The organism is Halorubellus litoreus, from assembly GCF_055378595.1.
The window spans coordinates 1,007,176-1,120,225 of sequence record NZ_AP043836.1 but is presented as its reverse complement, the minus strand read 5'-3'; the positions used below and the strand labels follow the sequence as shown (position 1 = coordinate 1,120,225).

The window sequence follows — 113,050 nt, the reverse complement described above, 5'->3', positions numbered from 1 at the left end:
TGTCGCCGCGAGTGGCGTTGGGGTGAGATTCAAGACCCGGCGCGCCGAAAACTGGCGTAACCGATGACGCGTTCGGCTCGCCATCGTCGCGAGGACGTGACGCTCGCTCGACTGCCGTCGGGCGTTCGAGTGTCGACGACGGTGCACGTGTACGAGGGGCCGGAAGCGGGGCCGACGGTGTACGTGCAGGCCGCCCAGCACGGCCGCGAGGTGAACGGTACGGAGGTCCTCAGACGGGTGCACGAGAAGCTCCCGCTCTCGGAGCTATCGGGGCGCGTGGTCGCGGTGCCGGTCGCGAACCCGGTGACGTTCGACCGCGTCGGGTACACCGCTCCGGCGTCCCTTGATTCCGTGAACGGGAACATGAATCGCGTGTGGCCGGGCGACGACGAGGGGTCGCTCCACGAGCGGATGGCGGCGGCGCTCTGGGCGTACGTCGCGGACGCGGACGCGGTCGTCGACCTCCACACGGGGAGTCCGGACCTCCTCACGCACGTCGTGTACCCGCACGGCGACGGCGAGGCGCGAGCGCTCGCCGAGGCGTTCGGCACGGACCTCCTGCTCGGTGAGCGCCGCGGCGAGGACGCCCCCGACGAGTGGCATCGCCGCGACTTCGACGGGAAGCTCCGCGTCGCCGCGGCGCGCGAGGGCATCCCCGCCATCACGCCCGAGCTCGCGCACTGCCGCGAGCTCGTCGAGCCCGCGGTCGAGGCCGGCGTTCGCGGCGTCATGAACGTCCTGCGGCACGTCGGCGTGCTCGACGGGCAGCCCATCACGACCGACCCCGTCGTCGCCCGGAACCACCTCGGGCGCGTCGACGCCGACGACTCCGGGCTGTTCCGCCCGAACCCCGCGCTCGAACTCGGCGAGCGCGTCGGCGCGGGCGACGACGTCGGCACCGTCTACGACCCGTCGACGTACGAGGTCCTGCACCGCGCGACGTTCGACCGCGACGGCCTCCTCTACGCCATCTCCCGCGAAGCCACCGTCAAGGCCGGCGATAGGCTCGCGAGCGTCGCCATCCACGACTGAATGGCATACGGCGGCCGCCAGACCGCCTTTTCTGCGCCCGACTGAATGGCATACGGCGGCCGCCAGGCCGCCGTTTCTCTCGGGGTGGACGGACCGAGCGCGACGGCCCTGCGGACCACAACGCACTTGCCAGTCCTCCGACTCGTCACGCGTCCATGACGGAGAACTCCAGCGACGACGACGGCGACGATGGCGGCGACGGCGGTGGCTGGGAGGGCGCGTACGCGAGCACCGACGCGGTCGGGTGGGATACCGGCGACCCACAGCCAGCGGTGAAAGACCTCGTCGACGCGGGGGCGTTCACCGACCCGGTGCTCGACGTCGGCTGCGGGCTCGGCACCGAATCCTGCTATCTCGCGAACGCGGGCTACGACGTCCTCGGCGTCGACGTCGCACCGACCGCCATCGAGCGCGCCCGCGAGACGGCCGCCGACCGCGACCTCGACGTCCGGTTCGAAGCCGGGGACGCGTTCGCGCTCGGCACTCCAGCGGGGGTCGTCGACGCCGACTGGGCGGGGTCGGTGCTCGACGTCGGCGTGTTCCACGCGATCGAACCAGCCCGTCGCAGCGCGTACGCCGACGCGCTCGCTCGCGTCCTCGAACCCGGCGGTCGCGCGTTCGTCCTCTCGTTCGCGCCCGGCGCACCCGAGGACTGGCCCCCGAACTTGATCTCGCGCGACGACGTCCGGGACGCGTTCGACGTCGGCGATTCCGACCGCGGGGATTCCGATGGCGAAGATTCCGACCACGGGGATTCCGACGGGGATTGGCGCGTCGTCGATCTCCGCGACGAGACGTACGTCTCTCGCGGTGGCGAGGTTCCGGCGCTGCTCGCGATCCTAGAGTGGAGCACGGAGGATTGAGGATCGCACTCCTCGACGCCTATCGCGGTCGGGAGATGGACGGCGACGTCCTCCTCGCCCGCATCGACCGCGACACCTCGCTCGTCGACCGACTCTCTCCGGACGCCGACCTCGCCGAGCGCGTCGTCTACGTCGACGCCCTCGACGCACCGATCGCCCTCTGAGTCGTCGAAGAACGATCGGCGACCGTCGCGTTCCGTGACGAAGCACTCGTTCTGTACCGGTGCGAGGTCCCGGCGTCGCTCTTGCAGTGCGGAAACGGGTCCGTCGAGAGCGCGCCGAGTCTGTGGCGGCGTCGCTCAGCTAGCGTCGCGGAGCGACAGCCAGGCGGTCGCGAGGACCGTTGCGGTGGTTCCGAGGACAAGTGCGAATCCCACGCCGACGACGACCGACATCGGTGCGAGTTCGCGGAGCGTGGGCGTCGAGAGCGCGAACGGCCACCCGGTCACGAGCGAGAACCCGAGTCCGGTCCCGAACGCGAACGCGAACCCGGATGGGACGCCGTAGCCCGAGACGACTGGTGCCGCAGTCAGGACTACGAGGACGACAGCTGCGGTCTCGGTCGATAACACCGTCGTGACGACGTCCGCTCCGAGGATCACACCGTTCAGGAGCAGTCCGAGCGCGAAGAACGCGACGAGCGAACGCCCGCTCGTTCGAACTTTTGGCGTCGAGAGCCGATCTAGCACGCCCAGGTGGTCGTTCGCACTACAGAAGGGTGCTTCGACGAACGGGTCGACGTCGACCCGAGCGCGATGCAGCGTTGCATCGACCGAGCGAGATGCAGTTCAGTGTCGCCCCGCGCTCGGCCATCCTGCTATAGCGTGGTCAGAACGCCCGCAGGTCCTCGAGCACTGCCTGTGCGCTCCCGTCCGCGATGACAGCGCGTGCGTCGTCGATGCCTGCTTCGATGCTGTCGACGTCGTCGCGAGCGTACATCCGGAGCGCGGCGTTGAGCGCGACCGCGTCGGCGTAGGCGTCCTCGCGGTCGCCCGCGAGCACCTCCTCGGTGATCTGCGCGGACTCGACGGCGACGTCGTCGACCTGGAGGTCCTCCTCCTCGACGTCCATCCCGTACTCCGCGGTCTCGATCTCGTAGTCGGTGAGTTCGTCCGTCTCCGCGACCCACTCCGCGACCTTCGTGTACCCGGGGCGGACGTCGTCGTAGCCCTCCATCCCCTGGAACATCACGACCTTCGAGACGTCGCTCTCCCGGCTCTCGGCGAACGTCTCGCAGACCTTCTTCGCGAACGCGAGGTGGTAGAACGACCCGAGGTGGACGTCGGCGTTCGCGGGGTTCGCGAGCGTCTCGACGGTGTTCACGAACGTCCGCACGCCCATCATGTCGCGGCGCTCCCAGAGGTCCTGGATGCCGGGCGCGAACGCCGGCTGGTAGTAGAACCCGAACCCGGTCTCGTCGACCATGTCCGCCGAATCACTCGGCGTGAGTTCGGTGTGCACGCCGAGTTCGTCGAGGACGTGCTTGTACGCGTCCTGCTTCTGCGTCGGCACGCGGTCGCCGGAGTGCACGACGACGGGGGTGCCGGCGGCGGCGGCGACGACGCCCGCGGCGACGCCGAAGATCATCGACCGGCCCTTCCCGTCGTAGTTCGCGCCGCAGTCCACGGGGTCGCAGTCGGGTTCGGCGACCTCGACGGTCTCCTCGCGCATCACGTCGACGTACGCGCCGAGCTCCTCGGGGTTGTTGCGCTTCCAGCGGTTCGCGAGCCAGAACGCGCCCAGCGTCGTGTGGTCGGGTTCGCCCGCGAGGATGCGCTGGAACGCCTCCCGTGCCTGGTCGCGGGTCATGTCCTCCGCGGACTTGTGCCCGCTGCCGACGACCTCCGTCATCAGGCGCTTCAACGGCCACTCGCCGAACCGCTGCTCTCCTGTTGCCATGCGCGGTCGTTGGAGCGGTCGCCGCAAAAGCCCCTCGGAAGCCCCCAGTCGCTGGGAATCGAACACGGCTTTAGCCGTCGGTCACGTACGTCCTGGCATGACCACTGCCGTCGACGCCGTTCTCTTCGACCTCGACGACACGCTCTGCGAGTACCGGCGGACGAGCGCGGAACTGCTCCACGAGTCGTTCGACGCGGTCGACGTCGACCCGTTCTTCGACGTCGAGGAGTACTACGCGGCCTACGAGCGCGTGGTGAACGACGACGACGACCACGACGGCATGCGGGAACTCCGCGAGCTCTGTTTCGCGGACCTCGCCGACGAGTACGGGTACTCGCGGGACCTCGCGTACGCGATGGCGGACCACTTCGCGGAGAGCCGCGACCACACCGACGTCGACCCGCTCCCGGGCGCCGAGGCGGCGGTGGAGGCGCTCGCCGCCGACCACGCGCTCGGCGTCGTCACGAACGGCGCCCCCGAGATGCAGGCCGAGAAGCTGTCCGCGCTCGACTTCGCCGACCGCTTCCAGACGGTCGTCTACGCGGGCTACGACGCGCCGGCGAAACCGGAACCGGACGCGTATCACGCCGCGCTCGCCGAGCTCGACGTCACCGCCGACCGCGCGGTTCACGTCGGGAACTCCCTGCGGACGGACGTCCCGGGCGCGCACAACGCCGGCGTGCGCTCCGCGTGGCTCCACGACGGCACCCCCGAACCGGACCCGGAACCGCACTACACTGTCGAGCGCCTCGACGACCTCGCGACGCCACCGTGGTCGGTGTGAGCGAACTCCGAGAGCGACCGGTAGCGAAGTGAGCGGGCCGCGCGCGAACGCGGCGGTCAGCGAATCTGGACGGGAACGCGCTCTCCGGCTTCGGCCATCTCGCGGAGGCGTTCGATGCGGTCGTCCATCGGCGGGTGCGTCGCGAGGAGTTTCGAGAGGGCGTCCTCGTCGCCGTGCACGAACAGCGAACTCCAGAGGCCGCGGTAGGGGTCGCTGGCGCGCTGGATGCGCCAGAGGCCGCGGGCGAGCGCGAGCGGGTCGCCGGTGACGGCGACGGCGCGGTCGTCGGCGGCGAGTTCGCGACGCCGGGAGTGCGCGCGGAGCGCGAGCGTGAACGCCAGGAGCGCGAGGACGACGAGCTGGCCGACGCGGTAGTGCGTGCGCCGGAGGTGGACGCGGAACGGGGCGGGTTGGCGAGCGGAGAGGTAGGTCGCGGTGCGGGAGACGCCGGCGACGAGCACGCCGACGGGGAGGAGCGCGAGGAACGCGACGCCGGCGACGGACTGGAGGACGCTCGACGCGAGCGTCTGCACGAGGCCGTCGTACCCCTCGAGGTGCGCGAGTTCGTGCGCGAGGATGGCGTCGAGTTCCTCCGGGCGGAGGATGCGCGCGAGGCGATAGTCGAGGACGACGACGCCCCCGCCGCGCGCACCGACGGCGAGCGCGTTCGGCGCGTCGAGCGCCGCGACGTACACCGACGGACGCTGGACGCCCATCCGTGCGGCGATCTCGTCGAGGCGCTCGTGGAGCCGCGGCGCCGTCTCCGGCGGCACGTACCGCGCGTCCAACGCCGCCAAGAGACGCGTCGCGCCGGCGCGATAGCTCACGTACCCGAACACGAGCGCGCTCCCGACCACTCCCACCACCACCAGCCAGAGCGACGGCGGATCCGCGAGCACCGCCGACACCACGACCGCCAACGCCACCGCCACCACCGCGTAGAACGCCAGCGACAGCACGCCAGTCAGCACCAGCAACACGCGCCGCCCACCGGAATCCATACCACAACCTACGAGCGCGCCGAGTAAAACACCACCGAGCGCGACGAGCGAACCACGAAACGGCGACCTGGGGGTCGCCGTACGCTTGGAGAGTCAGGTGTGGAAACGGCGACCTGGCGGTCGCCGTATGCTGGTTGAGTCAGGTGCGGAAACGGCGACCTGGCGGTCGCCGTATGCTGGTTGAGTCAGGTGCGGAAACGGCGACCTGGCGGTCGCCGTATGCTGGTTGAGTCAGTCGACTCTCGTGACGGTCCCGACCCCCTTGCTCTGGCCTTCGCGGAACACGAACCGCTGGCCCTCCTCGACGAGGTACGGGCGGAACTTGAACCGGACCCTGGTGTGGCCCTTGTCGCCGGGGAGCAACTGGCCGCCGTCGGGGTGGAAGACGGCGGCTTCGCTTATCGTCTCCAGGTGAACGACGGGCTCGTAGCCGTCACCGATCCGCGTCGGGTGGTTCAGGACCATCACTTCGGCCTCGAACTCGCGGACGGGCTGGGGGTCGCTGTCCCGGGGGACGAGCACCATCCCGCGCTCGATGTCGGCCTCCTGGACGCCCTTGAGTGCGATACCGACGATGCGGCCGGCCTTCGCCTCGTCGACGCGATGATAGTGCATCTCGATGCTCCTGGCTTCGACCTCGCGGAAGCTCCCGTCCGGCATCGGCCCGAGCAGGAGTTCGTCCCCGGCCTCCACCTCGCCGCGCATGATGGTGCCGGAGGCGACCGCGCCGACGCCGGTGACGGCGTACGTCCGGTCGATGTACATCCGGAAGTCGCCGACGTCGCCCGCGGTCTTCGGGAGGCGCTGGAACACCTCGTCGAGCGTATCCATTCCGCGGCCCTCGACGCTCGACGTGACGAACAGCGGGACGACGCCGTCGCCGACCTCGTCGACCGCGGCGTCGACGCCGTGGCGCTCCACGCGCAGCGGCGTCTTCCCGACGTCACGCAGCACCCCCTCGACCTCGCGCTCCACTTCTTCGAGGCGTTCGTCGGTGACGAGGTCGCTCTTGGTGATGGCGACCATCGTCGGGAGTTCCGTCGCGAGCAACACCCCGAGGTGCTCTCGGGTCGTCTTCGTCGGGCCGTCGTCCGCGGCGACCGTCAGGAGCCCGTAGTCGAGCTTCTGGCCGACGAGCCCGCGGATGGTCGTGCGGAGCCACGGCTCGTGGCCGACGGTGTCGACGAACGACACGAGCTTGTCGGACTCGTCGACGACCCTCGCGCGGTCGGACTTCCGGTGCGGGTTCTGCATCCTGACGGGCTGGTCGTCGTCGTCGAACCCGTACACGGCGTACGAGAGGTCCGCGGACAGGCCGCGTTCGACCTCGTGGGGTTTCACGTCCAGGTAGCCGCGGGTCGCGCCCTCGCCGTCGTCGGCCTCGCCAGTGACGAGCGACCCGACGAGCGTCGACTTCCCGTGGTCGACGTGCCCGGCGGTCCCGACGACGATGTGCGCGTCGTCCGTCGACAGCACCGCGCCCTCGCGGATGGTGGCGACGCCGACGATACCCTCGGCGTCGTCGACCGCAACCCCTGTGCCCGCGGACGCGCCGGCGTCGTCCACGCTCCACGTCTGCACGTCGTCGATGTGCGCGCCCGCTTCCTCGGCGAGCAAGCTCAGGACGTCCATGGACTCGGAGAACTCCGCGGGGGGAACGCCGGCGAGTCCGCCGTCGTCCGTGACGCCGACGACGTACGTCGCCTCGCCGTCTCCCGAGAGGACGCGATGCCGGAGTTGCGCCGCGAGCGATTCGCGACGGCCGTCCGACAGGTGGAGGTCCTTCCGGAGTCGCTCCTTGAACTCGACGCTCCCACCCTCGGATTCGCCGCGGTCGAGGGCGCGCTGCAACACGGCCCTGTCAGGGCTCATGTCGCCGCGTAAGGGAGAGACTCGCATAAGGCTTCCCGTCACATGGGTGTGTTTGTCACACGAGGGGTGGGGAGCGGGGGTCGACCGCACGCCAGTCCGCACGGGAACCGGAAGGGACCGCGGCCGTTCCAGCCTGCGCACCGTGCTCGCTACTGGGTGGCGTTCGGAGCGGCCTCGACCTCCCGTAGCTCGATGCGTGCGCCGCCCTCGGCGCTCTCGGTCGCCTCGACCGACCAGTCGTGCGCGTCCGCGATCTCCGCGACGATGGCGAGCCCGAACCCGGTGCCGTCGTCGCTCGTCGTCACGCCCGACTCGAAGACGGACCCGCGGTCGTCCTCGGGGATACCCGGGCCGTCGTCCGCGACGTAGAACCCATCCTCGTCAGGGAGCGCACCGACGGTGACCGACACCGCGTCGTCGCTCGCGCCGTGCTCGACCGAATTTCGGAAGAGGTTCTCGAAGAGCCGTTGCAGGCGTCGTTCGTCCGCGTGAATGCGGGCGTCGTCGGCGACCGTGAACGTCGCGTCCCCGGTTTCGACGTTCGTCCAGGCGGCGCTCGCGACCGCCGACAGGAAGACGCCGTCCGGGTCGACGACCGCACTCCCTTCGCGAGCGAGCGCCAGGACGTCCGTGATGAGCGTCGACATCCGCTGGAGTGCGTCGCTCGCGTTCTCGAAATGCACGCCGTCACCGGTCTCCCGCGCCATCTCCAGGCTTCCCTCGGCGACCGCGAGCGGGTTCTTCAGGTCGTGACTCACGACGTTCGCGAACTGCTCCAAGCGCTCGTTCGTCCGCTTCAACTCCGTCTCACGGCGCTTCCGGTCCGTGATGTCCCGCGCCGCCCCCATGAACGCCGGCTCGCCGTCGTACGTGATCTTCGCCGTCGACAACGCCATGTGGCGGACCTCGCCGTCCGCCCGAACCATTCGCGCCTCGCGGACGATCGGCCCCTCGTCGGCGGTTCGAGCGGTCTCCTTGACGTACTCGCGGTCGTCCTCGTGGATGAGCGTCCAGAGGTCCATCTCGTACAGTTCCCGCGTCGAATACCCAGTGAGCTCCCCGACGCGGTCGTTCACGAACGCGAACGACGACCCCTGGTAGACGTAGATGCCGTCGTGACTCTGCTCGACGAGCGTCCGGTACAGTTGCTCGCTCTCGACGCGGTCGAGCGCCGCCGTCGCGTGCGACGCCAACAGCTCGGCGTGCTCGCGGTCGTACTCGTCGAACGCTCCCGGTTCGTCGCTGACCGCCTGCAGCACGGCCTTGTCGCCGACCGGGACCGAGAGCCCCGCGCGGAACGCGTCGTTCGACGGCTTCGCGACCGACGACGCCTGGAGGTCCTCGATGCGCGCAGCATCGCCCGTCCGCAACGTCTCGCCGACGACGCCCTCGTCGAGCCCGAACCCTTCGGTCGGGAGGTACTCGCCCTCGCGGTCGCGCGGACGCGTCTCGAAGCGGTCGCCGACCGGCGCCAGGACGAACACCCACTCGAAGTCGAGGATGTCCTCCGCGGCGTCCAACGTGGTCCGGTAGACGTCCTCGTCGGTCGTGCACGTCTCGAACTCGCGAGCGACCGCGTGCAGTCGCCGCACGCGCTCTCGGCTCTCCTGGAGGCGCGCTCGCGTCCGCGCCTCGCTCACCGCGCTCTCGATGCGGTTCGCGAGCAACTCGAACTGGCTGGGGTCGCCGCTGCCCTTCTGGAGGTAGTCCGTCGCGCCCGCAGCGATGGCGTCGCTCGCCACGCGCTCGGACCCCTTCGCGGTGAACAGGACGAACGGCACGTCCGGGTCGTCGTCGCGGACGACGTCCAGGACGTCGAGGCCGTCGTACTCGCCGAGGTCGTAATCGCAGACGACGCAGTCGAACGACTCCGCGTCGACGGCGTCGACCGCATCCTCGTAGCGCTGGTGGGTCCGCACGTCGAACGCGCCGAACCGATCGAGGAAGGACGCGGTGAGTTCCCCGAACTGGTCGTCGTCGTCGACGTGGAGGACCCGAATCCCCCCCTGCATTCCTTACGGACTGCATACACCTGGGGGTACATAGCCCTAGTGGCTGTCGCTGGAGCTTATCCACTCGCTCGGACGTGGGTCAGGCCCTCGCAGACGGAGGCCGTTCAGTCGTCGGTTTGGCGCTCGGTGGCGCCGGCCGTTCAGTCGTCGGTCTGGCGCTCGCAGACAGCGGCCGTTCAGTCGTCGGTCTGGCGCTCGCAGACAGCGGCCGTTCAGTCGTCGGTGAGGCGCTCGTAGGCGGCGGTCACGCGCTTGAACGCCTCCTCGTCGCCGTCGGCGGTGTCCGGATGGACCTCCTTGACGCGTTCGCGGTACGCCGTGCGGACGGCGTCCTCGTCCGCGGTCGGGTCGAGCCCGAGGCGTCGGTACGCCTCCTCGGCGCTCGGGCCGTCTTGGCGTGGGACGCGACGGCCGTCGCGGCGGCCGCCACCGCGACCGCCGGCGGCGGCGCTCGCGCGCGCTCGCCGGCCGCCAGCGCGCGCCTCTCGGCGTCGTTCGCGGTTGATGCGACGACGCGCCTCGCGAGCGAACCGGCTGCGCCCGCGCTGGGCGCCCTCCTTGGCTTTCTGCTGCGCGAACCGCGACCCGTCCGCGTTCACGCCTTCGGCGACGCGCTCGCGCATCCGACCGGTCGCCTGGTACCACATGAAGTAGCCGGTGGCTGCGAACGGCAGGGCGACCGCGAGCACGAACGCCTCCTTGGTGACGATGGCGACGACGGCGAGCATCGTCGTCAGACCGGCGAACACCGACGCCAGCCCGAACAGGAGCGGGGAATCCCTCACGTCTCGACGGAAGGGCTCCGAACGCCTAAATCGCTCGGCTCCCCACCCCGCGAGCACGCGGGTCGCACTCGCACACCGACGACCTCGCACACCGACGACCGTGTGAACCAGACTCAAGGGGCGTCGGTGCGAACGGTGTCGTATGAGCGTCTCCGGGCTGTGCCAGGTCTGCGAGTCGAACGGCGCCGAGGAGTCCTGCGAGCGCTGCGGCGCGCTCGTCTGCGAGCGGCACTACGACGGCGAGCACGCGATGTGCGTGTCCTGCGTCGCCGAGACCACTCGCGGCGACCGCCGCGACCGCGGCGGCCGCGACGACGACCGCTCCAGAAACGACCCGGACGTCCCCGGCGAGTACCGGTTCTGACGGGCCGCTCGCGCCGGCGACTCAGCGGTCGCGCCCGAATCACGAGCGATTGCGTCCGAACCACGCGGTCGACGGCGGGACCAGCCCGACCGCGACGAACGCGAGCAAACCGAGGTACGCGACGAGGCCGCCGGCGAGCGCGTTCAGGCCACTCTCCGGTCGGAACGCCACGGCGAGCGCGGCCGCGAGCACGACGACGCCCACCGACAGCACGCGAACCCCTGCTCGCGCCCACAGCGCCCTGACGGCTGCTGCGCGAGCGCTCAAGAGGACTTCGAGGAGGAACGCGCCGACCGCGCCCACCGCGAACGCGACCGGAGACGCGGCCACGCCGACCGCGGCCGCGAGCGCGACGACGCCAGCGAGAACGCCCGCGGCGAGCGCGCCGTCGCCGAGCCGACTCACGCGTCCAGGAACCCGTCGACGACGAGTCCGACGGCGAGCAACCAGACGCCGGCCGCGACCGCGATGGCGCTCGCGTGCACGACCACCGCATCCGTGCCGGTCCCGAGGACCGACCCGCCGAGCGCGTTCGTCGCCATCGCCGTACTGCGCGTGACCGACCCCGTCGCTTCCAGGACCGACGTCCACGCGAGCACGCCACCGACGAACCCGACGCCGACCAGCGCGAGCCCGGCGCTGTACAACGACCGGACGACGCCGTCGAGCGGGTCGGCGGCGAACGGCCGCCCATCACGCGTAGCCATGCCAACCAATGACACGCTCGATCGTGATAAATCTGGCTCGACGACTCGTGAATGAAATACGACTGACAGAATCCGCGTTCGAGCGTCAGTCCCGATAGACCGTCGCGCCCTCACCGATCTCCGTCTGGTACGCGCGCGCCGACACCCCGGCGTCGTCGAACGCCGAGAGCATCGCGCTCGCGACCGCTCGCCGATCATCGCCGCGGCACACCGCGAGGACGCTCGGGCCCGCACCACTGATAGTCACGCCCGTCGCCCCCGCCGCCTCCGCCGCCGCCTTCACGTCGTCGTACCCGTCGACGAGCTTCGCGCGGCGCGGCGTCACCACGTGCTCCTCCAAGCCACGCCCCACCAGCTCGGGGTCGTCGCGATGCATCCCCGAGACGAGCGTCGCCGCCGACCCGACCGTCGCCACCAGCTCGTCCATCGACGCGGACTGCGGGACGACCTGGCGCGCGTCGCGCGTCGACACCACGACCTCCGGCAGGCACGCCACCAGCTTCACCGACGCGTCCACCTGCAGCACGCCGTCGTCACGAGCGATCGTGAACCCGCCGAGAATGGAGGGCGCGACGTTGTCCGCGTGCGCATCACCCGACACCACCGCCTCGCCCTTCGCCGCCACGTGCACGAGTTCCTCGCGCGACCGCCCGCGGTCGTACAGCTCGTTCAACGCCACCGCCGCCGCCGCCGCACTCGCCGCCGAGGACCCCAGCCCGGACGCCGGCCGCACGCCCTTGTCGATGTGGATGTGCGCCGGCGCGTCGAGCGCCTCCGCGACCGCCCCGACCGTGTTCCCCTTCGGGTCCTCGGGGATGTACTGGCTGCCGACGCCAGTCACCGATATCGTCGTCTCCTCGGCACGCTCGACGCGCACCACGTCCGCGGGCACACCGAGCGCCACGCCGAACACGTCGAATCCACTCCCCAGATTCGCGGAACTCGCCGGCGCCCGAACCGTCAGCATGCCCCCGACTTACCCGCCCCCTACGAAAAACCTAGCGGACCACGCAACCACAGCGACCGCCGTCGCTCTCGATTCCCGGAGCGTTCGCTCGCGCGACGTGTTCGCGCGCAGTCCAACAGACCCATACATCGCGCCCTCGGAGCACCGACCATGACTGTCGGCATCGTCGGCGGCGGCATCGCCGGACTCGCCGCCGCGCACCGGCTCCAGGAACGCGGCCACGACGTCCGCGTCTTCGAGGCAAGCGACGACCTCGGCGGGCTCGCCGCCGTCCACGAGACCAGCGGCGACCCAATCGAGAAGTTCTACCACCACCTCTCGAAGTCCGAGGAGACCATCGTCGAACTCGCCGAGGACCTCGGCGTCGGCGACCGCGTCGAGTGGATCTACGGGAACGACGGCTACTACGTCGACGGCGTCGTCCACCCCCTGAACACCATCTGGGAGATCGCCGCCTACCCCCACATGAGCCTCTACGACAAATTCAGATTGGGGATGCTCACGATGGAGATAGACGTCCGCGGCGGCATCCCGAGCTTCGACACGTACGACGACCTCGAAGCGTACGAGGACGTCCCCATCAAGGACTTCCTGCTCGAACACACGACGCGCGGCGTCTACGAGAACTTCTTCGAACCGCTCTTGGACGCCAAATTCGGCGACCGCGTCGAGGACGTCTCCGCCGCGTGGCTGCTCGGCCGCATCAAGTTCCGCGGCGAACGCGACCTCCTGAAAGGCGAACAGCTCGGGTACTTCGACGGGAGCTTCGCGGTCCTCATCGACGCGCTCATCGACGCCGTCGGCCGCGAGAACGTCCAGACCGGCGCGCGCGTCGTCGACCTCGACGCCACCGACGCGGACGCCGCGACGGACGCTGACGCCGGGACCGACGGCGCAGTCGAGTCCCTCACCGTCGAGACCGCCGACGGCCATGAGACCTACGACGTCGACAGCGTCGTCGTCGCCGCGATGCCGAACGTCCTCGAGGACCTCACCGGCTACCCCTGCGACGTCGACTTCCAGGGCGCCGTCTGCGCGGTCGTCACCCTGGAGGACTCCCTGATGGACGAGACGTACTGGCTGAACGTCGCGCACGACGCGCCGTTCGGCGCGCTCATCGAACACACGAACTTCGTGCCGCCCGAGCGCTACGGCGGCGACCACCTGCTGTACGTCGCGAGCTACGTGCAGTCCCAGGACGAGTGGCTCTGGCAGGCCGACGACGACGCGGTCGAATCCCGCTGGCTCGACCACATCGCGGACATGTTCCCCGACCAGTTCCACGAATCGATGGTCGCGGACGTCCGCATCTCGCGGAACCCGCGCGCCGCCCCCGTCTACGAACGCGGCTACCTCGACATGGTCGTCCCCTACGACGTCGGCGCGGACGCGACCGCGGTCCCCGACGGCGTCTACTACGCCGGCATGGCGAGCCGCGCCCAGTACCCCGAGCGCTCGCTGAACGGCGGCATCGTCGCCGGCTACGAGTGCGCCGACCGCATCGACGACCGCGTCGACACCGAACGGTCGACCGTCGAAGCGAGCACGCAGTGAGCCCCGGCAGCGGTGCTCTCTGGTGTTGAAAACCGAAAAACCGGGAATCGAAGTTAGGACCCGGACGGGAGACGTTTTCCACGGACCACGCGACCAGTGCTAGCTTTCGGTGGGCTCGCACCACCTCGGTCGACTACTGTCGACTTCGGCCGGGCTTACACCGGCGTGCTTGCGTATTCACGAAGATCGCTTACGCGACCTCCGTTACTTGGTCTTCGCCGCCGACCACCATGGTGGTCGACCAACGGTCTGCTGCGGTTCTCCTTCGGAGCGACGACTTTGGAACCCTGTTACGGGCCCTTCAGTTGCTGCCCCTACTCCGACACGTCTCACCCACTTGCGCGGGTCGATTCGTGCCTTGAGCGTCCGGTGAGTCCCTTCGACTCCCGGCGACATCTCAACAGAGGACTGCCGAGATATTAAATCTATCTGCTGTTTGGTTACCACGTCACAACTACGTCTGGCGATTAGGACGTTTCAGATAGCAGTGGCTATCGGTGGGCTGGCCCGCCGGACGGACCGTGCGAACGAACACCAAACTCGCGGAACCTGAAGATACGCGCCACCACGACGTAAAGATTCCCCAGGACTAGCCCGTCCGGCCCTCGCACGCTCACAGGCGTGGCCGGCAATCCAGGACACGATCGATCGCCCCCAGGACACGATCGCCCAGCACGAACAAGAGCCCGCTCGCCCGCTCGACAATCGACGGTCAGTCGTCGGCGACGTACTCCTCGGGGTCGACGTCGTCGGGTTCCTCCTGACCGCCCACGACGACCTCGCCGTCGGCGGTCTCGACGTACACGTCGTCGGCGAACCCGCCCTCGGCGTAGGGATGGATCGGGTCGTCGAGCTTCTCCGGCGTCGACGGCGCCTCAGCCACGCCATCCTCGGGATAGAAGTCGCCGAGCGGGTCGTCGACCGTGATGCCGTGGTCGTCGAAGAACTCCGCGTACCGGTCGTGGTGCTGGCCGAGTTCGTCGCTCGGGAACTCCATCATCTCCGTCCACCCGTGATTGTAGAAGTCGAAGTTCGCCTGGACGTGCGTGATCTCACGAGCCTTCGCCTCCGGGTAGTAGTCGAGCGCGGCGACGTACGTGTCCATCGTCGCGTCGAAGAAGTCGTCGAGGTGCTCGCGGCGCTCCTCGCGGTGGGCGTCGTCGGCCTTCCCGAGGAAGATGTCGGTGTGCATGTCCACGAGCTTCCCGCGAGCGACGTCCCCGAGCACCGGCGCGGTGAGCGCCTGCTTGAACGCGAAGTGCTTGACGTTCTGGCGTATCTTCATCTGTACGTCGACGTAGCGACTCCGCAACCAAGAACGTCCCGCTGGCGGCACCGCTCGGTCGTTCGCGGCAGCGTCGACACGGTCGAGTCGAGCGCGTCGACGCGCTCGACGCGGCGCTCGCCCCCAGCGTTCCGCGGGCTCCGGCCACCCGACCGGCGGCGTCGCGGTCGATCGCCCTACGCCATCGCGTCGTCGGTAGTGGCTCAGTCCACGTACGCCATCGCGTCCTCGGCGTCTCTCGGCGTCTCGACAGCGATCTCCTGAACGGGTTTGAGGTACGTGACGCGCACGTACCCCGCGCCCACCGGTTCCACCGAGACCGTCTTCGCGGCCGCCGGCAGGTCCAGCACTTGCCCGTGCTTGCGCAGTTCCGAATCGATTTTGAAGTTGGTTCCGTGCATGGTAACGCTCCGTTACTCGAGAAACACCCACTTTCCTCGAGTTCCGGCTTCACGAACCGTATCCCACGGGGTCTTATGTCCCTTCCGGGAACGCCGCTAAACGTCACGTAATCGTCCGTTAGAATCATTCAACTGTCTGCAACGAGTCCGCAATCGATAGCATCTGGTAACTACTGAACGGGTCGTGCTCGACGAGCGACCCGGGGACTCGGTCGGCGCGTCCGGCACGCGCAGTAACGGGTCGGTGAGCGGAGCGCTCGGCGAGCAGAAGACGAACGAGAACGGAAGAACCGGGAGGAGCGCGGTCGACGACGAGCCGACCGCGCGTGCTAGCGGTCGCGGCCGGTCACTGGAACCCGATGCGCTTGCGGTCCTCCGCGTCGCCCTTCGGGATCTCGATGGCGCACATCCCGGCGTCGTACGTCGCTTTCGCCTCCTCGACGTCGATGGTGACGGGGAGCTGGATGGTGCGTTCGAGGCGTTGCGGGCACTCGCGCTGGAGGACGCGGTGGCCTTGCTTCGGTTCCTCGCCGCCGCGTTCCCCGGCGACGATGAGCTGGTTCTCGTCGGCGTACACCGAGATGTCGGCCTTCTCGAACCCCGGCATCTCGAGTTCGACGAGGTACGACTCGGGCGTCTCCGTGACGTCCGCGCGCGGCATCGCGACCTCGGGGCCGCCGGCAGTCGGCTGCTGGATGCCGCTCATCCCGCCAGCGGCTGCCTGTCCGGCGTCGGCGTGCATCCCGCCGACGTCACCGGTCTCCACGCCCGGTGATGCACTCATCGCGGCCTGCGCCTGCGCGGTCTGTGGGACGCCCATGCTCTGCTGGGCGATGGGCATGCCCTGCGGCGCGAACCGCGGGTCGTCTCGGTACGGGTTCGCCGCTGGATTCCACGTCATCAGTACGCCACCGGCATCTCGCCGTAGCGGAGGCCCTGCACGCCGGCTCCGACGTCCCCGTGCTGGTCGCGAGGCATCGAGGACTGCTGGCTGGTCACCGCAGGCTGCCGGTTCGACAGCATCGCCTGCTCCGTCGTCGACGCCTGCGAGAGCAGCGACCCGACCGTGGTCACGGTCCCGTCCTGGAGCGTCACGGGCTCGTCGAGTCGGGGCGTCCGAACCGTCCCGGCTCCCTGGACGCCCTGGTGGCTGGACTGCTGCTTCGAGGCGTCGGTCTGGACGCCCTGCGCGTACTGGCCCTGCTGGGTCGGCGACGACCAGTCGAGCTTCTGGATCGAGAGGTCACCGGCGCCCGCCTGGAGCGGTATCTTCGACACCGCCGACGCGTCGGCCGCGAATCCCGACGTCGACGGCGTCCACTGAGACTGCTGGCCGAACGGCGCTTCGGTCGTCGACGCGAACTGGCGGCCGGACGCGGACGCCATCCCCGGGAGCCGTCCCTGGAACGCGCCGAGCGCTGCCTGTCGCGACGCACCGACCGACCGCTCGTCGAGCGGGGTCACGCCACCCGCGGCGTGCCACTGGCTCTCGACGCCAACCATGGGCTGCTGGCTGCCCTGCTGGAAGCCCTGAACCGGCTGCTGGGCGAACCCTTGCTGGGTGGATTGCTGGGCGAACCCTTGCTGGATGGGCTGTTGTGTGAGGCCCTGCTGGGTGGATTGCTTGGCGAGGCCCTGCTGGGCGGGTTGTTGTGCGAGGCCCTGCTGGATGGGCTGTGGTGCGAGGCCCTGCTGGGCGGGTTGTTGTGCGAGGCCCTGCTGGATGGGCTGTGGTGCGAGGCCCTGCTGGGCGGGTTGTTGTGCGAGGCCCTGCTGGATGGGCTGTGGTGCGAGGCCCTGCTGGATGGGCTGTGTGGCCTGGTATCCCATCGGGACTTGGGACTGCTGGCTCGCGTACGCTGGCTGGGGCGCGCTCGCGGAGAGCGCGTGGCTGTCGAACGACTGCGTTGGTGCGTCGACGCCGATGCCAGCCTGCTGGTCGTAGCCCTGCCCCTGCCGTTGCTGGTCGTCGGTCTGGAGGCCACGCGGGTCACTCAGTTGGCTCGGCGCCTGCTGGGCGACGCCCCGCTGGGTGCCGTACTGTTGTTGGGGCACGGTGGTCTGTTGGGTGCCGTACTGTTGTTGGGTGCCGTACTGTTGCTGGGTGCCGTACTGTTGCTGGGGGACGGAGGTCTGGTGAGTGCCGTACGCTTGCGAGCCGACGGACGCGTCCATGCCGGACAGTTGTCCCTGGTGTTCCATGCTGTGTGTGGCTTCGAGGCTACGCTGGGCGGTGAACTTCGGGTCGATCGACGCCATCGGACTGATGTTGGGGTTCTGGTACATTTGTGGGTGGTGGCTCCCGTGCTGCCGCTCAAGTGCAACGTGAAGCCACGACGAGACGAGGCGCGAAAACAGCATAAAGCGAGTCGATAGTTCACTCGAGTAGGTGCCTGGTTCGTGTCGGTAAGCCCGATAGCGGGGGTCGGATAACGATCGGACTACGAATTCCGTTCATCGTGACCTATCAGGGTAATAGTCAGTTTCCGGGCGCCGGTAATCCGCAGGGTAACCGAGTCGGTCCAGTCGGGAGGAACCGACGAGCAACCGGCCGCGAACGAACGGCAGTCGAACCACCCGCATCGTCACCTGGTCGGTACTGAACCAGCACGGTCGGTGACGCCAGCGCCACCGCGGCTGCCGCACCCCGACCGGAGGGCGACGCTTGCACGCGAAACGAACGGTTCACGCGGGCGTGTTTTCGGAGATAGCAACCCACTTTAACCCCCGTACCGAACGGTTCGGACATGACCGAGTCGTACGTGATCATCGGCGACGGCATCGCGGGGTCCTCTGCAGCGGAGACACTCCGAGAGGAGGCGCCGGACGCCGACATCACCGTCATCACGGACGAGGGGGAAGCCCTCTACAATCGCATCCTCATCAAGGAGTTCGCGAAGGGCAAGATGCCCGAAGCACCCATCTCCATCCACGACGGGAGCTGGTACGAGGAGCGGGACATCGAGCTGGAACTGAACACGCACGTCACGACGATCGACGTCGACGGCCACGAGATAAAGACGCACTCGGGGGACGTCATCGAGTACGACAAGCTCCTGGTGGCGACGGGTGGGACGCCGACGCAACTGCCGGTCGATAACTCCGACGCCGAGGGCGTCCATCACTTCTGGACGTTCCAGGACGCACGCGGTATCGAGGAGCACGCGAGCGAGGCCGACACCGGACTCGTCGTGGGTGCGGGCCTGCTCGGTATCGACCTGGCCGCGATCTGTGGGGCGCAGGACGTCGACGCAAAGTACCTGATGCGCGGCGACTGCTGGTGGCGGTACGCGCTCAGCGAGGAGGGCGCGGAGATCATCCACGACGGCCTCCGCGAGAAGGGCGTCGAGCCCGTGTTCCAGTCCGGCGTCGACCACTTCACGGTCGACGACGACGGCGCGGTGACGGGGGCGGTCGACCCGAACGGCGTCGAGTACGACGGCGACTTCGTGGGCGTCGCCATCGGCCTGAACTTCAACACGGAGTTCCTCCGCGGGACCGGTATCGAGCTCGACGACGGCATCGTCGTCGACGAGTACATGCAGACGAACGTCGAGGACGTGTACGCGGCGGGCGACCTGACGCAGTTCCACGACGTCCTGCTCGGCGAGCAGGCCCAGAACGGGTCGTGGGGGAGTGCGAAGGAGCAGGGCCAGATCGCGGCGAAGAACATGGTCGCGGACGCGGAGGAGGCGGTCTTCGAGTGGGTGTCGTCGTACTCCATCACGCACTTCGACTTCCCGTTCCTCTCGTTCGGGCATCCGACGCAGGGCGACGACTACGTGGAGCAGAAGTACTCGGACACGGAGTGGCGTCGCGTCGTGTTCAAGGACGGGAAGGTCATCGGTGGCGTGCTCATCGGCGACCTGGCGCCGCAGACGAAGCTGAAGAAGCTCGCTCGCGAGCAGCGCGACCTCACCGGCCAGAAGGAGGTCTTGCTCGACGAGGAGCTCGACCTCGACCGGTTGGACGCGCCGGAAGCCGAGCAGTAGTCGGTCGCTAGTTCTCCTCGCCGTCGTTCGCGTTCGGTTCGTGGTTGTTTCGTGTTTGCTTCGCGTTCGGCCGTGTTTGCTTCGTATCTGGTTCGGGGTTGGTGAGCGACGCCCGGGGTGTCGTTGCGTTCGGGTGCTGTGGGGTGATTCGAGGTATCGGTCCGTGGTGGGTTCCTGGGTCGTCAACGCCAACCTTTAATAGAAATCGTGGTATACTGTACCATGCCCCATGGCAGTCAGTGACACCACGAGCGGTGCTCTACGGTTACGCCGTACCGAATCCGTCCCCGTGGACGCGACGGTCAAGCACGTCGACCAGCTCCGAGACCGAACGTACCGCCAGATCGCACGCGCGACCGACGGCTCGGTCGTCGAAATAGACGCAGCGTCGACCCGGCTCTCCGCGGGAGACGTCGTGGTGTTCACCGACTACCTCCGCGTCGAACGCGCCTGACCCGGGGGCGAGGGCGTTCTCTCGACCACGACCGCGTAGCGACAGCGCCGCCCGGCGGCCCTGGACGTTCTCGCGTGACCGCGCAGTCGGCCCAGACCGACACGTTCTTTCGCCGCGACCGGCCATCTTCGTGCATGAACGGGCCCGATAGTGGCACGATGACGCTGGCGTTCGAGCTCTCCGCGCTCCAGGCGCTCGCGGACCCCGAGGCCGTCTTCGACGACGCGCGACGCTGGGCGAAGTACGTCGGCGTCGTCTCCGACGAACCGACGTACGTCGTCACGAACTTCACGCGGAAGAACCGCGTCCGCCAGGACTTCTTCAGCGGGCCGCGTGGGCGCGAGGAGAGCCTGGAGAGCGTCCACGAGCAGTTCGACACCGACCGGCACGTCTTCGTCGGTACCGACGAGGGCGACGCGGACCTCGCGGACCGCGTCGACTGGGAGTACCTCGCCGTCGAGGACGCGGCCGACGCCGCCGACTGGACGCTCGCGACCGACACCGCGAGCGAGGACGCCGCCGACGAGGAGCCGGTTCGCGACGACTGGCCCTGACTCGGATCCCGCATCGAGGCGTCACGACCGGTCGTCGCGGGACTGCGGCGACCGGGAGTCGCGGCCCTTTTACGCGCTCGTTCCGAACGCGCTCGTATGCCTGAGCCGCGGGTTCCGGGTGACGACGCGCCGAGTAGCGCACTGGAGCTGTCCTGTGGCGAGCGCGTCGACGTGAAGGACCTGGACATGGGCGTCCGCGACATCTCGTGTGACTGCGGTGGGACGCACGCGGTCGTCCAGGACGTCCATCCGCCGTCGCGGTTCTTCCCCGAATCGCTCGTCGCGGTCCTCCAGGAGACCATCGAGCCGGAGGACGACTTCGACGAGTTCGACACCATCCACCTCATGGGCGTCGTCCTCGAGGAGTTCCCCGAGGACGTCGCCGTGAAGGACGTGAGCGACGACGGGAGCGTCGGGTACTCGATGGTGTGGGTGACCGACTTCGACTCGCGGCGCCTCCACGAGATCGTCGTCGAACTCGTCGTCGAGCTCATGGAGCACGCGGTCAGCCACGCCGAGGACCAGAACGCCGTCCAGGAGTTCGAACGGCAGATGCTCGAGTTCGACGTCGCCGAGTTCGTCGACGCGTACCGCTCGCAGCGGGACTTCGCGGACGAGCACGACACCGCGCTGTAGGTCGACTGCGACTGCGACTGCGACTGCGACTGCGACTGCGACTGCGTCGGCGGCGACGGCGACTGCGGCGACGGTGGGTCGTTCCGCTGGTTGCTTGCGTGTGTTTCTGTCGCACCCTGGGCGTCGTTTTATGCTCTTCGCGCGCGTGAGGTTAACCTGTGACTCCCGTGGACCACGGCGAGTTCGAGCGGATCCGTGACGTACTGGCGAGTGCAGGTATCGAGGAGCCGTTGTCGGCGAGCGAGATCGTCGCGGTGCTCGACGAGCACGACGTCGACGTCGATAGCACGCATCGCGTCGCGACGGTGCTCGGGCGGCGCGCCGAGTCGGGCGCGGTCGAGGTGGTCGGCGAGAGCCCGCCGTACCGGTATCGGTTCGTCGACGAGTGACCGACTGCGGCGCGGACGCGGTGCGGTCGCGGCGCGATTGCGACGCGGTTGCGGTCAGTGGAAGGTGACGGTCTCGTTTTCGGGGTCGAGTTCGACGCGCGCGCCGAGTGGCACGGGGACGTGCGGGTCGGTGTGGCCGACGTCGAAGTCGAAGAGGATGGGGACGTCCGCGAACGCGCGGACGGTCTCGCGGACGGCGTCGCGCTGGCGGTCGCGGTAGGCGTCGCGTTCGCTGTGGGGTGGGCTGTCGCGGTGTCGGGTCTTCGGGCGGCCGACGACGACGGCGTCGAGGGCGTCGAGGGTGCCGCGGACGCCGAGGTTCTGGAGGACGCGTCGGACGTGGGTCGGTGACGGGAGTTCCTCGCTGGTCTCGACGAGGAGGACGCGGCCGTCGCCGTGCGCGGGCGGTGCGCCGGGGACGAGCGCGCCCGCGGGGTCGGCGGCGGCGACCCACTCGAGGACCTCGAGGCAGCCGCCCCAGAGGCGTCCCGCGACTGGGGCGTCGAAGCTATCCCAGGTCCAGCCGGGGGCGTCGAGCCACTCGCGGGGGTCCCCGGTGGCGAAGTCGTAGCGGTCGTCGGTGTAGCTGTCGGCGGGTTCGACCTCGCCGAGCGCGTCCTCGAACAGCGCGCGTTCGAGGTACGTCGCGGTGTAGGGGGAGAGCGAGGCGTCGAGGGCGAGGCCGGGGAGGCATTGGCCGCCGTAGTACGATTGGACGCCCGCGGCGCCGAGCGCGCAGTGGAGGTTGGTGTTGTCGCTGATGCCGAAGAACCGCGTCGGGTTGGCGGCGAGGACGTCGCGGTCGAGATGGGGAAGGACGCGGACCTGGCGGTCGCCGCCGGTCGCGGCGACGACGGCGCCGACGTCGGGGTCGCGGAACGCGGCCTCGAGCGCGTCCGCGATGGCCGCGGGGGCGGGGTCGCCGTCGGCGTCGAGGAGCGGGGAGCGGTCGACGCTGACGCCGAAGCGGTCGCGGAGCCGGTCGGCGGCGCGGTCGACGACGAACCCGGGGACCTGGCTGGACGTCGGGAGGACGAGCACGACCTGGTCGTCGTCGACGGGGGGTGGGGTCGCGGGTGGCTCGGCGCGTGCACGAGGCATGTCCGTGCGTGGTCCCGGCGAGCGGGTAGTTCTTCCGGGGGCGTGTGTCTCTCTACCGTGCCAGTCCGCCCTGAACCCCGGCAAGATTTCGAATCTCGAAACCGAGTTTCGCCCCTCGTAATCTATCGTGGGTCTTATTACGATGTACGGACTGGACACCGGTAAGCAATCATGACCGGCGGGACACCAGCGGACGACGGCGCGGACGGACGCACAATCCTCCTCATCGGCTCCGGCCCCATCCAGATCGGGCAGGCCGCGGAGTTCGACTACTCCGGCGCGCAGGCGTGCCGCGCGCTCCAGGAGGAAGGTGCGCGAGTCGTCCTCGTGAACTCGAACCCCGCGACCATCATGACCGACCCCGAGATGGCGGACAAGGTCTACATCGAGCCCATCACGACCGACGCCATCGCGGAGGTCATCGCGCAGGAGAAGCCCGACGGCGTCATCGCCGGCCTCGGCGGCCAGACCGGCCTGAACGTCACCGCGGAACTCGCCGAGGAGGGCGTCCTCGACGAGCACGACGTCGAGATAATGGGCACGCCGCTGGACACCATCTACGCGACCGAGGACCGCGACCTCTTCCGCGAACGCATGGAGTCCATCGGCGAGCCCGTCCCGAAGTCCGTCACCATCAACAGCGTCGACGAGATCGAGGACGCCGTCGACGCCGTCGGTGGGCTCCCCGTCATCATGCGGACGACGTACACGCTCGGCGGCGCCGGTTCGGGCGTCGTCGAGGAGATGGACGAACTCAAGGAACGCGTCCGCAAGGGGCTGCGCCTGTCGCGGAACAACGAGGTGATGATCACGGAGAGCATCGACGGCTGGGTCGAACTCGAGTACGAGGTGATGCGCGACGGCGACGACTCCTGTATCATCATCTGTAACATGGAGAACATCGACCCGATGGGCATCCACACGGGCGAGAGTACGGTCGTCACGCCCTCGCAAGTGATTCCGGACGAGGGCCACCAGCAGATGCGCGACTCGGCGTTGAAGGTCATCCGCGAACTCGGCATCGAGGGCGGGTGTAACATCCAGCACGCGTGGCGCGACGACGGCACCCCGGGTGGCGAGTACCGCGTCGTCGAGGTGAACCCGCGCGTCTCCCGTTCGTCGGCGCTCGCGTCGAAGGCGACCGGGTACCCGATCGCTCGCGTCACCGCGAAGGTCGCGCTCGGGAAGCGCCTGCACGAGATCACGAACGAGATCACGGGCGAGACGACCGCGGCGTTCGAGCCCGCGATCGACTACGTCGTGACGAAGGTCCCGCGCTGGCCCCAGGACAAGTTCCCGGAGACGGACTTCGAGCTGTCGACGGCGATGAAGTCCACGGGGGAGGCGATGGCGATCGGGCGGACGTTCGAGGAGAGCCTCCTGAAGGCCCTGCGTTCGTCGGAGTACGACCCGGACGTCGACTGGGCGGACCTCGCGGACGAGGAGCTGGAGCGCGAGTTCCTGGTGCGGCCGAGTCCGGACCGGCCGTACGCGATGTTCGAGGCGTTCGACCGCGGGTATAGCGTCGAGGAGGTCATCGAGCTGACGGACATCCACGAGTGGTACGTGGAGCGGTTCGCGAACGTCGCGCACGCGGCGAAGGCCGCGCAGGACGGCGACTTCGAGCGCGCGGGCGAGATCGGGTTCACGAACGCGGAGGTCGCGGAGCTCGCGGGCGACGGCGGCCGCGTCGCGGAGGCTCCGACCGGAGACGGTGGAACGGCGGCGACCGTCGAGGAGGTCGAGGCGGCGACGCCCGAGCGCTCGTTCAAGCAGGTGGATACGTGCGCTGGCGAGTTCGCGGCGTCGACGCCGTACTACTACTCGGCGCGCCAGCCCTCGCACGTCCAGAGCCGGTACCGGAACGAGCTCCAGGTCGACCCGGAGATGGAGAGCGTCGTCGTCGTCGGCGGCGGCCCCATCCGCATCGGGCAGGGCGTCGAGTTCGACTACTGTTCGGTGCACGCGGTCCAGGCGCTGGAGGAACTCGGTATCGACGCGCACGTCGTGAACAACAACCCGGAGACGGTGTCGACGGACTACGACACGAGCGACGGGTTGTTCTTCGAGCCCATCACCGCGGAGGAGATCGCGGACGTCGTCGAGGCGACGGACGCGGACGGCGTGATGGTGCAGTTCGGCGGGCAGACGTCGGTGAACGTCGGCGAGCCGCTCGAGGCCGAGCTCGCGCGTCGCGGGCTGGACGCGGAGGTCCTGGGGACGAGCGTGGAGGCGATGGACCTCGCGGAGGACCGCGACCGCTTCAACGTCCTGATGGACGAGCTCGGTATCGCCCAGCCCGAGGGCGGGAGTGCGACGAGCGAGGACGAGGCGCTCGCGCTCGCGAACGACATCGGGTACCCGGTGCTCGTTCGCCCGAGCTACGTGCTCGGGGGGCGCGCGATGGAGGTCGTGCACGACGACGAGGAACTGAAGGAGTACGTCGAGGAGGCGGTCCGCGTGAGTCCGGACAAGCCCATCCTCGTCGACGAGTTCCTCGCGGGCGCGGTCGAACTGGACGTGGACGCGGTCAGCGACGGCGAGGACGTCCTCATCGGCGGTATCATGGAACACATCGAGACCGCTGGCGTGCACTCCGGTGACTCGGCCTGCGTCATCCCGCCGCGGTCGCTCGACGACGACACCACCCAGCGCGTCCGCGGCGTCGTCGAGGACATCGCGAGCGCGCTGGACACGGTCGGCCTCATGAACGTCCAGCTCGCCGTCAAAGACGGCGAGGTGTACGTGCTGGAGGCGAACCCGCGCTCCTCGCGGACGGTCCCGTACGTGTCGAAGGCGACGGGCGTCCCCATCGCGAAGGTCGCGGCGAAGGTCATGGCGGGGGAGACGCTCGCGGACCTCGGTATCGAAGAGCAGGTTCCCGAGCACTTCTCGGTCAAGGAGGTCGTGCTGCCGTTCGACCGCTTGCCGAACTCGGACCCGCGCCTGGGGCCGGAGATGAAGTCCACGGGCGAGGTCATGGGGACGGCGAGCTCGTTCGGGATGGCGTACTGGAAGGCGCAGGACGCCGCCGGGAACGCCGTGAACACGGGCGGGAAGGCCGTCGTGAGCCTCGACGGCGACACCGGTGACCTCCCCGAGCGCTTCGGTGAGTACTTCACTGTCGTCGAGTTCGACGACGTCTCGCAGGCGATCATCGACGGCGCGGTCGACTTCCTCGTGAGCGACGACCCCGAGGCGCTGAAGACCGCCGTCGAGGAGGACGTCGCGTACCTCTCGACCGAGGCAGCGGCCGAGGCGTACCTCGACGGGCTCGCGGCGTGCGACGGCGACCTCGAGGTCCTCCCGGTGGGCGACCGGCCGCGCCGCACCGAGAACTGGGGCTGAGGACGCAGACCGTCGTCCGCTGGCGTCCACGACCGCCTCGATGGCGTCGTGACGTCGACGCTTCGACGACCACGCCGGGCGCGGTCTCGCGCTCCGTTCGGGTGTGCGGGCGAGCGCGTGACGCGCTGCTGGCGGCCACCTCCTGATTCTTGCAGCCGCTTGCAGCTCGTATTAGCGTCGTTTGCCGTGTTTTTGGTGCGAATTTGGGACTGATTAGGGAAAATTCACTTTAGGGTCTGGTCGCAGGTACGGCCATGGCTAGAGGGGTCCTTCGAGCAGGGGTAGGCGCGCTCGTCCGACGCGCTCGCAGGGGGGTCGACCCGCGGGCGTCGGTGACGGGGAAGTTCGTCGCGGCGGCGGTCGCCGCGATCGCGGTGGCGTTCGTCGTCGTCACGGTGGCGGTGTGGCGGGCGACGGTCGCGCTCGACGCGAACTACGCGCAAGCACAGGCGATCTACCGCGGCGGCATCCTCGCGTTCGCGACGTTATCGGTCGGTATCGTGGTGGCGTTCGCGTTCGTCGAGCGCTCCGTCGTCGCGGGGCTGCGCGACCTCGACCGGGAGACGCGCAAGGTCGTGGAGACCGGGCGGTACGAGGCGGCGTTCGAGCCGACGCGACGCGACGAGGTCGGCCAGCTCGCCTGGAGCGTCGCGGAGTTACGCGACCAGCTCGGCGAGCAGGTCGCGACCGTCGAGTCGTTGAACCGCGAGCTGGCGACGACGGCGACCGCGCAGACGCGGACGCTGTCGTCGGTCCGACGCGGTGACCTGACGGGCCGGATGGACGAGGAGACGGGCGTCCCGCAGTTCGACGCGCTCGCGATCGGGTTCAACGAGATGATGGACCAGATGGAGACGATGGTTGCGGAGGTCCGCGAGTTCTCGCGGTCGGTCGCGGACGCGGCGCGGGAGGCCGACGAGAACGCGGGCGCGGCGAAAGCGGGAACGCGGCGCGTGACCGAAGCGACGGCGTCCATCAGCGACGGCGTGGAGGCCCAGCACGCGGAGCTGGAGGAGACGGCGGACGCGATGGCGGACCTCCTGGAGCGCGTGCGGACGGTGGCGCGGTCGGCGGGTGCGGTCGCGGAGCAGTCCGAGCGCGCGGCGGCGACGACCGGCGAGGGCGCGGACGCGGCGACGGACGCGCTCGCGGAACTCGACGAGATAGAGGACCGGATGGCGGCGTCGGTCGCTGAGATCGAGTCGCTCGCCGGGACGGTCGAGGCGGTCGCGGACCTCGCGGACGAGGTCCGGGACCTGACGAACCAGACCGAGCACCTCGCGATGAACACCGCGCTGGAGGCGAAGAAGACGAGCGACGACGGCAGCATGACCCATCTCGGCGAGCAGATACAGCAGCTCTCGAACGACACGGAGGCCGCGGCGGCGGCCATCGAGGACGGCCTCGGCGACGTCGCCGCTGACACGGACGCGGCGCTCGCGGAGATAGAGCGCACGCAGGACGCGCTCGACCGGGGCGCGGACACCATCGAGGACGCGCTCGGGGCGTTCGAGGACGTCGAGCGCGTGGTCGTGGAGACCGCCGAGGACGCGAACCGCATCGACGAGGCGACGGACGCGGGGACCGAGCGCGCGGCGGCGGTCCGGGAGAACGTCGCGTCGGTCCGCGAGATCGGCGCGGAGACGGCGACGGAGGCCAGCGACGTGGCGGCGACGGCGCGCGAACAGCAGGCGGTCATCGAGCGCATCGAGCAGCGCGTGGACTGGCTCGCGGACGGCGCGAGCGAGCTCGAGCGCGCGCTCGAACAGTTCACGGTGCGGGCGTCGGAGGTCCCGGAGCCGGCAGTGGAGGGCTCGCGATGACGGACGAGGACGCGTCCGCGGAGACGGAGCGCGACGACGAACGGGGCGACGGCGAGTTCGTGTTCGGTGCCGTCGCGGACGCCGAGGAGGCGTCGGCCGCGACGGCTGCCGACGGCCCTGGTGTGGTCGGGCCGTCCCCTGGGCTCGACCCGGGCGAGGCGCTTCGTGTGCAACTGGACGCGATCGAGGCGAGCGACGTGGACGCGGCGGCGGCGCGCGCGGCCGGCGACGTCCCGGGCTGCGTGCGGACGCTGTTCGACTTCGCGGCACCCGGGTTCCGCGAGGCCCACGGCGACCTGGACGGGTTCGCGGCGACGTTCCTCGGGGCGATCTACGACCGGCTCGTGGGGGCGCGAACGGTCGAGCGCGGCCCGGGCGAGCGCGACGGCGACCGGTACGTGCAGGCGGTGCTGGCGCGCCACCCCGACGGCGACCGCACCTACGAGTTCGTGCTCGCGGAGCAGGCGGGCGGGAAGTACGACGGCTGCTGGCTGACGGAGGCGGTGGACATGACCTACGACGGCGAGAGTCCGTCGTTCCGGCGGACGCCGACGGTGACGTTCGGCGACCGGTCGGTGACGTGCGAGGTCGGCGACCAGCTGCGCGCGGTCCTGCTGGCCGCGGACGGGCACTCGCCGCACAACGACGTGACGCAGGTCGCGAACTGCGGCGGGAACGGCCTCTGCGGGACGTGCGCGGTGTCCTGCGACGGCGAGGTCGACGAGATGGGCGACCGCGAGCAGCGCCGGCTGTCGCTCCCGCCCCACGAGACCGAGAGCGGGCTCCGACTCTCCTGCCAGACGCACGTCCAGGGCGACGTCGTCGTCGAGAAGGGCGGCGGCTACTGGGGGCAGCACGTCGAGGAGGTCGGTGTCGGTGGTGAGGGTGCCGACGATGGCGACGGTGACGGCGCGGTCGACGGCGACGCTGGCGGCGGTGACGCGGGCGTCGATGCCGACGCGCTCGTCGACCCGGCGTCCGTGGTCGCGGTGACCGACGCGGAGTACGCCGGCGAGTACGACTACGGCACCGACGGCCCGGGGACGGCGGCGGCGAACGGAGGTGGTGGGCGATGATGGACACCGCCGCGAGCCAGACCGACGAGTCGATGCGCGACGGCCTCGGGCTGGACGCGTTCCTCGTCGTCGGCGCGGTCCTGGCCGCGGTCGGCTGGGGCGGCACGCAGTTCCTGGCGTCCTCGCCGGGGCTCGCACTCGAGGTCCTCGGGTTCGAGGCGGCGGTCGTCGTCGTCGCGTACTGGCTCGTCGCGAGCGTCGGGATGGTCGCGCTCGCGCTCGCCGCCGGCCAGCGCGTCGTCCGGTACAGCCCGCTGCTGTGGGCGTGGGGCGGCCTCGTGTCGCTCGCGCTCCTCGTGGACGTCGCGGTCGTCCTCGGCGCGTTCGGGCCGTCGCTCGGCCGGACGCTCCTGTGGACGCCGTGGCCGATCGTCATCGGCGTCGGGTTCGCGCTCACCGGTATCGTCGCGGCCCACCGCGCCCGGGGCGCGTACCTCGTCGGCGCGCTCGCCGCCGGCCTCGTCGTCCTCGCCGCGATACTGTTCCCGTCCACGGTCGCGGACTGGGCGTTCGCCGCGACGGGCGTCGTCCACGCCGTCCCGCTGCTCGTGGACGCTCGCGTCGGCGACCGCGACGCGGACCCGGCCGACGACGCCGCGAGCACCTACGAGTTCCGGGAACTCGACCGCGAGCGCGCCGGCGACGACGCCGAGGAGGGCGGCGCATGACCGACCCCGAACCCCGCGCCGACGGTCGCGACGACGCCCGCGACCGCGGTCGCCGGCGCGTGCTCGCCGCCGCCGGCGCGTCCCTGTCGGCGCTCGCGACCGCGGGCTGTCTCTCGAACCCGTGGGGGCCCTCTCGGCCGGGCGCTGGCGCAGCGACGACCGCTGACGACGATCCAGCGCCTGCGACCGCGACGACGCGCGGCAGCGAGTCGACCGCCGACGGCGACGCGGACGCGACGCGCGCGGACGCGACGACGCGCGACGACCAGACGACTGCCGAGGATACCACCGCGCCCGGCGAGTCGACGACCGAGGACACCGAGACCGCGACGGCGACCGCGACCGAGGTCCCGCCCGAGGAGAAGGAACCGGACCAGATAGTCGAGGTGGCGCCCGACGGGTTCCGGTTCTCGCCGGAGACGTTCACCATCGACGCCGGCGACACCGTCCACTGGCAGTGGAAGGACTCCGGGCACAACGTCCGCGTCCGCGAGAAACCCGAGGACTCGGACTGGACGGGCACCCCCGGCGACGCGTCGGACACCTACGGCGAGGGCTACCTGCACGCGCACACGTTCGACGCGCCCGGCGAGTACGAGTGCTTCTGTGCCCCCCACCAGACCCTCGGCCTGGAGGGCTCGTTCACCGTCCGCTGAGCGCGCCCGGGACCGGCGACACCGAACTACGTATTTTGGCCGCATCTACTCCGAGCGCGCCGTGTTCACCGTTCGTACACAATGGGGCCACCCGATAGCGACGACGACCCGGGGGAGGGGGCAGGCGAACCCGTCACCGACGGCGGCTACGAGGTATCGACGTGGGAACCACGCACCGCGCTCGACCGGCTGTCGGTCGCGGTGTACTCGGGTATCGTCGCGAGCGCGCGCTGGGCGGTCGTCGCGCTCGCCGTGCTCGCGTTCACCGCCCAGCTGGGCCTCGTCGTGGTCGGTATCACCGTCCGCCCGACGCTGGGCGTTCTCACGCTTGCGTCCATCCTCCCGGCGCTCGTCATCGTCGGCGTCATCTGGTACCAGAACCCGACGATGCGCGAACCCGTCTGGCCGCTCGCTGCGACCTTCCTGCTCTCCGTTCTCCTCGCGAGCTTCGCGGCGCTCGCGAACTCCGCGCTCAAGTCCGTCGTCACCGCGTACGTCCCGAGCGTCCTCGCGCTCGTGGTCTTCTTCTTCCTCGTCGTCGGCCCCGTCGAGGAGACCGTGAAGTGGCTCGCGGTGCGCCTGTACGCGTACCGGAGTTCGGCGTTCGACGCGGTCATCGACGGCGCGGTCTACGGCGCGGTCGCCGGCCTCGGGTTCGCGACCATCGAGAACGCCCTCTACATCTCGCGCGCGGTCATCGACGCCGGCGGGTTCCAGGCCGCCCAGAGCCTCCAGGGCGCGTTCGAGGTCGCGACCTCGCGGTCGTTCGTCGGCCCCGGGCACGTCCTCTACTCCGCCATCGCGGGGTACTACCTCGGGCTCGCGAAGTTCAGCGACGACCACTGGGGCCCCATCGTCGTCAAGGGCCTCCTCATCGCCGCGGCCATCCACGCGACGTACAACTCGATCGTGACGCTCGTCGACTTCGGCGCGTTCCCGCTCGTCGACGGTGGCATCGGGTTCGTCCTGTTCGTGTTCGCGTTCGAGGGCGCCGTCGGGTACGTCCTCTACCGGAAGCTCTCGAGGTACAACCGGTACTATCGAGCGGGCGCCACGCAGGCGAACGCGGATTGACGGGGCGACCGGGTTCGTCGGTCCGCGGGCGTCGCCGCGGCCGTCGCGCGCGCTACGCGCGAGTGAACCGCAACCTGCTCTCCGCGATCCGTCACGTCCTGATATTATTCTCGAATAGTCTACGTGGCTTTCGAGGGGGTTCGATGGCGGTTCGCTGGCGGTTGTTCGGCGGTTCGCACGTGGTTTCCGGCGAAATACTTAGTACGGAATCGTCCGTACGTCGTGACCGGATAGAGCCATGGAACGCACGGATACCGACCAGCGAACGAAGGTATCGTGGACTACACTGACGACCGCGGCGGTGTCTCGATACGACGTCGCGCTGGGCGTTATCCCGGTGTTCCTCGCGCTACCGGCGCTCGCCGCCGTCGTCTCGGGGGTGCCGCTGGAACCGCTCGTCGGCGTCGGCGCGGTCGCGTGCACGCTCGTCGTCGCGGACGTCTGCTTCCTGCATCCGCCCGCCGGCACCGGCGTCGCCGGTCGCCGCGACGACGCTACCGGTCGCCGCGACGACGCCACCGGTCGCCCCGATGAGGCGACCCGTTCCCGCCGTCGGACGGGGTAAGTAAGTCGCTCGGAACCGGCACCGAAGTGGTCGCACGGAACGTTTTACCTCCCCCAGAACGTAGTGTGTGAACGTGCCACACGAATCGTATCGCGTCCTGGTTGCAGACGCCGCAACGCCGGTCGGCATCGCCCTCCTGACGTACCTCGGCGAGACCGAGTACGTCCTCCGCGCACTCGTCACGGACGCCGACGCCGAACGTCGCGCGCGCACCGCCGGCGCCGACGAGGTCGTGCACGCCGACTTCGCGAACCACCACGCGCTCGCGGACGCCGTCGCCGACGTCGACGCCTTCTGCTGTACCACCACCGACGGCGGCCTCGGGCGCGTCGTCGGCCCGCTCGACGGCGGCCGCGGCCTCCGGAACCTCCTCGACGCCATCGACGAGGACAGCCGGCCGTACGTCGTCCTGCACTCCACCATCGGCGTCGGCGACTCCACCTCGGGGATGGTACTCCCACGCCGCCTCTACAACCACCGCATCCTCCGCGAACTCGACGAGACGGAACGACACCTCCGCGAACGCGGCGTGCCCTACACGATACTCAGAACCGGTGCGACGACCGACGGCGCACGCAGCCACGACGTCGTCACGGGCGAAGGCGGCGACGACGTCTCCGGCCGCATCGGCCGCGGGGACCTCGCGTGGCTGATGACCGCCACCCTCACCACGCCCGAAGCCCGGAATCGGACGTTCGAGGTCGCGAGCACCGACGCGACGACCGCGACCGACGCCGTCGACTTCGCGTGGAGCGGCCCCGAGACGGGACTCGTCGCGCGCCGCTCCGGGTACTCCATTCCCTCTTGAGACAGTCGGAGAGCGTCCCTCGGACGTGCTCTCCTCGGCTCAGATGTTCTCGGCGAGCGTCCGATAGTGCCCGGCGATCTTGACGTCCCACCGGTCGTCGGTCGCGTAGTAGACGTTCATGCCGTCGAGCGTCGGTCCGTTGTACCGCCAGTTCCCGGGTTCGAGGTAGCGGTCCGCGACCTCGCCCATCACGTAGTCGACGCACGCCTCGAACGATTCGAAGGGCTTCGCGCCCTCGTACGGCGACGAGTCGACCGCACCCCACCCGTAGACGTTCCGCTTGTCCTGCGCTATCGTGCTCGTCCCCCACGCTGACTCGTGGATGGCGTGGGCGGCCTGATACACCGCGTTCACGCCGTACTCCTCCTGCGCCGCGACGAACGCGTCGCCGAGCCCGACGAGCGGGCTGTCCGGGCGTTCCGCGGCGATGGCGTCGTCTATCTCCTGGCCGGTGACGTCGACGGGCACCGTCAGGTCCGTCTCGACGTCGAAGTCCGTACTCGGCTCGTTGCCGCCACCGCCGGCGTCGAGGTACTGCTCGACGCTCCACCCCCACACGTTCGCGGCCTGCCAGTGCAGTCCCCACCACGTGTAGCCGTCCGCGTCGACCGGGCCGTTCACGACCTCCGCGGTCGCACCGCTCGAGACGGTTTCGACGAGCTCCTCGCCGGTGCCGGGCTGCTTTCGCGTGTTCAGGCTCGTCGTCGCGTGCACCGTGTCGCCCTCGGCGAACGTCGGGTCCGAACCACCGTCGTCGCCCTCGCCGCCGTCGGCGCCGTCGTCGCCATCGCCGCCGTCGGCGCCGTCGTCGCCATCGCCGCCGTCGGCGCCGTCGTCGCCGTGACCGACGCCGTGCCCGTCGACGGGCGCTGCGTCGAGGTACTCGCCCGCGCACCACCCGGTCTGCCCGGAGTTGAACGCGACCCGCCACCACGTGTAGCCGTCCGCCGTCTGCGGGCCGGCACGCACGTACCCCGCCGACCCCTCGGGGGCGGTCCAGACGTCGGGCGCGTCGAGCGCGTGGTCGTCGTGAACGACGAGGTCCGCGGTCGTCGCGACGCGCTGGTCGTGGAGGAACGTCACGCCAGCCTGGTCGGTGTGGTACTTTGCGACGGCCCACCCGACGACGCCGTTCTCGTAGGCGACCTCGTACCACGTGTAGCCCGCCGCTTTCGTGGGGCCGTTCTTGACGACGCCGCGGACGCCCTCGGGGTTCGTGTGGACGACGTTGTCCGCTATCTCTGGTGCGGACCGAGCGTTCACGGTACTCGTCGTCTTCACGACCTCCCCGGCCGGGAACCCGCCGCCCGTGGCGCCGTCCATCTTCGCGAGGAGGTACTCCCAGTCCCACGTCGACCCGGGGTCGACCTTCCCGCCGGTGACCGCCGAGCAGTCGTACGGCGACGGCACCTGGTCGTGCCCGATGAGGCCGCCGTCGCCGTCGTACGCGCTACAGGGCGCGATGTCGAACGCCGGATGCCGGACCGGGATGTCGTAGGCGTCGCAGAGCCACGCGCAGAGGTCCGCGACGGCCTGGTACTTCGCCTCCGTGAAGTCCGTCGAGTTCGCGTACCCACTCATCTCGATGCTGATGCCGGTGTCGTTGTACGGGCCGTTGCCCTGCGTCCACGCGACGTCCTCGAGGTCGACCATCTGCGTGATGGTGCCGTCGTCGTCGACGACGAAGTGACTGGAGACGTTCGCGTCGGGGTTCTGGAACCAGTTGATGCCCGAACTCGCGGAACCCTCGATGGTGTGGACGACGATCCATCGCAGGTCGCTCGCGTCGCGACTCGCGCTCGTGTAGTTCGAGTAGTGCGCGCTCACGTACTCCATCGCGGGTTTGTCGGTCGCGGCGGCGCTTCCGGCTGCTCCGAGGAGCGTGCCGGCCGCGACGGCTCCGGTACTCGTCTGCAGGAATCTTCGCCGACGCATAGTTCCACGAGAGAATCTCGGTAAGTAAAACAGTACCCGCGTGGAATTTTACTCGCCGACTGGAGACCGCGCTCTGACCGGCCGTACTTCGCGGCCATCACCGTTCGCACCGAGAGCGAGCGTGGCGGCCGCTCGCGGTCGGAGTGCTCGAAGGAGCTGGACGCCTACGTCCTGGTTCAGTCCGCGAGGACCGTTCGCTTCGCCTCGGCCATCCCGAGCACGTCGTCGAAGAAGCTCAGGGAGTCGTTCGGGCCGGGGTTGGCTTCGGGGTGGTACTGGCGCGTGATGACGTCGAGGTCGTCGCTGTCGAGACCCTCGGGGGTCCCGTCGTTGACGTTGATCTGGGAGACCTCGAGCGCCTCGGGTGCGTCCGCGACCGTGTACCCGTGATTCTGCGTGGTCATGACGACCTTCCCGGAGTCGACGTCCTGCACGGGCTGGTTGACGCCGCGGTGCCCGAACGCCATCTTCTCCGTGGTGCCGCCGAGCGCGCGAGCGACGATCTGCTGGCCGAGACAGATGCCGGCGACGGGGACGTCGCCGACGAACGCGTCCACGACGTCGACCGCGGCGTCGAAGTTCGCGGGGTCACCGGGGCCGTTCGAGACGAAGAGGACGTCGGGGTCGACGGCCTCGACCTCCGCGGGCGTCGTATCGTAGGGCATGCGGTGGACGGTCGCGCCGCGCTCGTTCAGCGAATCGACGATCGCCTGCTTCGCGCCGCAGTCGATGAGCGCGACGGTCTCGCCGTCGGCGTCGCCCTCGGTGACCTCGACCTCGTCGACGGAGACCTGCGCGCCGATGTCGGTGTGGTCGCTCATCGCCGTGCAGTCCTCGAGTTCCGCGAGCGCGTCCTCGGGCGTCACGTCGTCGCCGACGGCGATACCGCACGCCATGGCGCCGTCCTCGCGGACGTCCGTGACGAGGTCGCGCGTGTCGATCTGGTCGACCGCGGGCACGCCCTCCTCGGTGAGCCACTCGGCGACGTCGTCGGTGAGCTCGCGGGCGACCGCGGCGTTCGGGTGGACGCGGTCGGACTCGAAGCGCTCCTCGCGTACGCCGTAGTTACCGATGAGGGGGTACGCGAAGGTGAGGATCTGTTCCTCGTAGGACGGGTCGGTGAGGCTCTCCTCGTATCCCGTGTACGCTGTTGTGAAGACCAGTTCGCCGTTCGTCGTTCCTGGAGCGCGACCACGTGCTTCGATCACGTGTCCGCCCTCGATGGCTACGTAGGCGTCCATCGTTACGAGATACGTACCGACCCCGGCCCCATAAGCGTTGCTTTCGTAGCATCGTTACGAATTTCGCAATCGTTTAGGTTGGGGGTGGTGTACGTCCGAATCATCATGGACGAACTCGACCGCCGCATCCTCAACATCCTCCGGCGAGACGCTCGCACGCCGTACACCGAGATCGCCGAGGAGGTCGGCACGAGCGAGGGAACGGTCCGGAATCGCGTCGAACGCATGACCGAGGACGACGTCATCGAACGGTTCACCGTGTCCACGCGCACGGGGAACGTGAAGGCGATGATAGAGGTCGGCGTCGCCGTCGACGTCGCCACGGGCGAGGTCGCGGACCGCATGGCCGACTGGGACGAGGTCGACTTCGTCTGGATGGTGTCCGGCGAGGAGGACATCGTGCTCGTCGTCGACGCCGCGGACACGCAGGGCGTGAACGAACTCATCACGCAGGCGCGCGAGCTCGAGGAGGTCGACGCGACGAAGACCCGCCTCATCCTCGACGAACGCCTCGGGTGAGTCGACGCTCTGGTAGCGCGGCCCGGGCGACGACTCCCCGGGTACGCGGTCGAGGACCTGCTGGGCGGGGGCGTCTTCGAGACTCGAAACGCGGTTCGTGGCGTCAGGGTCGGTACGCCGCGAAGTCGACGCCGAGTTCGTAGCCCTCGTCGGCTGCGGCTTCGCGCAGTTCCGTGGTCGTCGTCCGCTGCAGGTGCTCGTTCAGATTGAGGAGCACGGTCCAGTCCGCGTCGGGCGTCCAGCGTGCGCCCGCTGATCCGCCGGTCGTGGACTGGGCGGTCGCTGGAACGGGTTCGGTCGACTGCAGCGAGGGGTTTACGTGAGACGTAAACCCGGGTCGGTCGCGCTCGGTCGCCGGCGCGTGCGGGACTGCGCGCGCCGCGAGCAGGGGAGGGCGGGGTGCCGTGCGGTCGCGGTGCGGTCGCGGTGTGGTCACGGTGCGGTCGCAGTGCGGTCACGGTGCGGTTGCGGTTGCGGTGGCGGGTGCGGTTGCGGTTGCGGTGGCGGGTGCGGTTGCGGGTGCGGTCGGGTCCAGCGCACCCACCGAGCGCGACCGAAGGGAGCGCTCGGGTGTTCTTCGCCCACGTTTTTCCAAGTCAAGCGGGACCGAAGGTCTCGCTGGAAGCCGGCGCTGCGCGCCGGCGACGAAGCGAGCACACCCTCCGCAGGAAAAAGGTGGTCGAGATTCGAAGGTGGTTTCACTTCGGTTCGCGTCCTGCCAGGTATGAGCGCACCCGATTCGCCCGCCGACGCTGCCGGCGGGGACCTCGAGCACGAGAACGCCTCGCAGGACGTCATCGCGGTCGACGCCGACGACGAACCGCAGGGCCTCGTCAACCGCCTGGACGCGCACACTGGCGACGGCATCCGGCATCGCGCGTTCACGGCGCTCCTGTTCGACGAGAACGACCGCATCCTCCTCGCGCAGCGCGCCCCCGGCAAGCGCCTGTGGGGGACGTGGTGGGACGGCACCGTCGCCTCCCATCCTCGCGAGGGCGAGACCCAGGAGGAGGCGACCCGCCAGCGGCTCGACGACGAACTCGGTATCACGCCCGACCAGTACGACGACCTCCGCGTCACCGACCGCTTCGAGTACAAGCGCTACTTCGAGAACGCGGGCGTCGAGCACGAGGTCTGCGCGGTCCTGCAGGCGACGCTGCACGACACCGAACTCGACCCGAACCCCGAGGAGGTCGGCGGCCTCATGTGGGTGCCGTACGAGCGCCTCCACGAGGAACCCGAGTTCTACCGCCAGCTCCGGCTCTGCCCGTGGTTCGAGATCGCGATGCGTCGCGACGTCGAGTAGTCGACTGTGCGAGATCGGTCTCGTCTGGTCGAGTAGTCGACTGTCGGGGGAAGTGGTCTGTGTCGGTCGAATAACTGCTTCCTTCCGTTCGTTCTCCGAGGGTGACCTGTCCGCTGGAGCGACTGCGTTCGCGTTCGCCGGGCGGTTCCGGATTCGCGACGCGTCCTGGGCGTCGATAATCCCACGTGAATCGTACGCAGGCGTCTCAGTCGACCCGACGGTCGGGGGCGGGGGTAGATAACTCCATCCCGGTTGTGCGTGGCTTGTTAACACATACCAATGCTTATGAGGGTGTCCGTCGTACTGACACGTGAGGCCCACGGCCTCGTGACAGCAAGTGTCGACTGATACCGTCCCGAACCAACCGCCGACGAACCGTCTCGTGCTCTCGCGAGCCGAAGCCTGGGTCGTCCACCACGTCGTGCTCGCGCACCTCCTCGACGAGGACGCCGACGCCGACGAACAGCCGTGGTGGGCGCTCGAGGCCGCCGAAAAGCTCGAAGGAGACGACGCGCGGTTCACAGCGTTCGAAGCCTGGCGGCTGCGCTGCGCCCTCCTGGACTACGCGGGCGAGGACGGGACGCCGGACGCCGACGTCGCCCTCTCCGTGGCGATCGTCGACCGCATCGAACGCGAGTTCGACGGCCCACCGGCCGCACTCTGCTAGCGAGACCGGACCTCACCGCACCCGTCGCTGTCATCCCACAACGGCGACTCCCCTCTCTCACCCCTACCCGTTCGACGAAACCGACGAGTTCCGACCATGCGAGACCCGCTCACGGTCGCGTCGTCGCCCACACGCCGACCGCACCCAGCAGTATCGCGGGGAGCATCGGGAGCGCGAGCAACGCCGCCCAGTACGGCAGCGACGGCGGCCGGAAGAGGATGAGTAGCGGCGCGCCGATGAGGGAGAACGCGAGCACGCCCAGGAGGACCCATCCGCGGGAGCCGACGCTCCGGTCCGCGGCCTCCGGATGCGCGCCCTGCAGGTCCTCGCCGCGGTCGCCGTCGTCGTCGGATTCACGGGCCGCACCCGGCCGGTGCGTGTACCCGTCGTCGTCAGCGCTCACTATCCGGGATTACGACCACCTTGCCAAAGCCCTCACGGTTCTCGAGGAGCTCGTGCGCTCGCGCCGTCTCGCTCATCGGGAGCGTCTCCCGGACCCGCGGTTCGAACGTCCCGTCCCACACCTTCGAGAGCGCGCGCTCCGCGCTCCCGTGACTCGCCATCGTCGACCCACGCACGTCCAGCTGGTTCCAGAAGATGCGGCCGATGTGCGTCTCCGGGCGCGGGCCCGTGGTCGCACCACACGTCACGATGCGGCCGCCCTTCGCGAGGCTCTTCAGGGAGTCGTACCACGTCGCCGCGCCGATGTGGTCGACGACGACGTCGACGCCACGCTCCCCGGTCTGCTCGCGGATCGCCTCGGAGAACGACTCCTCCTCGTAGTTCACGACGTGGTCCGCGCCACAGTCGCGAGCGTACTCCAGCTTCTCGTCGGTCGAGGCGGTCGCGTACACCTCCGCGCCCGCGTCCGCCGCGACCTGGACCGCGGCGTGCCCGACGCCGCCCGACGCGCCGAGGACGAGCACGCGCTCGCCGGACTGGAGCTCGCCGCGCTCGAGGAGCATCCGCCACGCCGTCTGGAAGACGAGCGGTGCCGCGGCCGCCGTCGCGAAGTCCACGTGGTCGGGGACGGGCGCGAGCTGGTCCTCGTGGACCGCGGCCTGCTCGGCGTGCACGCCCTGGGTGTGCTCGCCGATGACGTGATACGTCTCGCAGAGCGTCGGCTCGCCGCGGCGACAGAACTCGCACGTCCCGCACGAGACGCCCGCCAGCAGCGCGACGTGGTCGCCCGGAGAGAAGCGCGTGACGTCGTCGCCGACCGCTTCGACGACGCCCGCCATGTCGCTCCCCGGCACGTGCGGCATCTCCAGGTCGAGGCGCCCGGTCGCGCCGAGGCCCTGGCGCGTCCACACGTCCAGATGATTCAGCGCCCCCGCCTTCACGTCCACGAGGACGTCCTCGGGGCCGACCTCGGGGTCGGGGAACTCGCCGTACTCGATGACGTCGCGGTCGCCGTGCTCGGTGAACTGGACCGCCTTCATGCGCGGAGCGTCACGCGGTCGATGCAAGAACGTTCCGACCCCGGCAGCATCCCGTCGCCGATGCACACCCGGTCTTGGCGGAGGGCTTACGTCGGTCCGCGGGGAACGCGCGAGACATGACCGACGGTGAACGCGGCCAGGAACCGACGTCGACGGGCGGCGACGGCGAGCACGCCGGTGACCACGTCGCGGACAGCGAACGCGGCCACGACCACGCCGCGGACGACGACCACGCCGCGGACGACGAACGCGGCCACGACCACGCCAGCGACCACGCCGCGGACGACGACCACGGCCACGACCACGCCAGCGACCACGGCCACCACGCTGACGATGCGACGGGCGTCGGGGCGGCGGTCGTGACGGTGTCGTCGTCCCGGAACCTCGACGACGACCCGAGTGGCGACGCCATCGCGACCGCACTCGAAGACGACGGCCACGAGGTCGCGACGCGAGAGCTCGTCCGCGACGACTTCGACGGCGTGCAGGGAGCGGTCGCCCGCCTCGTGAACCGGGACGACGTCGACGTCGTCGTCACCACCGGCGGGACGGGCGTGACGCCGGACGACGTGACGCCGGAGGCGGTCGAACCGCTGTTCGACAAGCACCTCACCGGGTTCGGCGAGGAGTTCCGACGGCGGTCGGTCGACGCGGTCGGCGAGATGGGGATGCTCTCGCGCGCGACCGCCGGCACCGTCGACGAGGCGGTCGTCGTCGTCCTCCCGGGGAGCGAGTCCGCGGCGACGACCGGCATCACGCTGCTCGTGGCCGTCCTCGGGCACCTCGTCGGGCTCGCGAGCGCCGGTCCCGACGACTGAGTCCTGCGGTCGCGAGCGCTGTCGCTTCCGAGGTGTGCGACGAGAGGGGGGAATCCTGGCGCGGTCGCCAGTGGGAGAGGGGTGGATGAGGGGGGAGTGGAGGGCGTGCCCTGAGCGGGGTGCCTCTGACGTGCGGTCGCCCGGGGGGAGTGGACGACCGCTCCGTGGGGGGAGGCTTCCGCCTCCGGTCCCTCCTACTGGTCGGACCCATATGAACCGTCGAGACCGTCCACGCGAGTTCACGCGTTGAACGGTCGTGAACGAAGTAAAACGAGGGACGGAACGGTGATAAAACGAACTAATTGTCGTAAATTCCCGCAATCTGTCTCGGGATTTAATCCTCCTCCCGCCACTCACGGGCGACCGGGTGAACTCCGATGACGGAACGTACCCTCACGCGACGTAGCGCGCTGAAGACGCTCGGTGCCGCGGTCGCCTCCGCGACGTTCGCGGGCGCCGCGAGCGCAGCCGACAGCGAGGGCCCCGAGTCCGGGTGGGCGATGCGAGAGTCGCCGACGGGCAGCACGCTGTACGACGTGGAGGAGACCGCCGCGGGCGTGTACGCGGTCGGCGCGGGCGGGGTCGTGCTCGAACGCACGCCGAAGGGCTACGTGAAGGTGCTCGACGGCGGCCCGACGGGGAACGGGAACTCGCTGTACGGCGCGGACGTCACGGACGACGGGAAGCGCCTCTGGTTCGTCGGTTCCAGCGGTGCCATCGGCGAGTACGACGTCGAGACCGGCACGCTCCAGAGCCACTCCGCGCCGATGGACGTCACGAACAACTTCAACGACGTCTCCGTCACCGGCCGCGCGGGCGAGGCGAACGTCTACGTCGCGGGCGATAGCGGGAAGCTGTACTACAGCTTCGAGAACGGCGAATCTCAGACCTGGGAGTACACGACGCCCGCGTCCGGGTCGGCGATCAACGCGGTGGACTTCCACGACGCCACGTCCGGACACATCGTCGACGGGAACCAGACGGTGCTGTACACGCGCGACGGCGCGACGTGGGACAAGCTCGGCATCGAGAACGCGAACCACAACTTCTACGGCGTCGACTCCGACGGCTTCGACGACGTCTGGGTGTCCGGCGGCGGCGGCACCATCTTCCACTGGAACGGCTCGGAGTGGATCCGGAGCGATACCGGCGACGCCGGCCAGCGAGACATCGAGGTCGCCGGCCGCGACGAGGGCTACGTCGTCGGCGGCGGCGGCAAGGTCTACGACCGCGAAGATGAGAAGTGGACCGCGGACGCGACGCCGACCGGCCAGAACCTCAAAGCAGTGGTCCTGCTGGGCGGCGAATCAGCCGTCGCCGTCGGCGCCGGCGGCACCATCGTCGAACGCTGACGCGACGCGAGTAGCGAGCACAGTATCGAGTCCACCGCGCCGTCGCCTCAGTCGTCGCGGACGGCGGTGAGGATGACGATGCCCTTCGCTGCGTCCTCGACGCCGCGGTCGACGACGTCGTAGTCCAGGCGGTCGAGTTCCGCGCGGACGTCCGCTTCCGGCGCATCGAAGTTCGCGTGCGCCTCGACGACGACGACGCGCGGCCGGATGCGAAGCTCGCGGAGGATACCGAGTTCCGCGCCCTCGCAGTCCATCTCGAGGACGTCACACGCCGGGAGGTCCGCAGCGTCGACCACGGCCGCGTCCTCGGGTGGCGTGTACGTCGACACCGCCGACCCGACGATGGCGTGCTCGACGTCGACGCGGTTCTCGACGTCGTTTATCTCCAAGGTCTCCGCGACGAGGTCGTACTGGTCCGCGCCCGCCTCGTACGTCGTCACCGACCCCGTCGGGCCGACGCGGCGGGCGGCCACGACCGACGACACGCCGAACCCGCCGCCGACGACGACGACGTCGTCGCCGTCGCGGACGTGGTCGCGTAACGCCGCGACGATGTCCGCCTCGTACTCCGGGAACCGGTCCGTGAAGTCGAAGAGCTTCGCGCCGCGAGCGGTGACGCCGTTGTGCGTGCTGAGCTTGTACGGCAGATGCGAGCGGACGAATCGGTTGTAGACCGACTGGACGGTCCCCGGGCCGTCCTCGGTCGGCGAGTCCGCGGGTTCGCTGGTCGACGTGACACGACTGGTGACGCTCCCGAGCATGCACGAACGGTCGCGTCCCGACGGCATCAACTCGCGTTCGTCCTCGCGCGTCGACTCCGCGCTCGTTTCGACGCTCGATACGCACGACAGCGGCGGGACACCGCGAAGAACGAGCTGGTGGGTGCTCGCGACGGCGGCCGCGAGCGGTCGGCGTGCGTACTTCGGGGCGCGTCAGGCCGCGAGCTCCTCGGCGACCGTCGCGGAGTCCAGGAGCGCGGGGTCGACCGACAGCACCTCCTGGCCGGAGACGAACTCCGGCAGCGAGTCGTCCGTGTAGCAGACGACCCGGACGTCCTCGTTCAGGTCCTTCGCGACCGGGATCGAGGTCGCCTGCCCGACGTCCGTGAGCACGAACAGGTCGGCGTCGTGCACCCCGGCTTCCTCTAGGGCCGGCCGGTTCGCGACGTCCGGGACGACCGTGACGTCGTACCCCACCGCTTCGAGTTCACCCACGAGTTCGTGTTCGTCGACACCAGCGAAAATCGCGTGCATCACGTCACCAATCGGGCCGCGCAAGTATGTGCCTTTTCCCCCGACGCGAGCGTGCGTCGCGATGCCGCGGGACGCGTCCACGCGCCCCGCGACGCCGACTGCGGCGCCGACCGCGGCGCTACTCGTACTCGATGGTCGCGGGCGGTTTGTGCGTGACGTCGTAGACGACGCGCGCGACGTTGTCGTGGCCGCCCGTGATGCGGGACTGGATGCGCTGGAGGGTCTCCCAGTCGATCTCCTGCGCGCGAGCGGTCATCCCGTCGCGGGATTCGACCGAGCGCACGCTCACGACCCAGCCGTGCACGCGGTTGTCGCCCTTCACGCCCGTCGCTTTTCCAATCACCGCAGCGAGCGCCTGCCAGGGCTCGTACTCCTCGAGCTCGTCCTCGACGACGTGGTTCGCCATCCGCGCGACGTCGAGCTTCTCCTCGGTGACCTCGCCGATGATGCGCACGGCGAGCCCCGGGCCGGGGAACGGCATGCGTTCGGCGATGATCTCCTCCAGGTCGAGCTCGCGTGCGACCTCGCGGACCTCGTCCTTGTAGAGGTCGCGCATCGGTTCGACGATGCCCTCGAAGTCGACGACATCGGGGAGCCCGCCGACGTTGTGGTGGCTCTTGATGGTGCCCTCGCTCTCGATGCGGTCCGGGTAGATGGTGCCCTGGACGAGGTAGTCCGCGTCCACGTCCTTCGCGACCGTCTCGAACTCGCGGATGAACTGCTCGCCGATGACGTGACGCTTCGCCTCGGGGTCGGTCACGCCCTCGAGTTCGTCGAGGAACCGGTCCTTCGCGTCGACGATGCGGAGCGAGTCCATGTAGTCGAAGACGTCGCGTATCTGGTCGGTCTCGCCTTCGCGCATCAGGCCGGTGTCGACGTACACGGGCGTGAGCTGGCTCCCGATGGCCTCGTACGCGAGCGCGGCGGCGGTCGAGGAGTCCACGCCACCCGAGAGGGCGATGACGGCGTTCGCGTCGCCAACCTCGTTGCTGATCTCAGCGATCTTCTCGTCGATGAACGAGTCGACGTCCACCATCAGACCGTCACCTCCTCGCCCTCGTCGACATCGCCGTCGATTGCCCCGTTGTCGGCGCCGTCGACGCCCGCGCGCTCCATGACGGCGTCGAGCAGCGCGACGAACGGCGGACTCGGGCGACCGGGCCGCGACCGGAACTCGGGATGGAACTGCGTCCCGAGGAAGTAGGGATGGTCCTCGTGCTCGAGGATCTCCATGCGGTTGCCCGCGCGACCACTGAAGACGAGCGGCGTCTCCTCGAAGTCCTCGAAGTACTCGGGGTTCACCTCGTACCGGTGCCGGTGGCGTTCCGTGCAGACGTTCGCGTCGTAGACGTCCGCGGCGAGCGTCCCCGGCGTGATGTCGGTCTGGTGCGCGCCGAGCCGCATCGTCCCACCCATGTCGTTGACCTCGTACTGCTCGGGGAGGATGTCGATGACGGGGTCGGGCGTGTCCGGGTCCATCTCCGCGGAGTCAGCGTCCTCGTACCCGAGGACGTTCCGCGCGTGCTCGACGACCGCCATCTGGAAGCCGAGACAGAGCCCGAGGAACGGGACGTCGTTCTCGCGGGCGTACCGGATGGCCTCTATCTTCCCCTGCGTGCCCCGCGACCCGAAGCCGCCGGGGACGACGACGCCGTCGCACTCGCGGAGGCGCTCTCGGTTCTCGCCGTCGTCGTCGCCGTCGACCATCTCGTCGGAATCGACCCAGTGCACGTCGACGTCGATGCCGGCGTGCAAGCCGGCGTGCTTGAGCGCCTCGTTCACGCTCATGTACGCGTCCTCGAGGTCGTACTTCCCGACGAGCGCCACGTCCACGCTGCCGTCGCGGTCGCGCGTGACGAGGTCGCGCCAGGAGTTGTCGCGCTCGGGGACGGGGAGTGCGGTGCCGAGCAGGTCGAGTTCCTGCATGACGTACTCGTCCAGCCCTTCTTCCTCGACCATCAGCGGGACGTGGTAGATGTCCTCGACGTCCGGGTTCGAGAACACGGCCTCGGTCGCGACGTCACAGAACAACGCGATCTTCTCCTTGGTCTCCGCGTCGAGCTTGTCCTCGCAGCGCCCCACGAGGATGTCCGGCTGGAGTCCGATGGACCGGAGTTCCTTCACGGAGTGCTGGGTGGGCTTGGTCTTCTGCTCGCCGTTCTTCGAGTACGGGACGAGCGTGACGTGCGTGAGGAGGAAGTCCTCCTCGTCCTCCTCGTGCGCGAACTGGCGGAGCGCTTCGAGATAGGGCATCCCTTCGATGTCGCCGACTGTCCCGCCGATCTCGACGATGCAGACGTCGGTGCCTTCGGCGGCCTCGCGGATGCGTCGCTTGATGTCGTCGGTGATGTGCGGGATCACCTGGACGGTCTTCCCGAGGTAGTCGCCCGCGCGCTCCTTCTCGATGACGTGCTTGTACGTCTTCCCCGTGGTGACGTTGTGGTCGAACGTCATGTCCTCGTCGAGGAAGCGCTCGTAGTTCCCCAGGTCGAGGTCGACCTCCCCGCCGTCCTTGAGGACGTACACTTCGCCGTGCTGGTAGGGGTTCATCGTGCCGGCGTCGACGTTCAGGTACGGGTCGACCTTGACCGCGGTCACGTCGAAGCCAGCGTTCTTGAGGAGACGGCCTGTGCTCGCGGCCGTGATGCCCTTCCCCAGCCCGGACATCACGCCACCTGTTACGAAAATGAACTTGTTCCCGAGCGTCGGGTCGTACTCGGTGTCGGACTCCTTCGGCATACCGAGTGTGCGCGAGGCCGCCCCAAAACCATTTCGGAGCACCCCCGGCGTGGCGGTCGGTAGCACGGTGGAGAAACCCTGACCTTGGTCGGGTGAGACGCCTCGAACATGGACGTTCGGTCACTCCACGGGTCGGCCGGTTCGGCTCAGTCGTCGTCGGCGACCCCACCGCTCGCCACGTCCTCGGTCTCGTCGACGTGCTCGAGTGGCGCGCTCTGCCAGTACTCGTGGGCGTCGTCCGCGCGGAAGCACGCGGCGTCGTGGTTCGCGCCGACGTCGTAGTCCGGCGGCAACTCCCGCTTGCAGGCTTCCCTGGCGTGCGGGCACCGCGTGTGGAACCGACAGCCCGTCGGCGGGTTCCGCGGCGACGGCACGTCGCCCTCAAGCGTCCCGCCGCGACGCCCGTACTCCTCGACGCTCGCGCGCGGCACGCTGTCGAGGAGCGCCTGCGTGTACGGATGCCGTGGGTTCTCGAATATCTCGTCGACCGGCCCGGTCTCGACGACCTTCCCGAGGTACATCACCGCCACGCGGTCGGAGATGTGCCGCACCACGCTCAGGTCGTGCGCGACGAACAGGTACGTCAGCCCGAAGTCGTCCTGGAGGTCCTCCAGGAGGTTCAGCACCTGCGCCTGCACCGAGACGTCCAGCGCGCTCACGGGTTCGTCGAGCACGACGAACTCGGGGTCGAGCGCGAGCGCTCTCGCGATACCGATGCGCTGGCGTTGCCCGCCGGAGAACTCGTGGGGGTACCGGTCGACCTGCCGCGCCGACAGCCCGACGCGCTCCAGGAGCTCCTTCGCGCGCTCGGTGCGCTCCGCGCTGTCCGCGAGGTCGTGGATGCGCAGCCCCTCGGTGACGATCTCGCCGACCGTCATCCGCGGGTCCAGGCTCGAGAACGGGTCCTGGAAGACGATCTGGGCGTCCTGCCGGAACTGCGTTCGCTCGCGCGACGTCATCTCGAAGACGTCCGCGCCGTCGAAGCGGACCGACCCGCCGGTCGCCTCGCGGAGCGCGAGCAGCGTCTCGCTCGTCGTCGACTTCCCGCACCCGGACTCGCCGACGAGCCCGAGCGTCTCCCCGCGCTCGACGTCGAAGGACACGCCGTCGACCGCCCGCACCGCCTGCGGCTCCCGGCCCAGCAGTCGGTCGAACAGCGTGTCGTTCTCGAAGTAGTACTTCTCCAGGTCCTCGACCTCGACGAGGGGGTCCTCAGTCATCGCCGGCACCTCCGTCGGTCGCGGCGTCACCACGGTCGGCCGCGCCGTCGGTCGCGTCGGCTGTCTCCTCGAAGTACCCGTCTTCGAGCGCGGTCGCGGGGTCGTACTCGCCGTCGGCGAGCACGCACCGCGCGGTGTGGTCCGGGTCGCCGTCGACCGGGCGCTCGTGGGGGCGTTCGAGGCACGCCTCCATCGCCTTCGGGCAGCGGTCCGCGAAGTAACAGCGGTCGGGCATCTCGCTGTCGACGAGGTTCGGGACGTTCCCCTCGATGGGCTGGAGCCGCGCTGCGGGGTCCTCGACGTCCGGAATCGAACCCAGGAGCCCCTGCGTGTACGGATGCGTCGGCTGCTCGAAGACGTCCTCGAGCGACCCGCGTTCGACGACCTCGCCCGCGTACATCACGCCGACGCGGTCGCACATCCGCGCGATGACGCCGAGGTCGTGCGTGATGAGCACCACGCTCATCCCGCGGTCCTGCTGGATGTCCCGCAGCAGGTCCAGGATCTGCGCCTGGATGGTCACGTCCAGTGCGGTCGTCGGTTCGTCCGCGAACAACACGTCGGGTTCGCCGGCGAGCGCCTGCGCGACCATCGCGCGCTGGAGCATCCCGCCCGAGAACTGGTGGGGGTACTCGTCGGCGCGCTCCACGGGGTCGGGGATACCGACCTGCTCTAAGAGCTCGATGGCGCGCTCGCGGCTCGCGTCGCTCGTGTACTCGCGGCCCGGGACGAGCGTGTCGACGATGAGCTTCCCGAGCCCGTACCCCTGCGTTCGCGAGCGCGTGCTCCGGGGGTTCGCGGACGCGCGGCGCTGCACCTCGACGGCCTCGGCGATCTGTTCGCCGACCGTCAACGACGGGTTGAAGCTACTCATCGGGTCCTGGAATATCATGCTGAACTTCGGGCCGCGCAGCGACCGACGGACGCCCTTCGGGAGCTGCCGGAGGTCGACGAAGTCGCCGTCGACCGCGTCGGGCGTCCGGTCGCGGAACTCCTCGGCGAGGTCGGGTTCGCGCAGCCACACCTCGCCGCCGGTGACGCGTCCGGGCGACTCGATGAGGTCGATCGCCGACAGCGCCGTCACGGACTTCCCAGACCCGGACTCGCCGACGATACCGAGGATCTCGTCCTCGCGGACGTCGAAACTCACCGACTCGACCGCGTTCACCTGGCCCTCCTCGGTGAAGAAGCGCGTCGTGAGGTTCTCGACGCGCAGGCGGTCGCGCTCGTGGGCGGTGTTGCGTGCGGACTCGCGGCCGGTCTCGCGACTCATACCCCGCCCTCCCCCTCGATGCCGGGGTCGAGGGCGTCCCGGAGCCAGTCACCGACGAGGTTCAATCCGACGACCGTTATCACGATGGCCAGCCCCGGCATCGCGGCGATCCACCACGCGGTCGACTGGTACTGGCGGCCGAGCGCGATGTCGAACCCCCAGGAGACGTTCGCCGACGAGAACCCGAGGAACGATAGCGCGCTCTCTAAGAGGATGATCGCGGCGATCTGGATGGTGCCGAGCACGAGGATGGGCGTGATGGCGTTCGGGAGCACGTGGCGGGCCAGTATCTTCGCGTCGCTCGCGCCGAGCGCGCGAGCGGCCTTCACGTACGACTGCTCGCGCAAGCTGAGGGCTTCGCCGCGCGCGACCCGCGCGAACCACACCCAGTTGACGAGCGCGACGACGACGATGATCGTCCCAGGCAGTACCGTGCTCTCTGGCATCCCCGTCGGGAGGCCGAGCGCGGACCGCCACGCCTCGGACAGTCCGCTCTGCACGAACGGGTCGGGGAGGCTCTGTTCGAGCGAATCGCCGAGCACGCCGATGAGCGCGATGGCGAGCACGATGGAGGGGAACGCGAGCATCACGTCCGCGCTCCGCATCAGGACGTCGTCGACCTTCCCGCGGTAGTAGCCGGCGACGAGCCCGACGCTGACGCCGACGAGCATCGCGAGCGCCGTCCCGAAGAACCCGACGAGCAACGACACCCTCGCGCCGTATATCAGCCGGGAGAGGATGTCGCGGCCGTTCCCGTCGGTCCCGAGCGGGTGCGCTATCGTCGCGTTCTCGTACACCGTCCGGTTCTCCGTGAGTATCTCGCCGTCCTCGAAGACGACGCTCCCGTTCTCCTGCACCGGGACCTCCTGAACGGTCGCCTTCGTGAAGCCAAGCGGCGGAAGGCGGGCCTCTTCGAGGTTCTGCGTGCCCGGTTTGTCCGGTGCGACCAGTGGCGCGAACAACGCCACCAGGAGCACGACCACGACGACGACGATGCCGACCTTCGCCAGGGCGTTCCGGTTCAGGCCGCGCTTCAGGCTCCGGACGGTGCGTGGCGACACCAGCCCGCGCAGGCCCTCCTGGAAGGGGAGCCTCGCGAACAGCCAGCCGAGCAGTTCCGATATCATGCGTCGAGTAGTTCCGATATCATGCGTCGAGTAGTTCCGCGTTCATCCGTCGAACCCCACCCGCGGGTTCACGTACGAGTACAGCGTGTCGACGACGATGTTCACCACGACGAACCCGACGGAGATGACGATGAGCGACCCCTGCACCATCGGCCAGTCCCGCGAGTTGATGCTATTGATGAGCACCTGCCCGAGCCCCGGCCAGTCGAAGACGAACTCCGTGATGACCGCACCGCCGATGAGCGTCCCGAGCTGGAGGCCGACGACGGTGATGATTGGGATGAGCGTGTTCCGGAGGACGTGCCGGTAGCGCACGAGCGACTCCGGGAGGCCCTTCGCTCGCGACGCCCGGACGTACGTCTTCCCGAGTTCGTCGAGCATCCCGCTGCGCGTCAGTCGCGTGATGAGCGCCGTGAAGTACGTCCCGAGCGTTATCGCCGGGAGCGTGATGTACCACAGCCACGTCACGAGGCCTTCGCCCGCCGCCTCGAGCTGTCCGGCGAACAGGAGCTCGAACACGGCGGGGATACCGATGGCGCGCTGGCTCGTCGGGAACAGGTTCAGTTGCACCGAGAGGATGATGATGAGCATCACGCCCAGCCAGAAGTTCGGCGTGCTGATGCCGGCGAGGCTGAACAGCGTCGCGCCGTAGTCCGGGGCCTCGTGGCGGTTCGTCGCGCTGACGACGCCGAGCGGGATGGCGATGATGACCGCGACCACGGTCGCCGCGACCGCGAGTTCGAGCGTCGCCGGGATGGACCGCGCGACCCGCGACGTGACCTCGGTCCCCGTCGTCAGCGACGTGCCGAGGTCGCCGACGGGGATGCCGCTGATGAACTCCCAGTACTGGACGTGCAGCGGCTCGTCGAGGCCGAGGTCGGCGATGACCTGCCGTCTGACCTCCGGGTCGACGTCCGGCGGCAGCAGGACGTTCGCGGGGTCACCGGGCGCGATGACGCGCAACCCGAAGACGATGGTGACGACTCCCCAGACCACGAACGCGCCCTGCAACAGTCGCTTCGTCAGGAACCGAGCGAACGACATCGAGTTACTCGGCGGGACTCATCGCGTAGGCGTCGATGCGCTCGTCGGACCGGGGCTCCCAGTCGACGCGAGAGCTGACGCCGTAGACGCTGAACTGCTGGTTGAGGAAGATCCACGGCGCTTCCTCGTGCGCGAGCGCGTTCGCCTCCTCGAGCGCCGAGATGCGTTCGTCGCCCGTGGAGTTCCCGGCGGTCTCGAGCAGCGAGTCGAACTCGTCGTTGCTCCACGACGTGAGCGCGCCGTTCGTCGTGAGCAAGGCGGTCATGACGAGCGCACCCTCGAACGTCGCCTCGCCCCATCCGATGAGGTACCACGGCGGTTTGTCCTCGATGTTCCCGGTGAGGAGTTCGTCGACGAGCGACCCGAAGTCCCGCTGATTCACGGTCGCGGAGACGTTCGGGAGTTCGTCGATGTACCCCGCGACCGCCTGCGCTATCTCGAGGTCCTTCAGGTACCGGCCGACGGGCGTGTTCAGTTCGATCTCGGCGCCGGCGTGCCCGGACGCTTCGACGAGGCGTTCGGCTTCCTCGGGGTCGTAGGGGTACGGGTCGACGTCGTCGTTGTGCCCGACGAACTCGGGGAGCGTCGGCTGGCCGGTCTGCGCGCCGAACCCGCCGAGGACGTTCGAGACGATGCTCTCCAGGTCGATGGCGTAGTTCATCGCCTGCCGGAACTGCTTCGAGGAGAACGGCTCGACGTCGTACCGCATCGCGTTGTAGATGATGCGCGTACTCGGTGCGGCGGCGACGCTCCCGGCGTCGCTGTTGTTGATGCGGTTGACCTCCTGCGGCGGGACGTTCACGATGATGTCGGTCTCGCCCTGGAGGAGCTGGTTGACGCGCGTGCTCGATTCGCTCGCGGATTCGAACGTGAGTTCGGACACCTGCGCGGGGTCGTCCCAGTAGTCCTCGTAGCGCGTGAGGACGACCTCCTCGTCCTGCGTGTAGCTGTCGAGCTGGAACGGTCCGGTGCCGTTCATCTGCTGGCCGATCTCGGACTTCGAGCGTTCTTCGACCCAGGACTGCTGCATGATGTCGCAGTACGTCGCGAACTCGCTGAACACGATGGGGTTGAGGCCGTCGAGTTGGACGCGGACGGTCGTCTGGTCGACCGCTTCCGCGCCGGTGACGCCGGCGAGCTGGTCGCTCTGCGGGCTCGCGAATCCGACGGACTCGTCGACGATGCGGTTGATGCTGTAGGCCGCGTCCGCGGCGACGAACGTATCGCCGTTGTGGAACGTGACGTCCTCGCGGAGCTGGAACTCGGCGGCGGCCTCGCCCTCGACGCGCGACCAGTCGGTCGCGAGCGCGGGCTGAGCCGCGCCTTCCGCGTCGCGCGTGATGAGGCCTTCGTAGGCGTGGAGCATCACGACGTCTGTCGGGGTCTCGCGGTGGTCGTGGGGGTCGAGGCCGGAGGGCATGTTCCCCTGCGTGACGCTTACGGGGAAGTCCGGGAGGTCCATCCCGTCGCCGCCGTCGCCGCCGTCGCCACCGTCACCGCCGTCGCCACCGTCGCCACCGTCGCCGGTGGTGGTGTCGGTGTCGCCGTCCCCCTCGTCGTCGTTCCCGCCCAGACAACCGGCGAGTGCCGCCGCGACTGCGGTGCCGCCCGCGTACTTCAGGAAGTCCCGCCTTCGGGTGTCATTCTCTGGCATGACCCGTACTACCGCCGACATGGATATAAATCCACCGTAGAAATGACCAGCAGTCGCGGCTTTCTTCACCGACTCTCGCCGCTTCATTCAGGACGGCTGACACGGGCTCGCCGGGGTGCCGGAGTGCCGGAGCGTCGGACCACCGGAGCTGTGACCCGCGACGCACGAGCAGTTATGCCCGTTCGAGCGCGAGTACCGTCGATGCGAACGCACACGCTGGGCGAGGGCGAACCGGCGCTCGCCGTCGTCGTCGGCCAGCACGGCGACGAACCCTGCGGCGAACGAGCGATGGAGCGACTCTTCGCGGACGACGACCTCCGGGTCGCGGGCGCGGTCCTGTTCGTCGTCGCGAACGAGCGCGCCGCCGAGGCCGGCGAGCGGTTCGTGGACGTGGACCTGAACCGCGCGTACCCCGGCGACCCCGACGCCGACGCCTACGAGGCGCGGCTCGCGACCGAACTCCTCGACGTCGTCGACGGCCTCCCCGTCCTCGACCTCCACTCGACGGTGTCGACGGCCGAACCGTTCGCGCTCTACCAGCGACTCACCCCGGAGACGCGACGACTGCTCGAACGCACCGGCCTGGACCGCGCCGTCGACATCCGCACCGAGGCCGGCGGTCTCACGTCGCACGTCGACGGCGTCGCCGTCGAATGCGGCCTGAAGGGCACCGAAACGGCGGTCGACAACGCCGAGCGCGTCGTCAGGAACGCCCTCGCGACCGCGGGCGTCCTCGACGGCGACGGCGTCGTCGCCGACCCGACCGTCTTCGAGGTCACGGACCGCGTCGACGGCACCGGCTACGAGTTCCTCGGCGAGAACTTCGTCGCGGTGCCCGCGGGCACGCCGTTCGCGCGACGCGGCGACGACGAACTCGTCGCCGACGACCCGTTCTACCCCGTCCTCATGTCCACGGACGGCTACGACGACAGCGTCGGGTTCCGCGCGCGGCGACGCGGCCCGCTCTCCGAACTCCCCGACGACGACGAGAGCGACTGACCGCTCGGTCGTCACTCGCGTCGGGCTAATCGGCGGCCGACGGCGGCGAGCACGACACCCACGACGAGCGCGGCGAGGCCGACGATGGCGAGCGTCGAGTCGACGGTCCCGACGCACTCCGGATAACAGCCCTGCGTCGGTGCGCCGGCGGCGAACACCGCGCTCGCGGGTGCGACGACGAGCCCGACGTACAGCGCGGTCCACCCGAGTTCGGCACTCGTCTTCGAGAGCAGTGACGGCATTCGACTCGTCGGTTCGCGGCCGGGACTTGTGGTCGTTGCGGTCGGGAGTGCGACGCCCCGTCGCGGCCGAGAGTGCGACGCCCCGTCGCGGCCGAGAGTGCGACGCCCCGTCGCGGCCGGGAGTGCGACGCCCCGTCGGCACCGAAGGCGCGCGACGGACACCCGAATCGTGATGCTGGCTGCGCGCGTACGTCTTCCCATGCAGGACTCGCTCGCGGCCCGGCTGGACGGCGTCGAGGTCGGCGACCTCGTCCGGTGGAACGGCCGCACCGCGCCGGAGGTCGTCGAGGACGTCGCCGACGAGCACTTCGACGTCCGGACCGCGCAGCACGACTACTATCGGTTCCTTCCGTCCGAGGGCGTGGTCGTGGACCGGCAGACCGACGAGCGCGCCCGCGTCGAGTCCTTCGAGGTCGTCGGCGACGTCTGCGACGTCGACCTCTGGTGAGTTCGACGCCGAACACTCGGCGGACGGACGACGCTTACTCGTCGGTATCGACGCCCAGATGCGTGCGGAGGAACGCGGCGGCGTCCGCGCCGACCTTGTCGTGCTGGCCGACGAAGTGGTGGTCGCTCCCGTACGCGTGGACGGACTGCTGGCAGCGTTCGGCGGCCTCGACGACCGGGATCGAGTCCGCGGTCTCGTCGCGCTCGCCGTACCCGACCCAGAGCGGACAGGGAAGTTCGTCGACCGCTGCTGCGGCATCGAGGTCGTCGTTCAGGCGGCTCGCGGGCGCGAGCACGGCGGCGGCCTCGACGCTGACGTCGACGCTGGCGGCGGCGAGGATGGCGATGGCGCCGCCGAAACTGTAGCCGTAGACGCCGACGGCGTCGTAGCGGTCGGCGGCCCACCGGAGCGCGTTCCGGGCGTCCTCGCGTTCGCCGTAGCCGTCGTCCCAGTCGCCGTAGTCGAACCGGAGACAGTCGACGCCGCTATCGGTGAGCGCGTCGCTGGTGGCGGTGAGTCGACGGTCGGTTCGCGCCCCGCCCAGTTGCGGGTGAGGTGGGCACGCGACCACGCACGCGGTCGCGTCGGTGGCGGCGACGTCGTGTGTCGCGCGAACGTCCCGGGCCCCCGGGACGAGTACCACGTCGGAGTCGGTCATGTCGACGACGTAGGCGCGGTCGGCCCTTGAACGCCCCGGGTCGTGGTCGTGGCGTGAACGGTAGAACTGTCTCGTGGCGTGAACGGTAGAACCGGGTCGAGGCCTCCTCTCCCCCCGGGGAGGAGGCGTCCGGTCGCCCGCGTCCCGGTGACGCTGCGGTGGCAACGGAGTTGACCCGTTGCACGAGGGGGTAGGAGACGTCCCGCAAAATCCCCCGAGCATGGACTGTCATGGCCTGGGTCAACATGTAACGCGTTCTTCCTTTGTGACCGACGGATACCCATTCGAAACCTGACGCTTTTAAGGTCGTGGCTGCTAGGAAACGGGTATGGGAATCCTGTCTCGGGCATCGTACATCATCCGGTCGAAACTGAACTCGATCCTCAACCGCGCGGAGGACCCGGGGGAGACGCTCGACTACTCCTACGAGCAGATGCGCGACCAACTCCAGCAGGTCAAGAAGGGCATCGCGGACCTGACGACGCAGAAGAAGCGCCTGGAGATGCAGAAGAAGCGCCTCGAGGAGAACGTCGAGAAGCACAACGACCAGGCTCGCGAAGCCGTCAAACAGGACCGCGAGGACCTGGCGCGGAAGGCCCTCGAGAAGAAGAAGTCGAAGATGAACCAGATCGAGGAGCTGGAGTCCCAGATCGCGGACCTCCAGAACACCCAGGACCAGCTCGTCGAGAAGAAGGAGACCTTGCAGCAGCGCATCGAGGAGTTCAAGACGAAGAAGGAGTCGATGAAGGCGCGCTACGAGGCCGCGGAGGCGAGTGCGCGCGTCAGCGAGGCGATGACGGGAGCGGGCGACGAGATGGAGGACATCGGCCGGTCCATCGAGCGCGCGGAGGAGCGTACGAACGACATGGAGGCTCGCGCGGCGGCGATGGACGAACTCCACGACTCGGGCGCGTTCGACGACGTCCTCAGCGACAAGGACTCCATCGACCGCGAACTCGAGCAGGTGTCGACGGATTCGAGCGTCGACGCGGAACTCGACACGCTCAAGGCCGAGATGGGGAAGAGCGAGCCCGCGGAGACGGAGACCGAGACGGAGACCGAGACGGAGACGGAAGCGGCCGATGGCGGGGACGCGAGCGAGGACGCCGGCGGCGAGGTCGCGGACAGCGAGGTCGAGGCGGAACTCGAGGAGCTGCAGGACGAAGAGCAGTAACGACCCGTTCTCCGGACGCGTCCCGTGATGCGTTTCGCGGGGTCGGGGTGGATTGGCCGGACTGTTTTGACGGACGCGGTCGAACCGTGACGGCATGAGCGACGACCCCGAGCAGCCCAGCGACACGATGCGCGAGCGCGCGGCGGCGAGCTCGCGGAAGCTACGGGTCCTGATGGGCGTGAACCGGTGGGTGCTCGCGTTCGCTATCGCTGGCTTCGTGTTCGCGACTATCGTCGCCGTTGGGGTCGTGCATCCGACGGAAGCCATCCAGATGCTGCGGACGGGCGACCCCGTGGAGACGCTGTTCCAGGCGTTCGTCGGCGCCATCATCACGGGCGTGACGCTCGTGCTGACGTTGAACCAGCTCGTGCTCTCCCAGGAGCTCGGGGCGGTCGGCGACCAGCGCGAGCGCATGGAGGGCGCCATGTCCTTCCGCCGAGACGCCGAGAGCGTGCTGTCGTCGGCGGCGGCACCACCTGAACCGTCGGCGTTCCTGCGGTCGCTCGTGGACGCGAGCGCGGACCGGGCGGACGCGCTCGTCGACGCGGTCGAGGACGCGAACGCGAGCGACGAGTTCGCCGACGCCGTCGACTCGTTCGCGCGGGACGTCGCGGGGAACGCGAACGCGGTCGGGGACGCGCTGGAGGGCGAGCAGTTCGGGACGTTCGACGTCATCTTCGCGGCACTGGACTACAACTACTCGTGGAAGCTGTACGCTGCACGCAGGCTCCGGAACGAGTACGCCGACGAGTGCACGGACGCGGTCGACGCGGCGTTCGACGACCTCACGGTGGCGCTGGAGCTGTTCGGGCCGGCGCGCGAGCACTTCAAGACGCTGTACTTCCAGTGGGAGCTCGTCGACCTGTCGCGAGCGATCCTCTACGCGGCGATTCCGGCGCTCGCGACGTCGGCGTCGATGATCGTGTTCTTCGAGCCGAAGGCCCCGTTCCTCGCTGGCGCGACCGCGGGGTTGTCGCACGCGCTCGTCCTCGTCGCGGCGGCGTCGACGGTGGCGGTGTTCCCGTTCGCGATACTGCTGTCGTACGTCGTCCGTATCGCGACGGTGACGAAGCGCACGCTCTCCATCGGGCCGTTCATCCTCCGGGAGACCGACCGGAGCGCGGACCTGGACTGGGACAGTGCGACCGTCGAGGACGACGGCGACGCCTGAGCCGAGTCCGGTCGGTCGTCGCGGGTCGGTCGTTGTGCGGCGGTCGTGGCGGGGCGGTCGGTCGTTGTGCGGCGGTCGTGGCGCGGTCGGCCGTCGCTCGCGCCTTTTTTCTCGCCGCGTCGGGTAGTCGGGGTATGCGATTGCTGTTCGTGCACGCCGAGGCGGTGGCGCTCTCCCGGGGCGACCGGGCGCTCGACCAGGACGACGCGGACGAGCGCGCGGCGACGGCGTCGGCCGAGAGTGCGGTCGCGTCGGCGTCCGTCGAGGATGCGCTCGTCGCGTTCGCGACGGTCGAGTCGGGCGATGGGACGGCCCCGGACGCGGTTCGCGCGGCGGCGGCGGACGCGGTCCAGGAGGTCGCGGCGGACCTCCGCGCGGACGACGTCGTCCTGGTGCCGTCGGCGCTCCTGAGCGACCGCGCGGCGCCCGCGGCGGCGGCCGCGGCGGTCTGGGCCGGGTTCGCTGCCGCGGTCGCGGGCGAGGACGATTCGACGCCCGGGCTCGAGACGCCGTCGGCGGGGTTCGAGACGACGGCGGCCGGGTTCGGGTGGCGGTACGCCCTGGACGTGGGGGCGAAGGCGCATCCGTTCGCAACCGCGGTGCGGACCGTGGACCCGGCGAAGGCGGCCGGAGCGACCGCTGGGAGCGCGTCGACCTGGACGGTGGTCGCGCCGGACGGGACGCGAGCGTCGCCAGCGGCGTTCGTCGCCGACCACGACCTCGATGCTGGCGTCGAGCGCGCGCTCCGTGCGGTCGACCCAGCGCTCGACGGGCCACCGCGGACGACGAGCGCGCGGTCGGGCGAGCGACCGCCGGACCGCGCGGACCGCGCTCGCGCGCTCGGCGTCGCCGACCGCGACCCCCTCGACGCCGACGCCCGCCATCGGCCCGCCGGCGCGTTCCTCCGCGAGCGCCTGGCGGACGCGGTCGCCGCCGTCGTCGAGGGGCGCGACCCGACGCCGCAGCGCGTTGCCGGGCCGCGTGCGCTCGACCTCGCCGACGACGCCGTGCGAGCGTACGCGGCGACGCTCGGCGTCGACGGCTACGGCGTCGCGCTCGCGGACCGACGAGTGCTCCCGGACGCGCTCGGCGCCGGAACGGCGCTCGCGACGCTCGCCGACGCGGGCGTGAACGCGACGGACGCGCCGGTGGCGGTGTTCGACGCTGACGCGCTGGCGCCCGCCGCGACCGGGTCGTGGGACGCGACCGGTTCCGCGGACGGCTTCCCGACGGCAGGGTCGCGCGGGCCGGCGACGCACGAGGCGTACGCGACCGTCGCGGCCGCTCGCGACGCGGCCGCCGACCACGCCGCGCTCGCCGTCGCGTTCGCGGAGGCCTGCGGGCTCGATGTACTCCCCGTCGTCACCGTCTCGCCGGCGTTCGAGGACGCGCACGAGGCGTGGACGGCGGCGCTCGCGGCACGCCTCGACGCGCCCGTGCTCGTCCGCGTCGACGAGGACGCACCCGCGGCGTGGCCGCTCCAGGTCGAGGCCGCGGTCGCCACGCCCGAGGGCGACGCGCTCCGGACGGGCGTCGTCCGCGTCGACGACGACGGCCTCCGCCACTTCGCGCCGGACGGCGACTCCGTTCCGGCGGTCGTCCACGCCGCGCCCGCCGGGGCGCTCGACGCGACCCTGGCAGCCATCTGCGACGCCGGCGCGCCCGCGACCGCCGACGACGGGTCGGGCGCGGTCGCGGGGGCGTCGACGCCGCTCCCGGACTGGCTCGCGCCGACGCAGGTCCGACTCGTCCCGGTCGCCGACGACCACGTCGACCGCGCCGGGAGCATCGCCGACGCGCTCGCAGCGACGGGCGTCCGCGTCGACGTCGACGACCGCGCGCACACCGTCGGCGCACGCATCGCGGCCGCGGACCGCGAGCGCGTCCCGCGGTACGTCGTCGTCGGCGACGACGAATCCCCCGACGGCGCCCTGCCGCTGACCGACGTCGCGACCGGTCGGGAGCGCGACCGCGGCGTCGACGACCTCGCCGCGACGGTCGCGGACGCCGTCGCCGAGGGGACCGTCGACGGTGCGGCGTCCGTGCCGGCCGCGACCGCACCCCGGCCGCGGCGGCTGTCCGCACGGCTCGCGTTCGACGACCCCGAGGACTGAGCAGCCGCCACCAGGGAGTGACCATCTGCCGCCAGGGAGTGACCATCTGCCACCAGGCAGTGACCGGGCACCGAGCCCACGGGCGGCGACCCGGGACTAATTCGCGCCGACCTGGCCCATAATCTTAATATTCTGAATTTGCATGGTTGTATCGTCATGCTCGAAGGGTTCGTCACGGCCGGCGTCGGCGTGCTGCTGGCCGTGGGTGCGTGGGGACTGTACGCCGGCCGGTTCGACGTGCGCGGCGGCCGCGGACAGCTGTTCGTCGACGACGTCGCGTACCTCACACGCGCCGACCTCCGCGAGCCCTCGCGGCTCCTGGACGCGTCGAAGGCCGCGAACCTCGTCATCGCGGCGCTCGAGACGCTCCTGCTCGTCATCGCGACCGTCACCGTCGTCGCGGTCGCCGCCCGCACGAACCCCGCGCCGTGGTTCCTCGCGGTCGCCGCCGTCGGCGTGCTCGTCGGCGGGTACCTCGTCTGCCGCGGCGTCTACGTCCGCCTCGGGTTCGCGGTCCCGGAGCCCGCGCGTACCGTGAACGCGTTCGGCGCTGGTTTCGAGCGCGTCGCCGGCACCGACGCGGCGGCGGACTTCACCGCCATCCACGACGCGATGGGGCGGACGCGCGGCACCGGCGACTCCGACGCCGCGACCGCCGCCGTCCTCGCCGCCGCGCGCGCAGACGTCGACCCCGACGCGCTCCGTGATTGGGCGGCCGATAGCGGCCTCGCCAGCCCCGCCTCGGTCGACGCACGCATCGAGGACCTCGCCAGCGCGGGGCTGCTGGACCGCGACGCGTTCGCGCTCCCGGACGACCGACTCGCGACCGCGGACCCCGACGACGTCGCCGCGGTCGCGACGACGGCCATCGCCTGAATCGGTCGACGACCGCGTTCCCCGAGCGCTCGCTCGTTCAGCGCTCGACGGCGCCGGTCCCTGGCTGGTCGTCCGCGAACGCGATGGCGCCGCCCTCGCGGACGGGGCCGTCGTAGGGGTCGTCGGCGAGCAGGAGCGACCCGTCGAGGTCGACGTGGTCGCACAGCGGTGCGAGGTGCGCGCCCGCCGAGATGGCGGCGTTCGACTCGACCATGCAGCCGAGCATCGTCTCCAGGCCGTTCGCGCGAGCGGCGGCGAACAGGTCGCGGGCGGCCTGGACGCCACCGCACTTCATGAGCTTGCACGTCACGATGTCCGCGCGGTCAGCAATCTGTGGGACGTCGCTCGGGACGACGCAGGACTCGTCGACCGCGATGGGGAGCGGCGAGCGCTCGTAGACGTACCGAAGGCCTTCGGGGTCGGTCGCGGGAACGGGTTGTTCGACGAACTCGACGCCCGCGTCCGCGAGCCACTCGGCCTTCCGCACCGCCTCCTTCGGCGTCCACGCCTCGTTCGCGTCCACGCGCAGCGTCGCATCCGGCGCGCCCTCGCGGACGGCGTCGACGACCGCGCGGTCGCGGTCGGTCCCGACCTTCACCTTCAGCGTCCCGTAGCCCGCGTCCGCAGCGGCCGCGGCCTTCTCGCGGACTCGGTCGACCGAATCGAGCCCGATGGTGAACGACGTGTCTGGCGCAGTCGATGGGTCGAGCCCGAGGGACCGGTAGAGCGGGACGCCGAGGCGCTTCGCGACGAGGTCGTGGACCGCGATGCTGACCGCGGCGCGCGCCGCCGGATTGTCGTGCACCGCGCGCTCGCACTCGGCCTCTATCCGGCGCGTCTGGAACGGGTCGACGTCCGCGATAGCGGCTTCGAGGTCGGAGAGCACCGCCTCGACGGTCGCCGCGGTCTCGCCGTAATGCCGTGAGGGCGCGGCCGCACCCACGCCGACGACGGCGTCGTCTCCGTCATCGGCAGCGTCGTCGCGAACGCGAACGACGACGTTCTCCGCGACGTCCTGCGAGCCACGGGAGATGGTGAACGTGTCCGCGAGCGGGAGGTCGACGCGCTCGAACTCGACCTGGAGCGTCATAGCACCGCCTCCAGGACGCGCTCGCGGTCGTCGTCGAACCGGACGAGGTCGCCCGCGGGGGCGTCGAGCGCGGTCTCGTAGTCCGCTATCGCGGAGCGGGCGTCGCCGTCGTCGTCGACGTCGACGGTGTTCAGCGCGCCGGCGACGACCTCGGCGTCGTGGACAGGTGCGGCGAGGGACTCGTAGAGGTCGACGTACGTCTCGGGCGCCTGGAGCGCGTAGTCCTCGTAGCCGTGGACGGCGTCGCGGCCGGCCTCGTGACAGAGCACGAGCGAGTCGGGTTGCGCGCCGTGGAGGATACCGCACGTCACGGCGGAGTACGCCGGGTGCGTGATGGCGCCCTGGCCTTCGACGAAGAGGACGTCGTGGTCGTCGCCGACCTCGAGGATCATCTCCTCGACCGCACCGGCGGTGAAGTCGCTGACGACGCGGTCGACGCACGTCCCCCAGCCCTCGATCATGATACCGGTCTGGCCGGTCGGGACCACGGCCGCGTCGACGCCGCGAGCCTCCGCGGCGCGCGCGAGCTCCTCGGTGACGGTCATCTTCCCGACCGAGCAGTCAGTGCCGACGGTCAGGACGACCTCGGCGTCGACCTGGCTCGCGACGCCCTCCGCGACCCCGAGGTCCTCGGGCGGACGGCGGACGTCGTCTATCTCGCAGCCGTGCTCGGCGGCGAGCGCGGCGAACTCGTCGTCCTCGGCGAGGAAGTAGTGGAGCCCGGAGACGACGTCGTCGCCGCGTTCGAGCGCGGTGCGGACGTCGTCGCGCCAGGATTCCTCGAACCCGCCGCCGATCGGGGCGATACCGACGAGAAGCGCGTCCGCGTCCGGCGCGTCCGCCATCGACGCGACGATGGGGGCGTCCTGGACGCCCGTGACGTGGTCGCTGACGCGGTCGCCCGCGTTGTCGCGGTCGAGGACCGCGACGACGTCGTGGTCGCCGTACCGGAGCACGCCGAGCGCGGTCTTCGCGCGCCCGGGAAACTGCTCGTGAGCGAGGATGACTAGCTGCATACCCTCGACGATGAGTGCCCCTCGCTTGAACCTTGCCGGTAGCGGCAGTGCTGCGTCGACCGACCCACGACCGGCGCTCGTCGGTCGATTCTCCCGATGCCCGGTTGTTATCACAGATCCGACACTTGGTGTGGGCGTCGCTCTCGGTCGCGACCACGCCCCGGTACCACGAAGCGGTCGCGGTGATTACCGGAAACGCCGACCGGAATCGGCGAGAGGCTTTATGCCCTAATCTCTCGTACGTCCTGTCGATTCGATGCTCGCGGTCCTCGCGTCACCGTACGTGCTCGGGCTCGTCGTGGCGACGGTGGCGACGCTCGCACTCGGTGTCGCCGCCTACCGGCACCGCGACCGGCCAGCATCTCGCCCGTTCGGCGCGCTCTGCATCCTCCTCGCCGCCTGGGCGGCGACGACGTGCGTCGGCCTCCTCGTCGAGAGCCTGGACACGCGCCTGTTCCTCGAACGCATGCACTGGGTGTACGCCGCGATCGTCCCCGTCTTCTGGCTGTGGTTCGCGTTCGAGTACTCGGGGTACGGCCCCGAACTCACGCCCCGTCGGTTCGCGCTCCTCGTCGCCCCGACCGTCGTCTTCGTCGTCGTCCTCTTCGTCGACCCCGGAACCCTCGTCTGGTCGTCCTACGAACCCGTCGAGGTCGGCGGCCTCTACCTCATCGACCACAACCTCGGTCCAGCGACGCTCGCACTCAGCCTCTACCTGTTCGCCGTCACGTTCGCCGGCGCCGCCGTCATCGTCCGCTTCGGTCTCACCGCCGGCCACCTCTACCGCGACCAGACGGTCGCACTCCTCGTCGGCGTCGCCACCCCCATCCTCGTCTCGCTGTTCTCCATGGTCGACGTCACGCCACTCCGCGGCCTGAACGTCACGCCGTACGCGCTCGCCGTCTCCGCCGTCGCGTTCGGGAACGCGATGTTCCGCTACGACTTCCTCGAGAACGCGCCCGCAACGCGCCGATTCGGCCAGCACGTCGTCACGAAGAGCCTCCGCGACGGCGTGCTCGTCGTCGACGACCGGAACCGCGTCGTCGAATGCAACCCCGTCGCCGGCCGAATCCTCGACGTCGACCCCGACGACGCGCTCGGCGCCGAGATTCACGCACTCGTCGACGAGGACACGCTCGTCGACGGCACGTTCGACCAGAACGCGCACCTCTGGAACACGAACGGCACGCGCCGGTACGCCATCGAGCAATCGCCCGTCGTCGACCAGCACGACCACGAGGTCGGCCGCGTGTTCGTGTTCCGGGACGTCACCGAGACCGAACGCCGCGAGGAACGCCTCGCCGTCCTCAACCGCGTCCTCCGACACAACCTCCGGAACGACATGAACGTCGTCACCGGACGCGCCCGCGAACTCGAAGCGCGACTCGACGGCGAGGACGCCGCAACCGCAACGGAGATCGCGGACGTCGCGGACGAACTCGTCGAACTCTCACACAAGGCACGCACCGTCGAGACCATCATGGCGAACGACACCGCCGAGACGCGGTCGCTCTCGGCGCTCGTCGGCGACCTCGTCGACTCGATGACGCACGAACACCCCGAGGTCGCGTTCGACGTGAACGTCCCGGACGTCACCGTCGCTCGAAGCACGGTCGTGTACGCCGTCGTCTCGAACCTCGTCGAGAACGCGGTCGAACATGGTTCTCCCTGCTCCCGGCGGGACGCCGGGAACGCCGTGGAACACGGACGAACGGACGATGACGGCACGTGCTCGGTCCGCATCGACGGCCACGTCGACGGGAACGTCGTCGAACTCACCATCGCGGACGACGGCCCGGGCATCCCCGACGTCGAACTCGCAGCACTCCGCAACGGCGAGGAATCCGCGCTCGAACACGGGAGCGGCCTCGGCCTCTGGATCGTCGCATGGGGCATCGAACGCCTCCACGGCAGCGTGTCGATAACGGTCGACGACGGCACCACCGTCACGCTCGAACTCCCCATCGCCGGGACGACCCGCGACCCCGACGCGGACGACGGCCGCTGGCGCGGCGACGACGGCACGCTCTAAGGGAGCAGTCAGTAGTGGCGACGGCACGCTCTAAGGGAGCAGTCAGTAGTGGCGACGGCACGCTCTATACGGCGACGGAGCGTGCCGCGTCAGATAGCGCGGAGCGTCGTCGCGAAGAACTCGTAGAAGGCGTCGTCGAGCGCGTCCTCGGGGTCGCCGCTGGCGTCGACGGCCGCGGTCGCGGTCGCGTCGACGTCGAGCGCGTCCACGAGGCGAGCGTCGCCGACGGCGTACAGCCGGTCCGGGTCGACGTCGCGGATGGCGGCCTCGCAGTCCGCAAGGTGCTCGTCGATCTGGGCGTCCCGGCGACGCTCGAAGCGCCCCTGCGAGAACCCGCCCTTCGAGTGGTCGCCCTTCACGTCGCTCCGGAACCCACGGAACGAGACGCGGTCGCGCCCGTCGTACTCGCCGACGGCGAACACGCCGGCGCGGACGAGCGCGAGCGCGAACGACCCCGTCGGCCGCATCCACTCGTCGTCGACGCGGAACCCGTCGCCCCACTCGCAGAACGCCGCCGGTGGCGCGGGCACGTCCAGGGTTGCGCTCACGACCCCGGCGTCGTCGGCGACCGCGAGACACGGCGCGGCGCGCTGGACGAGCGCGGCGCGGTCACCGAACGCGTCCGCGACGGCCTCGGGGAGGTCGTCGTCGTCGACGTACGCCGTCAGCGCGCCCTCCGCGCCCGCGTCCACGCTCCGGAGGCGCGCGAGCACCGCGTCCAATCGCTCGCCGCGCAGCATCTCCACGCGCCGGTACGACAGCGACGCGTCCCCGTCGCCGCGGTCGCGTTCGCGTTCGACCTCGCCCTCGAGCTGCGCGATCTTGTCCTCGAGGCGGTTCACGCGCTCCTCGGCGTCCTGGCGCGCGCTCGCCGCCTCCGACCGTCGGCGCTCCTCGGCCTCGTACTGCTCGCGGAGCCGTCGCTTCTCGTCCTCGAGCTCGTCGATGCGGTCCTTCAGGGCGGCGCGCCCGAGCAACTCGTCGAGCATCGTCTACGACGCCGGCGGCCGGCGCCTTGACGCTTCCGGGACTCGCGACGCGACCCCCGGGCGACCAGCCCGCGGGACCGGCCGTCCGTGCGCGGGCCGGACGCGACGGGTGCGGGCCAGCAGCGTCCGGGTCAGGTCCCGGTCGGACCGCCCGGGCCGCGCGGGCCACGCGGGCCACTCGGCCCGAACCGCGTCGCACCATCGCCGCCGCCCTCGTCGTCGTCGTCGCGGGTCGCTGGACGCGTGAACCGCAGGAGTTGCTCGGCGCGGTCGGCCTTCGCGAGGAACACCTCGGTCAACGTCGGCGGATTCCCCACGTCGAGCGACGAGAGCAGTTCCTCCGGGATGGCGAGTGTCTCCGCTGGGACGCCGTCGTCGCCGTGCACCGGAAAGTGCGCCGTGTCGAGCTTCATGACGAGCGACTCCGGTGTCGACGCCGTCGCGTCGCTGGTGTACAGTTGCTCGCTGACCCGTTCGTGCGTGGTGCGCTCGATGAGCGCACGCTCCTCGCGCGACGGCGTGACGTACAGTCGCCCGAGGTAGTAGCCGCTGGAGAACTCCTCGAACATCTCGCAATCTAGCCCATGATACTTGTTACCAAAAGCCTTCCGGGGGATTCGGGACTCGAAACGCCAGACGGAACGACCGACGAGCCGAGCCCGACCGCGAACGCCGCGCTCTCGCTCCAGAGATCGCGTCTGCACGCCCGCCCCTCGAACCGCACGTTCGGAGCCCGGAACTCGTCCACTGGCTCGCCGTCGCCGCGGCCACCGTCCGCGAGCGGAATCGCCACCAAACGGCGGGTTGAACGCTCCTGAACGGTCGGGTCGCGTCCCCGAAACCGCCGTGAACGGTTCGAAACGAACGACCTCCTTTTAGGATGTGGCAGTCATTCGACGAAGTGATGAGAACGACCCTCGCCGTCTCCCTCGTGCTGGTCGCGGTCCTCGGCGCCGTCTCCGTCGCCGCGGCCGGCCCGCTCGGACCCGCCACCGTCGGGAGCCAGGGACCGGCCGCCGCCGACGCCGGTGCGACGGCATCGAACGGGAGTACCGCCAGCATGGGCGCGGAGGTGTCCGCGTTCATGCAAGCGAGCGCCTCGGACGCGAACGCCTCCGTCGACGAGGGCATGTTCGCCGCCGAGTGGAATCAGAGCAACGCCAGCGCCGACTCGCTCGTCGACAAGCGCGCGAACGCCCTGGAGAACCGCCTGAACGCGCTCCAGAACCAGAAGGAGCGCTTGCTCGCGCAGAAGGACGACGTGAGCGACGTCGCGTACACCGCTCGGATGAGCGCGCTCGCCGCTCGCATCGACGCGCTCCAGAGCGCGCTGAACGCCACGAGCGACCGCGCCCGGAAGGCGGGCGTGAACGCGACGCGCCTGGACGAACTCCGGTCGAACGCGAACAACCTGACCGGGCCGGAGGTCGCCGCTATCGCGCGGAACCTCAGCGTCGGCGTCGGCGGCCCACCCGCCGGTACGCCCGGCAAGGGTCCCGGTGGCGCCGGGCCGCCCGGCCAGAACGAGCCCGGGAACGGCGCAGGGGCCGCGAACAACTCCACGCCGGGGAACGGCACGCCCGGCGGCCAGAACGGAAGCACCGGCGGGCCAGCCGTCGAGAACCCCGGGAACGACACCATCCAGGGACCGACGACGAACGGCTCCAACGGGAGCGTGACCGCGGGAAACTCCTCCGGCGGTGGGCCAGGTGGTAGCGGAAGCGACGGTGGTAGTGGGAGCGACGGCGGGAACGGCGGCGGGAACGGCGGCGGGAACGGCCCGAACGCGCTGACCGCGACCGACGGCGAGCACGCGCCGTCGGTGTCCGAGCGAATCGCCGGCCGGCGCTAACCTCGCGCGGTCGTCGACAGCAGACATTCTTTTACGCGCTCGCCGTCAACTCGTAGGTGAATGGATTCCGCGGCCTTACTGGACCTCCTCGGGAACGAGAACCGACGGCGGATCCTCCGCTTGCTCGCTCGAAAACCGTGCTACGTCACGGAGATAAGCGAGTACCTCGGCGTCTCCCCGAAGGCCGTCATCGAGCACCTCCGGAAGCTCGAGGCCGCGGGCCTCATCGAGAGTCACACGGACGACCAGCGCCGGAAGTACTTCCACATCGCGCGGAACCTCCGACTGGAGGTGAACGTGTCGCCGTACGGGTTCGCGACGAAGAGCGCGTACCCCGCCTCCAAGTCCCTCAATCTGAACCGGTGCTCGCACCTCACGCTCGAGATCCAGGACGCCGACGAGGACCACGACACGGACGAACTATTGAGCGACCTCGCGCGCCTGGAGGAGTTGGAGAACGAGCTCTCGCTCGCGCAGCGGTACGTGCAGGGACGGATGACGGACGTCCTGGAGCGCATCACGGAGGCGGTCGGTGCCGGGCAGGATTCGGGGATGTACGCGGACGTCCTCTCCGCGGTCAAGCAGGAACCCCGGGGCGTCGTCGAGCTCGCGAACGCGGTCGACGCGCCGCCGGGGATGGTCGAGGAGGTGCTCGTGGACCTCCAGGAGAACGGGCTCGTGACGCACGAACCCGAGGGCTGGACGCTCGCGACCGACGACTAGGCCAGGCGGTCGAGGAGCGCGAAGTAGCGCGGGTGTGCGTCGTCGTCGTAGTACTCGCGAGCGACGCCCATCGTCGCGGTGACGCCAAGCAGGGTCCCTTCGACGACTGCGAAGAGCCCCACGAGGACGTCGGGGAAGTCGCTGAGGAGGAGGGCGAACGCCGCGAACCCGAGGAGGGCGACCGCGACGCCGAGTGCGTGGTCGCGGACGACCCCGCGGGTGGTGCGGGCGTCGCGGTACGCGGCGTGGTCGAAGCGCGCGTCCGACCACAGTCGGAGGACGGTCATGGCTGGCACGATGACGAGGAGGGCGACGCCGAGGTAGAGCGTCACGGTCGCGTCGACGCCGGCGGCGTTCGCGGCGAGTGCCGCGACGCGGACGACGCCGACGAGCGCGAGCAGCGTCGCGGCGAACACCGCGAGCGTCCGCCACGGGTCGAGCGCGTACGCGTCGTGCGTGAGGTCGAACACGCGCCGGGCTTCGACCGACGCCGGAAAATACGTTCCGTCCGCGAGACAGGTCTCCGCGTCGACGGGATTACCAGCCGGGGACGTCGTCGTCGCCGCCGCTGCCGCCTTCGACGTCGGCGGTGAGGCCGGCGCGGAGGTCGCGCCCGAAGTAGTGCCCGAGGAGTGCGACGAGCATCGTCGCGATCGTCGAGACGGCGAGGATGGGGACGCCGATACCGGAGAGCGTGACGAACATGTTCGTCGTGATGAGCGCGAACAGGAAGCCGACGACGCCGCTGGCGACGAGCGTCTCCAGGTATCGGCTGTCGCTCGCGCCGACGCCGTGTGCGAACGCGGCGACGCCGACGCCGAGCAAGCGCGCGAGCCCACCCACGAACGGGATCGGGATGAGGCCGCCCGCCATCGCCCCGGCGAACACCAGCACCGCCGAGATTCCCGCGCTCGTCGGGTCGAAGTACTTCCGGAACCCGCGGTCGTCCGTCGCCTCCGCCGCCGTCCCCGTGGTCTCCGCGTCCCGCGTTCGCGCACGCTCTCGACTCCCGACGTCCGCCTCCAGGCCACCCATCGCGTCGTCGAGACTCGACCCACCAGTCGACCCGTCGCTCGACGACCCCGCCTCGCCACCGCTCCCGTCCTCATCCAACCCACGCAGGATGTCGTCCGTCTCGGACAACAACTCGTCCGTGGACTTCTCGACGGTCTCCTCCTTCGACCCGTCGCTCATACCCCACATTTTCCCTCCAACTGACATGGGCCTTTCGCCGACGTTCCTTCTGCGTCGCGTCGCCTTCGGCGAGCACCGCCCGAAAGAACGTCGAAACGGGTCGCTCGCGCGCTCCGAGCGCTCGCGGTGAGTGCGGCGGACCGCACCGCGACCACGCCGCAGGTTTACGTCTAATGTAAACCTCTCTGGTGGGTGGGCGTCGCGGGAGCGTCGGTAGTGGCGTCGTGGCGTGCCGCGGCGATGCCCCGAGAACTGGGGCCAAACGAGTGGCTTCAAGTCCACGCACGCGGTACCGCGAGGTATGAATCCAGGCGACCGCGTTCGCGTCGACCGCGCGGACCAGACGTACGAGGGCGTGCTGTTGCCGTCGAGTGACGCGGAGCAACTCGTCGTGAAGCTCGACGGCGGCTACAACGTCGGCGTCTTGCGCGAGGACGCGGACGTGGACGTGCTCGAGTCCGGCGTGTACGACATCGAGGGCGACGAGCCCGACGAGGGCGAGAGCTCGACCATCGAGTTCGACGAGGACCTCCCGACTATCAGCCTCATCTCCACCGGTGGGACCATCGCGTCGACCGTCGACTACCGCACCGGTGCGGTGACCGCGCAGTTCGACGCGGAGGACGTCCTGCGTGCCGTCCCCGACCTCGCGGGGCGCGCGAACTACCGCGGGCGCGTCGTCGCGAACATCCTGAGCGAGAACATGGACCCCGGCATCTGGCAGGAGCTCGCGCACGCCGTCCACGAGGAGATCGAGCAGGGCGCCGACGGCGTCGTCGTGATGCACGGGACGGACACGATGCAGTACTCCGCGTCGGCGCTCGCGTTCATGCTCGACACGCCCGTTCCGGTCGTGTTCACGGGCAGCCAGCGGTCGGCGGACCGGCCGTCCTCGGACAACGTCATGAACGCGGTGTGTGCGGTCGAAGCCGCGAAGAGCGACTGCGCGGAGGTCCTCGTCTGCATGCACGGGAGCGAGAGCGACGACGACTGCGCGCTCCACCGCGGCACCAGGGTGCGGAAGAACCACACGAGTCGCCGCGACGCGTTCGAGACCGTCGGCGCTGAACCGCTCGGCGTCGTCGACTACGACGCTGCGGCCGACGAGGACCCCGAGGCGGTCCGGTTCCGCCGCGAGCACGCCGAGCGCGACAGCGTCGACCTCGACATCGAGCCGGCGCTCGCGTCGGACGTGGAGCTCGTGAAGTTCACGCCCGGCATGGACCCCGCGTTCCTCGAGTACTGCGAGGGGAAGGCCGGCGTCGTCGTCGAAGGCACCGGCCTCGGGCACGTCCACACGGACTTCATCCCCACGCTGGAATCGCACGTCGACGACGGTACGACCGTCGTCATGACGAGCCAGTGCCTCGAAGGCCGCGTCTGCGACCGCGTGTACGACACCGGCCGCGACCTGCTGGACGCCGGCGTCGTCGAAGGCGAGGACATGCTTCCGGGGACGGCGAAGGTGAAGCTCATGTGGGTGCTCGCGAACCGCGACGACCCCGCCGCCGCGATGGGCGAGGATCTCGCCGGCGAGATACAGGAGCGCTCCGTGCCGTGGGAATGAGCGGCGACGTCGACGGACGCGTCGACCCCGCGGACGCGACGTACCGGCGTGCGACCCACGACGACTACGACGACGTGGAGGCGTTCACGCAGGACACGTGGAGCGACCGCGACGGCAGCGACTACATCCCGCGCATCTACCACGACTGGATCGAGGCCGACGACCCCGACCGTCACGACCAGCAGTACACGTGCGTCGCCGAGGTCGACGGCTCCGTGGTCTCCATCGCCCAGACCGTTCTCTTGAGCGAGCACGAGGCGTGGTGTCAGGGGATGCGTACCGACCCCGACTATCGCGGCGTCGGCATCGGGAAGGAACTCACGCACGAGATGTGGGACTGGGCGCGCGAGCACGGTGCGACGGTCGCGCGGAACATGGTGTTCTCGTGGAACATGGCGGGCCTCGGGCACTCCCGGGGCGTCGGGTTCGCGCCCGCGACCGAGTTCCGCTGGATGCACCCCGACCCGGACGCGGACGCCGCGATACCGGGCGGCTATCGATTGTCGAGCGACGTGAACGCGGCGTGGTCGTACTGGACGGCGAGCGACGCTCGCGCGCACCTCGGCGGCCTCGGGCTCACCGACGAGGAGTCCTGGGCGGTCAGCGAACTCACCCGCGAGTCGTTCGCCGCGGCGGCCGACGACCGCGAACTCCTCGCGGTCGGGAGCGACCGGGGAACGCACGCGGTCTCCTATCGCGTCCGCGACTTCGAGCGCGAGGACGACGACGGCGTCGAGCAGACCTACGCCGAGTACGGCGTCGCCGGCTGGGACTCCGCGGCCGCGCTCCGCGCGCTCGTCGCCGGTATCGCCCGCGACGCCGCCACCCTCGACGCGACCGCGACGCGCGTCCTCATCCCGGAGACCGCACGCCACGTCTCCGACGCGAGCCTCGTCCGCGCCGGCATCAGCGACGAACCCGACTTCGTCATGGCCGCCGACCTCACCGCCGACTACCGCGGCGACGCGCACCTGCGCTGACGGGGCGTCGACGCGCACCTGCGCTGACGGGGCGTCGACGCGCACCTGCGCTGACGGCGGACGCGGCGCTCGCCGCCGGGTCATTCGGACGCGCCGCCGCCGCTGTTGGCGGAGCCGTTAAGCGCCCGTAGCCCGCCTCATCTGACGTGACCGAGCCGCACGAGGAGTCGCTGCGTTCGCTGCTCGCCCGCGGCGCGAGCGCACTCGCCGTCGACGTCCGCGACCGCGACGCACCCGTCACGGCGCTGGTCGTCGCGAGCATCCTCGTCGTGTTCGTCGTGCAGGCCGTCACCGCCGTCCGTCTGGACGCGCCCATCGGCGTCGTCACCGCGTCCGTGTTCGTCAGCGAACCCGTGCTCGCATGGCTTCTTTCGCCGCTCCTCCACCGCGACCTCCCGCATCTCGCCGCGAACGTCGTCGTCCTCGCGTTCGTCGGCACCGTCGTCGAACCGCACTTCCGACGCCGGGACTACGTCGCGTTCCTCCTCGCGGCCGCCGTCCTCGCCGGCCTCGGCGGCTACCTCTCGAAGGCCGCGTTCACCGTCCGCCCCGTGACCGCCTACGGCGCGAGTGGGCTCGCGTACGCCGTCGCCGGCTACGCACTCGGCCTCCCCGTCGCCGGCGTCTCTCTGGACCGAGACGCGCTCTCGGTCTACGGCGTCCTCGACCGCACCACGCCGGGGGAGCGCGTCGCCGCCGTCTTCGGCGTCGCCGCCGCCGCCACCGTCGTCGCGGACGTCGCGACCGGCCCGTACCTCACGTTCGACTGGCTGAACGGCGCGCACGCCGTCGGATTCCTCGTCGGCGTCTGGATGACGCTCGTCCACCGCCGCGGCCGTCGACGGGACGCGGTGCCCGCGTAGGACGGTCGCTCACCGACGCGACAGCGACACCGGACCAACATTTTATTTATACTTGAAGGCAATTTGAATCAACATGTTTCTCGACGCGTTCATCGTGCTCGTCGCCGCACTCGTCCCTGCCGCCCTCGCCAGGCGAACCGAAGCATTCGAGCGGACCCCACACGCACCGTACGTCGCCGCGGCGGGCGGTCTCCTCCTCGCCTCCGCCTTCGTCCCCTGGGTCACCGTCGGCGAGTACGCCTGGGAACTCCAGGGGGGCTTCACCATCATCGCCGGCCAGGGGACGCCCGATGCCGGCCCATTCTTCGGGTCGTACAACAGCACCGTCCTGAACGCCAGCACCGGCACCGCACTCCTCGTCTTCGCATTCACCGGCCACGACCGCGCACTCCACGCCGCCCTCCTCGTCGCCGCCGCCCCCGTCCTCGCCGCCGCCAGCGATCTCGTCACCGTGCTCACGACCGGTACCGTGGACGACGTCCACGTGCTCCGACTCACCGGCAACGACGTGAGGGAACTGATGCTCGACGACGTCACCGTCACCCTCCACGTCGGGGTGCTCGCCGCCACCGCCGCCGCCATCCCCCTCGCAGTCGCCCTCACCCGGACGGGCCGACCCTGGTCGCGGTTCCGATAGCGCCAGCCACCGACGCGCCCGTCGGCCGCGACTCACCCGCGCGGTTTTTGGTCCCCACGCCCGAACGCCGGGCCATGAACCGCGAGGAACTCGCCGCCAGCATCGACCACACCGTCCTCGGCCCGGAGACCACGCTCGACGACGTCCACGCCGTCCTCGACACCGCGAGCGAGTACGGGATGAACGCGTGCATCCCACCGTGTTACGTCGCCGACGCCAGCGAGTACGCGCCCGACGTGACGCTCGCGACCGTCGTCGGGTTCCCGCACGGCCAGCACGCCCCCGGCGCGAAGCTCGACGAGGCGACGCGCGCGTGGGACGACGGCGCCGACGAACTCGACGTCGTCATCAACATCGGACGGCTCAAAGCCGGCGACGTCGACGCCGTCGAGGCCGAGCTCGCGGACCTCGTCGCCGCCGTTCCCATCCCCGTGAAGGTCATCATCGAGACCGCGCTCCTCACCGACGACGAGAAACACGCCGCCTGCCGGGCCGCCGCGGCCGCTGACGCCGACATGGTCAAGACCAGTACGGGGTTCGCCGACGGCGGCGCCGAGGTCGAAGACGTCGCCCTGATGAGCGAGTACCTCCCCGTGAAAGCCAGCGGCGGCGTCGGGGACTATTCGACTGCCCGCGAGATGTTCGACGCGGGCGCCGTCCGCATCGGCGCCTCGTCGGGCGCCGCCATCGTCGACGACTACGACGCGTCAACGTAGCGGTCTCGCGACGGTCACTCGCGGCGCGCTCGACGCTGGACGCGGCGCGCGAGCACGCCCACGAGTGCGAGGACGGCGGGGAGCGCGCCGAACCCCGGGAGAGGGCTGCCGCCGCTCTCCGTCCGCGTCGTCGTCACTGGCGCCTCGACGTTGTCGTCGCCCTGGAACCCGGAGTAGCGACCGAGGAAGTACAGGCTGTCGAGGGTGTCAGGCGTCGGGAACTGCTCCATGGCGAGCGTCCAGGTGCCGGGGAGGTGGACGGTCGTGTTCGGGCCGACCGCCGCGTGCGAACGGACCTCGCGTTCGGTCGCGTTCGCGGGGAACGCGCCGTCGAGGTGGACGTACGTCTCAGCGCTCTCGGACGAGGCGGCCGCCGCCACCGCGGTCGTGGCGTTCCGACCGAACGCCCGAGTGAGGAACGCGCGGAGCGTCGACCCGTTCTCGGCGAGCGTCGCCGCCCGTACTCGCACCGAGTCCTCGTCCAGATCGACGGTTAGCTTCCCCTCCTCGAGCGAGGACCGCGCGACCGCGGCGACCAGGCCTTCGGGGTCGACCGCGCCCAGTCGCGGCGTCCGGTTGCCGTCGCCGAGCAGGCCTCCGGCGGACTCGAGGAGCGACTCGTGCTCGAGTTCGTACTCGAGGTCCGCGTGCGTTCGACCCTCGTGCGTCCCAACGTCCACGCCGACGGTCACGTTCGGCAGCGGCGCGAGCCCGCGGTCCCGACGTGCCGCGCGGAACGAGGTCACGTTCGTCGCGTCGAACCTGACGCTTCCATCGACGATGAGCGTGCGGTCACTCGGCGCGTTCACGGACGCCGCCCAGCCGAGCGTCCCCTTCATGCCGGACGCTCCCATCGCCGCGACGCTCGCCCGTGCCCGCTCGACCGCCGCGGTCGCGCGAGCGTCGTCGCTCGCGTTCGCTGCGACGCCGAGCGCCGCCCGCACCAGCGGCCGGTAGTTCGAGACGGTGACGTCCCACGTCCGCCGCACGGACCGTCGGTCCGCGTCCACCCGGACGTGCACGCGCTCGACGGACAGCGCCTCGACGCCGTCGACGAGCGCGTCCGGCGGCGGCGTCGACCCTGCGTCGTCGCCGACGGCAGTCCGGACCGACGCCGACACGCGCCGGGCCACGCCCGCGTCCACGCCCTCGTACCGGACCGCGTACGTGACCGTCACCCGGTTCGAGGCGCTCTCGTTGTCTATCCAGTCGTACGAGCGCAGTTCGACCGTCGCCGTGCCGTCGAGCGACCGCGCGATGCGGCCGTACTGGGCCTCGAGCGTCGCCGTCGCGTTCGCCACCGAGTCCCAGCGGGCGACGCTCCCGTTCGGCACCCGGTACGCCTCCGTGGCCACCAGTCGGTAGCCGTTCGCGACCTCCTCGAGCGCGTACTCGCGGTGCGAGCGCTCCCCGCGCTCGCCCGTGAACCGGACGGTCGCCCGACCGCTCGACGCGACCCTGCTCGCGTTCACCGACACCGTCCCGGCCGTCCGCGCAGCGTCGATCCGCGGCGACCCGACGTCCTCGGGGTCCCGCGAGAACGTCGCCGTCACGTTCAGCTGGCCGTACGCCTGCCCCTCGATACCGCCGTCGTCCGCGTTCCGCCGTAGCAGGTGCATGCCGCCCCACGCGTCCACCTCCCGGACCGCAGCGGGCGTCCCTAGCTCGACGCCGGCGTCTCCCGTCACCGCGTTCGGCGTGAACGTCGCGTCCACCTCCCCCTCGACGTCGGTCGTCTGTGCGAGCCGGTCGCGGACCAGCACGTCCACCAGTCCCGAGGTCGCGTTCACGCCGAGGTCCCCGCTCCCGCCCGCGGGCACGACGCTCTCGCCGCTCTCGCCGTCGGTCTCGTAGACGAGGACGGCGTCGCCGTTCTCCCGGACGTACACCGCGTCGCCGACGCGAACGGAGTCGTTCTCCGGCCCGACGGCAGCGACGGCGACCGACGACGCGGACGCACGCCCGAGGTCGGCCGCACCGGCCGTGCTTCCGACCGCTCCACCGCCGGTCGTCGCCGCGGTCGCTGGCGTCGCGCAGACGAGCGCGACGACGAGGAGGACGACCAACGGGCGGTCCGACTGCGAGGAGTAACGCATTCACCCGACGGACGACACCCACCCCCTTCAACCGTTCGGTGGCTGACATCTCTGCGGGCGGTGGCCGGCGCCGTCGCTGGCGACCGACTCGAAGAACGAAGAAACCGGTGGAGGGCGACCGCGTGGTTACTCGTCGCGACTGCGGAGGCGACCGAGGAGCAGCGCCGAGACCGCGGCGACCGCGGCGAACGCCGCGGGCACACCGAAGCCGGGCAGGCCACCGCTCCCGGTGCCCTCGGTGCCGCTATCGGTTCCGTCGCTCGTCTCGGGTTCCTCGATACCGAGGTAGTCACGCGCCTCCTCCTGGTCCATCTTCGGGAACGACTGGGACGCCGGGTCCCAGTCACCGGGGAGGTGGACCTCGGTGTCCTCACCGACGGCCTCGTGCGCGCGTACCTCGCTCTCGGACGCGTTCTCGCCGAACGCCCCCTCGACCGCGACGTACGCCTTCGAGTCCTCGCCGAGGTTCGCGTTCATCGACGCGATGTCCCCGCCGAACTCGTCCTGCATCACGGCGCGGAACGACGTCATGTTCTCGAAGCTCGCACCAGCCTGGAACGTCACCTCGTCGCTCCCGACGTTCACGTTCATCTTCGCCTTCTCGAACTCCGACCGCTGGAACGCTTCGACGAACCGCTTGACGCTGTCGGTGTTCGCCCCAGTCCCAGTGCTCGCGGAGTCAGCGGACTCCATGAAGCTGTCGAGCGCCCCATCGACGAGGTTCTCCTGCTCGACGCTGTACTCCATCTCAGCGACGACCTCCTCGCCCTCGGTCTGCGCGGTCGCCGAGAACGACACCGAGCCGCCCGTCGGGACGTCGCGACTCTCGAGCTCCGCGACGTACGCCTCGTAGTTCTGCGTGTCGAACTGGAACGACCCCTGGACGCGGACCGCGTCCTCGCTCGGCGAGGAAACCGACCCCTCCCAGGAGTACGTCTGCACGAAGTCCGAGGCCTTCATCGCCTCGTAGTTCGTCCGTGCCGTCTCGATCTGCTCGGTCACGTTCTCGTCGTCGCTCGCCTCCTCCGCGAGGTCGAATCCGGCGTCGACGAGCGGCTCGTAGCCCGAGAGCTGGACGTCCCACGACGCCTGCATCGACTTGCCCTCGGCGTCGAGCTTCGCGTGCACGCGGTCGACGTTGAGTTCCGCCACGGCGTCACCGACCGCTTCGGCGGTCTCCGTGGACACCTCGACGTCCTCCGCGCTCGTGATCGACTGCGCGACCTGCTGGCCGAGCGCGTCGTCGATGTTCGAGTACACGATCTGGTACTCGATGTCCAGCAGCATCCGGCCGTCGTCGGCCTCCGTGAACGAGTAACTCGAGACGCGCACGTCGGCGCTCCCGCCGAGCGCGCTCGCGATGCTCGCGTACTGCTGTTCGATGGTCTCGGTCGCGTTCTCCTCGGTGTCCCACTGGCTCGCGAAGTACGACGACACGTAGTACTCCTCCGAGGCCTGCAGGCGGTACTGGTTCGTGCCCTCCTCGAGCGTGTACTCGCGGTGCTGGACCGTTCCGAGGTCCTCCGCGTACTGGACGTTCGCGGACCCGCTCGTCGAGAACTCGTTCGCGGCGACCGAGAGCTGGCCCTCGGTGGACGCGGACTCGACCGTGGAGGTCATCGAGTACTCGCTGTCGTCGACGTACGTCATGTCGAAGTTCGCTCGCGCGGACGCGTCGGACTCGGTGCGTTTCGCGCTCACGTCGACGTCGAGGCTCTCGAGGTTCTCCGGGCGCGGCGCCTGGAACGAGCCGTTGCCGACGAGCGAGGACGACGTCAGGACGACCTGTGCGCCGCCCGTGACGTTCGTCCCGTCCTCGATGTCGTCGCGGACGAGCACGTGCATCAGGCCCTCGGTGACGTTCAGGCCGAGGTGGCCGGTTGCGGTGGACGTGCTCGTGCCGGCCTCGCTGTCGTTCTGCTCGTAGACGAGGACGGCGTCACCGTTCTCGTGCACGAAGATCTCGTCTGCCGATTCGACCGTGTCGTTGTCCGCCGGCGTCGTCGCGCCGACGGACGCCGTGGACGCCCCGCTCGCGGGGGCTGTCGTCGCGCCCGCCAGGGCGGTAACGCTCGCGGCGCTCGAACAGACGACGAGGAGCGCCACCAGCAAGGCGGTGGACGACCGTAGTTTGTCGGGGAATTCCATGCACTAGTTCGTAGCACTGGGCTACTATAATCGTTTCCCGTTTGACATTCGTTGCGGTGCGTTCACATGATACGTGGTGTATCCGGGTGAAAACATCGTGCTGGCGTGGTGGTGGCCCGAAATTTCGCTCGGCTATCGTTCGCGCCCAGGCCACGCTGAGATCCTGTCTTATCGGAAAGTGAGAAGCTTCCGACGCGCTCCGAACCGGTAACGGCTGCTGGTTCTCGGCGTCGACTCCGCACCGAACGGCTCCGCTGGCCCGAGGGCCGCGCTCGTCGCGACGCGCGTGCTGTCGACGCCCGACGCGAACCGGTGCACCGCACACTCGCGGACGCCATCGACGGGGTATCGTCGCGCTTTTGGTCGCCCGACGGCAAACACGCGTAACTGGCATGGCCCGGTACCACATCGAGACGTACGGGTGTACCTCGAACCGCGGCGAGAGCCGTCAGATCGAGAGCGCCCTCCGCGACGCCGGCCACTACAAGGTCGATTCGCCCGACGAGGCCGACGTCGCCATCATGAACTCCTGTACGGTCGTGGAGAAGACGGAGCGGAACATGCTCCGTCGGGCCAAGGAACTCGAGGACGAGACCGCGGATCTCATCGTCACGGGCTGCATGGCGCTCGCCCAGAGCGAGGAGTTCCGCGACCACGACGTCGACGCGCAGATACTGCACTGGGACGACGTCCCTGAGGCGGTGACGAACGGCGAGTGCCCGACGCCCGGTCCCGGCACCGAGCCGGTGCTCGACGGCGTCGTCGGCATCCTCCCCATCGCGCGGGGCTGCATGAGCGACTGCTCGTACTGTATCACGAAGGCGGCGACGGGCAAGATAGACTCCCCGCCGGTCGAGGAGAACGTCGAGAAGGCGCGCGCGCTCGTCCACGCCGGTGCGAAGGAGCTCCGCATCACCGGCCAAGACACGGGCGTCTACGGGTGGGACGACGGCGAACGCAAACTCCACACGCTACTGGACCGCATCTGCACGGAGATCGAGGGCGAGTTCCGCGTTCGCGTGGGGATGGCGAACCCGAAGGGCGTCCACGGTATCCGCGACGAACTCGCCGCCGTGTTCGCCGAGCACGACGAACTCTACAACTTCCTGCACGCGCCCGTGCAGTCCGGGAGCGACGACGTCCTCGGCGACATGCGCCGCCAGCATCAGGTCAGCGAGTACGTCGAGGTCGTCGAGACGTTCGACGACGCACTGGAGGAGTGGACGCTGTCGACGGACTTCATCGTCGGGTTCCCGACCGAGACCGACGCGGACTTCGAGCAGACGATGGCGCTCCTCCGGGAGACGCGTCCGGAGAAGATCAACGTCACGCGGTTCTCGAAGCGCCCCGGGACCGACGCTGCGGACATGAAGGGCCTCGGCGGCACGGTCAAGAAGGAGCGCTCGAAGGCCATGAGCGAGCTGAAGATGGACGTCGTCGGCGAGGCGTACGACGCGATGGTCGGCGAGACGCGCGAGGACTGCCTCGTCGTCGAGCACGGCACCGGCGACTCCGTGAAGTGCCGCGACGCGGCGTACCGCCAGATCATCGTGCAGAACGCGAGCGAGCACGGCCTCGAACCCGGTGACTTCGTCGACGTCGAGGTGACGGGGCACTCGACGGTGTACGCGTTCGGCGACCCCGTCCGCAAGCGCCAGCCCGCGGACTGACACACCACTCTCGGTTCGTCGCTCGTCGAACCCACTTTTCGACGTGCTTTTGCCGTCCGGCCGCGACGGTCGCCCCATGACCGACACCGACCCGCGTCGCAACCTCGCGCGGCGCATCGCCGGCGAGGTGACCCTGTCCAGCGACCCGGGCGCGACCATCCGGAAGTGGCGCACCGACTTCGACGTCAGCCAGACCGAACTCGCGAACTCGCTCGACGTCTCATCCTCCGTCATCTCCGACTACGAGAGCGGCCGCCGCGAGAGCCCCGGCATCGGGTTCGTCCGCCGCGTCGTCGACGGCCTGCTCGACATCGACGAATCACGCGGCGGCGACCGCATCCGCCAGTACGCGCGCGTCGTCTCCGCCGGCTTCGACAGCGACGTCGTCGCCGACCTCCGCGAGTACCCCCGCACCGTCCCACTCGACCGGTTCTACGACGCCATCGACGCCACCGAAGTCCAGGCAGGGGACGCCGACCGCGTCAGCGGCCACACCGTCATCAACTCCATCGCCGTCATCACCAGACTGTCCAGCGAGGAGTTCTACCGGCTCTACGGCCAGTCGACGAGTCGCGCGCTCGTATTCACGGACATCACGCGCGGCGAGAGCCCGCTCGTCGCCCAGCGCGTCGTCACCCCGACGCCGAACGCCATCGTCCTCCACGGCATCACCGAGGACGACCTCTGGGAGCACGCGCCCAAGCTCGCGCGCGCCGACGGCGTCAGCCTCGCCCTCACCCAGCAAGACCCCGACGAGATGCTGGACGCCCTCGCCGGGCTTCCCTGAGTCGACGACGAGCCGCTTCCGGTCCGTTCCTCGACGGACGCATCCACCGGAAGATATTCGAAGAACCGACAAGAAAGCGGTGTGACACGATGGCCGATTACGTCCTCGTCGCAGTCGCCGTCCTCGTTCCTCGCGTCCTCCTCGACGTGGCCGGTATCGTCGGGGACCGGTACTTCGACCTCACGAGCGTCCGTGAGCGACTGCTCGCCGGCGCGTTCGTCCTCGCGTTCCTCCTCGCTGGCGCCACCACCTACTACAACGCCACCACCGGCGGCACGCTCGCCACGAGCGCCCTCGTCGGAGCAGGCCCCGCCCTCTTCTGGACGTCCTACGCGGTCAACCCAGTGGTGCGCGGCGTCGCCGCCTACTCCTGGCAGTTGGTGTTCGACGCGCGCGCACCCTTCCACGCGGGCGACATGGGCGAAGCCCATCCGCTGTTCGTCCTCCTCGTCGCTGGCGTGTTCTTCGTCGTCGGCGAACTCGTCGTCCTCCCGACGCACATCCTCGCCGCCACGCCCTGAGCACCCAACGGCTCCTGGCCGACGGCATCGAGAGACGACTCGCTCCGCTCGACGACCACCCAGAGAACGACGAGAAACAGCCGACAGCGACGCCTCGCGGGTCGCTCCGGTCCCCGCTCGACGTTCGACGCGAGACCCTCGCTTCGCTCGGATCTCGCGTTACTCCACGTACGTATATTTCCGTTCGCCCATGCGGCCCCAGCCGTCGAACACGAACTCCTCGTTCGGCGTCGTGAACTCCTCGAGTTCCTTGTCCATGTCGTGATTGTGGCGGTCGTGGACCTCCTCGTACTCCGCCCACGAGAGGTCGTAGCGCGCCGCCACCTGCTCGTCGACGTTCAGTTCGGCTATCTCCTCGTGCCAGCCGTCCTGCACCGTCTCACCGTGAATCTCGGCTTGCGCGCCCGACCCGTAGGACGCGACCAGCAGGCTCTCGCCGGTGACGTCGCGGTCGTTCTCGTACGCGTACTTCAGCGCCGCGATGCGCGCCACGTGCACCGACGCGGTGTACCAGTTCCCGACGTCGCGCGAGATCGAGAGCGTCGGGTCGACCGTCGCGTCGTACCACTCCCGGTACTGGTCGGTGTCCTTCAGCGCGCTCATGTACTCGCGGACCGCCTCCTCGTACTCCGCGTCGTCGTCGAAGCTCTCCCGACGCGGCTGCCGACCGATCTCCTCCGCGAGCGCCTCCTCGTGCTCGGTGTCCCGGGTGACGTGCCGGTACGCGAGCGCCGCCGCCTTCCGGACCATCCCCGGGAACGGCGTGTGGAACGGCGCGTACGCGAAGTCCTCCAGGTGGACGTCGCCCGCGACGCTCTCGTAATCCTCGAGGGCTTCGCGCATCCGCGCGAGGTACACCTGCACGGAGCGCTTCCCGTCGACGCTCGGGAACTGCTGGTTCGGCTTCAGGAAGTCCGTCTCGTCCGCACTCCCGTAGCCCTGCTCCATCGTGAGCTCGACGAGGTCCGGGTCCTCGTCGATGAGGAGCGCCACCGCACCAGCGCCCTGCGTCGCCTCGCCCGCATCCCCACGTTCGTACAGCGCCGTGTCCGTCGCCACGACGATCGCCTTCCGGCCGCGATTCCGGCCCGCGCGGATCCAGTTGTACGCGTCGTCGATGCTCTGGGTGCCCGCGATGCACGCGAACTTCCGCTCGCCCTTGTTCGCGTGATGGAAATCACCCTCGTACACTTGCTCCAGGCAGCCCGCGATGTACGTCGAGATCGGCTTCGAGTTGTCGAACGAGGATTCCGTCGCCACGTCGATACGCCCGATGTCGTCCGGCTCCAAGCCCTTGCGGTCCATCAGGCGCTTCGCGGCGTTCGCGCCCATCGTCACGATGTCCTCGTAACTATCCGGGAACGACGACGCCCGCAACCCCAGGCCCTTCGTGTACTTCTCCGGGTCGTCGCCCTTCTCCGGCGCGAACGTCTCCGCCAAGTCGAGTTTCAGATTCCCTGTCCACAGCTCGACCGCGTCGATACCCACGCTTGTCATACCCCCTACTCGACTCGGCCGCTATTTGGGCGTGTCGATGAATCGTTCGACTATCGTCGAAGTTCGTGCGACTAGTTGCCGTGGCGCCGCGCGGGACGCATCGAGCCGAACCGTCGTGCCGTCCGGCGCGGTCGTGCTCGCTCCAGCGACCGGCTCCGTCGCAGCCACCGTGGACGCCGGCACGACCCGCGGCGACGGCACCGACTCGTTCTCGCCGAGCGTCCGCACCACCACGTCGTCCACGTGCCAGTAGTCGAACGTCTCCCCACCACCGTTGACCTGCCGGAACCGGAGCGCGAACTCGTCGTGGACCGCGTCCGCCGGGAGCGTCAGCACCTCGCCGAACTGCTCACCGCGAGGCGGCCCACCCTCGTACCGTTCGAGCACCGTCCACGTGCCGTCGGTCGCGTAATACTCGACCACGAGGTCGTCCTCTTGGGTCTCGTCCGGCATCTCGCTATTGCCGAACAATCCGCCGCGACGCACCCAGTACTCGACGACGACCGCGTTCGCCGTGCTCGTGTTCACCGTCGGCGACTCGACGCTCCCCGCGGACTCGTTGTGCACGAGCGCGTACGTCCCCGACCGCGCCGTGTCGTCCGTGACGAACGTGCTCGCGTCTCCACTCCACCCCGCGGGCAGCGATCCGGACTCGAACCCTTCGTCTATCTTCCGCGTCCAGTCGACGGTCGACCGGAACGCGGTGGTCTGCCCGGGATTCAACGCGTTCGCGGTCGGTCCTGTCGTTCGCGACCACTCGGCGGCAGCGTCGGTATCGTTCGCGACGTTCCGATAGTACGTGTCGTCTCCACCACTGCTCGGCAAGTTGAACGCGCACTGCGTCGAGTACGTGCTCCCAACCGCGAGACAGTCGACGACGCGACCGCTCGGCTGGTGCACGACCTCGACGAGCGTGTCGCCCTTCGGGCCCGTGCTCGGATCACCGAGACCGACGACCTCGCGTGCCGCCAGCAAGCCGTCGGTCCCGACCGAGACGGCAGTCGTCGAGCCGTCGCGCGTCACGTCCACGCGGTACTCGCTCGGGTCGACCAGCGACTGCGTGCTCACGGCCTCCATGTACGGCGTTTTCGTAATCGCGACGTCGTCCACGTACCAGTTCCCGCCCTCGGGTGGGTCGAAGAACGACGAGTTCGCGTCGCGGTACGCGAACCGAAGCCGGAACGACCCGCGGTCTGCGTCCGTCGGTACGGGCACGGTTTCCAGGAACGTCTCCCCGGGCGTCCCACTTCCGTCGTACACTTCGAGTTGCTTCCACGCCCCACTCGTCGTCTCGTATGCGACGACGAGATCCTCGTTTTCACCGGGGTACCGCGTCGAGTCCGCGAACCCCCCACGACGCACCCAGTACGAGACCGTCGCACTCTCCGATCCCGTCAGGTCGACGGGATCCGAAGTGATGTTCACCCACGAGACCGCGAAGTGAAGCCCCTCATCGCCCTCCAATCCGACGGATTGACTCCCCGAGTTCGCGGTCTCTGTCGCGATGTACGCCTGCGTGTCGCCGTCCTGGGTCGTCACCGACCACTCTCGTGCAGGGTTCCCGCCCTCGAAGTCGGATTCGAGCACCGCCTGGGTCTTCCCGAGCACGTACTCGTTCAGGACGAGCGGCGACAGCGACTGGACGCGCACGGCTTCGGTGTCGGTCGCGCCGTCGTCGTCGGTGACGACGAGCGTGACGTTGTACACGCCCGCGGCGAACTGGTTCGTCGGTACGGCAGTCGTGGAGGTGTTCCCGTCGCCGAACTGGTACTCGATGGTGTCGATGGAGCCGTCGCGGTCGCGCGAGCGGTCCTCGAACCGAACCTGCTCGCCGGGACTCGGGAGGCCGTCCTGCACGTAGAAGTCGGCGTTCGGCGGGCGGTTCTGGACGGTGACGGTGCCGACGGAGACGTTCGTCCAGTTCCCGTCCTCGTCGGAGGCGTTCACGTACACGGTGTACGTGCCGTCGTCGGCGTACCGGTTCGTCTGCGTCTTCGACGTGTTCGCTTGCTCCTCGTAGTTCTGATTCCCGCCCTGCCAGAAGACGGTGTAGTTCACGAGGTCGCCGTCCGGGTCGGTCGTCGCCGAGAGATCGAGTTCGACGGCGTCGAACGTCCGCACGGTCGTCCGGTTCAGGGTCGCCGAGACCGTCGGTGGTCGATTCCGGACGGTCACTGACCCGGACGTACTCGAGCGCGCGCCGAGGTCGTCGGTGACGTAGAGCGTGACGTCGTACGTCCCGTCGTCGCCGAACGTCTCGTCGAGGACCTCGCCGGTCGGGTCGCTCCCGTCGGGGCCGTCGCCGTCGAAGTCCCAGACGTACGAGGTTATCGAGCCGGTGTCGTCCGTACTCGCGGACGCGTCGAACGTCACCGTCTCCCCGGTCTTCGCGGTATCCGGCGTCACCGTGAACGACGGGGACGGCGGGTCGTTCTCCGCCGGGCAGTCGCTCGCGCCGACCGTCGTCCGGGAACTGTCGTCCGCGGACAGCGCCGTCCCGGAGAAGCACGGCGTCACCGTCGGGTCGTCCGAGGAGAGCTCGACGCGAACGCGGTACGTGTCGCTCTGCGTGGACAGGTCGCCGGTGCCCGGTAGCGGGTAGTTCGCGACGCCGTCGGTTATCGTAATCGGGTCCGAAGACTCCTCGAACGTCCCGTCGCCGTCGGGGTCGGACTCGACGGACACCGTCACGGTCGTCCCCGGGGGCACGTCCGCGCTCGCGTTCTCGAGCTTCAGCGTCGTCGGGTCCTGCGGCGAGTTGAACGTCCGCGCGTCCGTCACGAGCGACCCCTCGAAGGTGCCACTCGCAGTCGGTGCGGTCCCGTTGTAGAGCGCTCTGACGTCGGCGGTCGATATCGCGCGTTCGTATATCCTGACCTCGTCGAGGTCGCCGTCAAGGTGTCGTCCCGACTGTTCGACGTTCTCGCCGAGTCCGAGGTCGGTCCCGCCGGCGTCCGCGATGTAGCTCGCGGACGTGGTGTCGACGAGGACGCCGTCGACGTACAGGCGGACCGTCGACCCGTCGAACGTCCCGACGACGTGGTACCAGCGGCCGGTCTGGAGGCTCGAATCCGCCTGCGCCGTCTGCCACCCGCCGTCGTAGATGGTGAACGCCGGGACGTCGCCGTTCGTGAACTGGAGGTTATAGGACTGGTCGGAGTGCTGCGCGATCGCGATCCAGCCCGACTGTGCGCTGTCCTTCCGCACCCACGCGGAGACGGTCGCCTCGTCCGTGCGACTGAGTTCCAGCGAGCTGTCGTCGGGGACGCGAACCCAGTCGTTCGAGCCGTCGAGCCCGTAACTCGACGACCCGTGGATGCCGGACTGCCCCATCGCTGGGTCGCCCTGTACCGAGCCGTCGTTCCCGGTCCCGGACGCGTCCGCGGCCGTCGGCCCGCGATCCTCGTCCAGCGGCCAGTACCCGACGAGTCCCGCGTCGCCGGGGCCGTTCCCGAGGAGGACGACGGAATCCCGTCGGTCGCCGTAGGCCGCGTGGACCACGCCGGACTCGCTGGTCGCGGCGTCGAAGTCACCGGCGTCCTGCCAGACGAGGTTCGGGACGAGGTTCGACACCACGTTCACGGTCACGCGGTCGCCGGTCCCACCGCCGGTGACGTACGCGTACACCGTCCCGGTCGCACCGAGCGTGAAGTTCACCGACGCGACGCCAGCGGCGTTCGACCGCGGCGTCGCGTTCTTCACCGACAGGACGCTCCCGTCGCTCACGCTGAACTCCACGGGCACGTTCCCGAGGTCGCCCGTCGTCGCGTTCAACTGGAGGACCGACGCGCTCGACTTGTCGACCGTTATCGGCCCGGAGTCGTTCCACGTCACCGTGTATGACCCCCCACCACCGCCGCCACCGCCGCCACCGGTCCCGCCGTCGTCCGCGTCAGCGTCAACGACGGTGAACGCGACGAGCGCGTTCGACGCCCGGTCCCGGTCGAACGACCCCGCGGGGTCGCCGCTCCGGTTCACGCGCACCTCCACGGGCTGGTCGCCGGTCACGTCGTCGACGCCGTAGGTCACCGTCACTTCGCCGTCGGGGTCGGTCCGGAGGTTCGTGAACGTCCGCTTCGACGCGCCGTCCGCGGTCAGCTCGCCGGGGCCGACGAGCGTCACGTTCACGGTCGCGTTCGACACCGGGTTGTCGTACCGGTCGCGGACCTCGAAGGTGACGCGGTGGTCGCTGCCCTCGCGCACGGTCGCCGTCCGCCCGTCGACCGCCGTGACGTACGCCGGTGGTTCGTCGCGCTCGGGCGCCGACCCGACGCGGACCTTCGACAACTGGAGGTCGTACGTCTCGTTGCCCTCCAGGGTCACCACGAGCAGGTCCCAGTTCTCCGCGCCGATGTCCTTGTCCTTCACCTCGACCGCCCGCACGTACCGGTTCGGGTTCGAGTCGGAGGGGTCGTACTCGCTCGCGAGCCGGTCCTCCCACGTCGCCTGGTCGAGGTTCGTCGGCACCCGGATCTGGATGGGTCCGCCCGAGTCGTTCCGCACCCGGACCGTCGTCGGCGACGCCGACGCCGGATACAGCCGGACGTCCGTCGGCTCGACCTCGCCGCTCGACCCCTCCGAGTAGGACCCGTTCACTGTCACGAGCGACACGTCCCGCCCGTTCACGATGCCCTGGTCGGCGTGCTGACGCCAGAAGTCGCCGTACGTCGAGTACACCAGCGAGTTCTCGTACACGACGCGCTCGGGCCCGCCGTCGTACGCCTGCAGCATGGGGTCGTACACGAACGCCGCCGTTCCGAACGACTTGTTCGCGCCCGTCCAGTAGTCGTTCTCCTCCTCGTCGACCGCGGTCGCGTTCGTCACGTTCGCCGCGAACCCGTCAGCGCCGCTGCCGACCGTCACCAACCGGCCGCCCGTCGGCGGCGGATTCACGAACAACGTCCGGTCCGGGAACCGATTCCCGAACGACACCCCTACCTGCTTCGTCCCCGACCCGGACCCCATCGACCCGACCGTCGCCCCCAACTCCTGCATCTGGGACTGCACCTCCTGCACGTGATTGAACTCCACGCGCTCGTTCTGCTGCGGAACCACCCCGACCTGCCACCCGACCGCCGCCGTGATGAGCACCCCGAACAGGAGCACGAACCCGATGGTCTCCGACTGCGCGCGTCGCTCGTCGCCGACGTCAGAGCGACGCACGACCCACCACCTCGTCGGTCATCCCGCACCCCCACCCGTCGTCCCTTCCCCACCGCCCGTGACTATCGTCACCGACCACGTCCCACCGGACTGGTCGAGCACCGCTATCTCGCCGTTACTCGTCACGAACAGTATCTCCTCCTCGGCGTCACCGTCCCAGTTCACGACCGCGAGCGGGCCGAGCGCCGGCGTCGGACTCGTCCCCGAGTAGATGGTGTTCACGTCCCCGTTCGTCGGGTCGACGAGGACGACGTTCTGGTTCGAGTCGACGATAGGTACGCGCACACCGCTCCCGAAGTTCGCCGGCGACCCGACCGCGTACCCGTTACCCTGGCCGAGCGTAACGGGGTCGATCTTCGACCGCGTCCGCGTGTCGCCGTCGATGTACGCAATCCGGTTCGTGGACGTGAAGTATATCGGGTCCGGGTCCGCGTCGTTCGGCCCGAGGTCCGCTGCCCCGGCAGCCGCGATACCGCTCGCGGTCTTCGACGACCCCTGCACGTACGTCACCGCCGTGTCGCTCCCGCCGACGACCTTCCGCCGGACGTCCCCACCACTGTTCACGTAGAAGACCGCGTCGTTCGCCGCGTCGACGCCGATACCGCCGTCGGTCTTCACGTTCGATGTCAGCGTCATCGCGGTCCCGTCGGCCTGCATCAGGCGCAACTCGCCGTTCCCGTCGACGTACGGCACCTCGAGGTCGCTGTCGGCGTCGAGGTTCCGCTTCGCGCCGACGTAGAGCACGCTCGCACCACCGTTATCGCCGAGCGTCTGGAACTGGCCGGATGGGTCGACGAGCCGGAGGACGCTGTTGTCGTTCGCGTCCACGAACGCCACCGAGACCGGCCCGAACGCGTTCAGGTTCGTCACGCGGAGCGTCGTTCGGTTTCCGCCGGCGCCGCTGGAGGCGAACACGACGACGTCGCCGTTCTGGTTCAGGGTGACGTCGGTGCTGTTCTCGCCGTTCCCCTGGGTCTCGCCGCTCTCGGGGTCGACGGTCGCGACCGCGGTGTCGTTCACGGCCCACGACACGCTCGCGCCGACCGCGGTCGGACTGGTGCCCATCGTGACGTTCACGGTCGACAGCTGGCTGCCGTCGACGATGCACGTGCGGTTCGTCGGCCAGTTCGGGCAGCTCACCGCGCCCGTCGGCGAGTTCGTCTCGGAGACGTTCCGGAGCGTCACGTTGTACGCGCCGTTCCCGCCACCGCCGCCGCCGCCGCTGGCCTTCGACACCGAGACGTTGAACGTCGCCGCCGTCATCTCACCGCCCGCCTTCGCGATGGAGACGTTCACGCGCGCGTCGGTCTTCGCGTCTGGCGCCTCGTACGTGAACCCGACGCGGCCGTCGTTCCCCGTCTTCGTCCCGTTCGGCTCCACGATACTCCCCTGGCCGTTCTCGATGGTCGCGTTCATCGGCACGCCCGACAGGGGGTTGTTGAACTCGTCTCTGACCTCCACGGTCAGCGTCTCCTTCGCGCCCGCGGTCGTCGACACGTTCTTCGCGGACGCCGTCGTCACGTAGCGGTCCGCGGGCGTCGCGTTCACGTTCGTTCCGACGCCCGCCTTCGCGAGCGACAGCGAGTACGTCGTCCCGCCCTCCAGAACGAACTCGATGCGGTTCAGCGTCTGCCCGCTCGGGAGATCCACCTCGCCCTTCTTCCGGACGGCGGTGACGTACGCGTTCGCCGTGTTGTTCCCCGGGTCGTACTCGCCGGCGGCGTCGAGCACGCGCTCCCACTGCCCGACCGTCAACCGCGTGACGATGGCGACCGACAGCGGGTCGCTCGTGCTCTCGGTCTCCACGCTGATGCGGTTCGTGGACGCGCTCACCGGCCGTACCGTTACTGACGCCGCCCCACCCTGCTCGTCGTACGATCCGTTCAACGCGACGAGCGAGATGCGGCGACCGTCGAACAGCGACTGCGAGTTCACGACGATGGTGTCGTCCGCGAACTCGTTGTACACGAGCGAGTACGACACGAACGTCCGCGGCGCCTCCGCGTACACGTTGTAGTTCGGGTCGAACGCGAACCCGCCCGTCGAATAGTTGTGCGTCCGTCCGTCCCAGAAGTCGCTCGTCTCCCCCGTCCCGGTCGCGTTCCGCACCTCGATAGCGACCGCCTCGCGACCCGTCCCGACCGTCCGAAGCCGTCCCGTCGGCCGCGGCGGATTCACGAATATCGTCCGCGCCGGATACCCCGTCGACGCCTCCACGACGACCGTCCGCGCACCGCCCGCCGCCGGCGTCGACCCGACCGCGCCCTGGAGGTCCGCGAGCTGTCGCTGGACCTCCTGGTTGTGGTTGAACTCGACCGCTTCGTTCTGGTTCGGGACGACCGACGCCTGATAGGCGGTGATGGCGATGATGACGAACGCGAACAGCACTATCGCTCCCACCTGCACCGCCGCTGCACGGTCATCCGAACCGAACGGCATTACGAAGCGATAACCAGTGCGCAAGTAAAACCCTTGTTGCAGATTCCCCGGCCCGTTCGCGGGCAAACGACGACCGTCAGCCGAACGTCCGTACTGACCGTTCCAGTCCGGCGACCGCGCGGTCGCCGGGTCCCCGCGCGCCGGTCAGTCCTCGGCCTCGTCCTCCTCGACGACCTCGGGGTCCTCCATCGCGCTCTGGAGGCTCGCCAGCCCGTTCAGCCAGTCGGTGACCGGCCCGAACTCGAGGTCGTCGCCGACGTTCGGCGTCAGCTCGCCGCCGTCGATGATGCGCGTTCCCGCCTGCGCGAGGTAGCCGAGCGCCGCCTCCATCTCGTCCTGGCTCTCCGCGTCCACCGCCGCCTGTACGTACTCCTCGACGCTCGCGTCCTCAGCCGGCCCGCTGTGGACGTACTCTTCGGCGGCGTAGAACACGACGACGAGACTCGTCTGCACGCTGTTGACGAAGAACAGCTTCTCCTCGTCGTCGAACCCGGGATCAGCGAGCACGATCTCGTGGATCTCGCCGACCTTCTCCAGGGCCTCTTCCTCTTCGATCTCGCCGTCGTCGTACGCGGCGACGACCTTCGCCACGGCGATGGCGGCGTCGTCCTGCATGAGGTCGAGGACGCGCATGGAGTCCTCGTCTTCGGGGTCGAGTTCTTCGTCTTCGATGCGGTCGATCCAGTTCTGCCAGCGTTCGGCCGAGTAGAACTCGGTCGGGGGAGTGCTCATGTGAGAGACTACGCCGGGCGACTGAAAGACCTTTCTCTCGGCGGCGTCCGTGCTGGCGGCCCGCACGCGCCGCGCTCTCGACGGACTCGAGGGCGTCGGAACCGAACGCAAGCGTCGACTCCGGGGGGCAGCGACCGCGTCCCGATGGCTGGATGGGCGTCGGATGCTGGGATGGTCCGGGTGGTGGGGGACTCGGGTGGTGGGTCAGTCCGTTCGTTCCAGCGTCGCTTCGGTGTCGACGTCGTAGACGCGTTCGGGCGTCTCGACGTGCGCCCGGTGCATCGCGTCGTCGTAGCCCTCGTCGAGGAGCCAGCGGACGCGTCGCGGCACGGTCTTCGGACCCATGACGGCGCCGGGTTTGTCGGGGTCGTCCACGAAGTCGGTCTCCATGAGGAACGGCGCGTCGCGGTCGACGGCGACGCGGAGGCGGTCCTTCTCGCTCATCACGCTCGGGACGGGGCCGGCGAGTTCGCCGAGCGCGTAGTGCTTGACGACGCGCGTGCGGTCGAGCCCCTCGGCTTCGGCCCACTCGGCTATCTCGGTGAGGTCGTCGCTCCCCTCGGTGTGGAGTTGGACGGCGCAGCCGAGGTCGGCGCCGTGCGCGAACGCCGACCGCATCACGGCGTTCGAGGCGTCCCAGACCGCGTCGGTGACGTCGTAGTGCGGGCGCCCGGACTTCAGGCCGAGTGCGCGGTCGGCGGCGACGAAGTCGGCGGCGACGTCGATGCCCGCCTGCATGAGGTCGCGCGCACCCGCTGGGTCGTAGCCGTCGTCGACGAGTTGGGATACCAGCCCCGGGTGGACGCCGAGGATGGGCCACGCGCGCCCGTCGAGGACGTCGGTCGCGTCCGCGACGGCGTCGACGGTCACCTCGAACACCCGCCTGAAGTCGTCCTCGTCCGCTGGAAGCTCGTCGAGGACGTGCCAGGACGGCTTGTTCACGACCATGAGGTGCGTGCCGCCGAGTCGGTGGAAGTCCTCGACGGCGTCGATACCGCGACCGTTCGCCGGGTCGAGGTGCATGTGATTATCGAGGACCGGGATGTCGAGGGACTCCATGTATCTCACCAGACGTGTGCGCAGCGGTTCAATAATGTTGACGGTTCGAGCGCGATAGCGCCGCTGTCCGGCTATTCCGCGACGACAGTTGTCTATCAGATTGTGTTACTATACTATTATTTTTAGCAATTCTGAACAAAATTTAAATATGGGGCGTCCATCGTAGCTGATGGGCATGGCAGACCGTAGCAACCCACAGACGGATCGGCGTACCTTCCTGAAAGCAACCGGCGTCGCAGCGAGCACCGCAGCGTTCGCGGGCGTCACTCAAGCGACCCCCGGGCGCGAACCGGGCCCGAAGACGGGCGAATGGGTCGTCCTGACGAGCGCCACGACCAGCATGGCGACGGCCGAAGCCGAAGTACAGGCAACCATCCCGGACAAGGCCGACGTCACGCACCGGAACGAGACACTCGGCTACATGGCCGTCGAGTCCCCGACGCCGGGCGCGGCGTCGATGGACTCCCCTATCGTCGAGGACCTCGAACGACTCCCGTTCGTCGACACCGTCGAACGGAACGTCACGTACCACGCGATGGAGACGCCGAACGACGAACTGTACGACGAACAGTACGCGCCCCAGCAGGTCCGCGCACCGACCGCGTACGACACGACCGACGGGAGCGAGGACGTCACGGTCGCCATCGTCGACCAGGGCGTCAAGTACGACCACCCCGACCTCCAGAGCCGCTTCGGCGCGGACAAGGGCCAGGACTTCGTCGACTCTGACGACGACCCGATGCCGGAGTCGATGAGCGAGGAGTACCACGGCACGCACGTCGCCGGCATCGCGTCGGCGACCTCCGACAACTCGACGGGCGTCACCGGCATCTCCGACTCGCGACTCATCTCCGGGCGCGCACTCGGCACGGGCGGGGGCGGAAGCCTCACCGACATCGCCGACGCCGTCCAGTGGGCCGCCGACCAGGGCGCGGACATCATCAACATGAGCCTCGGCGGCGGCGGCTACACGGACACGATGAAGAACGCCGTCAGCTACGCGGTGAACAACGGCGCGCTCCCCATCTGTGCCGCGGGGAACAACGGCGACCCGTCCGTGAGCTACCCGGCCGCGTACAGCGAGTGTATGGCCGTCTCCGCCGTCGATGAAAACGAGGACCTCGCGAGCTTCAGCCAGTACGGCGACAAGCTCGACGTCGCCGCCCCCGGCGTCGACGTCCTCTCCACGTGGACGGAGTACAAGAGCCAGTTCGGCGGCAAGTACAACAAGATCTCGGGGACGTCGATGGCGTGCCCCGCCGCGTCCGGCGTCGCCGCGCTCGGCCTCGCGGCCGCGGGCGGGAGCGGCGCGCTCTCCCCGACGGAGCTCCGCGCGCGCCTGAAGAACACCGCCGTCGACATCGGCCTGAGCGAGCAAGAGCAGGGCGCGGGGCGCGTCGACGCGGCGAACATCGTCGACGGTGGCGGGACGACGCCGCCGGGCAACTCCGCACCGACGGTGTCCATCAACGCCTCGTCGACGACCGTCGACGTCGGGACCGCCGTCGAGTTCGACGGCTCCGGGTCCAGCGACTCGGACGGCTCCATCGAGTCCTACAGCTGGGACTTCGGTGACGGCGCGACCGCGACCGGCGTCAGTGCGACGCACACGTACGACAGCGCGGGCGAGTACACGGTCACGCTCACCGTCACGGACGACGACGGCGCGTCCTCGTCGAACTCCATCGCCGTCACCGCCGAGTCCGGCGGCGGTGGCGGGTCCTGTGGTGACGTCACCGAGACGGCGAGCGTCGACGGCTCGCTCTCGGGGTACTGGGACGACGCGAACTACACGTACAGCGCCGCGACCAGCGACCCGTGCCAGGTGTCGTTCCTCCTCGACGGTCCCTCGGGCGCTGACTTCGACATCTACGTCACGTACGACGGCCGGACGCCGTCGACGTACGACTACGACGCGCGCGCCGCGACGTACGGCGCCGACGAGACGCTCACCGTCGAGGACGTGAGCGCCGGCCAGGAGTTCGGTATCCTCGTCGACTCCTACGACGGCAGCGGGAGCTACACGCTCTCCGTCGAGGAACTCGGCGCCTGAACGCTATCGGACACGTTCCATCCACGGTCGACTCCGTCGACCCATCCGTTCATCCCACCTTCCCCCTTCTCTGTCGCGGGCCGTTCGTCGCCTGCTGAGTTGATTCACGCCGTGTGACGACAGCATTTCTCCGGGTCCCGCACACGCCCGCACGTAACAACCCAATCAAGGGCAAGGGTGATGCTGGGTTGTGGGTGGCTGGCGTTCCAGTGCGGTGGACGTCGTCCACACGTGGTGACGTGTTGTCCGGTTCTGGGTGTCGATGCGGTCGGCCGTCGGCTGACGTCGAGGTCGGGCGTTCCGCTCGCGATTGTGCGCGCGCGACGAGTTCACGAGGCTCGTTCGCGGTGGAACCTGCAGATCCCCCCGCGACTTCGTGTCGGTGACTCGTCATGCTCGCCGACGCGTTCGTGATAGTTGTGTGCCAGTATCACACGTGATGATTCCCAACTGGCCATCCCGAACCCGACGCAGTCTCCGTGAATCACGCATTGGTTTCCCGTAGTTTCAAAGCACACAATCAAATAATTCGTCTACTGAAACGGCTGGTAATAGTTTCAAATCGCTATTGATTTAGCTCTAAATGAGGAAAATATAAATACATGGGTGCCAAGTGCTGTTCTGTGTCATGACAGGCGATGACAACCACTCTTGGGCGCGACGAACCTTCCTGAAGACCACGGCCGCGGCGGGCGCCGCAGCGACGGTCACCACGACCGTCTCCGCAGACGGCGTGGAGAAGGTGCGACTCAACTTCGGTATGGCGAACACGGCGTCGATGTCGACGGCCGAAGCGGAAGTCCAGGCGGAGACCCCCGGTAACTCCGAGGTCTACCGACGCTCGAACGAGCTCGGGTTCATCTCCATGGACATCCCGAAACAGGCCGCCGAGAACGTCAAGGAAGCCTTCGAGAAGAAGGACAAGTTCCGCTACGTCGAGTTCGACCAGCAGCTTCACGCGCTGGAGACGCCGAACGACAGTCTCTACGACGAACAGTACGCCCCCCAGCAGGTGCGTGCACCGAGCGCGTACGACACGACGCAGGGCAGTGGCGACGTGACGATCTCGGTCGTCGACCAGGGCGTCTACTACGACCACCCCGACCTCCAGGACCGCTTCGGGTCCGTGAAGGGCAAGGACTTCGTCGACTCGGACAGCGACCCGGCGCCGGACTCGATGGCAGACGAGTACCACGGCACGCACGTCGCCGGCATCGCGTCCGCGACGACGGACAACGCGACGGGCATCGCGGGCATCTCCGACTCCACGCTCCTCTCGGGTCGTGCACTCTCCGAGGAGGGCAGCGGGTCCACCGCCGACATCGCCGAAGCGGTCCGCTGGTCGGCCGATCAGGGCGCGGACATCATCAACATGAGCCTCGGTGGCGGCGGGTACACGGACACGATGAAGAACGCCGTCTCCTACGCCGTCTCGAACGGTGCACTCCCCATCTGTGCCGCGGGGAACGACGGCTCCGGTTCCGTCTCCTACCCGGCGGGCTACAGCGAATGCGTCGCGGTGTCCGCGGTCGACTCGAACGAGGACCTCGCAAGCTTCAGCCAGTACGGCGACAAGTGCGACGTCGCCGCACCCGGCGTCGACATCCTCTCGACGTGGACGACGGACAAGAGCCAGTACGGCGGCAAGTACAACAAGATCTCGGGGACGTCGATGGCGTGTCCCGCGGCGTCCGGCGTCGCGGCACTCGGTCTCGCCGCCGACCCCGACCTCGGTCCGAACGAACTCCGTTCGCGGCTGAAGCAGACCGCGGTCGACATCGGCCTGAGCGAGGAGAAGCAGGGGTCGGGTCGCGTGGACGCGAAGAACATCGTCGACGCTGCCGGTGACGGCGGCGGTGGCGGCGGCGGCAACACGGCGCCGACGGTGTCGATCAACGCGTCCTCGACGACGGTCGAGGCGGGGACCGCGATCGAGTTCGACGGCTCCGGCTCCAGTGACCCCGACGGCTCCATCGCGAGCTACGACTGGGACTTCGACAACGGCGCGACCGCGACCGGCGCGACCGCGACGTTCACGTACGAGAACGCGGGCACGTACGACGTCCAGCTCACCGTCACCGACGACGACGGTGCGTCCTCGACGAGCGCCATCGACGTGACCGTCGAGGAGCCCAGCGGCGGCGGTGGCTCCTGTGGCGACACCTCCGACTCCGCGAGCGCCGACGGCTACCTCTACGGCTACTACGACGATTCCTCGTTCACGTACGCCGCCAGCCTCGACGACCCGTGCCAGGTCACGTTCGACCTCGCGGGTCCGTCCGGAGCTGACTTCGACCTGTACGTGACGTTCGACGGCCGGACGCCGTCGACGTACGACTACGACGCGCGCTCGATCACGTACGGCTCCGACGAGCAGATCGTGGTCGACGACGTCGACCCGAACCAGGAGTTCGGCATCCTCGTCGACTCCTACAGCGGCAGTGGCTCGTTCACCATCTCGGTCAGCGAGCTCGGGAAGTAACGACCGCGGACTGAGCGGGTAGGTCCCACACGGCGGTGGCGTCGGCGCAAGGCACCGACGCCGTTCTCTCCGTTCTCACGGAACCAGTCGCGGCGGTGTTCGGTCCGTAGAGCACCAGTTGCGGCGGTGTTCGGTCCGTAGAGCACCAGTCGCGGCGGTGTTCGGTACCGTACAGTACCTGATCGCTCTCGGTGTCGCTCTCCTCGCGGGATGGCTGCTGGTGGGTCGCTGGACGTGACCGGTCAGTCGTTGACGAGTCGCGCTTCGTCGGCGGCGTTGGATAGCGCGTCGGAGCGGCCGTGTTCGCCGGGTGCCATGGCGACGGTGTGGACGCCGTACCGGCCTGCGGTCTCGAGGACTGGTTTGAAGTCGGTGTCGCGGGAGACGACGATGAGCGTGTCGAGGGTGCCGTCGACGACGGCTTCGGTGGCGTCGATGGCGAGCTTGACGTCGACGTCGCCGCTGGTGACGACGACTTCGAATCCGCGGGCTTCGGCGGCCTGGATGAGGCCGGGGGTGGCGTGTTCGTCGAGGTAGATTCGCGAGTACGCGAGGTCGCCGCGTTCTCGACCGACGGTGCGGACGTCGTCGAGGTCGACGTCGAACTCGTCGCGGAACGTGTTCGGGCCGTCGACGAACACGCCGACGCGCGCGCGGTCGTCGCCGGGGGACAGGAATCGGTCGAGGAGGCCGGGCATCGTCGACGTTTGGATGGTCGATGGCAAAGGCGTAGCGATGTGTTCCCCGGTGACGGGCGTCGCTGCGGGGGCGTGGGTCTCGTGGTCGTGGTGTGTCCCGGCCATCGGGCCGTCCCCGTGTGGTGCGGTAACGCGCCTAATTTTCTGCTCCGGTAATGTGTCGGTCGTGGTCCACGAGCGGTTCGGTGACCGTATGAAGAGGGAGGCGTCTGCATCCATATTTTTATCTACTGCCGGGGTGCCGACAGAGTGCGTGTTACGGGCCTGAAACGCATAATTTCTAGCTACAAACACGTACATTTCGCAGTAAATATCCTAAAATTTAATACTGGGCGTGCTGTTCGTCGTGTTGTAACATGGTGGATGACTCCATTCCGGACAGTAGCAGGCGAACGTTCCTGAAAGCAGCCGGCGCCGCCGGCGCAGCGATGACGGTCACCACGACCGTCTCCGCCGACACCGGCACCACGCGAAAGCGCATCAACCTCGGCATCGGGATGACGACGTCGATGTCGACCGCGCAGGCACAGGTCCAGTCCGAGACGCCCGCGGACGCCGAAATCTACCGCACGTCCGACGCGCTCGGGTTCGTCTCCGTCGACGTCCCCGAGGAGGCCGCCGACCGCGTCCTCGAGGCGTTCGAGAACAAGCCCGAGTTCCGGTACGCGGAGTACGACGTCCAGATGCACGCGTTCGAGGCACCGAACGACGAACTCTACGACCAGCAGTACTCGCCCCAGCAGGTTCGCGCCCCGCAGGCCTACGACACGACGCAGGGCAGCTCGGACGTCGTCATCTCCATCGTCGACCAGGGCGTGAAGTACGACCACCCCGACCTCGAGGGTGCGTTCGGCTCGGTGAAGGGCAAGGACTTCGTCGACGACGACGACGACCCGTACCCGGACTCGATGGCCGACGAGTACCACGGCACGCACGTCGCCGGGAGCGCGGCCGCGGTGACGGACAACGGCACGGGCATCGCGGGCATCTCGAACTCCACGCTCCTCTCCGCGCGCGCCCTCTCCGAGGAGGGCAGCGGGTCGCTCGCGGACATCGCGGAGGCAGTTCGCTGGTCGGCCGACCAGGGCGCGGACATCATCAACATGAGCCTCGGCGGCGGCGGCTACACGGACACGATGAAGAACGCCGTCTCCTACGCCGTCTCCAACGGCGCCCTCCCCATCTGTGCCGCGGGGAACAACGGCTCGTCGTCCGTCTCCTACCCCGCGGGGTACAGCGAGTGCGTCGCCGTGTCCGCGGTCAACGAGAACGAGGAGCTCGCGAGCTTCAGCCAGTACGGCGACAAGTGCGACGTCGCCTCCCCGGGCGTCGACGTCCTCTCCACGTGGACGGAGTCGACGAGCTACGGCGAGTACAACAAGATCAGCGGGACGTCGATGGCGTGCCCGAACGCCTCCGGCGTCGCCGCGCTCGGCCTCGCGGCCGACCCCGACCTCGGTCCGAACGAGCTCCGCGCACGCCTGAAGAACACCGCGGCGGACATCGGCCTGAGCGAGGAGAAGCAGGGGTCGGGTCGCGTGGACGCGAAGAACATCGTCGAAGCCGGGACCGTCCCGGACAACCAGCCGCCGACGGTGTCCATCAACGCGTCCTCGACGACGGTCGACGCCGGACAGGCCGTCGAGTTCGACGGCACTGGCTCCAGTGACCCCGACGGCTCCATCGAGAGCTACGACTGGGACTTCGACAACGGCGCGACCGCGACCGGACCGAGCGCGACGTTCACGTTCGAGAACGCGGGCACGTACGACGTCCAGCTCACCGTCACGGACGACGACGGTGCATCTTCGACGAACGCGGTCTCGGTGACCGTCGAGGAGCCCGAGGACGAGGACAATCAGGCGCCGACGGTCTCCATCGACGCTGGCGCGACGACCATCCCGGTCGGCGCCGAGGTCGAGTTCGACGGCACCGGCTCCAGTGACTCGGACGGCTCCATCGAGTCCTACGCGTGGGACTTCGGTGACGGCACGACCGGCAGCACGGCGACGGTCATGCACGCGTACGACGCGGCTGGCGAGTACACGGTGTCGCTCACGGTCACGGACGACGACGGTGCGAGCTCGACGAAGTCCCTGCAGGTCACGGTCGAGGAGCAGTCCGGTGGGTCGTGTGGCGACACGTCCGCGAACTCGAGCGCGCAGGGGTACCTGCGTGGCTGGTACGACGACGAGAACTTCACGTTCGTGCCGGACCTCGACGACCCGTGCCAGGCGACGTTCAACCTCGACGCGGGCAGCCGCGTCGACTTCGACCTGTACGTGACGTTCGACGGCCGGACGCCGTCGACGTACGATTACGACGCGCGCTCGATCACGTACGGTCCGGACGAGCAGATCGTGGTCGACGACGTCGACCCGGACCAGGAGTTCGGCATCCTCGTCGACTCCTACCGCGGTCGCGGTTCGTTCACCATCTCGGTGGACGAGCTCGGGAAGTAACCCGCGACGCGCTGTCGTCCGCTCCCATCCCCATCTGTTGCGGTTCGAATCGCTGTGCGCGCCGTTCCGTTCTTTCTGTGGTTCGAGTCGTTCGTGGACGTGCCATTGTCCGGTAGTGGTGAGTGATGCGTTCGGTGGGGTGGTCTGGTGGGTGTGGTTTGTGAACGCGTGGGGCTCGTGGTGTCGCGCGCGTTCGACTCGCCCAGTTTCCAGGCTTTATTTTCTAAAATCACTATCTATTCTGGTCAGTGTAATTTATATCATGTTCGACCCTGCCAAAACCCTTATATAACCATTGGAAATTGCCATTAGCAATTTTACATTCTTTCCTCGATGTCCGCAATTCTTTAATATAACCTCGCAGACCGTGGGCGTGCAGCATGGTAGACGATGGCATTCAAGACCACGGGCGTAGAACCTTCCTGAAAGCAACCGGTGCAGCGGGCGCGGCGGCCGCCTTCTCGGGCGCGGCGGCAGCCACACCCGGACGCGACCCCGGACCGAAAGAGGACGAGGTCCTCGTCGGCGTCTCCGCCGGCGCCGACCTCCGACAGACCGTCGAACAGCACGTCCCCGGCAACGCCGAGGTCGTCCACCAGAACGACGACCTCCGGTACGTCGCGGTGAAATTCAAGGGCAGCGACACCGCACGCGAGAACTTCAAGGACGCGATCACGAAGCGGGACCACGTCAAGTACGCCGAGGACAACGCGACGTTCCACGCACTCGCCACACCGAACGACCCCCAGTTCGGCGACCAGTACGCCCCCCAGCAGGTCCAGTCCGACCAGGCGTGGGACACGACCTTCGGTGACTCGGGCGTGACGATCGCGGTCATCGACACGGGCGTCCAGTACGACCACCCCGACCTCGCCGGGAACTTCGGCGCGGACAAGGGCGAGGACTTCGTCGACAACGACGCCGACCCCTACCCGGACGCGCCGCAGGACGAGTACCACGGCACGCACGTTTCCGGCTGTGCGAGCGCCGTCATCGACAACGGCACGGGCGTCGCCGGCCAGAGCAACTCCACGCTCATCAGCGGCCGCGCGCTCGACGAATCCGGCGGCGGGAGCCTCTCTGACATCGCCGACGCGGTCAAGTGGGCCGCCGACCAGGGCGCGGAAGTCATCAACATGAGCCTCGGCGGCGGCGGGTACACGGACACGATGAAGAACGCCGTCTCCTACGCGACGAACAACGGCTCGCTCATCTTCGCCGCTGCCGGGAACAACGGCACGCAGGGCGTCTCCTACCCCGCGGCGTACAGCGAGTGCGTCGCCGTGTCCGCGGTCGACGACAACGAGCAGCTCGCGAGCTTCAGCCAGTACGGCGACAGCGTCGAACTCGCCGCCCCCGGCGTCGACGTCCTGTCGACGTCGACCGAGACCCGCGGGAGCTACGAGCAGCTCTCGGGCACCTCGATGGCGACCCCGGTCACGTCCGGTGTCGCCGGTCTCACGCTCGCCAAGTGGGACCTCACGAACAACGAACTCCGCAACCACCTCAAGAACACCGCCGAGGACATCGGCCTCTCCAGCCAGGAGCAAGGCAGCGGGCAGGTGGACGCGTACGCCGCGGTCACCACCGACCCGAGCGGCGACGGCGGCGACGGCGGCGACGGCGGCGACGGCGGTGACGGCGGTGACTCCACGTCCAGCTCGGTCTCGGGCACCCTCGACGGGTACTGGGACTACGACGACTACAGCTACGGCTGGAACTACTCCTCGCCGAGCCAGGTCGTCGTCGAACTCGACGGCCCGAGCGACGCCGACTTCGACCTCTACGTCAACACCGGCACGACGGCCGCGGCGTCGCCGTCGGACTACGACTACGCGTCGCGGTCCACGGACAGCCAGGAGTCCATCACCATCGACAGCCCCGACGACTCCACGGACATGCAGGTGGACGTCGACTCCTACAGTGGCAGCGGGAGTTACACGCTGACCATCACGGAGTACCAGTAACGACGGCGCTACTGGCGACGACGATTCGGTCGGCCCGCGGACCGGGCCGACCTCGACGTCGAAGCGCCGCGAGTCCGCGTGCGCTCGCGACGCGACCGAACTCGCCTGTCGACACACCCGACCGCGGCCCGCTCCCCCTACCGGGTGCGGTCGAGCACGCACGGCGCGCGTCGCGACGGGCGCGTGACCGGGTTGTCCCTTCTTCCCCCTTCCTCAGGACGACCGCGTCGTGGGTCGTCGGTCGACCCACTCGCGTCGACCGTGAACCCGAGCGTTTTACCGGCACCGACGAGCTATCCTCGAGTCGTGGGCCTCTACGACCGCTACCTCGCGCTCCGCGTCCGCACCACGGACGCTGCCGTCCCCGAGCACGTCGCGCTCGTCATCACCGAACGCGACCTCCTCGAACAGGGCGCGTACGACACCCTCAGGGACTTCTTCGCGTGGGCGTTCGAGTACGGCGCGACGGACGTCACGGTGTACGTGAGCGTCCTCGACCGTGCCGCCGCACCGACGCTCGCCCGCGAACTCGAGGACCTGGACGCCCCGCGCGAGGTCGCCGTCCGGCAGCCCGACGACGTCGAACGTGCGGACGCCCCCATCACGGTCGGCATCGGGCTCGGCGGCCGCAGCGAGTTCACCGCCGCCATCCGCGACCTCGCCACCGCCGTCGACGACGGCGACCTCGACCCCGACGACGTCGACGAGACCGCCATCGAGGACCGGCTCGTGTTCCCGAACGACCCGGATCTCGTCATCAAGACCGGCGCGGAACGCCTCAGCGACTTCATGATCTGGCAGAGCGTCTACAGCGAACTCTACTTCACGGACGTGAACTGGCGGGACTTCCGCGAACGCGACTACCTGCGAGCCATCCGCGAGTACCAGGACCGGAACCGTCGATTCGGCGAGTGAACCCTCGAAATAGCCGTACACGACGAGTACGTGGGTTTGCCGATGACTGCTCGACGAGAACGTGCGCTTAACGTCCCCCTCCTCGTAGTGGTAGGTATGCAGATCGGAATCATCGGCGCGGGGAAGGTCGGTCGAACCGTCGCAGGGCACTTCGCGAACGCCGGACACGACGTCGCGATCAGTAACTCGCGCGGCCCGGAGTCCCTCGAGGACGCCGCAACAGACCTCGGCTCGAACGTCCACGCGGCGACCGTCGAGGACGCCGCGGCGTTCGGTCGCGTCGTCCTCGAAGCCATTCCCTTCGGCGAGTACGAGACGCTCCCCGCCGAGGAACTCGCCGGGAAGACCGTCATCAGCGCGTCGAACTACTACCCCGACCGCGACGGCGATATCGACTTCGACGGCCGCACGCACACCGAACTCATCGCCGACCACCTCGAGGAATCGCGCGTCATGAAGGCGTTCAACACGATGCACCACGACACGCTCCGCGAGGAATCGCGACCGGACGAGGACCTCTCGGACCGACTCGTCGTGTTCCTCGCTGGCGACGACGCGCTCGCGAAGGCAACCGTCGCCGACCTCATCGAGGACGCCGGGTTCGCACCCGTCGACATGGGTCGGCTCACGAACGGCCACCTCATGGAACCGGGCGCTCGCATCTACGACGAACCGATGACGCTCACGGAAGCCGAAGCGCTCCTCGAACACCTCACGTTCTGAAGCGACGGGACGCGACCGACCTTCCGACGGCCCGACCCCGGAACCGACTCGACGGCAGCTATCGGCGTCTTCGAAAAAAGCGATCTTCCTGGAACGACGACCCGCTCAGAGCTCGTTGAGCTTGCGCTTGAGCTGGCCTTCGTACTCCTCGTCCGCGCGGTACTCCTTCATCTCGAGGACGTTCCGCTCGAGTTTGTCGAGCGCGACGCGGAACGCGTTCTCGGCGCCGTACCCCTCGCCGGAGCCGGCGACGCCGCCGTTGTCCGTCCGGATGCGGATCTGCGAGTAGATCAGCGGCGTCCCGCGGAGCTTCTCCTTGTGCTCCTGGAAGCGGACGTGGACGTGCAGGACGTCCATGTCCTGGTACTTGTCGACGACCTGCGTGATGGCGTCGCGGATGTCGTCCCGGGTGAGCGTATCGAGCAGCGAGATGTTCGACACCTGCACGTCCAGGTGGTCCTCCTCCGTGAACGTGAGTGCGCGGAGGACGTCCGTCTTCGTGATGACGCCCTTCACGACCGTGTCGTCGTCGTCCGGGGTGACGACGAGCCCGCCGAGGTCGTCCTCGAGCATCGTCGCGACGGCGTCCTCGACGCTCTCCGCGGTCGTCGTCGTCTGCACGGGACTGGACATGATGTCGTACACCGGGAGGTCGAGGACGCGGTCGGACTCGCCAGCGCGGTTCCCGGTCGTCATCTGCTTGTCGCCGCGTACGACGACGTCGGTCAGGTCGTGGGTCGTGACGATACCCGAGAGCTGGCCGTCGTCGTTCACGACGGGGAGTCGCGAGATACCGTTCTCGCGCAAGCGGTTGATCGCCTGGCCGAGCGTCCCGGATTCCTCGATGACGACGGCGTCGTCGGTGTAGATGTCGCCGACGGAGAGCGCGTCGAGGTTGTGCAGGACCGCTTCGAGGATCGCGTCGACGGTGACGATCCCCCAGAGGTTCTCGCCTTCGAAGACGGGTGCGACCTTCACGCCGCCTTCGACGAGGACGCGCGCGGTCTCACGGACGTCCTCGTGTCGGCGGACCTTCGGCGCGGGCGCGTTCCGCGAGGGCTTGACGAGCGCGGCGACCTTCGCGTCGTCCTCGACGTGACTCTGGAGGAGCTCGCGTTCGCTGAGCACGCCTTCGTAGGAGCCGTCGCGGGTCACGATGATGCCCTTGAGGTTGTCCTTGGTGAAGCGAGAACGGACCTTCCCCAGGCGCGTGCCGACGTCGACTTCGACGTAATCCTCGGTCGCGATATCAGAAATATTCATTCCACCTTGGATTTCGCTGGCATCACTATTTAACCTTTCCAGCTAAATCCTTACCCTCGTTGAGCTTCGCAGTGAGCTTCGGGAACGAGTAGCGCTAAGGGGCAGAAATACAGTCGCAACCCAGTCTCATGTTCAACCGAAACGCGAAATATAACATCGTGTGTGAGCACGTTCGAACCAGCTGGTGACGAAATGACCCCGAAGAAATAATGGACGGTTAACAAGATGAACTACAACTACAGGTATCGCATTGATCCTACCGAAGCCGTCGAAACCGAGCTAGAACGGCACCTCGATACCTGTAGGCAACTCTACAATCACTTCCTGTACGAGATCCGCAACACCGACGAGTACCTGTCTTACACCGCGATACAGAATATGCTGCCCGACATGAAAGACTGGTGGGCTGAGTTGAACGACGTGTACTCGAAGGTGTTGCAGATGGTCGCCCGCCGCGTCAGCGACAACCTCAACCGCCTCAAAGACCAGAAAGACGACGGGCGCAGGGTCGGGATGCTCAAGTGGAAGCCACCACGAGAGTATCGGAGTCTCACCTACAACCAGTCTGGTTTCGAACTCAAGAACACGAGTGACCAGACCGTCCTTTCCCTATCCAAGATTGGTGAGATGCCGATACACCTCCACCGCGACGTTCCCGACGATGTCCATGTGAAACAGGTCACAGTCAAGCAAGAGACAACGGGCGAGTGGTACGCGATCTTCGGCATCGAAACCGAGGACGACGCGCCCGAAAAACCGGTTCTGGATGAGGTTAACCGCGATGATATGGTCGGCATCGACGTGGGCATCACCAAGTACGTTCACGACACCGACAGCACGATGGTCGGTAGTCTCGACTTCGACGCTGAGTACGAGCGGCTCGAACGCGAGCAACGAGCATTGAGTCGCAAAGAAGAGGGCTCGCAGAACTGGCACGAGCAACGCCGTCGTGTTGCCCGTATCCACGCTCGGATCGTTCGGAAGCGTCGCGACTTCCTGCACAAATTATCGATGTATTATGCTCGGGAGTACGACCTCATAGCGGTCGAAGACCTCGATGTTCACGGAATGATACAACTGCCATCGAACAGTCGGAATCGAGCATCGGCGTCATGGCGGACGTTCATCGAGTTCCTCGAATACAAGTGCGAGCGCGAGGGCACGCACTTTGTGAAAGTCGAACCCGAAGGCACGACACAGGAGTGTGCCGAATGCGGTATCAAGGCTGAAAAGGAGTTGTGGGTGCGCGAGCATTCGTGCCCGACGTGCGGGTTCGAGACTGACCGTGATGAGAACGCCGCGTACAACGTGCTACAGCGCGGTCTTTCAGCGTTAGGCGTGGGACACGCCGAAGTCACGCCTGCGAAGACTGCACTCCCTACGTCCGCGACTGGTGGGTCGTCTGCCGTCGTGGATGCAAAGTGTGTCGTTGAAACAGGAAGTCCTATCCTCGAGGAGCGAACCACGCAAACGGTGAGCGAGTAGGGTGGGATAGTTCACGATACCGCCAAGGACGATTCAACGAGACCGACCGAAACGCATTGTTAGACGCGGTGTCAGCGAAGACGTCATGGTCGCCGTCCGGACGTCGGCGAGCCTGAGTACGCCGTCGAAATCGACGCGTTTTAGCCCGTTCTCGCGCGTTCTGGTCGCATGAACCGACTCCGTGAGTCCATCCACGACGCGCCCGTCGTCGAACGCGACGGCTACCGGTACCTCGTGCATCCGGTCAGTAACGGCATCCCGACGCTCGACCCGAAACTGATGCGGGAGGTCGTCAACGGCTTGCTCCGGCTCGTCGACTTCGAGGACGCGGACGTCATCGTCACGCCCGTGACGATGGGCGTGCACGTCGCGACCGCGCTCTCGTTGACGACGGACGTCCCGCTCGTCGTCATCCGGAGCCGCGAGTACGGGTTCGACGACGAGGTTCCGTTCGAGCATCCGGACGGCGAGTACTACCTGAACGACGTGACTGCGGGCGACGACGTCGTGGTGGTCGACGACCTCGTGAACACTGGCCAGAGCATCGCGGCGATCGTCGAGGCGATCGACGACGTCGGCGCGAACCTCGTGGACGTCGCGTGCGTCCTTCGACGCGTCGAGTCCCGCGACGACCTCGTCGACGTGGACGTCAAGTCACTCCTCGAGGTCTCGGTGACGGCCGACGGCGTCGACGTCCTCGACGACGCGTCGCACTGACTCTCCGAGTCCTCCTGGACGTGCGGTGACTCTCCGAGCACGCTCGACCTTGTCTTTCGATTGCAGACGGACCACGGCCAGCGCCGACCCTGATATGCCGACCCCGATATTTTTTACACGACAGGATATAACAGAATATGTATGGGTGGGTCGGGGCGTCCGTACGGGTGGCGCGTCCAGCGACGCGCCAGCGCGAGCGCGTCGACGGTGGCGGCCGTGGCGGTCGTCGGCCACCTCGTCGGGTTCGTCACGGCCGACGCCGCGGGCGCGCTCCTTCTCGTCGCCGTCGTCAGCACGCTCATCGGGTCGGCTGGAGCGATAGCGCTCTCCAGACTGTGACGCGACGACTCGCTCTCACTCTCGGTCGTCGAGCAGCGGGGCGTGCGGGTCGGCCCCGAGCGACCGAACCATCGACGACCCCGTCCGTCGCGCGTACACCTCCATGAGCGCGAGCCACCCGACGGCGAACGCGACGCCCATCCCGACCGGCCACGTGACCGGGAGCGAGGACGGGAGGACGAGCGACATCCCGCCGCCGTAGAACCCGGCGAGGAACGCGAACAGCGCGACGTCGCGAGCGACCGGGTGGTCGAGGAACGCCTGCTCGAACCGCGTGAGTTCGGGGACGTCAGGCGCGTCGTCCTCGCGGTCGTCGGCGACGCGCGGTCGTGCTTCGTCGTCGATGCGGTTCGCTGGGTCGCTGCGCTCTGGCATGCGTTCGTCTCCCGACGCACGCGCCGAAAACCCACGGTGGCGTTTGCCGGGTCAGAAACCGCGCGTTCGGCGTTCGCGGCGACTGCCAGCACGCCTGCGCCAACCACCGTGCCGTACCGAATTTCTAAGTGCTCTCACGGTGAAGGGCCATGAGAACACGAACCATGCTAACATTCGCCAACCTGCTCGCGGGACTGGTCGTCCCCGCGCAGCTCGTACCGGAGGGGTCACGGGCGGTCGTCTTCAGGCGAATCTACGAGGTCTTCCTCGTTCTCGGAACGGCCGTTGGCGTGATCGTCATCACGTACATGCTCTGGAAGGCCTGGAAGTACCGCGCCAGCGCCGACCACGGCGACGACGCCGACCGCCCGCAACTCGGCGAACTCCCAAGTGGCGGCGGTGGCGGCCGAAAGCTCTTCCTCTCGTTCTCGCTGTCCGCGATCGTCGTCGTCTCCCTCATCTCCTGGACGTACCTCACGCTCCTCTACGTCGAGAACCCCGAGCCCGTCCAGGACGAGGAGGAACCGCTCGAGGTCCGCGTCGTCGGCCACGCGTTCTACTGGGAGTTCGTGTACCCGAACGGCCAGTCCGTGAACGACCAGCTCGTCGTGCCCGAGGACCGCCGCGTCCGGTTGGTGGTGACGTCCGAGGACGTCTTCCACAACTTCGGTATCCCCGAGCTACGCGCCAAATCGGACGCCATCCCCGGCCAGGAGACGAACACGTGGTTCCTCGCCGAGGAGACCGGGACGTACCAGGCGAACTGCTACGAGCTCTGCGGCGCCGGGCACTCGCACATGACCGCGACCGTCCAGGTGGTCTCCCAGTCCGAGTTCCAGTCGTGGTACCAGGACATGGGGAACGAGAGCGCGAACGACACCGCGGCGTCGATGGACGGGAACGCGACTGGGAACGACACCGCGACCGCGCCGTCGACGCAGGCGCTTCCCGCCTCGCCGGCACCGACGGCCGCGCCTGCGCGACACGCCCCCATCGCCACCCGACACCACCCAGAGGTGATCTGACATGACCGACGACCCGACCGAACACGGCGACGAACCGACCGAACACGGCGACGAACCGACCGAACACGGCGACGAACCGACCGAACACGGCGACGAACCGACCGACGAAGCCATCGACGACAACGACGCTGAGCGCGCACGCGCCGACGGTGGCGCGCTCGAAGCCGCCGACGGGCACGCCCACGACGAGCACGCGATGCCGCCGACGAGTTCGTTGAAGCGCTGGTTCGTCACGACCAACCACAAGGACGTCGGGCTGCTCTACATCGCGACGAGCCTCTCGTTCCTCATGCTCGGCGGCGTCCTCGCGCTCCTCATGCGCGCCCAGCTCTGGGTGCCTCGAGCCCCAGGTGCCGGCCCGCTGTCCGCGATGGCGTACAACCAGGCCGTCAGCGTGCACGGGCTCGTGATGGTGTTCTGGTTCCTGTCACCGTTCGCGTTCGGGTTCGCGAACTACGTCGTCCCGCTCCAGATGGGCGCGAAGGACCTCGCGTTCCCGCGACTGAACGCGCTCAGTTACTGGCTGTACCTCTCCTCGGGGGTCCTCCTGTTCGTCTCGTTCTTCCAGGGCGGGACGTTCGCGGGCGGCTGGACGATGTACGCGCCGCTGAACCTGCCCGCGTTCACGCCGAGCGTCGGCGGGAGCGCCGCCGTCCTCGCACTCATGCTGTTCGTCGCGAGCGTCACGGTGTCCTCGGTGAACTTCCTCACCACGATGCATCGGATGCGCGCCGAAGGCCTCACGCTCCGACGGCTCCCGTTGTTCTCGTGGACCATCCTGCTGACCGTCTGGATGATGCTGTTCGCGTTCGCCGCACTCCTCGCCGCACTCCTCCTGCTCTCCGCCGACCGCCTCCTCGGAACGACGTACTTCGCGATGAACGGCGCGAACGGCGCGCTCCTGTGGACGCACCTGTTCTGGTTCTTCGGGCACCCCGAGGTCTACATCGTCTTCTTCCCCGCCCTCGGCGTGATGGCGGAGGTCTTCCAGACGTTCACGGGGCGACGCATCGTCGGCCGGAAGTGGTTCATCGCCGCGATGGTCCTCGTCGCGCTCCAGAGCTTCATCGTCTGGATGCACCACATGTTCCTCACCAGCATCAATCTCGAGATCAAGACGCTGTTCATGGCGACCACCATCGGGATATCACTCCCCTTCGACCTGATGGTGTTCTCGCTCATCTACACGATGGTGAAGGGGAAGATACGATTCAAGACGCCGTTCCTCTTCAGTTTCGGCGGCCTCCTCCTGTTCATCCTCGGCGGCATCACCGGCGTCTTCCTCGGCGCGGTCGTCCTCGACTACGAGTTCCGCGGGACGTACTGGGTGGTCGCGCACTTCCACTACGTCATGGTCGGCGGCGTCACCGCGCTCGTCGGCGGGCTCTACTACTGGTACCCGAAGATGGTCGGGCGGATGTACGACGAGTTCCTCGGGAAGGTCCACTTCGTCCTGTACTTCGTCGGGTTCAACCTGCTGTACTTCCCGATGTTCGTCGCGTGGGAGACCCCGCGGCGCGTCTTCGACTACGACCCCGGGATGACCGTCTGGCACCAGCTGGCGACCGTCGGCGCCGTCGTCCTCGGCGCCTCCTTCCTCGTGATGATCTACAACCTCGTCACGAGCGCGTACCGCGGCGAGGTCGCCGACGAGGACCCCTGGAACTACGTCACGACCGCCGAATGGGCGGTGTCGTCGCCGCCGCCACTGGAGAACTTCCCCGGGCTGCCGTCGTACGCGAGCGGGAAACTCGAGTTCCTCGGCGGGTCCTCGAGCGCACTCGACACCGTCGACGACGACGCGCCCGCGGCCGCCGACGGCGGCACTGGCGCCGCGACCGACGGTGGCGCGCCCGCGACGCTCGAAGACTCGGCGGCGCTCGCGGCGAGCGCGCACACCGCCGAGGAGGTCCAGGCCGGCGAGGACCACCACGCGAGTCACGCGAGCATCTGGCCGTTCCTCGTCGGCGTCGGGTCGCTGTTCCTGCTCCTCGGGCTCTCCGGGTTCACGAACGCGACCTGGCCCGACGGCACGATGGGGGCGCTCCATCAGGCGTCGACGGGTCTCGGCGCCGTCGTGACCTTCGGCGCGCTCGTCGGGATGACTCGCGAGCACTTCGTCGGCCCGAGCGGCCCCTACGGCGAGAGCTGGCCGTTCGACAAGGTCTCGAACATGAAGACGGGGATGTGGATCTTCCTCGTGAGCGACGTCGTGCTCTTCGGGGCGTTCATCGGCGCGTACGTGTTCCTCAGGTTCTCCTCGGGCTGGATCGCGTGGGAGCCCATCCCGGACAACGTCATCCCGGGGCTCATCAACACGTACCTGCTGTTGACGAGTAGCTTCACGGTCATCCTCGCGCTCGAAGCCGCCGAACGCAAGTCCCGGAACGGCGTGGTCGCGAGCCTCGTCGCGACGGTCGTCCTCGGCGTCGGGTTCCTCGGGAACAAGGCCATCGAGTGGGAGCACCTCTTCAACGACAAGGGCATCTGGATCGACTCCGGTATCCGCGAGTCCACGTTCTTCGTGACGACGGGCCTGCACGCGGCGCACGTCATCGTCGGCCTCGTCATCACGCTGTACATGATACTCAGGGCGTGGAACGGCGCGTACCTCGACGACGCCTCGCCCGTGGAGCACTTCGGGCTCTACTGGCACTTCGTCGACATCGTGTGGCTGTTCCTGTTCCCGCTGTTCTACATCCTCTAAGACAATGACCAGACTCAGACTCTACACGGCGATATACGTGGTACTGTTCGTCTCGGCGACGGTGCAGGTGCTCGTCGAGCAGGCGGGCATGGCGTACCAGACGGCGCTCGCGCTCATCCTGGCGCTGTCGTTCGTGAAGGCCGTCATCGTCGCGGCGTACTACCAGCATCTGCGCTGGGAGCCCCGGTCGTTGACGTACCTCATGGGCATCGGCCTGCTGGCGGTACTGGCGTTGACCGTCGCGGCGACGTACTCCATCACCCCATGACCGCGCCGAACCCGTTCGTCGTCGGTGCGGTCGCGGTCGTGGTGCTCGCGCAGGTGCCGCTGGTCGCGTACCTGTCGCGGCACGTCGAGCTCGACGAAGACGCGGAGCGCCCGGACGCGTCGAAGGGCTACGTGACGTACGGGACCGTCGACGCACGGCCGGCGTCGAACGTGGACGCGCGCGGCGACGGCTCGGGCGCGGTCGCCGCGGGCCCGGGCGGCGACGGCGCGGTCGCGTGCCCCGAGTGCGGGTCGGTGGTGCGCTCGGCGTACGCGTTCTGTGGAGCCTGCGCGACCCGGATTCCGCCGGAGGGCCCGACCGGGGGTGACCGTCGGTGACGTCGCGACGCGAACGACTCGCGTGGGCGGCGCTGTTCTCGCTCGCACCCGCCACTGGTATCGCGTTCGCGACCGCGAAGGTCGGGCTGACGACGCTCGCGGACCCCCTCGTCGTCGCCGCGTTCGCGGTCACGGCCGTCGTGATGTTCGGGTTCATGTTCCTCGCGGCGAGCGTCGGGTCGACGGACGTCCCCCAGGAGCGCTTCGAGTAACGCTCCCGCACTCCTCGCCCCGACCCCCCACTCGCCGTGCGTCGTGCAAACACGCCCCATAGATTTAGGCGGTCCGCGTGCGAAGGACCCGCCACAGATGGGATTCGAAGGCTTCGCGTACCTCGGCGCGGTCGTCGGCGTCGCACTCGGGATGGTCGCGCTCCTCGCAGCCGAGTACTTCAACGGGGTCGACGTCCTCCTCCCCGTCGGCGGCGGCCTCGCGCTCGTCTCCGTCGGCGCGATAACGTTCCTCATCAGCCAGAACGACCCGCCAGCGCACGAGCACTGACCGCGCCCGTGGCGCCGTGACGGACGAGCCCTACAGGAACCCGCTCCCGAGCGCGACCATGTACACGAGCACGAGTACCGTGTAGAGCGCCGCCAGTCCCGCGACCACGCGCAGGTGGAAGTAGAACAACTCGTCCTCCTCCGCGGCGAGCGCGTCCGCGTACGCCTCGCGCTCGCTCGCCGAGCACGCGTCCTCGTGGACCTCGCCGACGTGGAGGTCGTACGCCGCCCGCGTCGCGAACGGCCGGTCGCAGTACGGGCACGCGCCCGCGACCGACTCGCCGTCGCGCACGAGCGTCTCGAGGCCCGCGCGGTCGACGCCGCGACCAGCCGCGACAGTGCCTCGGTCCTCGCCAAGGGTTTCGGCGTCGCTGGCGGGCACTTGGGCGTCGCTCCCGCCGCGTTCGGACTCGGTCGTGACCGGTTCGTTCTCGCTCATAGGTATACTGGATTGACGAACGGTTGGCCGATGACCCACGCGCTCGTCATCGTGTACGCGACCATCACGACGACGAAGGGGTACTGGCTGCGGATCGGTCGCAGCAACCCGGGGAACACCTCGAGGGCGAGCGCGTGGGCGACCCAGACCGCGAGCAGGTGGCCGACGACGACGAACCCGAGTTCGACCGTCCCGAACCACCCAGGGACGACCGCGACCTGCGGGACGCCCCCGCCACCGAGCGGGTGCTTGAGAACCGATTCGAGCGCGGGCGACAGCGAGAGGAAGTACCCGAGGAAGTGCGCGACGTGATAGCCGGCGGCGATGGGGACGAGCGCCGGCGCGAACCACGCCTCGATGGCCGCCGGCGACAGCCGGCTGTCGACGATGGCGCGCGACCGCGTCGCGGCGACTCGATACAGCCAGCGGAACAGCGCAAACCCGGCGAGCAGCGCGACGAGGTAGACGGCGAGCGCGGGGACGCCGGCCTCGACGACCACGGGCGCCAGGTCGTTCCACGCTGGTGTCGTCACGAGCCCGTCGAACGTCGTCGACCACAGGAGCGCTATCACGAACGTGGT

General features: G+C 68.9%; 103 protein-coding genes (1 of these 103 cut by a window edge). 56 read left to right on the top strand and 47 right to left on the bottom strand.

Going from position 1 to position 113,050, the window contains the following annotated elements:
* Window positions 1-63 precede the first annotated feature (63 nt).
* The 3 genes from ACZ48X_RS09770 (at window position 64) to ACZ48X_RS09760 (ending at window position 2,059) form a co-directional block, all read left to right on the top strand.
* Window positions 64-1,032 carry a succinylglutamate desuccinylase/aspartoacylase family protein gene (locus tag ACZ48X_RS09770; protein ID WP_336350853.1) on the top strand — a complete coding sequence of 323 codons (969 nt, stop codon included), beginning with the start codon at window positions 64-66 and terminating at the stop codon, window positions 1,030-1,032.
* A gap of 155 nt (window positions 1,033-1,187) precedes the next feature.
* The gene (locus tag ACZ48X_RS09765) at window positions 1,188-1,895 is read left to right on the top strand and encodes a class I SAM-dependent methyltransferase (RefSeq protein ID WP_336350852.1); all 708 of its coding nucleotides are present in this window, start codon (window positions 1,188-1,190) and stop codon (window positions 1,893-1,895) included.
* On the top strand, window positions 1,892-2,059 hold the full coding sequence (locus tag ACZ48X_RS09760) for a hypothetical protein (protein WP_336350851.1): 168 nt from the start codon (window positions 1,892-1,894) through the stop codon (window positions 2,057-2,059). The genes ACZ48X_RS09765 and ACZ48X_RS09760 overlap by 4 nt, the downstream gene beginning before the upstream one ends.
* A 135-nt stretch (window positions 2,060-2,194) precedes the next feature.
* On the opposite strand, the gene ACZ48X_RS09755 is transcribed toward ACZ48X_RS09760, so the two are convergent.
* Window positions 2,195-2,584: a hypothetical protein gene (locus ACZ48X_RS09755; RefSeq protein WP_336350850.1), complete on the bottom strand. Its 390-nt coding sequence runs from the start codon at window positions 2,582-2,584 to the stop codon at window positions 2,195-2,197.
* A gap of 139 nt (window positions 2,585-2,723) precedes the next feature.
* Window positions 2,724-3,794 (bottom strand): anthranilate phosphoribosyltransferase, encoded by a 1,071-nt coding sequence (locus tag ACZ48X_RS09750; RefSeq protein WP_336350849.1) that lies wholly within the window; start codon window positions 3,792-3,794, stop codon window positions 2,724-2,726.
* Window positions 3,795-3,891: 97 nt separating this feature from the next.
* On the opposite strand from ACZ48X_RS09750, the gene ACZ48X_RS09745 reads away from it, so the two are divergent.
* Entirely contained in the window at window positions 3,892-4,578 is a 687-nt protein-coding gene (locus ACZ48X_RS09745) for an HAD family hydrolase (protein ID WP_336350848.1), read from the top strand.
* Between the two features lie 56 nt (window positions 4,579-4,634).
* Here the strand turns inward: ACZ48X_RS09745 and ACZ48X_RS09740 are convergent, their stop codons facing one another.
* From ACZ48X_RS09740 to ACZ48X_RS09725, 4 genes are all read right to left on the bottom strand, one after another.
* Window positions 4,635-5,579 (bottom strand): M48 family metallopeptidase, encoded by a 945-nt coding sequence (locus ACZ48X_RS09740; RefSeq protein ID WP_336350847.1) that lies wholly within the window; start codon window positions 5,577-5,579, stop codon window positions 4,635-4,637.
* Window positions 5,580-5,810: 231 nt separating this feature from the next.
* A complete protein-coding gene (locus ACZ48X_RS09735) occupies window positions 5,811-7,451 on the bottom strand; it encodes a GTPBP1 family GTP-binding protein (RefSeq protein ID WP_336350846.1) in 1,641 nt (546 codons plus the stop codon).
* Between the two features lie 149 nt (window positions 7,452-7,600).
* Window positions 7,601-9,463, bottom strand: coding sequence for a hybrid sensor histidine kinase/response regulator (locus tag ACZ48X_RS09730; protein ID WP_336350845.1), 1,863 nt, complete (start codon window positions 9,461-9,463; stop codon window positions 7,601-7,603).
* Window positions 9,464-9,675: 212 nt separating this feature from the next.
* On the bottom strand, window positions 9,676-10,248 hold the full coding sequence (locus ACZ48X_RS09725; protein WP_336350844.1) for a J domain-containing protein: 573 nt from the start codon (window positions 10,246-10,248) through the stop codon (window positions 9,676-9,678).
* 142 nt (window positions 10,249-10,390) lie between these two features.
* On the opposite strand from ACZ48X_RS09725, the gene ACZ48X_RS09720 reads away from it, so the two are divergent.
* Entirely contained in the window at window positions 10,391-10,612 is a 222-nt protein-coding gene (locus ACZ48X_RS09720) for a hypothetical protein (protein WP_336350843.1), read from the top strand.
* A gap of 39 nt (window positions 10,613-10,651) precedes the next feature.
* Here the strand turns inward: ACZ48X_RS09720 and ACZ48X_RS09715 are convergent, their stop codons facing one another.
* The 3 genes from ACZ48X_RS09715 to ACZ48X_RS09705 all read right to left on the bottom strand — a co-directional run bounded on the left by ACZ48X_RS09715 (window position 10,652) and on the right by ACZ48X_RS09705 (window position 12,286).
* Complete coding sequence (locus ACZ48X_RS09715; protein WP_336350842.1) at window positions 10,652-11,017, bottom strand: hypothetical protein; 366 nt, start codon at window positions 11,015-11,017, stop codon at window positions 10,652-10,654.
* Window positions 11,014-11,319, bottom strand: a complete 306-nt coding sequence (locus ACZ48X_RS09710; protein ID WP_336350841.1) for a hypothetical protein — start codon at window positions 11,317-11,319, stop codon at window positions 11,014-11,016. The genes ACZ48X_RS09715 and ACZ48X_RS09710 overlap by 4 nt, the downstream gene beginning before the upstream one ends.
* Before the next feature lie 85 nt (window positions 11,320-11,404).
* Window positions 11,405-12,286, bottom strand: a complete 882-nt coding sequence (locus ACZ48X_RS09705; RefSeq protein WP_336350840.1) for a homoserine kinase — start codon at window positions 12,284-12,286, stop codon at window positions 11,405-11,407.
* Window positions 12,287-12,436: 150 nt separating this feature from the next.
* On the opposite strand from ACZ48X_RS09705, the gene ACZ48X_RS09700 reads away from it, so the two are divergent.
* Window positions 12,437-13,840 carry an NAD(P)/FAD-dependent oxidoreductase gene (locus ACZ48X_RS09700; protein ID WP_336350839.1) on the top strand — a complete coding sequence of 468 codons (1,404 nt, stop codon included), beginning with the start codon at window positions 12,437-12,439 and terminating at the stop codon, window positions 13,838-13,840.
* A 712-nt stretch (window positions 13,841-14,552) separates the two neighbouring features.
* Here ACZ48X_RS09700 and ACZ48X_RS09695 read toward each other — a convergent pair.
* The 4 genes from ACZ48X_RS09695 to ACZ48X_RS09680 all read right to left on the bottom strand — a co-directional run bounded on the left by ACZ48X_RS09695 (window position 14,553) and on the right by ACZ48X_RS09680 (window position 17,812).
* Window positions 14,553-15,125, bottom strand: a complete 573-nt coding sequence (locus ACZ48X_RS09695; protein ID WP_336350838.1) for a DUF6149 family protein — start codon at window positions 15,123-15,125, stop codon at window positions 14,553-14,555.
* A gap of 203 nt (window positions 15,126-15,328) precedes the next feature.
* Window positions 15,329-15,526, bottom strand: a complete 198-nt coding sequence (locus ACZ48X_RS09690; protein WP_336350837.1) for a hypothetical protein — start codon at window positions 15,524-15,526, stop codon at window positions 15,329-15,331.
* A gap of 346 nt (window positions 15,527-15,872) precedes the next feature.
* Window positions 15,873-16,427, bottom strand: a complete 555-nt coding sequence (locus tag ACZ48X_RS09685) for an Hsp20/alpha crystallin family protein (RefSeq protein ID WP_336350836.1) — start codon at window positions 16,425-16,427, stop codon at window positions 15,873-15,875.
* On the bottom strand, window positions 16,427-17,812 hold the full coding sequence (locus ACZ48X_RS09680) for a hypothetical protein (protein WP_464379849.1): 1,386 nt from the start codon (window positions 17,810-17,812) through the stop codon (window positions 16,427-16,429). Before ACZ48X_RS09680 ends, ACZ48X_RS09685 begins: the two co-directional genes overlap by 1 nt.
* 461 nt (window positions 17,813-18,273) lie before the next feature.
* On the opposite strand from ACZ48X_RS09680, the gene ACZ48X_RS09675 reads away from it, so the two are divergent.
* The 5 genes from ACZ48X_RS09675 (at window position 18,274) to ACZ48X_RS09655 (ending at window position 21,551) form a co-directional block, all read left to right on the top strand.
* Window positions 18,274-19,518, top strand: a complete 1,245-nt coding sequence (locus ACZ48X_RS09675; protein WP_336350834.1) for an NAD(P)/FAD-dependent oxidoreductase — start codon at window positions 18,274-18,276, stop codon at window positions 19,516-19,518.
* 229 nt (window positions 19,519-19,747) lie between these two features.
* Complete coding sequence (locus ACZ48X_RS09670) at window positions 19,748-19,972, top strand: hypothetical protein (RefSeq protein ID WP_336350833.1); 225 nt, start codon at window positions 19,748-19,750, stop codon at window positions 19,970-19,972.
* A gap of 134 nt (window positions 19,973-20,106) precedes the next feature.
* A complete protein-coding gene (locus ACZ48X_RS09665; RefSeq protein WP_336350832.1) occupies window positions 20,107-20,526 on the top strand; it encodes a DUF7124 domain-containing protein in 420 nt (139 codons plus the stop codon).
* A 96-nt stretch (window positions 20,527-20,622) separates the two neighbouring features.
* The gene (locus ACZ48X_RS09660; RefSeq protein WP_336350831.1) at window positions 20,623-21,162 is read left to right on the top strand and encodes a DUF5815 family protein; all 540 of its coding nucleotides are present in this window, start codon (window positions 20,623-20,625) and stop codon (window positions 21,160-21,162) included.
* Between the two features lie 167 nt (window positions 21,163-21,329).
* Window positions 21,330-21,551 (top strand): hypothetical protein, encoded by a 222-nt coding sequence (locus tag ACZ48X_RS09655; RefSeq protein ID WP_336351114.1) that lies wholly within the window; start codon window positions 21,330-21,332, stop codon window positions 21,549-21,551.
* Window positions 21,552-21,605: 54 nt separating this feature from the next.
* Here ACZ48X_RS09655 and ACZ48X_RS09650 read toward each other — a convergent pair whose 3' ends face one another.
* Window positions 21,606-22,652, bottom strand: coding sequence for an LD-carboxypeptidase (locus tag ACZ48X_RS09650; protein ID WP_336350830.1), 1,047 nt, complete (start codon window positions 22,650-22,652; stop codon window positions 21,606-21,608).
* A 171-nt stretch (window positions 22,653-22,823) separates the two neighbouring features.
* On the opposite strand from ACZ48X_RS09650, the gene carB reads away from it, so the two are divergent.
* From carB to ACZ48X_RS09610, 8 genes are all read left to right on the top strand, one after another.
* Window positions 22,824-26,000, top strand: a complete 3,177-nt coding sequence (gene carB / locus ACZ48X_RS09645; RefSeq protein ID WP_336350829.1) for a carbamoyl-phosphate synthase large subunit — start codon at window positions 22,824-22,826, stop codon at window positions 25,998-26,000.
* A 254-nt stretch (window positions 26,001-26,254) separates the two neighbouring features.
* Window positions 26,255-27,823: a methyl-accepting chemotaxis protein gene (locus tag ACZ48X_RS09640; protein ID WP_336350828.1), complete on the top strand. Its 1,569-nt coding sequence runs from the start codon at window positions 26,255-26,257 to the stop codon at window positions 27,821-27,823.
* A complete protein-coding gene (locus tag ACZ48X_RS09635; protein WP_336350827.1) occupies window positions 27,820-28,899 on the top strand; it encodes a 2Fe-2S iron-sulfur cluster-binding protein in 1,080 nt (359 codons plus the stop codon). The genes ACZ48X_RS09640 and ACZ48X_RS09635 overlap by 4 nt, the downstream gene beginning before the upstream one ends.
* On the top strand, window positions 28,896-29,567 hold the full coding sequence (locus tag ACZ48X_RS09630) for a hypothetical protein (protein ID WP_336350826.1): 672 nt from the start codon (window positions 28,896-28,898) through the stop codon (window positions 29,565-29,567). Before ACZ48X_RS09635 ends, ACZ48X_RS09630 begins: the two co-directional genes overlap by 4 nt.
* On the top strand, window positions 29,564-30,223 hold the full coding sequence (locus ACZ48X_RS09625) for a plastocyanin/azurin family copper-binding protein (RefSeq protein ID WP_336350825.1): 660 nt from the start codon (window positions 29,564-29,566) through the stop codon (window positions 30,221-30,223). Before ACZ48X_RS09630 ends, ACZ48X_RS09625 begins: the two co-directional genes overlap by 4 nt.
* An 81-nt stretch (window positions 30,224-30,304) precedes the next feature.
* Window positions 30,305-31,297: a PrsW family intramembrane metalloprotease gene (locus ACZ48X_RS09620; RefSeq protein ID WP_336350824.1), complete on the top strand. Its 993-nt coding sequence runs from the start codon at window positions 30,305-30,307 to the stop codon at window positions 31,295-31,297.
* A 238-nt stretch (window positions 31,298-31,535) separates the two neighbouring features.
* On the top strand, window positions 31,536-31,862 hold the full coding sequence (locus ACZ48X_RS09615; RefSeq protein WP_336350823.1) for a DUF8015 family protein: 327 nt from the start codon (window positions 31,536-31,538) through the stop codon (window positions 31,860-31,862).
* A 73-nt stretch (window positions 31,863-31,935) separates the two neighbouring features.
* A complete protein-coding gene (locus tag ACZ48X_RS09610; RefSeq protein ID WP_336350822.1) occupies window positions 31,936-32,670 on the top strand; it encodes an NAD(P)-binding oxidoreductase in 735 nt (244 codons plus the stop codon).
* A gap of 39 nt (window positions 32,671-32,709) precedes the next feature.
* Here ACZ48X_RS09610 and ACZ48X_RS09605 read toward each other — a convergent pair whose 3' ends face one another.
* Together ACZ48X_RS09605 and carA are read right to left on the bottom strand one after the other, a co-directional pair.
* A complete protein-coding gene (locus tag ACZ48X_RS09605) occupies window positions 32,710-34,605 on the bottom strand; it encodes an N-acetylmuramoyl-L-alanine amidase (protein WP_336350821.1) in 1,896 nt (631 codons plus the stop codon).
* Window positions 34,606-34,781: 176 nt separating this feature from the next.
* Window positions 34,782-35,846: a glutamine-hydrolyzing carbamoyl-phosphate synthase small subunit gene (carA, locus tag ACZ48X_RS09600; protein WP_336350820.1), complete on the bottom strand. Its 1,065-nt coding sequence runs from the start codon at window positions 35,844-35,846 to the stop codon at window positions 34,782-34,784.
* Window positions 35,847-35,951: 105 nt separating this feature from the next.
* On the opposite strand from carA, the gene ACZ48X_RS09595 reads away from it, so the two are divergent.
* The 3 genes from ACZ48X_RS09595 (at window position 35,952) to ACZ48X_RS09585 (ending at window position 38,338) form a co-directional block, all read left to right on the top strand.
* Window positions 35,952-36,365, top strand: a complete 414-nt coding sequence (locus ACZ48X_RS09595) for an Lrp/AsnC family transcriptional regulator (protein ID WP_227133482.1) — start codon at window positions 35,952-35,954, stop codon at window positions 36,363-36,365.
* A 724-nt stretch (window positions 36,366-37,089) separates the two neighbouring features.
* Window positions 37,090-37,671: an isopentenyl-diphosphate Delta-isomerase gene (gene idi, locus ACZ48X_RS09590; RefSeq protein WP_336350818.1), complete on the top strand. Its 582-nt coding sequence runs from the start codon at window positions 37,090-37,092 to the stop codon at window positions 37,669-37,671.
* Between the two features lie 337 nt (window positions 37,672-38,008).
* Window positions 38,009-38,338 carry a DUF7853 family protein gene (locus ACZ48X_RS09585; protein ID WP_336350817.1) on the top strand — a complete coding sequence of 110 codons (330 nt, stop codon included), beginning with the start codon at window positions 38,009-38,011 and terminating at the stop codon, window positions 38,336-38,338.
* A gap of 109 nt (window positions 38,339-38,447) precedes the next feature.
* On the opposite strand, the gene ACZ48X_RS09580 is transcribed toward ACZ48X_RS09585, so the two are convergent.
* Together ACZ48X_RS09580 and ACZ48X_RS09575 are read right to left on the bottom strand one after the other, a co-directional pair.
* Complete coding sequence (locus ACZ48X_RS09580) at window positions 38,448-38,741, bottom strand: hypothetical protein (RefSeq protein ID WP_336350816.1); 294 nt, start codon at window positions 38,739-38,741, stop codon at window positions 38,448-38,450.
* Window positions 38,731-39,780 (bottom strand): zinc-binding dehydrogenase, encoded by a 1,050-nt coding sequence (locus ACZ48X_RS09575; protein ID WP_336350815.1) that lies wholly within the window; start codon window positions 39,778-39,780, stop codon window positions 38,731-38,733. Before ACZ48X_RS09575 ends, ACZ48X_RS09580 begins: the two co-directional genes overlap by 11 nt.
* 116 nt (window positions 39,781-39,896) lie before the next feature.
* Between ACZ48X_RS09575 and ACZ48X_RS09570 the strand changes: the two genes are divergently transcribed.
* The gene (locus ACZ48X_RS09570; RefSeq protein ID WP_336350814.1) at window positions 39,897-40,598 is read left to right on the top strand and encodes a MogA/MoaB family molybdenum cofactor biosynthesis protein; all 702 of its coding nucleotides are present in this window, start codon (window positions 39,897-39,899) and stop codon (window positions 40,596-40,598) included.
* A 377-nt stretch (window positions 40,599-40,975) separates the two neighbouring features.
* Window positions 40,976-41,950: a WD40/YVTN/BNR-like repeat-containing protein gene (locus tag ACZ48X_RS09565; RefSeq protein ID WP_464379848.1), complete on the top strand. Its 975-nt coding sequence runs from the start codon at window positions 40,976-40,978 to the stop codon at window positions 41,948-41,950.
* Between the two features lie 47 nt (window positions 41,951-41,997).
* Here the strand turns inward: ACZ48X_RS09565 and ACZ48X_RS09560 are convergent, their stop codons facing one another.
* From ACZ48X_RS09560 to ACZ48X_RS09520, 9 genes are all read right to left on the bottom strand, one after another.
* Entirely contained in the window at window positions 41,998-42,711 is a 714-nt protein-coding gene (locus ACZ48X_RS09560) for an FkbM family methyltransferase (RefSeq protein ID WP_336352147.1), read from the bottom strand.
* 171 nt (window positions 42,712-42,882) lie between these two features.
* On the bottom strand, window positions 42,883-43,203 hold the full coding sequence (locus ACZ48X_RS09555; protein ID WP_227133491.1) for a DUF7126 family protein: 321 nt from the start codon (window positions 43,201-43,203) through the stop codon (window positions 42,883-42,885).
* 118 nt (window positions 43,204-43,321) lie between these two features.
* Window positions 43,322-44,239 carry a glutamine-hydrolyzing GMP synthase gene (gene guaA / locus ACZ48X_RS09550; protein ID WP_336352148.1) on the bottom strand — a complete coding sequence of 306 codons (918 nt, stop codon included), beginning with the start codon at window positions 44,237-44,239 and terminating at the stop codon, window positions 43,322-43,324.
* Window positions 44,239-45,942, bottom strand: a complete 1,704-nt coding sequence (locus ACZ48X_RS09545) for a CTP synthase (protein ID WP_336352149.1) — start codon at window positions 45,940-45,942, stop codon at window positions 44,239-44,241. Before ACZ48X_RS09545 ends, guaA begins: the two co-directional genes overlap by 1 nt.
* A 146-nt stretch (window positions 45,943-46,088) precedes the next feature.
* On the bottom strand, window positions 46,089-47,162 hold the full coding sequence (locus ACZ48X_RS09540) for an ABC transporter ATP-binding protein (protein WP_336352150.1): 1,074 nt from the start codon (window positions 47,160-47,162) through the stop codon (window positions 46,089-46,091).
* Window positions 47,155-48,435: an ABC transporter ATP-binding protein gene (locus ACZ48X_RS09535; protein WP_336352151.1), complete on the bottom strand. Its 1,281-nt coding sequence runs from the start codon at window positions 48,433-48,435 to the stop codon at window positions 47,155-47,157. The genes ACZ48X_RS09540 and ACZ48X_RS09535 overlap by 8 nt, the downstream gene beginning before the upstream one ends.
* The gene (locus ACZ48X_RS09530; protein ID WP_379762917.1) at window positions 48,432-49,499 is read right to left on the bottom strand and encodes an ABC transporter permease; all 1,068 of its coding nucleotides are present in this window, start codon (window positions 49,497-49,499) and stop codon (window positions 48,432-48,434) included. The genes ACZ48X_RS09535 and ACZ48X_RS09530 overlap by 4 nt, the downstream gene beginning before the upstream one ends.
* Window positions 49,500-49,604: 105 nt before the next feature.
* Window positions 49,605-50,606, bottom strand: coding sequence for an ABC transporter permease (locus ACZ48X_RS09525; protein WP_336352153.1), 1,002 nt, complete (start codon window positions 50,604-50,606; stop codon window positions 49,605-49,607).
* A gap of 4 nt (window positions 50,607-50,610) precedes the next feature.
* The gene (locus ACZ48X_RS09520; RefSeq protein ID WP_336352154.1) at window positions 50,611-52,260 is read right to left on the bottom strand and encodes an ABC transporter substrate-binding protein; all 1,650 of its coding nucleotides are present in this window, start codon (window positions 52,258-52,260) and stop codon (window positions 50,611-50,613) included.
* Window positions 52,261-52,461: 201 nt separating this feature from the next.
* Here ACZ48X_RS09520 and ACZ48X_RS09515 point away from each other — a divergent pair, with 201 nt between their 5' ends.
* Window positions 52,462-53,259: a M14 family metallopeptidase gene (locus ACZ48X_RS09515; RefSeq protein WP_336352155.1), complete on the top strand. Its 798-nt coding sequence runs from the start codon at window positions 52,462-52,464 to the stop codon at window positions 53,257-53,259.
* A gap of 11 nt (window positions 53,260-53,270) precedes the next feature.
* On the opposite strand, the gene ACZ48X_RS09510 is transcribed toward ACZ48X_RS09515, so the two are convergent.
* Entirely contained in the window at window positions 53,271-53,501 is a 231-nt protein-coding gene (locus tag ACZ48X_RS09510) for a hypothetical protein (RefSeq protein WP_336352156.1), read from the bottom strand.
* Between the two features lie 199 nt (window positions 53,502-53,700).
* On the opposite strand from ACZ48X_RS09510, the gene ACZ48X_RS09505 reads away from it, so the two are divergent.
* Entirely contained in the window at window positions 53,701-53,949 is a 249-nt protein-coding gene (locus ACZ48X_RS09505) for a hypothetical protein (protein WP_336352157.1), read from the top strand.
* Between the two features lie 34 nt (window positions 53,950-53,983).
* On the opposite strand, the gene ACZ48X_RS09500 is transcribed toward ACZ48X_RS09505, so the two are convergent.
* Window positions 53,984-54,607: a dienelactone hydrolase family protein gene (locus tag ACZ48X_RS09500; protein ID WP_336352158.1), complete on the bottom strand. Its 624-nt coding sequence runs from the start codon at window positions 54,605-54,607 to the stop codon at window positions 53,984-53,986.
* Between the two features lie 328 nt (window positions 54,608-54,935).
* Between ACZ48X_RS09500 and ACZ48X_RS09495 the strand changes: the two genes are divergently transcribed.
* The 4 genes from ACZ48X_RS09495 to ACZ48X_RS09480 all read left to right on the top strand — a co-directional run bounded on the left by ACZ48X_RS09495 (window position 54,936) and on the right by ACZ48X_RS09480 (window position 59,942).
* On the top strand, window positions 54,936-55,781 hold the full coding sequence (locus ACZ48X_RS09495; protein ID WP_336352159.1) for a PspA/IM30 family protein: 846 nt from the start codon (window positions 54,936-54,938) through the stop codon (window positions 55,779-55,781).
* A 94-nt stretch (window positions 55,782-55,875) separates the two neighbouring features.
* Window positions 55,876-56,952, top strand: coding sequence for a DUF7972 family membrane protein (locus ACZ48X_RS09490; RefSeq protein ID WP_336352160.1), 1,077 nt, complete (start codon window positions 55,876-55,878; stop codon window positions 56,950-56,952).
* Between the two features lie 134 nt (window positions 56,953-57,086).
* Window positions 57,087-59,066: a threonyl-tRNA synthetase editing domain-containing protein gene (locus ACZ48X_RS09485; protein WP_336352161.1), complete on the top strand. Its 1,980-nt coding sequence runs from the start codon at window positions 57,087-57,089 to the stop codon at window positions 59,064-59,066.
* Between the two features lie 156 nt (window positions 59,067-59,222).
* Window positions 59,223-59,942, top strand: coding sequence for a transcriptional regulator TbsP domain-containing protein (locus ACZ48X_RS09480; protein ID WP_336352162.1), 720 nt, complete (start codon window positions 59,223-59,225; stop codon window positions 59,940-59,942).
* Between the two features lie 37 nt (window positions 59,943-59,979).
* Here the strand turns inward: ACZ48X_RS09480 and ACZ48X_RS09475 are convergent, their stop codons facing one another.
* The gene (locus tag ACZ48X_RS09475; protein WP_336352163.1) at window positions 59,980-61,032 is read right to left on the bottom strand and encodes a dipeptide epimerase; all 1,053 of its coding nucleotides are present in this window, start codon (window positions 61,030-61,032) and stop codon (window positions 59,980-59,982) included.
* A complete protein-coding gene (locus ACZ48X_RS09470) occupies window positions 61,029-62,048 on the bottom strand; it encodes a DUF1611 domain-containing protein (RefSeq protein ID WP_336352164.1) in 1,020 nt (339 codons plus the stop codon). Before ACZ48X_RS09470 ends, ACZ48X_RS09475 begins: the two co-directional genes overlap by 4 nt.
* A gap of 256 nt (window positions 62,049-62,304) precedes the next feature.
* Between ACZ48X_RS09470 and ACZ48X_RS09465 the strand changes: the two genes are divergently transcribed.
* Window positions 62,305-64,080 (top strand): histidine kinase N-terminal 7TM domain-containing protein, encoded by a 1,776-nt coding sequence (locus ACZ48X_RS09465; protein ID WP_336352165.1) that lies wholly within the window; start codon window positions 62,305-62,307, stop codon window positions 64,078-64,080.
* A gap of 89 nt (window positions 64,081-64,169) precedes the next feature.
* On the opposite strand, the gene ACZ48X_RS09460 is transcribed toward ACZ48X_RS09465, so the two are convergent.
* Window positions 64,170-65,069 (bottom strand): Vms1/Ankzf1 family peptidyl-tRNA hydrolase, encoded by a 900-nt coding sequence (locus ACZ48X_RS09460; protein ID WP_336352166.1) that lies wholly within the window; start codon window positions 65,067-65,069, stop codon window positions 64,170-64,172.
* A 131-nt stretch (window positions 65,070-65,200) separates the two neighbouring features.
* Complete coding sequence (locus ACZ48X_RS09455; RefSeq protein WP_379762887.1) at window positions 65,201-65,638, bottom strand: DUF5802 family protein; 438 nt, start codon at window positions 65,636-65,638, stop codon at window positions 65,201-65,203.
* 335 nt (window positions 65,639-65,973) lie between these two features.
* Between ACZ48X_RS09455 and ACZ48X_RS09450 the strand changes: the two genes are divergently transcribed.
* The gene (locus ACZ48X_RS09450; RefSeq protein ID WP_336352167.1) at window positions 65,974-66,921 is read left to right on the top strand and encodes a hypothetical protein; all 948 of its coding nucleotides are present in this window, start codon (window positions 65,974-65,976) and stop codon (window positions 66,919-66,921) included.
* 60 nt (window positions 66,922-66,981) lie between these two features.
* Complete coding sequence (locus ACZ48X_RS09445; RefSeq protein WP_336352168.1) at window positions 66,982-67,644, top strand: ArsR/SmtB family transcription factor; 663 nt, start codon at window positions 66,982-66,984, stop codon at window positions 67,642-67,644.
* On the opposite strand, the gene ACZ48X_RS09440 is transcribed toward ACZ48X_RS09445, so the two are convergent.
* Both ACZ48X_RS09440 and ACZ48X_RS09435 read right to left on the bottom strand, forming a co-directional pair.
* Entirely contained in the window at window positions 67,641-68,114 is a 474-nt protein-coding gene (locus tag ACZ48X_RS09440; protein WP_336352169.1) for a hypothetical protein, read from the bottom strand. The two genes, ACZ48X_RS09445 and ACZ48X_RS09440, sit on opposite strands and share 4 nt — an antisense overlap.
* Before the next feature lie 67 nt (window positions 68,115-68,181).
* The gene (locus ACZ48X_RS09435; protein ID WP_336352170.1) at window positions 68,182-68,838 is read right to left on the bottom strand and encodes a hypothetical protein; all 657 of its coding nucleotides are present in this window, start codon (window positions 68,836-68,838) and stop codon (window positions 68,182-68,184) included.
* Window positions 68,839-69,139: 301 nt separating this feature from the next.
* Here ACZ48X_RS09435 and gatD point away from each other — a divergent pair, with 301 nt between their 5' ends.
* From gatD to deoC, 5 genes are all read left to right on the top strand, one after another.
* Window positions 69,140-70,405, top strand: a complete 1,266-nt coding sequence (gene gatD / locus ACZ48X_RS09430) for a Glu-tRNA(Gln) amidotransferase subunit GatD (RefSeq protein WP_336352171.1) — start codon at window positions 69,140-69,142, stop codon at window positions 70,403-70,405.
* Complete coding sequence (locus ACZ48X_RS09425; protein WP_336352172.1) at window positions 70,402-71,385, top strand: GNAT family N-acetyltransferase; 984 nt, start codon at window positions 70,402-70,404, stop codon at window positions 71,383-71,385. The genes gatD and ACZ48X_RS09425 overlap by 4 nt, the downstream gene beginning before the upstream one ends.
* A gap of 146 nt (window positions 71,386-71,531) precedes the next feature.
* On the top strand, window positions 71,532-72,248 hold the full coding sequence (locus ACZ48X_RS09420; protein ID WP_336352173.1) for a rhomboid family intramembrane serine protease: 717 nt from the start codon (window positions 71,532-71,534) through the stop codon (window positions 72,246-72,248).
* A gap of 73 nt (window positions 72,249-72,321) precedes the next feature.
* Window positions 72,322-72,885 carry a hypothetical protein gene (locus ACZ48X_RS09415; RefSeq protein ID WP_336352174.1) on the top strand — a complete coding sequence of 188 codons (564 nt, stop codon included), beginning with the start codon at window positions 72,322-72,324 and terminating at the stop codon, window positions 72,883-72,885.
* Between the two features lie 74 nt (window positions 72,886-72,959).
* Window positions 72,960-73,601 carry a deoxyribose-phosphate aldolase gene (gene deoC / locus ACZ48X_RS09410; RefSeq protein WP_336352175.1) on the top strand — a complete coding sequence of 214 codons (642 nt, stop codon included), beginning with the start codon at window positions 72,960-72,962 and terminating at the stop codon, window positions 73,599-73,601.
* A 14-nt stretch (window positions 73,602-73,615) separates the two neighbouring features.
* On the opposite strand, the gene ACZ48X_RS09405 is transcribed toward deoC, so the two are convergent.
* Both ACZ48X_RS09405 and ACZ48X_RS09400 read right to left on the bottom strand, forming a co-directional pair.
* Entirely contained in the window at window positions 73,616-75,697 is a 2,082-nt protein-coding gene (locus ACZ48X_RS09405) for a hypothetical protein (protein WP_336352176.1), read from the bottom strand.
* 126 nt (window positions 75,698-75,823) lie between these two features.
* Window positions 75,824-77,845 carry a hypothetical protein gene (locus ACZ48X_RS09400; protein ID WP_336352177.1) on the bottom strand — a complete coding sequence of 674 codons (2,022 nt, stop codon included), beginning with the start codon at window positions 77,843-77,845 and terminating at the stop codon, window positions 75,824-75,826.
* Between the two features lie 392 nt (window positions 77,846-78,237).
* On the opposite strand from ACZ48X_RS09400, the gene ACZ48X_RS09395 reads away from it, so the two are divergent.
* The 3 genes from ACZ48X_RS09395 (at window position 78,238) to ACZ48X_RS09385 (ending at window position 80,823) form a co-directional block, all read left to right on the top strand.
* The gene (locus tag ACZ48X_RS09395) at window positions 78,238-79,515 is read left to right on the top strand and encodes a tRNA (N(6)-L-threonylcarbamoyladenosine(37)-C(2))-methylthiotransferase (RefSeq protein WP_336352178.1); all 1,278 of its coding nucleotides are present in this window, start codon (window positions 78,238-78,240) and stop codon (window positions 79,513-79,515) included.
* A gap of 76 nt (window positions 79,516-79,591) precedes the next feature.
* A complete protein-coding gene (locus ACZ48X_RS09390) occupies window positions 79,592-80,302 on the top strand; it encodes a helix-turn-helix domain-containing protein (RefSeq protein WP_336352179.1) in 711 nt (236 codons plus the stop codon).
* Between the two features lie 89 nt (window positions 80,303-80,391).
* Window positions 80,392-80,823, top strand: coding sequence for a hypothetical protein (locus tag ACZ48X_RS09385; protein WP_336352180.1), 432 nt, complete (start codon window positions 80,392-80,394; stop codon window positions 80,821-80,823).
* A gap of 159 nt (window positions 80,824-80,982) precedes the next feature.
* Here the strand turns inward: ACZ48X_RS09385 and hmgB are convergent, their stop codons facing one another.
* The 5 genes from hmgB to ACZ48X_RS09360 form a co-directional block, all read right to left on the bottom strand.
* On the bottom strand, window positions 80,983-82,320 hold the full coding sequence (gene hmgB, locus ACZ48X_RS09380) for a hydroxymethylglutaryl-CoA synthase (protein ID WP_336352181.1): 1,338 nt from the start codon (window positions 82,318-82,320) through the stop codon (window positions 80,983-80,985).
* Between the two features lie 21 nt (window positions 82,321-82,341).
* Window positions 82,342-87,483: a PKD domain-containing protein gene (locus ACZ48X_RS09375; RefSeq protein WP_336352182.1), complete on the bottom strand. Its 5,142-nt coding sequence runs from the start codon at window positions 87,481-87,483 to the stop codon at window positions 82,342-82,344.
* Window positions 87,484-87,501: 18 nt separating this feature from the next.
* Entirely contained in the window at window positions 87,502-89,922 is a 2,421-nt protein-coding gene (locus ACZ48X_RS09370; protein WP_336352183.1) for a hypothetical protein, read from the bottom strand.
* A gap of 144 nt (window positions 89,923-90,066) precedes the next feature.
* A complete protein-coding gene (locus ACZ48X_RS09365) occupies window positions 90,067-90,654 on the bottom strand; it encodes a DUF2150 family protein (protein ID WP_227133527.1) in 588 nt (195 codons plus the stop codon).
* A gap of 204 nt (window positions 90,655-90,858) precedes the next feature.
* Window positions 90,859-91,713, bottom strand: a complete 855-nt coding sequence (locus ACZ48X_RS09360) for a TatD family hydrolase (protein ID WP_336352184.1) — start codon at window positions 91,711-91,713, stop codon at window positions 90,859-90,861.
* Between the two features lie 175 nt (window positions 91,714-91,888).
* Between ACZ48X_RS09360 and ACZ48X_RS09355 the strand changes: the two genes are divergently transcribed.
* Together ACZ48X_RS09355 and ACZ48X_RS09350 are read left to right on the top strand one after the other, a co-directional pair.
* Entirely contained in the window at window positions 91,889-93,766 is a 1,878-nt protein-coding gene (locus ACZ48X_RS09355; protein WP_336352185.1) for a S8 family serine peptidase, read from the top strand.
* 628 nt (window positions 93,767-94,394) lie between these two features.
* Complete coding sequence (locus tag ACZ48X_RS09350; RefSeq protein ID WP_336352186.1) at window positions 94,395-96,248, top strand: S8 family serine peptidase; 1,854 nt, start codon at window positions 94,395-94,397, stop codon at window positions 96,246-96,248.
* Window positions 96,249-96,490: 242 nt separating this feature from the next.
* Here ACZ48X_RS09350 and ACZ48X_RS09345 read toward each other — a convergent pair whose 3' ends face one another.
* Window positions 96,491-96,946, bottom strand: a complete 456-nt coding sequence (locus tag ACZ48X_RS09345) for an NYN domain-containing protein (RefSeq protein ID WP_227133530.1) — start codon at window positions 96,944-96,946, stop codon at window positions 96,491-96,493.
* Between the two features lie 356 nt (window positions 96,947-97,302).
* Between ACZ48X_RS09345 and ACZ48X_RS09340 the strand changes: the two genes are divergently transcribed.
* The 4 genes from ACZ48X_RS09340 (at window position 97,303) to ACZ48X_RS09325 (ending at window position 103,013) form a co-directional block, all read left to right on the top strand.
* A complete protein-coding gene (locus tag ACZ48X_RS09340) occupies window positions 97,303-99,408 on the top strand; it encodes a S8 family serine peptidase (protein ID WP_336352187.1) in 2,106 nt (701 codons plus the stop codon).
* 380 nt (window positions 99,409-99,788) lie between these two features.
* Complete coding sequence (locus tag ACZ48X_RS09335) at window positions 99,789-101,375, top strand: S8 family serine peptidase (protein ID WP_336352188.1); 1,587 nt, start codon at window positions 99,789-99,791, stop codon at window positions 101,373-101,375.
* A gap of 306 nt (window positions 101,376-101,681) precedes the next feature.
* A complete protein-coding gene (locus tag ACZ48X_RS09330; protein ID WP_336352189.1) occupies window positions 101,682-102,290 on the top strand; it encodes an undecaprenyl diphosphate synthase family protein in 609 nt (202 codons plus the stop codon).
* 96 nt (window positions 102,291-102,386) lie between these two features.
* On the top strand, window positions 102,387-103,013 hold the full coding sequence (locus ACZ48X_RS09325) for an NADPH-dependent F420 reductase (protein WP_336352190.1): 627 nt from the start codon (window positions 102,387-102,389) through the stop codon (window positions 103,011-103,013).
* 105 nt (window positions 103,014-103,118) lie between these two features.
* Here the strand turns inward: ACZ48X_RS09325 and ACZ48X_RS09320 are convergent, their stop codons facing one another.
* Window positions 103,119-104,276: a CBS domain-containing protein gene (locus ACZ48X_RS09320; protein ID WP_336352191.1), complete on the bottom strand. Its 1,158-nt coding sequence runs from the start codon at window positions 104,274-104,276 to the stop codon at window positions 103,119-103,121.
* A gap of 225 nt (window positions 104,277-104,501) precedes the next feature.
* Between ACZ48X_RS09320 and ACZ48X_RS09315 the strand changes: the two genes are divergently transcribed.
* The 3 genes from ACZ48X_RS09315 (at window position 104,502) to ACZ48X_RS09305 (ending at window position 106,817) form a co-directional block, all read left to right on the top strand.
* Window positions 104,502-105,761, top strand: coding sequence for an RNA-guided endonuclease InsQ/TnpB family protein (locus tag ACZ48X_RS09315; protein ID WP_336352192.1), 1,260 nt, complete (start codon window positions 104,502-104,504; stop codon window positions 105,759-105,761).
* Window positions 105,762-105,929: 168 nt separating this feature from the next.
* The gene (locus ACZ48X_RS09310; protein WP_336352193.1) at window positions 105,930-106,478 is read left to right on the top strand and encodes an adenine phosphoribosyltransferase; all 549 of its coding nucleotides are present in this window, start codon (window positions 105,930-105,932) and stop codon (window positions 106,476-106,478) included.
* A 141-nt stretch (window positions 106,479-106,619) separates the two neighbouring features.
* Window positions 106,620-106,817 (top strand): hypothetical protein, encoded by a 198-nt coding sequence (locus tag ACZ48X_RS09305; RefSeq protein WP_336352194.1) that lies wholly within the window; start codon window positions 106,620-106,622, stop codon window positions 106,815-106,817.
* Window positions 106,818-106,832: 15 nt separating this feature from the next.
* Here ACZ48X_RS09305 and ACZ48X_RS09300 read toward each other — a convergent pair whose 3' ends face one another.
* A complete protein-coding gene (locus ACZ48X_RS09300) occupies window positions 106,833-107,192 on the bottom strand; it encodes a hypothetical protein (RefSeq protein WP_336352195.1) in 360 nt (119 codons plus the stop codon).
* Between the two features lie 164 nt (window positions 107,193-107,356).
* Here ACZ48X_RS09300 and coxB point away from each other — a divergent pair, with 164 nt between their 5' ends.
* The 6 genes from coxB (at window position 107,357) to ACZ48X_RS09270 (ending at window position 112,031) form a co-directional block, all read left to right on the top strand.
* Window positions 107,357-108,217, top strand: coding sequence for a cytochrome c oxidase subunit II (gene coxB, locus ACZ48X_RS09295; protein WP_379762919.1), 861 nt, complete (start codon window positions 107,357-107,359; stop codon window positions 108,215-108,217).
* A gap of 112 nt (window positions 108,218-108,329) precedes the next feature.
* Complete coding sequence (locus ACZ48X_RS09290) at window positions 108,330-110,924, top strand: cbb3-type cytochrome c oxidase subunit I (protein ID WP_379762921.1); 2,595 nt, start codon at window positions 108,330-108,332, stop codon at window positions 110,922-110,924.
* 4 nt (window positions 110,925-110,928) lie between these two features.
* Entirely contained in the window at window positions 110,929-111,192 is a 264-nt protein-coding gene (locus ACZ48X_RS09285; protein ID WP_336352197.1) for a cytochrome C oxidase subunit IV family protein, read from the top strand.
* Entirely contained in the window at window positions 111,189-111,530 is a 342-nt protein-coding gene (locus tag ACZ48X_RS09280) for a hypothetical protein (RefSeq protein WP_336352198.1), read from the top strand. Before ACZ48X_RS09285 ends, ACZ48X_RS09280 begins: the two co-directional genes overlap by 4 nt.
* Complete coding sequence (locus tag ACZ48X_RS09275) at window positions 111,527-111,742, top strand: hypothetical protein (protein WP_336352199.1); 216 nt, start codon at window positions 111,527-111,529, stop codon at window positions 111,740-111,742. The genes ACZ48X_RS09280 and ACZ48X_RS09275 overlap by 4 nt, the downstream gene beginning before the upstream one ends.
* A gap of 97 nt (window positions 111,743-111,839) precedes the next feature.
* Window positions 111,840-112,031 carry a hypothetical protein gene (locus ACZ48X_RS09270; protein ID WP_336352200.1) on the top strand — a complete coding sequence of 64 codons (192 nt, stop codon included), beginning with the start codon at window positions 111,840-111,842 and terminating at the stop codon, window positions 112,029-112,031.
* 30 nt (window positions 112,032-112,061) lie between these two features.
* On the opposite strand, the gene ACZ48X_RS09265 is transcribed toward ACZ48X_RS09270, so the two are convergent.
* Together ACZ48X_RS09265 and ACZ48X_RS09260 are read right to left on the bottom strand one after the other, a co-directional pair.
* Window positions 112,062-112,469 (bottom strand): DUF7410 domain-containing protein, encoded by a 408-nt coding sequence (locus tag ACZ48X_RS09265; protein ID WP_336352201.1) that lies wholly within the window; start codon window positions 112,467-112,469, stop codon window positions 112,062-112,064.
* Window positions 112,466-113,050 carry the 3' end of a hypothetical protein gene (locus tag ACZ48X_RS09260; protein WP_336352202.1) on the bottom strand. Its footprint extends 918 nt past the window's final position, so 585 of the gene's 1,503 nt are visible here — the last part of the coding sequence; its start codon lies beyond the right edge, outside the window; the stop codon is at window positions 112,466-112,468. Before ACZ48X_RS09260 ends, ACZ48X_RS09265 begins: the two co-directional genes overlap by 4 nt.

Bases quoted from the DNA above. Each gene is read 5' to 3' on its own strand.
- ACZ48X_RS09770 (WP_336350853.1), top strand. From the start codon at position 64: ATGACGCGTTCGGCTCGCCATCGTCGCGAGGACGTGACGCTCGCTCGA.
- ACZ48X_RS09765 (WP_336350852.1), top strand. From the start codon at position 1,188: ATGACGGAGAACTCCAGCGACGACGACGGCGACGATGGCGGCGACGGC.
- ACZ48X_RS09750 (WP_336350849.1), bottom strand. From the start codon at position 3,794: ATGGCAACAGGAGAGCAGCGGTTCGGCGAGTGGCCGTTGAAGCGCCTG.
- ACZ48X_RS09745 (WP_336350848.1), top strand. From the start codon at position 3,892: ATGACCACTGCCGTCGACGCCGTTCTCTTCGACCTCGACGACACGCTC.
- ACZ48X_RS09740 (WP_336350847.1), bottom strand. From the start codon at position 5,579: ATGGATTCCGGTGGGCGGCGCGTGTTGCTGGTGCTGACTGGCGTGCTG.
- ACZ48X_RS09735 (WP_336350846.1), bottom strand. From the start codon at position 7,451: ATGAGCCCTGACAGGGCCGTGTTGCAGCGCGCCCTCGACCGCGGCGAA.
- ACZ48X_RS09730 (WP_336350845.1), bottom strand. From the start codon at position 9,463: ATGCAGGGGGGGATTCGGGTCCTCCACGTCGACGACGACGACCAGTTC.
- ACZ48X_RS09720 (WP_336350843.1), top strand. From the start codon at position 10,391: ATGAGCGTCTCCGGGCTGTGCCAGGTCTGCGAGTCGAACGGCGCCGAG.
- ACZ48X_RS09710 (WP_336350841.1), bottom strand. From the start codon at position 11,319: ATGGCTACGCGTGATGGGCGGCCGTTCGCCGCCGACCCGCTCGACGGC.
- ACZ48X_RS09705 (WP_336350840.1), bottom strand. From the start codon at position 12,286: ATGCTGACGGTTCGGGCGCCGGCGAGTTCCGCGAATCTGGGGAGTGGA.
- ACZ48X_RS09700 (WP_336350839.1), top strand. From the start codon at position 12,437: ATGACTGTCGGCATCGTCGGCGGCGGCATCGCCGGACTCGCCGCCGCG.
- ACZ48X_RS09695 (WP_336350838.1), bottom strand. From the start codon at position 15,125: ATGAAGATACGCCAGAACGTCAAGCACTTCGCGTTCAAGCAGGCGCTC.
- ACZ48X_RS09690 (WP_336350837.1), bottom strand. From the start codon at position 15,526: ATGCACGGAACCAACTTCAAAATCGATTCGGAACTGCGCAAGCACGGG.
- ACZ48X_RS09685 (WP_336350836.1), bottom strand. From the start codon at position 16,427: ATGACGTGGAATCCAGCGGCGAACCCGTACCGAGACGACCCGCGGTTC.
- ACZ48X_RS09680 (WP_464379849.1), bottom strand. From the start codon at position 17,812: ATGTACCAGAACCCCAACATCAGTCCGATGGCGTCGATCGACCCGAAG.
- ACZ48X_RS09675 (WP_336350834.1), top strand. From the start codon at position 18,274: ATGACCGAGTCGTACGTGATCATCGGCGACGGCATCGCGGGGTCCTCT.
- ACZ48X_RS09670 (WP_336350833.1), top strand. From the start codon at position 19,748: ATGGCAGTCAGTGACACCACGAGCGGTGCTCTACGGTTACGCCGTACC.
- ACZ48X_RS09665 (WP_336350832.1), top strand. From the start codon at position 20,107: ATGAACGGGCCCGATAGTGGCACGATGACGCTGGCGTTCGAGCTCTCC.
- ACZ48X_RS09660 (WP_336350831.1), top strand. From the start codon at position 20,623: ATGCCTGAGCCGCGGGTTCCGGGTGACGACGCGCCGAGTAGCGCACTG.
- ACZ48X_RS09650 (WP_336350830.1), bottom strand. From the start codon at position 22,652: ATGCCTCGTGCACGCGCCGAGCCACCCGCGACCCCACCCCCCGTCGAC.
- carB (WP_336350829.1), top strand. From the start codon at position 22,824: ATGACCGGCGGGACACCAGCGGACGACGGCGCGGACGGACGCACAATC.
- ACZ48X_RS09640 (WP_336350828.1), top strand. From the start codon at position 26,255: ATGGCTAGAGGGGTCCTTCGAGCAGGGGTAGGCGCGCTCGTCCGACGC.
- ACZ48X_RS09635 (WP_336350827.1), top strand. From the start codon at position 27,820: ATGACGGACGAGGACGCGTCCGCGGAGACGGAGCGCGACGACGAACGG.
- ACZ48X_RS09630 (WP_336350826.1), top strand. From the start codon at position 28,896: ATGATGGACACCGCCGCGAGCCAGACCGACGAGTCGATGCGCGACGGC.
- ACZ48X_RS09625 (WP_336350825.1), top strand. From the start codon at position 29,564: ATGACCGACCCCGAACCCCGCGCCGACGGTCGCGACGACGCCCGCGAC.
- ACZ48X_RS09620 (WP_336350824.1), top strand. From the start codon at position 30,305: ATGGGGCCACCCGATAGCGACGACGACCCGGGGGAGGGGGCAGGCGAA.
- ACZ48X_RS09615 (WP_336350823.1), top strand. From the start codon at position 31,536: ATGGAACGCACGGATACCGACCAGCGAACGAAGGTATCGTGGACTACA.
- ACZ48X_RS09605 (WP_336350821.1), bottom strand. From the start codon at position 34,605: ATGCGTCGGCGAAGATTCCTGCAGACGAGTACCGGAGCCGTCGCGGCC.
- carA (WP_336350820.1), bottom strand. From the start codon at position 35,846: ATGGACGCCTACGTAGCCATCGAGGGCGGACACGTGATCGAAGCACGT.
- ACZ48X_RS09595 (WP_227133482.1), top strand. From the start codon at position 35,952: ATGGACGAACTCGACCGCCGCATCCTCAACATCCTCCGGCGAGACGCT.
- idi (WP_336350818.1), top strand. From the start codon at position 37,090: ATGAGCGCACCCGATTCGCCCGCCGACGCTGCCGGCGGGGACCTCGAG.
- ACZ48X_RS09575 (WP_336350815.1), bottom strand. From the start codon at position 39,780: ATGAAGGCGGTCCAGTTCACCGAGCACGGCGACCGCGACGTCATCGAG.
- ACZ48X_RS09570 (WP_336350814.1), top strand. From the start codon at position 39,897: ATGACCGACGGTGAACGCGGCCAGGAACCGACGTCGACGGGCGGCGAC.
- ACZ48X_RS09565 (WP_464379848.1), top strand. From the start codon at position 40,976: ATGACGGAACGTACCCTCACGCGACGTAGCGCGCTGAAGACGCTCGGT.
- ACZ48X_RS09560 (WP_336352147.1), bottom strand. From the start codon at position 42,711: ATGCTCGGGAGCGTCACCAGTCGTGTCACGTCGACCAGCGAACCCGCG.
- ACZ48X_RS09555 (WP_227133491.1), bottom strand. From the start codon at position 43,203: ATGCACGCGATTTTCGCTGGTGTCGACGAACACGAACTCGTGGGTGAA.
- guaA (WP_336352148.1), bottom strand. From the start codon at position 44,239: ATGGTGGACGTCGACTCGTTCATCGACGAGAAGATCGCTGAGATCAGC.
- ACZ48X_RS09545 (WP_336352149.1), bottom strand. From the start codon at position 45,942: ATGCCGAAGGAGTCCGACACCGAGTACGACCCGACGCTCGGGAACAAG.
- ACZ48X_RS09540 (WP_336352150.1), bottom strand. From the start codon at position 47,162: ATGACTGAGGACCCCCTCGTCGAGGTCGAGGACCTGGAGAAGTACTAC.
- ACZ48X_RS09535 (WP_336352151.1), bottom strand. From the start codon at position 48,435: ATGAGTCGCGAGACCGGCCGCGAGTCCGCACGCAACACCGCCCACGAG.
- ACZ48X_RS09525 (WP_336352153.1), bottom strand. From the start codon at position 50,606: ATGTCGTTCGCTCGGTTCCTGACGAAGCGACTGTTGCAGGGCGCGTTC.
- ACZ48X_RS09520 (WP_336352154.1), bottom strand. From the start codon at position 52,260: ATGCCAGAGAATGACACCCGAAGGCGGGACTTCCTGAAGTACGCGGGC.
- ACZ48X_RS09515 (WP_336352155.1), top strand. From the start codon at position 52,462: ATGCGAACGCACACGCTGGGCGAGGGCGAACCGGCGCTCGCCGTCGTC.
- ACZ48X_RS09510 (WP_336352156.1), bottom strand. From the start codon at position 53,501: ATGCCGTCACTGCTCTCGAAGACGAGTGCCGAACTCGGGTGGACCGCG.
- ACZ48X_RS09505 (WP_336352157.1), top strand. From the start codon at position 53,701: ATGCAGGACTCGCTCGCGGCCCGGCTGGACGGCGTCGAGGTCGGCGAC.
- ACZ48X_RS09500 (WP_336352158.1), bottom strand. From the start codon at position 54,607: ATGACCGACTCCGACGTGGTACTCGTCCCGGGGGCCCGGGACGTTCGC.
- ACZ48X_RS09495 (WP_336352159.1), top strand. From the start codon at position 54,936: ATGGGAATCCTGTCTCGGGCATCGTACATCATCCGGTCGAAACTGAAC.
- ACZ48X_RS09490 (WP_336352160.1), top strand. From the start codon at position 55,876: ATGAGCGACGACCCCGAGCAGCCCAGCGACACGATGCGCGAGCGCGCG.
- ACZ48X_RS09485 (WP_336352161.1), top strand. From the start codon at position 57,087: ATGCGATTGCTGTTCGTGCACGCCGAGGCGGTGGCGCTCTCCCGGGGC.
- ACZ48X_RS09480 (WP_336352162.1), top strand. From the start codon at position 59,223: ATGCTCGAAGGGTTCGTCACGGCCGGCGTCGGCGTGCTGCTGGCCGTG.
- ACZ48X_RS09475 (WP_336352163.1), bottom strand. From the start codon at position 61,032: ATGACGCTCCAGGTCGAGTTCGAGCGCGTCGACCTCCCGCTCGCGGAC.
- ACZ48X_RS09470 (WP_336352164.1), bottom strand. From the start codon at position 62,048: ATGCAGCTAGTCATCCTCGCTCACGAGCAGTTTCCCGGGCGCGCGAAG.
- ACZ48X_RS09465 (WP_336352165.1), top strand. From the start codon at position 62,305: ATGCTCGCGGTCCTCGCGTCACCGTACGTGCTCGGGCTCGTCGTGGCG.
- ACZ48X_RS09460 (WP_336352166.1), bottom strand. From the start codon at position 65,069: ATGCTCGACGAGTTGCTCGGGCGCGCCGCCCTGAAGGACCGCATCGAC.
- ACZ48X_RS09455 (WP_379762887.1), bottom strand. From the start codon at position 65,638: ATGTTCGAGGAGTTCTCCAGCGGCTACTACCTCGGGCGACTGTACGTC.
- ACZ48X_RS09450 (WP_336352167.1), top strand. From the start codon at position 65,974: ATGAGAACGACCCTCGCCGTCTCCCTCGTGCTGGTCGCGGTCCTCGGC.
- ACZ48X_RS09445 (WP_336352168.1), top strand. From the start codon at position 66,982: ATGGATTCCGCGGCCTTACTGGACCTCCTCGGGAACGAGAACCGACGG.
- ACZ48X_RS09435 (WP_336352170.1), bottom strand. From the start codon at position 68,838: ATGAGCGACGGGTCGAAGGAGGAGACCGTCGAGAAGTCCACGGACGAG.
- gatD (WP_336352171.1), top strand. From the start codon at position 69,140: ATGAATCCAGGCGACCGCGTTCGCGTCGACCGCGCGGACCAGACGTAC.
- ACZ48X_RS09425 (WP_336352172.1), top strand. From the start codon at position 70,402: ATGAGCGGCGACGTCGACGGACGCGTCGACCCCGCGGACGCGACGTAC.
- ACZ48X_RS09415 (WP_336352174.1), top strand. From the start codon at position 72,322: ATGTTTCTCGACGCGTTCATCGTGCTCGTCGCCGCACTCGTCCCTGCC.
- deoC (WP_336352175.1), top strand. From the start codon at position 72,960: ATGAACCGCGAGGAACTCGCCGCCAGCATCGACCACACCGTCCTCGGC.
- ACZ48X_RS09405 (WP_336352176.1), bottom strand. From the start codon at position 75,697: ATGCGTTACTCCTCGCAGTCGGACCGCCCGTTGGTCGTCCTCCTCGTC.
- ACZ48X_RS09400 (WP_336352177.1), bottom strand. From the start codon at position 77,845: ATGGAATTCCCCGACAAACTACGGTCGTCCACCGCCTTGCTGGTGGCG.
- ACZ48X_RS09395 (WP_336352178.1), top strand. From the start codon at position 78,238: ATGGCCCGGTACCACATCGAGACGTACGGGTGTACCTCGAACCGCGGC.
- ACZ48X_RS09390 (WP_336352179.1), top strand. From the start codon at position 79,592: ATGACCGACACCGACCCGCGTCGCAACCTCGCGCGGCGCATCGCCGGC.
- ACZ48X_RS09385 (WP_336352180.1), top strand. From the start codon at position 80,392: ATGGCCGATTACGTCCTCGTCGCAGTCGCCGTCCTCGTTCCTCGCGTC.
- hmgB (WP_336352181.1), bottom strand. From the start codon at position 82,320: ATGACAAGCGTGGGTATCGACGCGGTCGAGCTGTGGACAGGGAATCTG.
- ACZ48X_RS09370 (WP_336352183.1), bottom strand. From the start codon at position 89,922: ATGCCGTTCGGTTCGGATGACCGTGCAGCGGCGGTGCAGGTGGGAGCG.
- ACZ48X_RS09365 (WP_227133527.1), bottom strand. From the start codon at position 90,654: ATGAGCACTCCCCCGACCGAGTTCTACTCGGCCGAACGCTGGCAGAAC.
- ACZ48X_RS09360 (WP_336352184.1), bottom strand. From the start codon at position 91,713: ATGGAGTCCCTCGACATCCCGGTCCTCGATAATCACATGCACCTCGAC.
- ACZ48X_RS09355 (WP_336352185.1), top strand. From the start codon at position 91,889: ATGGCAGACCGTAGCAACCCACAGACGGATCGGCGTACCTTCCTGAAA.
- ACZ48X_RS09350 (WP_336352186.1), top strand. From the start codon at position 94,395: ATGACAGGCGATGACAACCACTCTTGGGCGCGACGAACCTTCCTGAAG.
- ACZ48X_RS09345 (WP_227133530.1), bottom strand. From the start codon at position 96,946: ATGCCCGGCCTCCTCGACCGATTCCTGTCCCCCGGCGACGACCGCGCG.
- ACZ48X_RS09340 (WP_336352187.1), top strand. From the start codon at position 97,303: ATGGTGGATGACTCCATTCCGGACAGTAGCAGGCGAACGTTCCTGAAA.
- ACZ48X_RS09335 (WP_336352188.1), top strand. From the start codon at position 99,789: ATGGTAGACGATGGCATTCAAGACCACGGGCGTAGAACCTTCCTGAAA.
- ACZ48X_RS09325 (WP_336352190.1), top strand. From the start codon at position 102,387: ATGCAGATCGGAATCATCGGCGCGGGGAAGGTCGGTCGAACCGTCGCA.
- ACZ48X_RS09320 (WP_336352191.1), bottom strand. From the start codon at position 104,276: ATGAATATTTCTGATATCGCGACCGAGGATTACGTCGAAGTCGACGTC.
- ACZ48X_RS09315 (WP_336352192.1), top strand. From the start codon at position 104,502: ATGAACTACAACTACAGGTATCGCATTGATCCTACCGAAGCCGTCGAA.
- ACZ48X_RS09310 (WP_336352193.1), top strand. From the start codon at position 105,930: ATGAACCGACTCCGTGAGTCCATCCACGACGCGCCCGTCGTCGAACGC.
- ACZ48X_RS09305 (WP_336352194.1), top strand. From the start codon at position 106,620: ATGGGTGGGTCGGGGCGTCCGTACGGGTGGCGCGTCCAGCGACGCGCC.
- ACZ48X_RS09300 (WP_336352195.1), bottom strand. From the start codon at position 107,192: ATGCCAGAGCGCAGCGACCCAGCGAACCGCATCGACGACGAAGCACGA.
- coxB (WP_379762919.1), top strand. From the start codon at position 107,357: ATGCTAACATTCGCCAACCTGCTCGCGGGACTGGTCGTCCCCGCGCAG.
- ACZ48X_RS09285 (WP_336352197.1), top strand. From the start codon at position 110,929: ATGACCAGACTCAGACTCTACACGGCGATATACGTGGTACTGTTCGTC.
- ACZ48X_RS09280 (WP_336352198.1), top strand. From the start codon at position 111,189: ATGACCGCGCCGAACCCGTTCGTCGTCGGTGCGGTCGCGGTCGTGGTG.
- ACZ48X_RS09270 (WP_336352200.1), top strand. From the start codon at position 111,840: ATGGGATTCGAAGGCTTCGCGTACCTCGGCGCGGTCGTCGGCGTCGCA.
- ACZ48X_RS09265 (WP_336352201.1), bottom strand. From the start codon at position 112,469: ATGAGCGAGAACGAACCGGTCACGACCGAGTCCGAACGCGGCGGGAGC.